Annotated in this window: 97 protein-coding genes, 2 tRNA genes, 1 other RNA gene and 2 pseudogenes (2 of these 102 running past the window's edge); 66 read left to right on the plus strand and 36 right to left on the minus strand. The window is 39.8% G+C overall.

Features of this window, described 5'->3' with window-relative positions; genetic code table 11:
- The 3 genes in view from DC083_RS03300 to ruvA are tightly spaced (at most 21 nt apart) and all read left to right on the plus strand, a layout consistent with a single transcriptional unit that may run on beyond the window.
- Positions 1 to 338 carry the 3' end of a YebC/PmpR family DNA-binding transcriptional regulator gene (locus tag DC083_RS03300; protein ID WP_026879033.1) on the plus strand. 415 nt of this gene lie to the left of the window's left edge, so the window shows 338 of its 753 coding nt (coding positions 416–753); its start codon lies off the left edge, out of view; its stop codon occupies positions 336 to 338.
- A gap of 21 nt (positions 339 to 359) precedes the next feature.
- Positions 360 to 842, plus strand: coding sequence for a crossover junction endodeoxyribonuclease RuvC (ruvC, locus tag DC083_RS03305; protein WP_026879032.1), 483 nt, complete (start codon positions 360 to 362; stop codon positions 840 to 842).
- The gene (ruvA, locus tag DC083_RS03310; protein ID WP_109188847.1) at positions 839 to 1,444 is read left to right on the plus strand and encodes a Holliday junction branch migration protein RuvA; all 606 of its coding nucleotides are present in this window, start codon (positions 839 to 841) and stop codon (positions 1,442 to 1,444) included. Before ruvC ends, ruvA begins: the two co-directional genes overlap by 4 nt.
- A gap of 105 nt (positions 1,445 to 1,549) precedes the next feature.
- Here ruvA and mutT read toward each other — a convergent pair whose 3' ends face one another.
- The 9 genes from mutT to lipA form a co-directional block, all read right to left on the minus strand.
- Complete coding sequence (gene mutT, locus DC083_RS03315; RefSeq protein ID WP_109188848.1) at positions 1,550 to 1,975, minus strand: 8-oxo-dGTP diphosphatase MutT; 426 nt, start codon at positions 1,973 to 1,975, stop codon at positions 1,550 to 1,552.
- A gap of 32 nt (positions 1,976 to 2,007) precedes the next feature.
- Complete coding sequence (locus DC083_RS03320; protein ID WP_109188849.1) at positions 2,008 to 3,204, minus strand: CinA family nicotinamide mononucleotide deamidase-related protein; 1,197 nt, start codon at positions 3,202 to 3,204, stop codon at positions 2,008 to 2,010.
- Between the two features lie 139 nt (positions 3,205 to 3,343).
- The gene (locus DC083_RS03325; protein WP_109188850.1) at positions 3,344 to 3,631 is read right to left on the minus strand and encodes a GIY-YIG nuclease family protein; all 288 of its coding nucleotides are present in this window, start codon (positions 3,629 to 3,631) and stop codon (positions 3,344 to 3,346) included.
- A 153-nt stretch (positions 3,632 to 3,784) separates the two neighbouring features.
- Positions 3,785 to 4,330: a DUF2726 domain-containing protein gene (locus DC083_RS03330; protein WP_109188851.1), complete on the minus strand. Its 546-nt coding sequence runs from the start codon at positions 4,328 to 4,330 to the stop codon at positions 3,785 to 3,787.
- Entirely contained in the window at positions 4,320 to 6,254 is a 1,935-nt protein-coding gene (locus tag DC083_RS03335) for a lytic transglycosylase domain-containing protein (RefSeq protein WP_109188852.1), read from the minus strand. Before DC083_RS03335 ends, DC083_RS03330 begins: the two co-directional genes overlap by 11 nt.
- A 577-nt stretch (positions 6,255 to 6,831) precedes the next feature.
- Positions 6,832 to 7,464, minus strand: coding sequence for a uracil phosphoribosyltransferase (gene upp, locus DC083_RS03340; protein WP_109188853.1), 633 nt, complete (start codon positions 7,462 to 7,464; stop codon positions 6,832 to 6,834).
- 282 nt (positions 7,465 to 7,746) lie between these two features.
- Positions 7,747 to 8,079 carry a Grx4 family monothiol glutaredoxin gene (grxD, locus tag DC083_RS03345; protein WP_109188854.1) on the minus strand — a complete coding sequence of 111 codons (333 nt, stop codon included), beginning with the start codon at positions 8,077 to 8,079 and terminating at the stop codon, positions 7,747 to 7,749.
- 181 nt (positions 8,080 to 8,260) lie between these two features.
- A complete protein-coding gene (locus DC083_RS03350) occupies positions 8,261 to 9,532 on the minus strand; it encodes a glutamate-5-semialdehyde dehydrogenase (protein WP_109188855.1) in 1,272 nt (423 codons plus the stop codon).
- A 66-nt stretch (positions 9,533 to 9,598) separates the two neighbouring features.
- The gene (lipA, locus tag DC083_RS03355) at positions 9,599 to 10,567 is read right to left on the minus strand and encodes a lipoyl synthase (protein WP_109188856.1); all 969 of its coding nucleotides are present in this window, start codon (positions 10,565 to 10,567) and stop codon (positions 9,599 to 9,601) included.
- Between the two features lie 230 nt (positions 10,568 to 10,797).
- Here lipA and DC083_RS03360 point away from each other — a divergent pair, with 230 nt between their 5' ends.
- Positions 10,798 to 11,004 carry a DUF3079 domain-containing protein gene (locus tag DC083_RS03360; RefSeq protein WP_026879021.1) on the plus strand — a complete coding sequence of 69 codons (207 nt, stop codon included), beginning with the start codon at positions 10,798 to 10,800 and terminating at the stop codon, positions 11,002 to 11,004.
- A 47-nt stretch (positions 11,005 to 11,051) separates the two neighbouring features.
- Here the strand turns inward: DC083_RS03360 and DC083_RS03365 are convergent, their stop codons facing one another.
- The gene (locus DC083_RS03365) at positions 11,052 to 11,648 is read right to left on the minus strand and encodes a hypothetical protein (RefSeq protein ID WP_109188857.1); all 597 of its coding nucleotides are present in this window, start codon (positions 11,646 to 11,648) and stop codon (positions 11,052 to 11,054) included.
- A 549-nt stretch (positions 11,649 to 12,197) separates the two neighbouring features.
- Between DC083_RS03365 and DC083_RS03370 the strand changes: the two genes are divergently transcribed.
- Positions 12,198 to 12,716, plus strand: a complete 519-nt coding sequence (locus DC083_RS03370; RefSeq protein WP_109188858.1) for an adenine phosphoribosyltransferase — start codon at positions 12,198 to 12,200, stop codon at positions 12,714 to 12,716.
- Positions 12,717 to 13,090: 374 nt separating this feature from the next.
- Here DC083_RS03370 and sfsA read toward each other — a convergent pair whose 3' ends face one another.
- Together sfsA and dnaE are read right to left on the minus strand one after the other, a co-directional pair.
- Positions 13,091 to 13,804 (minus strand): DNA/RNA nuclease SfsA, encoded by a 714-nt coding sequence (gene sfsA / locus DC083_RS03375; protein WP_109188859.1) that lies wholly within the window; start codon positions 13,802 to 13,804, stop codon positions 13,091 to 13,093.
- A 70-nt stretch (positions 13,805 to 13,874) separates the two neighbouring features.
- Complete coding sequence (gene dnaE / locus DC083_RS03380; RefSeq protein ID WP_109188860.1) at positions 13,875 to 17,354, minus strand: DNA polymerase III subunit alpha; 3,480 nt, start codon at positions 17,352 to 17,354, stop codon at positions 13,875 to 13,877.
- 536 nt (positions 17,355 to 17,890) lie between these two features.
- Here dnaE and DC083_RS03385 point away from each other — a divergent pair.
- The 23 genes and pseudogenes from DC083_RS03385 (at position 17,891) to DC083_RS03495 (ending at position 45,842) form a co-directional block, all read left to right on the plus strand.
- The gene (locus tag DC083_RS03385; protein WP_109188861.1) at positions 17,891 to 19,210 is read left to right on the plus strand and encodes a capsule biosynthesis protein; all 1,320 of its coding nucleotides are present in this window, start codon (positions 17,891 to 17,893) and stop codon (positions 19,208 to 19,210) included.
- Positions 19,211 to 19,304: 94 nt separating this feature from the next.
- Positions 19,305 to 20,411, plus strand: coding sequence for a KpsE/RkpR family capsule polysaccharide export protein (locus DC083_RS03390; protein ID WP_109188862.1), 1,107 nt, complete (start codon positions 19,305 to 19,307; stop codon positions 20,409 to 20,411).
- Between the two features lie 310 nt (positions 20,412 to 20,721).
- Positions 20,722 to 21,801: a polysaccharide biosynthesis/export family protein gene (locus DC083_RS03395; RefSeq protein ID WP_109188863.1), complete on the plus strand. Its 1,080-nt coding sequence runs from the start codon at positions 20,722 to 20,724 to the stop codon at positions 21,799 to 21,801.
- Between the two features lie 62 nt (positions 21,802 to 21,863).
- Positions 21,864 to 22,658, plus strand: coding sequence for an ABC transporter permease (locus tag DC083_RS03400; protein ID WP_109188864.1), 795 nt, complete (start codon positions 21,864 to 21,866; stop codon positions 22,656 to 22,658).
- Positions 22,655 to 23,314: an ABC transporter ATP-binding protein gene (locus tag DC083_RS03405; protein ID WP_109188865.1), complete on the plus strand. Its 660-nt coding sequence runs from the start codon at positions 22,655 to 22,657 to the stop codon at positions 23,312 to 23,314. Before DC083_RS03400 ends, DC083_RS03405 begins: the two co-directional genes overlap by 4 nt.
- Positions 23,315 to 23,334: 20 nt before the next feature.
- Positions 23,335 to 24,462 (plus strand): non-hydrolyzing UDP-N-acetylglucosamine 2-epimerase, encoded by a 1,128-nt coding sequence (gene wecB, locus DC083_RS03410; protein ID WP_123059720.1) that lies wholly within the window; start codon positions 23,335 to 23,337, stop codon positions 24,460 to 24,462.
- A 42-nt stretch (positions 24,463 to 24,504) separates the two neighbouring features.
- Entirely contained in the window at positions 24,505 to 25,761 is a 1,257-nt protein-coding gene (gene wecC, locus DC083_RS03415; RefSeq protein ID WP_109188867.1) for a UDP-N-acetyl-D-mannosamine dehydrogenase, read from the plus strand.
- Between the two features lie 6 nt (positions 25,762 to 25,767).
- Entirely contained in the window at positions 25,768 to 27,972 is a 2,205-nt protein-coding gene (locus tag DC083_RS03420) for a glycosyltransferase family 4 protein (protein WP_109188868.1), read from the plus strand.
- Positions 27,973 to 29,505 carry a hypothetical protein gene (locus DC083_RS03425; protein WP_109188869.1) on the plus strand — a complete coding sequence of 511 codons (1,533 nt, stop codon included), beginning with the start codon at positions 27,973 to 27,975 and terminating at the stop codon, positions 29,503 to 29,505.
- 27 nt (positions 29,506 to 29,532) lie between these two features.
- Entirely contained in the window at positions 29,533 to 31,998 is a 2,466-nt protein-coding gene (locus DC083_RS03430) for a hypothetical protein (RefSeq protein ID WP_109188870.1), read from the plus strand.
- A 4-nt stretch (positions 31,999 to 32,002) separates the two neighbouring features.
- Positions 32,003 to 32,974 (plus strand): annotated as a pseudogene (locus tag DC083_RS10355) (CgeB family protein).
- A gap of 3 nt (positions 32,975 to 32,977) precedes the next feature.
- Positions 32,978 to 33,220, plus strand: a complete 243-nt coding sequence (locus DC083_RS10310; protein WP_109188871.1) for a hypothetical protein — start codon at positions 32,978 to 32,980, stop codon at positions 33,218 to 33,220.
- Positions 33,221 to 33,233: 13 nt separating this feature from the next.
- A pseudogene (locus DC083_RS03445) lies at positions 33,234 to 33,620 on the plus strand (transposase); the annotation flags it as partial.
- 195 nt (positions 33,621 to 33,815) lie between these two features.
- A complete protein-coding gene (locus DC083_RS03450) occupies positions 33,816 to 34,778 on the plus strand; it encodes a CgeB family protein (RefSeq protein ID WP_109188965.1) in 963 nt (320 codons plus the stop codon).
- A 152-nt stretch (positions 34,779 to 34,930) separates the two neighbouring features.
- Entirely contained in the window at positions 34,931 to 35,806 is an 876-nt protein-coding gene (gene galU / locus DC083_RS03455; RefSeq protein WP_109188873.1) for a UTP--glucose-1-phosphate uridylyltransferase GalU, read from the plus strand.
- Positions 35,807 to 35,893: 87 nt separating this feature from the next.
- A complete protein-coding gene (locus DC083_RS03460) occupies positions 35,894 to 37,168 on the plus strand; it encodes a nucleotide sugar dehydrogenase (protein ID WP_109188874.1) in 1,275 nt (424 codons plus the stop codon).
- 41 nt (positions 37,169 to 37,209) lie between these two features.
- A complete protein-coding gene (gene pgi / locus DC083_RS03465; RefSeq protein ID WP_109188966.1) occupies positions 37,210 to 38,880 on the plus strand; it encodes a glucose-6-phosphate isomerase in 1,671 nt (556 codons plus the stop codon).
- Entirely contained in the window at positions 38,877 to 39,893 is a 1,017-nt protein-coding gene (gene galE, locus DC083_RS03470) for a UDP-glucose 4-epimerase GalE (RefSeq protein ID WP_109188875.1), read from the plus strand. Before pgi ends, galE begins: the two co-directional genes overlap by 4 nt.
- A 100-nt stretch (positions 39,894 to 39,993) precedes the next feature.
- Positions 39,994 to 42,060: a capsular polysaccharide biosynthesis protein gene (locus tag DC083_RS03475; RefSeq protein WP_189364623.1), complete on the plus strand. Its 2,067-nt coding sequence runs from the start codon at positions 39,994 to 39,996 to the stop codon at positions 42,058 to 42,060.
- A gap of 60 nt (positions 42,061 to 42,120) precedes the next feature.
- Positions 42,121 to 42,858 (plus strand): glycosyltransferase family 2 protein, encoded by a 738-nt coding sequence (locus DC083_RS03480; protein ID WP_109188876.1) that lies wholly within the window; start codon positions 42,121 to 42,123, stop codon positions 42,856 to 42,858.
- Positions 42,855 to 44,414 (plus strand): aminoglycoside phosphotransferase family protein, encoded by a 1,560-nt coding sequence (locus DC083_RS03485; protein ID WP_109188877.1) that lies wholly within the window; start codon positions 42,855 to 42,857, stop codon positions 44,412 to 44,414. The genes DC083_RS03480 and DC083_RS03485 overlap by 4 nt, the downstream gene beginning before the upstream one ends.
- A gap of 105 nt (positions 44,415 to 44,519) precedes the next feature.
- The gene (locus tag DC083_RS03490) at positions 44,520 to 44,987 is read left to right on the plus strand and encodes a hypothetical protein (RefSeq protein WP_109188878.1); all 468 of its coding nucleotides are present in this window, start codon (positions 44,520 to 44,522) and stop codon (positions 44,985 to 44,987) included.
- Between the two features lie 63 nt (positions 44,988 to 45,050).
- Complete coding sequence (locus DC083_RS03495; RefSeq protein ID WP_109188879.1) at positions 45,051 to 45,842, plus strand: hypothetical protein; 792 nt, start codon at positions 45,051 to 45,053, stop codon at positions 45,840 to 45,842.
- A 373-nt stretch (positions 45,843 to 46,215) separates the two neighbouring features.
- Here DC083_RS03495 and DC083_RS03500 read toward each other — a convergent pair whose 3' ends face one another.
- Complete coding sequence (locus tag DC083_RS03500) at positions 46,216 to 47,586, minus strand: phosphohexomutase domain-containing protein (protein ID WP_109188880.1); 1,371 nt, start codon at positions 47,584 to 47,586, stop codon at positions 46,216 to 46,218.
- Positions 47,587 to 48,303: 717 nt separating this feature from the next.
- Between DC083_RS03500 and DC083_RS03505 the strand changes: the two genes are divergently transcribed.
- A complete protein-coding gene (locus DC083_RS03505) occupies positions 48,304 to 49,644 on the plus strand; it encodes a c-type cytochrome (RefSeq protein ID WP_109188881.1) in 1,341 nt (446 codons plus the stop codon).
- A gap of 127 nt (positions 49,645 to 49,771) precedes the next feature.
- Positions 49,772 to 50,623: a c-type cytochrome gene (locus DC083_RS03510; protein ID WP_109188968.1), complete on the plus strand. Its 852-nt coding sequence runs from the start codon at positions 49,772 to 49,774 to the stop codon at positions 50,621 to 50,623.
- A 383-nt stretch (positions 50,624 to 51,006) separates the two neighbouring features.
- On the opposite strand, the gene uvrA is transcribed toward DC083_RS03510, so the two are convergent.
- Positions 51,007 to 53,838: an excinuclease ABC subunit UvrA gene (gene uvrA / locus DC083_RS03515; protein ID WP_109188882.1), complete on the minus strand. Its 2,832-nt coding sequence runs from the start codon at positions 53,836 to 53,838 to the stop codon at positions 51,007 to 51,009.
- Positions 53,839 to 54,133: 295 nt separating this feature from the next.
- Positions 54,134 to 55,663, minus strand: coding sequence for a 2,3-bisphosphoglycerate-independent phosphoglycerate mutase (gene gpmI / locus DC083_RS03520; protein ID WP_109188883.1), 1,530 nt, complete (start codon positions 55,661 to 55,663; stop codon positions 54,134 to 54,136).
- 738 nt (positions 55,664 to 56,401) lie between these two features.
- On the opposite strand from gpmI, the gene tatA reads away from it, so the two are divergent.
- From tatA to cmoB, 4 genes are all read left to right on the plus strand, one after another.
- Positions 56,402 to 56,659, plus strand: a complete 258-nt coding sequence (tatA, locus tag DC083_RS03525) for a Sec-independent protein translocase subunit TatA (protein WP_109188884.1) — start codon at positions 56,402 to 56,404, stop codon at positions 56,657 to 56,659.
- Positions 56,660 to 56,900: 241 nt separating this feature from the next.
- Complete coding sequence (gene tatB, locus DC083_RS03530; RefSeq protein ID WP_109188885.1) at positions 56,901 to 57,755, plus strand: Sec-independent protein translocase protein TatB; 855 nt, start codon at positions 56,901 to 56,903, stop codon at positions 57,753 to 57,755.
- A 306-nt stretch (positions 57,756 to 58,061) separates the two neighbouring features.
- On the plus strand, positions 58,062 to 58,793 hold the full coding sequence (gene cmoA, locus DC083_RS03535; protein ID WP_109188969.1) for a carboxy-S-adenosyl-L-methionine synthase CmoA: 732 nt from the start codon (positions 58,062 to 58,064) through the stop codon (positions 58,791 to 58,793).
- Between the two features lie 141 nt (positions 58,794 to 58,934).
- Positions 58,935 to 59,870: a tRNA 5-methoxyuridine(34)/uridine 5-oxyacetic acid(34) synthase CmoB gene (cmoB, locus tag DC083_RS03540; protein WP_229822701.1), complete on the plus strand. Its 936-nt coding sequence runs from the start codon at positions 58,935 to 58,937 to the stop codon at positions 59,868 to 59,870.
- 239 nt (positions 59,871 to 60,109) lie between these two features.
- Here cmoB and DC083_RS03545 read toward each other — a convergent pair whose 3' ends face one another.
- Positions 60,110 to 61,891: a Na+/H+ antiporter gene (locus tag DC083_RS03545; RefSeq protein WP_109188886.1), complete on the minus strand. Its 1,782-nt coding sequence runs from the start codon at positions 61,889 to 61,891 to the stop codon at positions 60,110 to 60,112.
- A 416-nt stretch (positions 61,892 to 62,307) separates the two neighbouring features.
- Complete coding sequence (locus DC083_RS03550) at positions 62,308 to 62,568, minus strand: rhodanese-like domain-containing protein (RefSeq protein WP_109188887.1); 261 nt, start codon at positions 62,566 to 62,568, stop codon at positions 62,308 to 62,310.
- Positions 62,569 to 62,876: 308 nt separating this feature from the next.
- Between DC083_RS03550 and msrB the strand changes: the two genes are divergently transcribed.
- The 4 genes from msrB (at position 62,877) to DC083_RS03570 (ending at position 64,734) form a co-directional block, all read left to right on the plus strand.
- Positions 62,877 to 63,323: a peptide-methionine (R)-S-oxide reductase MsrB gene (msrB, locus tag DC083_RS03555; protein WP_109188888.1), complete on the plus strand. Its 447-nt coding sequence runs from the start codon at positions 62,877 to 62,879 to the stop codon at positions 63,321 to 63,323.
- A gap of 285 nt (positions 63,324 to 63,608) precedes the next feature.
- Positions 63,609 to 63,893: an ArsR/SmtB family transcription factor gene (locus DC083_RS03560; protein ID WP_109188971.1), complete on the plus strand. Its 285-nt coding sequence runs from the start codon at positions 63,609 to 63,611 to the stop codon at positions 63,891 to 63,893.
- A 9-nt stretch (positions 63,894 to 63,902) separates the two neighbouring features.
- Positions 63,903 to 64,322, plus strand: coding sequence for a YeeE/YedE family protein (locus DC083_RS03565; protein WP_109188889.1), 420 nt, complete (start codon positions 63,903 to 63,905; stop codon positions 64,320 to 64,322).
- A 1-nt stretch (position 64,323) separates the two neighbouring features.
- Entirely contained in the window at positions 64,324 to 64,734 is a 411-nt protein-coding gene (locus DC083_RS03570; protein WP_109188890.1) for a DUF6691 family protein, read from the plus strand.
- Between the two features lie 395 nt (positions 64,735 to 65,129).
- On the opposite strand, the gene ppa is transcribed toward DC083_RS03570, so the two are convergent.
- A complete protein-coding gene (gene ppa, locus DC083_RS03575; protein WP_026878447.1) occupies positions 65,130 to 65,675 on the minus strand; it encodes an inorganic diphosphatase in 546 nt (181 codons plus the stop codon).
- A 173-nt stretch (positions 65,676 to 65,848) separates the two neighbouring features.
- Here ppa and DC083_RS10175 point away from each other — a divergent pair, with 173 nt between their 5' ends.
- The 6 genes from DC083_RS10175 (at position 65,849) to DC083_RS03605 (ending at position 71,743) form a co-directional block, all read left to right on the plus strand.
- Positions 65,849 to 67,435, plus strand: a complete 1,587-nt coding sequence (locus DC083_RS10175) for a GNAT family N-acetyltransferase (protein ID WP_157954883.1) — start codon at positions 65,849 to 65,851, stop codon at positions 67,433 to 67,435.
- A 17-nt stretch (positions 67,436 to 67,452) separates the two neighbouring features.
- The gene (locus tag DC083_RS03585; protein WP_109188891.1) at positions 67,453 to 68,220 is read left to right on the plus strand and encodes a thiamine diphosphokinase; all 768 of its coding nucleotides are present in this window, start codon (positions 67,453 to 67,455) and stop codon (positions 68,218 to 68,220) included.
- A 194-nt stretch (positions 68,221 to 68,414) separates the two neighbouring features.
- Complete coding sequence (locus DC083_RS03590) at positions 68,415 to 68,786, plus strand: ArsC/Spx/MgsR family protein (RefSeq protein WP_109188892.1); 372 nt, start codon at positions 68,415 to 68,417, stop codon at positions 68,784 to 68,786.
- A gap of 310 nt (positions 68,787 to 69,096) precedes the next feature.
- Entirely contained in the window at positions 69,097 to 69,513 is a 417-nt protein-coding gene (locus DC083_RS03595) for a DUF423 domain-containing protein (protein WP_034855328.1), read from the plus strand.
- A 13-nt stretch (positions 69,514 to 69,526) separates the two neighbouring features.
- Positions 69,527 to 70,897 (plus strand): adenylosuccinate lyase, encoded by a 1,371-nt coding sequence (gene purB, locus DC083_RS03600; RefSeq protein ID WP_109188893.1) that lies wholly within the window; start codon positions 69,527 to 69,529, stop codon positions 70,895 to 70,897.
- Between the two features lie 219 nt (positions 70,898 to 71,116).
- Positions 71,117 to 71,743 (plus strand): LysE/ArgO family amino acid transporter, encoded by a 627-nt coding sequence (locus tag DC083_RS03605; RefSeq protein WP_109188894.1) that lies wholly within the window; start codon positions 71,117 to 71,119, stop codon positions 71,741 to 71,743.
- A 254-nt stretch (positions 71,744 to 71,997) separates the two neighbouring features.
- On the opposite strand, the gene DC083_RS03610 is transcribed toward DC083_RS03605, so the two are convergent.
- The 5 genes from DC083_RS03610 to DC083_RS03630 all read right to left on the minus strand — a co-directional run bounded on the left by DC083_RS03610 (position 71,998) and on the right by DC083_RS03630 (position 75,720).
- The gene (locus DC083_RS03610; protein ID WP_034855330.1) at positions 71,998 to 72,339 is read right to left on the minus strand and encodes a DMT family transporter; all 342 of its coding nucleotides are present in this window, start codon (positions 72,337 to 72,339) and stop codon (positions 71,998 to 72,000) included.
- A gap of 1 nt (position 72,340) precedes the next feature.
- Positions 72,341 to 72,733: a DMT family transporter gene (locus DC083_RS03615; protein ID WP_189364625.1), complete on the minus strand. Its 393-nt coding sequence runs from the start codon at positions 72,731 to 72,733 to the stop codon at positions 72,341 to 72,343.
- A 715-nt stretch (positions 72,734 to 73,448) separates the two neighbouring features.
- The gene (locus tag DC083_RS03620; protein ID WP_109188896.1) at positions 73,449 to 73,652 is read right to left on the minus strand and encodes a hypothetical protein; all 204 of its coding nucleotides are present in this window, start codon (positions 73,650 to 73,652) and stop codon (positions 73,449 to 73,451) included.
- Positions 73,653 to 73,689: 37 nt separating this feature from the next.
- Positions 73,690 to 74,568 (minus strand): threonine/homoserine exporter RhtA, encoded by an 879-nt coding sequence (gene rhtA / locus DC083_RS03625; protein WP_109188897.1) that lies wholly within the window; start codon positions 74,566 to 74,568, stop codon positions 73,690 to 73,692.
- A 249-nt stretch (positions 74,569 to 74,817) separates the two neighbouring features.
- Positions 74,818 to 75,720 carry a DMT family transporter gene (locus tag DC083_RS03630; RefSeq protein WP_109188898.1) on the minus strand — a complete coding sequence of 301 codons (903 nt, stop codon included), beginning with the start codon at positions 75,718 to 75,720 and terminating at the stop codon, positions 74,818 to 74,820.
- A gap of 340 nt (positions 75,721 to 76,060) precedes the next feature.
- On the opposite strand from DC083_RS03630, the gene DC083_RS03635 reads away from it, so the two are divergent.
- From DC083_RS03635 to bioB, 8 genes are all read left to right on the plus strand, one after another.
- Positions 76,061 to 76,564: an elongation factor P hydroxylase gene (locus DC083_RS03635; RefSeq protein ID WP_109188899.1), complete on the plus strand. Its 504-nt coding sequence runs from the start codon at positions 76,061 to 76,063 to the stop codon at positions 76,562 to 76,564.
- 437 nt (positions 76,565 to 77,001) lie between these two features.
- A complete protein-coding gene (locus tag DC083_RS10140; protein ID WP_123059721.1) occupies positions 77,002 to 83,283 on the plus strand; it encodes an autotransporter outer membrane beta-barrel domain-containing protein in 6,282 nt (2,093 codons plus the stop codon).
- Positions 83,284 to 83,601: 318 nt separating this feature from the next.
- Complete coding sequence (locus tag DC083_RS03645) at positions 83,602 to 84,144, plus strand: YfcE family phosphodiesterase (RefSeq protein ID WP_109188900.1); 543 nt, start codon at positions 83,602 to 83,604, stop codon at positions 84,142 to 84,144.
- Between the two features lie 233 nt (positions 84,145 to 84,377).
- Positions 84,378 to 84,449 carry a hypothetical protein gene (locus DC083_RS10360; protein WP_373296768.1) on the plus strand — a complete coding sequence of 24 codons (72 nt, stop codon included), beginning with the start codon at positions 84,378 to 84,380 and terminating at the stop codon, positions 84,447 to 84,449.
- Positions 84,450 to 84,552: 103 nt separating this feature from the next.
- On the plus strand, positions 84,553 to 86,796 hold the full coding sequence (locus DC083_RS03655; protein WP_109188901.1) for a ribonucleoside-diphosphate reductase subunit alpha: 2,244 nt from the start codon (positions 84,553 to 84,555) through the stop codon (positions 86,794 to 86,796).
- Positions 86,797 to 86,968: 172 nt separating this feature from the next.
- Positions 86,969 to 88,066, plus strand: coding sequence for a ribonucleotide-diphosphate reductase subunit beta (locus DC083_RS03660; RefSeq protein WP_109188902.1), 1,098 nt, complete (start codon positions 86,969 to 86,971; stop codon positions 88,064 to 88,066).
- Positions 88,067 to 88,407: 341 nt separating this feature from the next.
- The gene (locus tag DC083_RS03665) at positions 88,408 to 88,701 is read left to right on the plus strand and encodes a hypothetical protein (RefSeq protein WP_109188903.1); all 294 of its coding nucleotides are present in this window, start codon (positions 88,408 to 88,410) and stop codon (positions 88,699 to 88,701) included.
- A 153-nt stretch (positions 88,702 to 88,854) separates the two neighbouring features.
- The gene (gene bioB, locus DC083_RS03670; RefSeq protein ID WP_109188904.1) at positions 88,855 to 89,883 is read left to right on the plus strand and encodes a biotin synthase BioB; all 1,029 of its coding nucleotides are present in this window, start codon (positions 88,855 to 88,857) and stop codon (positions 89,881 to 89,883) included.
- A gap of 114 nt (positions 89,884 to 89,997) precedes the next feature.
- Here bioB and DC083_RS03675 read toward each other — a convergent pair whose 3' ends face one another.
- The 12 genes from DC083_RS03675 to DC083_RS03730 all read right to left on the minus strand — a co-directional run bounded on the left by DC083_RS03675 (position 89,998) and on the right by DC083_RS03730 (position 101,739).
- A complete protein-coding gene (locus DC083_RS03675) occupies positions 89,998 to 90,693 on the minus strand; it encodes an esterase/lipase family protein (protein WP_109188905.1) in 696 nt (231 codons plus the stop codon).
- A 14-nt stretch (positions 90,694 to 90,707) separates the two neighbouring features.
- Entirely contained in the window at positions 90,708 to 91,244 is a 537-nt protein-coding gene (locus tag DC083_RS03680; protein WP_109188906.1) for a ClpXP protease specificity-enhancing factor, read from the minus strand.
- A 175-nt stretch (positions 91,245 to 91,419) separates the two neighbouring features.
- On the minus strand, positions 91,420 to 92,028 hold the full coding sequence (locus DC083_RS03685; protein ID WP_109188907.1) for a glutathione S-transferase N-terminal domain-containing protein: 609 nt from the start codon (positions 92,026 to 92,028) through the stop codon (positions 91,420 to 91,422).
- 94 nt (positions 92,029 to 92,122) lie between these two features.
- Positions 92,123 to 92,911: a cytochrome c1 gene (locus DC083_RS03690; protein WP_229822688.1), complete on the minus strand. Its 789-nt coding sequence runs from the start codon at positions 92,909 to 92,911 to the stop codon at positions 92,123 to 92,125.
- A 35-nt stretch (positions 92,912 to 92,946) separates the two neighbouring features.
- Complete coding sequence (locus tag DC083_RS03695) at positions 92,947 to 94,230, minus strand: cytochrome b (RefSeq protein ID WP_109188909.1); 1,284 nt, start codon at positions 94,228 to 94,230, stop codon at positions 92,947 to 92,949.
- The gene (petA, locus tag DC083_RS03700) at positions 94,230 to 94,829 is read right to left on the minus strand and encodes a ubiquinol-cytochrome c reductase iron-sulfur subunit (protein ID WP_026879070.1); all 600 of its coding nucleotides are present in this window, start codon (positions 94,827 to 94,829) and stop codon (positions 94,230 to 94,232) included. Before petA ends, DC083_RS03695 begins: the two co-directional genes overlap by 1 nt.
- 33 nt (positions 94,830 to 94,862) lie before the next feature.
- Positions 94,863 to 95,429, minus strand: coding sequence for an elongation factor P (efp, locus tag DC083_RS03705; RefSeq protein WP_109188910.1), 567 nt, complete (start codon positions 95,427 to 95,429; stop codon positions 94,863 to 94,865).
- 77 nt (positions 95,430 to 95,506) lie between these two features.
- A complete protein-coding gene (locus DC083_RS03710; protein ID WP_109188911.1) occupies positions 95,507 to 96,610 on the minus strand; it encodes a TRAP transporter substrate-binding protein in 1,104 nt (367 codons plus the stop codon).
- A 319-nt stretch (positions 96,611 to 96,929) separates the two neighbouring features.
- Positions 96,930 to 98,024, minus strand: a complete 1,095-nt coding sequence (locus DC083_RS03715) for a TRAP transporter substrate-binding protein (protein WP_109188912.1) — start codon at positions 98,022 to 98,024, stop codon at positions 96,930 to 96,932.
- Between the two features lie 312 nt (positions 98,025 to 98,336).
- Positions 98,337 to 99,743 (minus strand): TRAP transporter large permease, encoded by a 1,407-nt coding sequence (locus DC083_RS03720; RefSeq protein WP_109188913.1) that lies wholly within the window; start codon positions 99,741 to 99,743, stop codon positions 98,337 to 98,339.
- Positions 99,737 to 100,213 carry a TRAP transporter small permease subunit gene (locus DC083_RS03725; RefSeq protein WP_157954884.1) on the minus strand — a complete coding sequence of 159 codons (477 nt, stop codon included), beginning with the start codon at positions 100,211 to 100,213 and terminating at the stop codon, positions 99,737 to 99,739. The genes DC083_RS03720 and DC083_RS03725 overlap by 7 nt, the downstream gene beginning before the upstream one ends.
- A 473-nt stretch (positions 100,214 to 100,686) precedes the next feature.
- Positions 100,687 to 101,739 carry a class 1 fructose-bisphosphatase gene (locus DC083_RS03730; RefSeq protein WP_109188915.1) on the minus strand — a complete coding sequence of 351 codons (1,053 nt, stop codon included), beginning with the start codon at positions 101,737 to 101,739 and terminating at the stop codon, positions 100,687 to 100,689.
- Between the two features lie 269 nt (positions 101,740 to 102,008).
- On the opposite strand from DC083_RS03730, the gene fur reads away from it, so the two are divergent.
- From fur to DC083_RS03800, 14 genes are all read left to right on the plus strand, one after another.
- The gene (gene fur, locus DC083_RS03735; RefSeq protein WP_109188973.1) at positions 102,009 to 102,431 is read left to right on the plus strand and encodes a ferric iron uptake transcriptional regulator; all 423 of its coding nucleotides are present in this window, start codon (positions 102,009 to 102,011) and stop codon (positions 102,429 to 102,431) included.
- Complete coding sequence (locus DC083_RS03740) at positions 102,416 to 104,050, plus strand: ArnT family glycosyltransferase (protein WP_109188916.1); 1,635 nt, start codon at positions 102,416 to 102,418, stop codon at positions 104,048 to 104,050. The genes fur and DC083_RS03740 overlap by 16 nt, the downstream gene beginning before the upstream one ends.
- Positions 104,051 to 104,424: 374 nt before the next feature.
- Positions 104,425 to 106,338: a peptidylprolyl isomerase gene (locus DC083_RS03745; RefSeq protein ID WP_109188917.1), complete on the plus strand. Its 1,914-nt coding sequence runs from the start codon at positions 104,425 to 104,427 to the stop codon at positions 106,336 to 106,338.
- A 150-nt stretch (positions 106,339 to 106,488) separates the two neighbouring features.
- Positions 106,489 to 107,499 carry a UDP-N-acetylmuramate dehydrogenase gene (gene murB, locus DC083_RS03750; protein WP_109188918.1) on the plus strand — a complete coding sequence of 337 codons (1,011 nt, stop codon included), beginning with the start codon at positions 106,489 to 106,491 and terminating at the stop codon, positions 107,497 to 107,499.
- Between the two features lie 236 nt (positions 107,500 to 107,735).
- Complete coding sequence (locus DC083_RS03755) at positions 107,736 to 108,323, plus strand: MlaC/ttg2D family ABC transporter substrate-binding protein (RefSeq protein WP_109188974.1); 588 nt, start codon at positions 107,736 to 107,738, stop codon at positions 108,321 to 108,323.
- A gap of 221 nt (positions 108,324 to 108,544) precedes the next feature.
- Positions 108,545 to 108,832 (plus strand): STAS domain-containing protein, encoded by a 288-nt coding sequence (locus DC083_RS03760; RefSeq protein WP_109188919.1) that lies wholly within the window; start codon positions 108,545 to 108,547, stop codon positions 108,830 to 108,832.
- A gap of 159 nt (positions 108,833 to 108,991) precedes the next feature.
- A tRNA-Gly gene (locus DC083_RS03765) sits at positions 108,992 to 109,067 on the plus strand.
- A gap of 8 nt (positions 109,068 to 109,075) precedes the next feature.
- Positions 109,076 to 109,149, plus strand: a tRNA-Cys gene (locus DC083_RS03770).
- A gap of 28 nt (positions 109,150 to 109,177) precedes the next feature.
- Positions 109,178 to 109,274, plus strand: an RNA gene (gene ffs, locus DC083_RS03775) — signal recognition particle sRNA small type.
- A 34-nt stretch (positions 109,275 to 109,308) separates the two neighbouring features.
- Positions 109,309 to 111,492, plus strand: a complete 2,184-nt coding sequence (dnaX, locus tag DC083_RS03780; RefSeq protein ID WP_109188920.1) for a DNA polymerase III subunit gamma/tau — start codon at positions 109,309 to 109,311, stop codon at positions 111,490 to 111,492.
- 84 nt (positions 111,493 to 111,576) lie between these two features.
- Positions 111,577 to 111,906 (plus strand): YbaB/EbfC family nucleoid-associated protein, encoded by a 330-nt coding sequence (locus DC083_RS03785; RefSeq protein ID WP_026879058.1) that lies wholly within the window; start codon positions 111,577 to 111,579, stop codon positions 111,904 to 111,906.
- Between the two features lie 12 nt (positions 111,907 to 111,918).
- Positions 111,919 to 112,512, plus strand: a complete 594-nt coding sequence (gene recR / locus DC083_RS03790) for a recombination mediator RecR (protein WP_109188921.1) — start codon at positions 111,919 to 111,921, stop codon at positions 112,510 to 112,512.
- 9 nt (positions 112,513 to 112,521) lie between these two features.
- Positions 112,522 to 112,863 (plus strand): histidine triad nucleotide-binding protein, encoded by a 342-nt coding sequence (locus DC083_RS03795; protein ID WP_109188922.1) that lies wholly within the window; start codon positions 112,522 to 112,524, stop codon positions 112,861 to 112,863.
- A gap of 306 nt (positions 112,864 to 113,169) precedes the next feature.
- Entirely contained in the window at positions 113,170 to 114,204 is a 1,035-nt protein-coding gene (locus DC083_RS03800) for a cytochrome-c peroxidase (protein ID WP_109188923.1), read from the plus strand.
- Positions 114,205 to 114,466: 262 nt separating this feature from the next.
- On the opposite strand, the gene DC083_RS03805 is transcribed toward DC083_RS03800, so the two are convergent.
- On the minus strand, positions 114,467 to 115,343 hold the 3' portion of the coding sequence (locus tag DC083_RS03805) for a cation diffusion facilitator family transporter (RefSeq protein ID WP_275667275.1). It continues 146 nt past the right edge of the window; 877 of the gene's 1,023 nt are visible here — the last part of the coding sequence; the start codon falls outside the window, past its right edge — the gene reads right to left on this strand; it ends in the stop codon at positions 114,467 to 114,469.

Below are 115,343 nucleotides of genomic sequence, written 5' to 3' on the forward strand. Positions count from 1 at the left end.
GTGTTTTATCATATCCTGCAGGCTCTGATGAAGATGGGATTACAGAAGCGGCGATTATGGCCGGTGCTGAAGATGTGGTAGTAGATGATGATGGTTCTATCGAAGTATTAACTACGCCACAAAGCTATGCAGAAGTGCATAATGCAATGGTTGAAGCAGGTTTTGAGCCTGAAGATTCTGAAGTGACACAATATGCGGATAATAATGTCGCAATTGATGCTGAAGCAGCCGAGAAAGTGATGGCGATGGTGGAAGCATTAGAAAATCTTGATGATGTACAGAAAGTCTACTCTAACGCTGATATCTCAGATGAGATCTTAGCGGAAATCTTCAAGTAATCCTGTAATCGAGTATTATCGATGATTATTTTAGGGATTGACCCAGGCTCACGTATTACGGGCTATGGTGTCATCGATATTAGCGGCCGGAAGCCACGTTATGTGGACTCCGGCTGTATTCGTATGGATACGAAAGCCCCTATGTCAGTACGCTTATTAACGATTTTTCAAGGTGTTGATCAGCTCATTGCACTCTATCGGCCACAAGTGCTCTCTATCGAAGAGGTTTTTATGCATAAAAATCCCCAATCGGCCCTGAAATTAGGACAAGCGCGGGGGGTTGCAATCTGTGCGGCCGCGATGGCCGAGCTTGAAGTGGTAGAGTATGCGGCCACGCGGATTAAGCAGACGATTGTAGGGCAAGGGCACGCGGAGAAAGCACAAGTGCAACATATGGTGCAGAGTCTATTGAAACTCAATCGTAAACCCCAAGCAGATGCGGCTGATGCGTTAGCTGCCGCACTTACACACGCATTTCACCGAAGAATGGAAGGATTATTATGATTGGACGATTAACAGGAATTTTGGCAGAAAAACGCCTGCCGAATCAAGCCTTAGTAGATGTCAACGGTGTTGGCTATGAAGTAGAATTGCCGATGAGTAGCTTTGCGCAATTACCACAAGAGGGCGAGAAGGTGCAACTCACCATTCACCACGTAGTTCGGGAAGATGCAAGCTTGTTATATGGTTTTTCAAGCCCTAAAGAACGAGAAGCGTTCAGGCTTCTAATTAAAGTTTCCGGCATTGGCCCTAAAAGTGCGATATTGATCCTCTCAGGTCTATCGGCCGAAGAGCTCTATCGTGTTATTAACCGCGATGATTTAGCGAGTTTAACGAAGGTGCCCGGTGTGGGTAAGAAAACAGCAGAGCGTCTTATTATCGAGTTACGAGATAAAGTGAAAAATCTCGCTCCTGCAGCAGGATTTGATGATCTTCTAGGGGGCACTGAGCCTATTATGACAGATCCTCAAATGATTACAGATGATGCGATTGAAGCCTTAGTGAGCTTAGGCTATAACCAAACCGAAGCGAAAAAACGGGTGATGAAGGTCGCTAAACCCGGCTTAACACTGGAGATGATTATTCCATTGGCGCTGAAGTTGTAGGGCGCTTTATTTAAAACGTTGGAAAATTAAGATTATCTATTGCTGAGCGGGAGTGAAATATCCCGCTTTTTTTATAATTGATATATGCAAGCGCCTGTTATCCTATTATGGTGAGGTCAAAATATACTCAATCATTCTTTGATTGGCTTCAGGAAAGGGGAGCGATGAGAGCTCTTCTTTTGAGAACCAGGCTACTTCTTGAAATTCAGCACCGATAGGTTCGCCGGTAAATTGGGTAATATCGTAGATTATGAAATCAATGGATTTATGCGGATAATCATAACGAAATTGAAGGGCAAGGGAGAGCTCTGTGACTTCAATTGCAAGCTCTTCCTCTAATTCCCGAATCATCGCTACTTGATCCGCCTCATCTTGCTCAACTTTCCCGCCGGGGAATTCCCAAAGGCCGGCAAATTCCTGAGTGGATTTCCGGCGACTGAGGAGAATTTGGCTGCGATCTTGATTCCAAATAATAGCGGCAACGACACGAATATCGGCAGGATTTTGAGCGGTTGTATTAGCTTGAGTCATAGTGAATCTTTGTTGTTAATGGGGGATAGTGACTACTGATCTAATGCACCTAAAAGAGAGAGGCGAATCATATTCAGTAAGTTGATGACTGAGAAACTGACGGTATCATGCTCATTAAAATGGGGAATAATCATCGTTTTCTCTAATAGTGCTTCCCCTTGTTGGCAGAGGAGTGTTAATGTCATATTGTTATAACTATGCGCTTCACCATGCACTGTAGCGACAATATCAGCTTTGCTAAGCGATTGGATATAGGCTAATTTCTCTTTATAGCGCTCAATAGAGAGTGCTTGATGTCGACTCTCGATCCAAGCACCTCGGAAATAATGTTCTGTTGCACTCTTCTCATTTAAGCGCATCGAGATCATCCCCTCACTAAAGGATTCAAAGAGCGCAAGTGTTAAGCCTTTAGATTCAAGTAACTCTGCAACGGCTTCTTCCATGCTCGCTTTTCCCTCGCCAAAGCAGAGGTTCCCTAAGATTTTCTGTGCGCGTTGTGCAAAGGGTTCAATGAGAGCCATTGCACGCGCTTCTGAATCCGCTTTTGCAGAAAAACGTACCTGGATACCCTCAATACCGGAAGCTAAGAAAGAGAGTTTAGGGTTAGGTAGGTGATCAAGTTCATCATTAATATCGGCTAATAGTGCCGAGATATCGGATTCGCCTTTTCCCCAACAGCGAAGCGTACGAGTATAGACTCGTTCAATTTTAGGCAGTAATTGGGAGAGATAGGGAAGAATTGAGTCGCGCATCATTACTTTCATTTCTGACGGAACACCAGGCATTAAAAAGATATGCTTTTCGCCAATTTGTAGATGAACACCCGGTGCTGTGCCAGGAAAGGCTTCTAAAATATGCGCACCCTCAGGATAGTATGCTTGACGTAGATTATTGTCAGACATCTCTCGATTACGCTTGCGGAATTTATCGCGAATGATCTCGGCAAGCGCTTCATCATAGATCAATGGACGCTGAACTGCTTCGGCAAGAGCCTCTTTCGTAATATCATCTTGTGTTGGTCCAAGGCCACCCGTACAGAGAATAACATCAGCACGTTCTAAAGCACGACTAAAAGTAGTCGCCATATTATGGAGATTATCACCCACAGTAGTTTTAAAATGGCAATCAATGCCGATTTCACTAAGTCGGCGTGCAATCCAAGGGCCATTGGTATCAATGGATTGTCCTAAGAGCATTTCTGAACCACTGACAATAATCTCTGCTTTCATTTGCTATCCCCTAATCAGAATATTGTTAATTAGATATTGTTAATTAGAGTATCATTCTACCGCAACTTAATGGGCAATGTTGACAATTCATCTGAGGAGTATTCCGAATGGGAAGCGCAATTTTGATCTATTCTCTTCTTTACCCGTCTGCTGTTGATTGATGGGCTTCAATGTAGGCAATCTTTTGAGCTCTTGTGAGCTTTTTGAAAGCATACTCTTGTTGCATGGCCGCTTGTTTTGTCGAAAAAATTTCGTAGTAACAGAGGCGTACCGGACGGCGAGCAGGGACTTTGGTATATTTTGCGCCTTTGCCGGCATTATGGGTCGCAATACGTTGCTCTAATTGAGGAGTATAACCGGTATAGAGACTCTGATCATTGCACTCTAATACATAGAAATAGTGCCGCTGCGGATAGGTAATTTTCATCTCAGTCTTCGTTGAATCATTATCATTGAATCAATTTTACTCAACAACACTTGCACAATACCCACTAGAATAGTCCCCTTGCTCTTTATAATCGATGCGCCGGCCTTTTGATAAGCCGATTTTGAACTGATCTTACTATATTATGAAATGCTGCTAAAGATCTTGATGGCGATAATCGCTGCCTTGTCTGAGAATCTCTACGATTTGTGCACGTAGATTAGCTTCATCATAGCGTGGGCGAAGTGGAACATGCAAAATGGGAACTTGCGCTTGATACATCGCTTCATCAACAAAGGCATCCCGTACTTTTCTATGCTGTGCATCATGTGTACTATCGTCTAATTCAATCACAAGAAGCGGCGCTGTTGTCAGTGGATTTACAAGCACAAAGTCTACATGCTTAGCTGAGATCTTGCTAAAAGCCCCTTGATAGTCGCTTTTAGCAAGTCCCGGACGTACTTTTAAAATATCGGCAATACGCACTTTTCCAAAGATTTTAACAGGTACACCATGAAGCGCTGTCTCTAAACTTGAAAGAAATAACTGCTCTGCAGGTGTAAAGAGTGAGGGCGCTGATTTATACCAAGAGACCGGCGTTGGACGATCAATGATGGTTGGCTCTTTCGGTGCCCATTTGCGTTTAAAATAGATAATAACGCCGGCAATAATGATAACAATAAAGAGTAACTTAAGGAGCATTGCTCGTCACCTCGGTTGATGTGGTTGTACAGTTGAGATAGTCCCTTAAACGATGTGGCTCTTCCTTAAGCGTGTGATAGATAATAGCATTACTTAAAACATTTTTGACATAGCCACGAGTCTCATAAAATGGAATAGTTTCAATCCACAGCGCCATATCAACCTCTTGATCGTTATCGGGAAGCCATTTCTTAACATTGTGAGGCCCGGCATTATAGCTTGCGAGCATATAAGGGATACATTGACCTACATTATTTTGTAAAGTTTTAAGATAGGTAATGCCATAACGGATATTGGCATCAGGATCATAGAGTGAACTACGCTCCTCTTCATTCAGCGTTGAAGACATCTTTTCTGCTGTAGGAATGAGTAGTTGCATTAAACCATAAGCGCTTGCGGGTGATTTGGCCTTTTCATGAAAGAGGCTCTCTTGACGAATTAAGCCTAAAACAATAGGTTCTGTAATAAAATGATCGTTATATTTTTCGATAATCTCTGTATAAGCCACTGGATAACGATAAGGTAACCCTCCCTCAACTCGAGCTCTTGCCGCAGCTTGTAGCCCTAAATTGTAAAACCCTGCATCAAAGGCTGCAACACTTCCTGCTGCTTGTTCTATTTTATTGCTATTTCGAAGCGCTTCCTGCCATTTACTACGACTGAAATACTCTTCATTCACTTTCGCGAGTAATAATGCCATAGAGAAGCGATTATTAAGAGGCACCACTTGCGGTTTCATCTTCTCAGCAGAGATGGCTTGAATAGTTTCATATTTATGATGAAGCTCATCAGCCGCTAGAAAACCATAGAACGTGGGTTCATTTTGGATCTGTTCATAATGGTATTTTGCTTGCTCATGATCTCCGACAGCATCATAACTGCGTGCTAACCAATACTGCCAAACATCTTCTTTTTGAGCTTCTGGTGAGAGATTTGAGAGTAGGGCTAGGGCGATAGGGTAATTCCCCTCTTTCGCAGCTAAACGGAATCCCCATTGCAAGACTTGATCATCTCGTTCATCACTTGGGATCTCAAGGATTTTATCGAGCGGTGCGACAACATCGCTTCGACCCGCTTGGAATACGGCAATACGATTACGCAGGGTAATATAATCCTCTTTTGAGAGGAGATTATGTGCATGAGCAAATTCGAGTCCCTTTTCCGCTTGTAGCGAATTTTGACTTGACCATTTTTGCAATACTTTCGCATAGAGATTTTCTCCCTCAGGGTAGAAGACTTCCATGTTCAATAGGTCGCTCGGTGATTCTAGTAAGTTGATAAAGTACTCATAGTAAGCCTGTTTCTCCTCCGGTAAGGAGGGGAGAAGCTCTTTTGCTTTACTGAGTCGGCCAGCTTGTAGTAATTTCTCAATCTTATCTTTGACGAGTCCGCTATCTTGATTTTTCTCTAGCCAAAATTTCTCCACAACAGCACATCCCGAAGGGAGTTGTAATTGTGCAACCCACTCTTGTTCAAACTCATTCAGATCTAAAATCGATTGTTGTAATTGCGCATTATAGAGATAACAGCGAAGCCCTAAGGTATTGGCAAATTGCGCATTATCGAGGATAAATTGCGAGTGTTTCTTGCGCTCTTGATCTTTGAAAAGTACCAGTTTAAGTGTATTCGCAAAAGGTTCATTCGCATAGCGATCGGCAAAGTCTAACACTTCTTGAGGATCGCTATCATCGATTCGTTCTTGGTAATAGTAAAACTCAAGATAGGGCAGAAGCGTGGATTCGCTCAGTTTGTCTCGGTAGAGTTGGTATTGATCCCAATCTTTTTTAATAATGGCTTTTTTACCGGCCACAAACCATTGATCTTCACTCTCTTCAAGTGCGAAGCTCATAGTCGGTGTGCTTAACAGTAGCAGAAGCATCACTGATTTGGTAAATAAAGGGATTTTTCTAAACAGAGGAATCATATATATCTCGTCTCTTTACAAATGGTGTAAAAGGGAATGAAGGTTCTATTATCCTTTAAATGGGCAGAATTTTAAACAAATAATCGTAACTTACTGATTATATTATAGTACGAAAGATCGTTAAAATGGGAATTATCAGGGAGATCAGGGGAGCGTAATGGCGTGAGAAAATGAGAAATTTTCAATAAATGTCAAAAATAGTATAGGCGTAATGAGAAGTACTTTTCCTTAGTGAGTATTGTTTATATAAACTCTTGAGAAGAGGCTACTCATCTGCTTATTAGTGCTATTAGCCTGCGAAGATCTATTGATAGTAATATGGGTTCAAAATAAGCTTATTTAAATGCCGGCACAATAGCTGATAGAGGCAAGGAAGCGGTTCTATTCGGTATCTTGCAAGTGTTGGTAAGTTAGGTTTGACGTTCTTTTAAAATCCCGCAATAGCTGTTTAAAAGCCATTTTTCTTAAACCCAATTTACTATATCAATAGAAGCTTGAATCAATCGACGGTTTAATAATGTTAAAGAGGATTGATTCAAGCGTTATGTATTCAAACGAGGGATAAGCGTGTTTAGATCTACTCTACAGTACCAAAAATCTTATCGCCGGCATCGCCTAGACCCGGAAGAATATAAGCATCTTCATTAAGGCCTTGATCTACAGAGGCGGTGTAGATATCCACATCAGGATGGTTCTCATGGAGTTTCGCAATTCCCTCAGGTGCTGCCACTAAAAAGAGGGCTTTGATATGTTTACAACCCGCCTTTTTTAGTAGATCGATGGTTGCAATGGCTGTGCCGCCGGTGGCAAGCATAGGATCGATAATGAGCGCTGTTCGATCTTCCATGTGTGTGGTCAGCTTTTGATAATAAGCCCGAGGTTCTAATGTTTCATGATCACGTTCAAATCCAACAACAGAGACTCTTGCTCCAGGGATCAGCTCTAAAACACCTTGCTGCATACCAATACCGGCCCGAAGAATCGGGACGATCGTGATTTTTTTACCTTTAATCTGTTCAACTTCAACATCACCGGCCCAGCCTTGAATAGTGCGTTTTTCAGTTTCTAAATCTTTAGTCGCTTCATACGCTAATAATTGTGCTATTTCAGACGCAAGCTCTCTAAAATCTTTAGTAGAGATCTCTGCTTTACGCATCTTGCCGATCTTATGGACGACAAGAGGATGTTTAATTTCAAATACTTGTTTCATGGTTGACTCCTTACCACTAATGACTGACCGATATCTTTAGAATAGATATTTGAGGCTATTATAGCGAGGTATTGATGTGATGTGTTATAGATTCTCATGTAATTTGTTGCGCAAACTATCGTAGCACTTTGAAATATGCTCATTATTTACTCAGGGATATAATAAAAGACCCATTTTGCAATGGGTCTTTTGAGAATCTTTTAAAATGTGATATTTGTGATACTCAATGAAGCAGTTACGAATATCGACTATCACATGATCACAGGTTCTTATTGTAGATTCTTATTTTTGATTTTCGATAGCATCGTTCATCATCTGCTTGAGTTCGTTGCGCTCAGCTAATTCTAAAACGATATCGCATCCGCCGACTAATTCGCCACCGATGTAGATTTGTGGGAATGTAGGCCATTCTGCATATTTAGGTAAAAATTCAAAAATAGCAGGATCATCCATCACATTTACGAATGAGAAAGGAAGACCTGTGTCTGCTAATGCTTGCGCTGCACGGCTTGAGAAGCCACACATTGGGAATTGTGGGCTACCTTTCATATAGATCACCACAGGATTTTCTGTAACTTGGCGATGAATTTTGTCGAGTGTTGCTTGTTCAGTCATTGTTATGTACTCCTAGTTAAAATACGAGGCTATTTTAGCAGTTATTGATAAAAGGTGCAGATTATCGCCGAAGTTTGATCGAGATCGTGATACTACACATTCTTTTATGATATAGGACTTAATAGGGATGTTTCTCTCAATATTCAAGTCATAAGGAGATGTAAGAGGGTGAAACCTGAATTTATGAAGTCCGAATTTCACCATGCCCTAAAACAATATATTTTTGAGAAGTTAATCCTTCTAATCCCACAGGACCACGCACATGAATTTTATCGGTTGAGATTCCAATCTCGGCGCCAAGGCCAAATTCAAAACCATCGCAGAAGCGGGAAGATGCATTGATCATGACACAAGCAGAATCCACTGCACGGAGGAAGTAGGTGGCTTTACTGTAATTCTCGGTCAAAATGACATCTGTATGATGAGAGCCATAATGATTAATATGAGTGATCGCTTCTTCCATCGATTTCACTACTTTAATGGCGATAATCGGTGCTAAATATTCTGTATGCCAATCCTCTTCTATGGCGATAATCGCTGGAATATTATGCTCTTTGAGAAGTGTTAGGGCTCGATTACAAGCACGTACTTCAACGCCTTTCTCCACAAGTATTGTCGCCATTTCCGGCAGAAAAGGCTTGAGGATCTTCTCATGAATCAGCAGTGTCTCTAGAGTGTTACAAGGTGCATATCGCTGTGTTTTAGCATTATCGACTACGCGCCAAGCTTTTTCTAAATCAGCTTCATTATCCACATAAGTATGACAAATACCATCAAGATGCTTGATTACCGGCACAGTAGCTTTGGCATTAATTCGTTCAACAAGGGATTTTCCACCTCGAGGAATGATCACATCAATATATTGATTAGAGGTAATCATGAGATCTACGATTGCCCGATCAGTCGTATTAATCACTTGTACTGCTTCCGCCGGTAATCCCACTTTTTCAAGCGCTTTAGCGAGCAGAGTCGCTAAATATTGATTAGTATGAAAGGCTTCAGAGCCTCCTCGTAAAATCGCCGCATTCCCCGATTTCAAGCAAAGTGCCGCTGCATCAATGGTCACATTAGGGCGAGATTCATAGATAATGCCAATCACCCCTAATGGTACTCGCATTTTTCCTACTTGAATGCCAGAAGGGCGTACTTTAATATCGGTCATTTCACCGACAGGATCAGGGAGCGCAATCATCTCTTTAACTCCCTCTGCCATTGCTTCAATGCGGCTAGTCGTCAATTGCAGTCGATCGATAAATGCCGCATCCAATTGTGCTGTTTTGGCAGCTTCAATATCTTGCCGATTTGCCGCCTCGATTTCAGCACTATGGCTGATAATCTCATCATAGAGTGCTTGGAGCAGATCATTTTTTTGCCCAGAATTAGCAAGGAGTAATTTTTCTGAGGCACTGCGAGCCTTTTGACCGAGTTCGTTCCAGTAATCTGTTATCGACATAAGGACTTCCTTTATTAAGATGTAATAGAGTCGTAGTATGATACAAAATTGTGAAATAACAAGTGGTTACACAAGCGTTTTATCGCCGGCATGATAACTTGAGCGTACCATAGGACCAATATGCGCAAGCTTAAAGCCTAGCTTATACGCCGTATCTTCATACATCTTAAATGTTTCTGGTGTGACGTAGCGCTCAACTGCTAGATGGCCACCGGATGGTTGGAGGTATTGCCCGATGGTGATCATCTCAATATCGTGTGCTCGCATCATCTCCATCACTTCGATCATCTCTTCATCACTTTCGCCGACACCGACCATGAGCCCAGATTTTGTGGGGACTTCAGGATTACGAGCTTTGAATTTTTTGAGCAGTTCAAGCGAATGCATATAATCTGCACCGGGGCGAACTTGCTTATAGAGTCTTGGTACCGTTTCCATATTGTGATTAAGAACATCTGGCGGTGTTTCCGTTAAGATATCGATCGCGATATCCATACGTCCGCGGAAATCGGGTACTAGAATCTCAATTTTGGTCTTTGGCGAAACTGCCCGAATCTCCCGAATACAATCGGCAAAGTGACCGGCGCCACCATCACGTAGATCATCCCGATCCACAGAAGTAATGACGACATAATCTAAATTGAGAAGCTTGACTGATTGCGCGAGGCGTTTCGGTTCTTCGCTATCAAGTGGATTAGGACGACCGTGAGCCACATCACAAAATGGGCAGCGGCGGGTACAGATATCGCCCATAATCATAAAGGTGGCAGTACCTTGATTGAAACACTCACCAATATTTGGGCAAGCCGCTTCTTCGCAAACCGAGTGTAATTTATGCTCCCGTAACATCGCAGTAATTTCATCGAAGCGCTTGCCTGATGGAATCTTCGCCCGAATCCATTTAGGTTTCGGTATCCGCTCCTCTTTCGGTACAGAGATTACTTTAATCGGGATTCGCGCAGTTTTATCGGCACCACGAAGTTTTTCCCCTTGAGCTAATCGGCCTTGTTTTTGTTCAGTTGTCGTTGTTGTCATTTTACTTAAGCCCTACCTATTATCAATTGTCAAACAGTATAGCAGGGAACGATTGATTGTTAAGCGATCAACTTCTTTAATCGCTTTGAATTTTTGTAACATAATGAGTTTGCGGTATAATTTATCTCTGTAATCTATCGAATAGATATCAATGTTAGAGTCATCAGCGTTAGTCACAAGCGCCACTGTCAGTGATGTGGATTCTCAATGTAATATTAAAAGGAGAGACGATGCAAAATCCTCGGAAAAAGCAGCGAATTCCTAAAAATCCTAAGCGCCCTGAACGGATCTGTTGGGGCTGTGATCGTTTGTGCGCCGCCGATAAGATGATGTGCGGGAATGGGAGCGAACGTTCACAACATCCTTGTGAGCTCTTCGGCGAAGATTGGTATGAATCTTTAACGCCAGAAGAGCTTGAGTATATTGAGTTGGTGTAATGTCGGGTATATTCCAATATCCCTATTATGTGGCTGTTTTGGGACGTTTAATATGTTATTTTACGCCGGTAAAAACGGATACATTCAAAAAGACAAACAATGAAAAAGAGTTCCACTATCTCTTCTAACAGTTCTGTATTCACTGGTGGAATAGAGTCTTTTAACCACTGAAATATTAATCGTTGTTGTTCAATTTGATCAATCATCAAAAATAGAATGGCGAGTGTCACAATAATCTTGCAAGGAATGCCGTAAGTTTTTAAAGTGGTTAGGAATGATCTGCGATATCGCTGATTCCAGAAGGGAAAAGAGAGAAATAGTATTAGTGTTGCACCGATAGCACGGTAATACTCTCTAGGATATCCAGGAATATAGAGTCGTCCCCAGTTGATGCTTCTGCCTGCTAAAATAAGCCACCAAATCATTGCCCAGAGCCAGAATATACGGTTTGTATGATCTTTGGTAGCAAAATATAGTGATACAAAAGCGCCCGCTATCAAGAGTATTAATTGACCAATCTCGATGATCGGAAGGCTGTAAGTAGACATTGTTGCCAGCCAATAAATCACAGGTGTTAATATAATAGTTAATAATGGGTAGGTGATTAATACTTTGGTATCTCGTTGAATGAGGTGTGATAACATGAACTTTCCTCTGGTTTATTATTGGTAATAGAAGCTGATTTTTATCAAAGGAAAATCTTTGTTTATACTAGAAAGAGAGTGGTTAGGTTAGATGATGAATTCATAGAATAATATATCCATTATTAATGATAGAAAAGCGCAAGGGATTGATGCTCTAGATTAATCTTATAGAGAATAGTCATTACTCTATTGTTACATCTTTAATTTAAAGTTGTATTTTGTGAATTGTAAATAAACATTTTTTATTCACGTAGATTATTGTCATTGGAAATGAGTATGGGAGAGTAATTGATCGAATAAAGATGAAATCTCATCTTATGGTGCGGGAAAAAGCATTTAGTGAACTGACGAATAATCTGGAAAATGTTATAGTGAATATTGTTTGTAATTTAGTAGTTAGCTCATATAGCGAGTATTTGATTTACAATATGGATCTGCAATATGATCTACTCAATAGGATATTGCATTTATTGAATACTCTTCGTTATAGTGGGTACTAACTATAATTTATCATCAATTTTTAATTTTATTCGATTAGGACACTTCTGTATGGACATCAAACAATATATCGCTCGCATTCAAGACTTTCCAGCTGAAGGCGTTGATTTTAAGGATGTAACCCCACTTTTGAATAATGTGGAAGCCTTTAAATATGTGATTGAAAAAATGAGTGAGTTTGTACAATCATGCGATGCCGATGTGATTGTCGCCCCTGAGGCTCGCGGTTTTATCTTTGCCGCGCCTGTTGCTTTTAATACCGGTAAACGCCTTGTCTTAGTCCGTAAACCTGGCAAGCTCCCACGAGAAGCGCACAAAGTCGCTTACTCTCTAGAATATGGCAATAATTACCAAGAGATGCATAAGGGGGATGTTCACGAAGGCGATAAAGTTGTCATTCTCGATGATGTACTTGCGACTGGCGGTACGATTCAAGCCATTATCGAAATGGTCGGTAAAGAGAATGCCACGATTACCGGCATCTGTTTCTTAGCAGATCTTCTCTATCTTCATGGTCCGAATGTATTAGAGGGGCAAAATGTCTACTCATTATTGAGTTATGAGAGTTAATCGTTATAGATCGTTAGAGTAGTTTTTAGCGATTCATTGATCAGATAGATCAATATTTCATTGTGAATAATAGCGGAAAGAGCGTTCAAGTAGAGCGCTCTTTTTATATAGTAAATTTGGTTTAAGAAAAATGGCTTTTAAACAGCTATTGTGGGGTTTTAAAAGAATATAAAACTGTGCTAAACAACACTTGCAAGATGCCGGATAGAATGGCTTCCTCGCTTTTTACAGCTGATGCGCCGGCATTTTAATAAGCTTATTTAGAACCGATATTACTATAAATAAACTTATTTTGAACAGATCTTGCTATAAATCATCAAATAATGAATGGTACTGATATTGTAGTTAATGAAGTTCATGATTCCCCGAATCTATTACCCCACAATCACCGGCACTTCATCAGTAATCACAATTTCTTCAGGACTCATCTGTGTGCGGTAGGCGCGGACTTCAACCCCTTTTTCTATTGCAAGGCGTAGTGCTTTTCCGTAGGCGGGATCGATCTCGTCGGCGGGGCGAACGGCTTCAATATCACTTAAATTAACGCAGAAGATCAATACGGCACGTGTTCCCGCTTCGGCCAGGGCTGTGAGTTCTCGGAGATGTTTAGTACCACGTGTTGTGACAGCATCAGGGAATGCGGCGATCTTGTTCTCTTCAAATCCGAGTGTAACACTCTTGACCTCAATATAGGTTTGCGTGGCATCTTTGTGGGTTAAACAGAGATCAATTCGGGAGTTTTCAGCACCATATTTTACTTCTCGCTGGAGTTTTACATACGGTTTGCCAAGATCAATAATACCCGCTTCAAGTGCTTCTTCTACCAGCGTATTGGCATAATGGGTATTCACATTCGCAATACGATTAAAGGGCGTTGTGGCAATGACCCAAGTTCCCTTGGTCTTACGTTCGGGATCAGTGGAAGGTAAGTACCAAGCAGGACTATTAGGGAGTAGACAATTCATCATCGAGCCAGTATTAGGGCAGTGAATGGTAATGGTCTCTCCATTTTCTGTTTGAATATCTACCAAAAATCGGCGATAACGTTTGAGAAAAGTGGCTTTCACTAAAGGGGGATTAAATTTCATCTTATACGCTCCATCTTTTTTCCTAGATTCTCTTTCTAGGGTTCTCTCTTTCCCAAGTTTTCTCTATAGATTATTGTCCATAGCCGACAGTAAATTGTAAGTTATGATAAAAGTTGCGCTTTAATTCGGTCAGTACCGTCTCTTGCGGTAAAATGCGGAACTCTTCTAGTTGCAAAACAGCGGCACTATCAGGGCGATGATATTTAAAGATAAGCTGTAATCCATTATCATCCCGATACGGAGTAAGCTGCGCAAATAGTTGGGCTAAATCCTGCGGTGAAATCGGTTTGTGATTCTCAATCATCAGATATTTTGCATGACGCTGACGCATCGATTCAAGCGAGTGAAGCGCCGTTGCCCGGAGCGTCATTGCATTGTTGAAGGAATCCCAATTGTAGCCCCCTTGAATAAAGAGGATCGTATCATTCTCAATAGGCGCTTCGAAGTTTTGAATCATCTCTTCAAAGAGACGAATTTCGGCCCGCGAACGTCCATCATCGAGCACAACAAAATAGAGCTTATTACCGGCTTTACTGATGCGCGTATAGAAAGCAGTTACTAAGCCACCAATCATGACACTATCATCTACCGCCCTTGAGTGATATTGTGGTTCCGGCATCTCCTTGAGTTTGGTCAAAGAGGTTGTCGTCATCGCTTCAATCTCTTGGCGATATTGATCCACAGGATGCGCGGTAAAGAAGAAACCTAATACCGATTTTTCATCGTGAAGCAGTTCATTATCGCTCATCGGAATTGCAGGTTGTAAGCTATACTGAGGTTCTTCCGCTGGCATATCATCAAATAGCCCAAAAATATCCCCTTGACCTGAAGATTCATTTTTACGATGTTGATCGGCAAGACGAATGGCTTCCGGCATAGTTGCTAATAACTGCGCACGATAAGCCGCGCGATCACTCACCGTTTTCAGATTAGGCTCTAAACAATCGAGGGCTCCGGCGCGTATGAGAATTTCGATAGCGCGTTTCGATGTTTTAGAGAGATCCACTCGGCGACAGAAATCAAATAGATCACGATATGGACCATTCTCTTCTCGCTCTTCAATCAGTTGTAGCGCGGCCGCTTTCCCATACCCTTTGAGCGCGCCTAAACCATAGATAATTGCACCCGCTTGATTGACGGTAAATTGATAGCTCGATTCATTCACACTTGGGCGAATAATGGGGATCTTCATCTCTTTGACTTCATCAATAATGATGATGATCTTTTCAGTATGATCGAGATCCGCCGAGAGTACTGCCGCCATAAATTCAGCAGGATAATGTTCTTTGAGATAAGCCGTTTGATAAGAGAGCAGGGCATAAGCCGCCGAGTGCGATTTGTTAAAACCGTAACCTGCGAATTTTTCCATCAGATCAAAGAGACGACCGGCTTTTTCTGCATCAAAGCCTAAAGTTTCTGCACCGGCCATAAAGAGTGAACGCTGCTTCTCCATCTCTTCTGGGAGCTTTTTACCCATTGCCCGGCGCAGTAAGTCAGCCCCGCCTAAGCTATAATTCCCGATAATTTGGGAGATCTGCATGACCTGTTCTTGGTAAACGATCACGCCATAAGTGGGTTTGAGTACCGGCTCAAGCTCAGGAAATGGATAGATCACCTCTTCTCGGCCATGTTTACGATTGATGAAGTCCTCCACCATCCCTGATTCGAGTGGTCCTGGGCGGAAGAGAGCGACTAATGCAATGATATCTTCGAAGTTATCCGGCTGTAATCGGCGAAGAAGATCTTTCATCCCGCGGGATTCTAGCTGGAATACCGAGGTTGTTTGGCAGGCTTTGAGGAGTTGAAAGGTGGCCTTATCATCGAGAGGCATTGTGTGAAGATCCACTTTAATGCCTCGATTATATTCGATATTTTTGAGCGCCCAATCGATAATGGTGAGCGTACGTAAACCTAAGAAGTCAAACTTCACAAGGCCGGCCGCTTCAATATCATCTTTATCATATTGCGTCACAAGCGCTGATGACCCTTCCTCACAATAGAGCGGGGAAAAGTCGGTTAATTTAGTTGGTGCAATCACAACCCCACCGGCGTGGCGTCCCACTGATTTGGATAATCCCTCGAGCTGTTTCGCGAAATCGATCAGGATTTTAACCTCTTCATCCTCTTTATAGAGATCAAAGAGTTCCGGTTCCTGCATCAAGGCTTTTTCGAGGGTAATGCCGAGATCCATTGGGATCAGCTTGGCGATACGATCGACAAAGCCATAAGGATGCCCAAGCGCACGCCCTACATCTCGAATCACCGCTTTAGCCGCCATTGTCCCGTGAGTTGCGATCTGAGAAACGGCTTCTCGGCCATATTTATTTGCAACATACTCAATCACACGATCTCGACCCTCCATACAGAAGTCAACGTCGAAGTCCGGCATTGAGACCCGTTCAGGATTCAAAAATCGCTCAAAGAGAAGATCATAAGGTAGCGGATCAAGATCGGTAATTTTAAGTGCCCAAGCGACAAGGGAACCCGCACCCGATCCTCGGCCGGGTCCAACGGGAATCGCATTATCTTTTGCCCATTGAATAAAGTCCGCAACGATGAGGAAGTAACCCGGGAAGCCCATATTATTGATGACATTTAACTCTGTATCGAGTCGCTCCCAATAGTGCTGATTCTCTTCTGTTTTCGCACCGATACGCTCTTCTAACCCTTGGTAAGATTCCGCCCGGAAAAACTCCTCAATAGTCATCCCCTCAGGAATGGGGAATGCCGGCAATTGTGGCTTATTAAGGGTCAGCTCAACAGTACAACGTTTCGCCAGTTCCGCACTATTGATCATCGCTTCGGGAATATCGTGAAATAACGCTTCCATCTCGGCAATGGAGCGCAGATATTGTTGCGGTGAGTAGTTTTTCGGGCGATTCGGATCGAGTATCGAATGCCCTGATTGAATACAAGTACGGATTTCATGGGCATCGAAATCGCTCTCCTGCATAAAGCGCACATCATTCAGGGCGATCACCGGTAGTTGCAGCGATTCTGCAATCGGTAAAACTTCTGTAATAAAGCGCTCATCATTCTCTTGTCCGAGACGTTTCAGCCCAATATAGAGGCGATCAGGCAGAAAAGCAGAGAAATGTTGCTTCAGTAGTGCAATAGCACTCTCTGCTCCTTGATTAAGTAGCGCTCTACCTACCGGGCTCTCTTTAGCGACAATAACAATGAGCCCTTCAGCGTATTCCTGTAGTTTCTCATAAGTAATATGGGGTACACCGCGAATCTGATGACTCCGATACCCATAGCTTAAAAGCTCCGCAAGGTTGAGATAGCCCGTATAATTTTGCGCAATAACGGTGATTTTGCCTAGCTCATCATTCCCATCCGCTAAGAGACAATCTGATCCAAAGATCGGCTTAATCCCCGATTGTATCGCTATTTTATAGAACTTAATCGCGCCAAATTCATTGCCAAGATCGGTAAGTGCCACCGCGGTCATTCCCATCTCTTTGAGCGCACTAAAGAGCGGTTTGATGCGGATAATACCATCCACAAGGGAGAATTCAGTATGCAGATTAAAGTGTGTAAATGTCATAAGTTATATATGAAAGTCCTAAGATGATACAAAATTTCACAGGGTTAGTTGAAAAGAAGAGATAGTAATATAGCCCTTATTGCTATTTATAAGCTCTTTCTGAGAGCTAGAATCATATCACAATATCACGATAGATTGGAGATCGTTATATGATTAGGTGAAAGGTATAATATCTGTAAAGAAAAGATCTATTTAATGATTGATATTCAAGTGATTAACGTGAATTTCTACAAGGTTTTATAAGTTGTTAATTAAAATTTACCCTAATTGAATTTTTTTTTGCTAGAATCGCTTCTTTAATAAAAATGATATAATGTGTGAATAAATTAATAAAAAATGTTCTTTAGAATCAGTGTAAAACGGGAATTAGTAAGCGGTTCTGTTTCTAAATAATGTTCTAAATACGATGAGTATTGATCATTTAAAAAAATATTAATTCTATCTAAAAAATAATATTTTTATGTAGTTATAAAAAACACAATGGGTAGTTAGGAAGTCATTAAAAGGCGCAAGGATAGCGCGAGGATGGTTCAAGGATGGTTCAGGATTTCCATAGTTATTGGGAAGAATTTGTTGAAAAAAAGAAACGGGTGCTGCTATTGCAAGGTCCTGTTGGTCCTTTTTTTCACAATTTAAAGTATCATCTTGAAAACGAGCATCATAAATTTGTCTGTAAAATTAATTTTAATGGCGGAGATTTACATTATTATCCCGAGCTTGAAGGGGCTGTAAATTTTACGGGTGCAGTGGAGGAGTTTCCTTCATTTCTGGCATCGAAGATTCGAGAGCATCAAATTGATGCCGTTGTCTGTTTTGGTGATAGTCGAATTTATCATCAATTAGCAAGAGATTATTGTTATTCCAATAAAATTTCATTTTGGGCTTTTGAAGAAGGTTATCTTCGACCACATTACATCACTTTTGAAAAATGGGGTGTCAATTATAGTAGTCAGATTGTCCGTGATTGCACGGTGTATGATTCGACATCCTCAAATTCTGTCTTAAACTCTAAACGAATGAATTCATTCAAATCTCAAGTGCCGAAACCTGTTGCATCAGGCTTTTGGAAGCGGGCTTCTATGGCAAGTGGTTACTATTTTCATATGTGGTTAAGAGATAAAAAATTCCCACGGTACCAGCATCATAGAGAGAAGCGCTTAGGGGCATATATCAATGCATGGTTTTTATCTGGATTAACAACACTTCGTTATTATCTATCTGATCTTCGAGTCAAGAAAAATATATTGAAAAATCAACTTGATCCATTCTTTATTTTTCCATTACAAGTACACAATGACAGTCAAATTAAACGCCATGGCAGAGGGAAATCTGTCGCCCAACATTTGCGTTCTGTTATCAACTCTTTTGCTAAGAATGCTCCTAAAGAGGCACATTTGGTGATAAAGCATCATCCAATGGATAAGGGGTTTAGTAATTATCAACGAATTATTGATAAGTTGGCACAGCGCCTTGGTGTAATGGATCGAGTACATTATGTGTTTAATATTCCGATGCCTATTTTTCTACGTAAAGCTTTAGGGATGGTCGTGGTAAATAGCACTAGTGGAATTTCGGCATTGATTCATGGAATGCCAGTCAAAGTGATTGGAGATGCGCACTATGATATTCCTGGATTGACGGCAACTCAATCACTAGATTGCTTTTGGAAAAAGCCTGATCAACCAGATCTCTCCCGTATTGAGAATTATTTGCATCATCTTCGTAGTAAGACGCAATTAAATGGAAATTTTTATTATAAAGATTTGAATGTTGTTGAGTTTAATGAAAAAAACACCGTGGCTGGTAGAGAAGAGAGGACAAGTTTGAACTCCAGAGATGGTTCTATGAATCATTAGTGGGATCTTTTGAGGGTTACAGAAAAAGCTTCAGTACGGCAGATAGAGATTAAGAAGTCTTAGTTAAAATGATAAAAGGCATAGGTTTATAGAGATGAAAAAGGGGATATTTAAAAATCGTTTATTTGTAGTGGTGGTTATTTTACCATTTCTTATTGCGCTTTTTTATCTAGTAATATTAGCTGCAAATCGTTATGTAAGTAGTTCGCAAGTGGTCGTAAGACAACAAGAAACAGGCCAGCAGGGCGCTGTCCCAGGATTAGCGCTTTTGATGGGATCTGCTGATCCTGTTTCTCGAGAGGATACTCTTTATTTGAGAGAGTATATTGCCTCTCACGATATGTTAGCGATCTTAGAGGAGAAGCTTGATTGGACAGATCATTATGCTGGTCGGTGGTATGACCCTTTGTTTGATCTTTCAAAGGACGCGCCTCAGGAAGATAGATTGAAGTTTTACCAACGCATGGTTAGAACTAATTACAATGAAACAACAGGGCTGTTGACTGTTGAAGTTGAAGCTTTTACACCTGAATATGCGGAAACAATTTTAAATGAGATTTTACATCAGAGTAGTATTTTTATTAACAATATTACACGCTCAATGGCTGATGAAAAATTGGCCTTTTCACAGCGCGAGTTGTTAACAGCAACTGAACGCTATGAAGAGATGCGTACAAAGATGGTAGAGTTTCAGAATGAACATCAAATATTAAGCGCGGACATTGCGATCACTTCAGTTAGTCAAATTATTTCTAGTCTAGAATCTATGATTGCGACGGAGCAGGCAAGGTTAACAGGACTCAAGAGCCGATTAGCAGTGAATGCGCCACAAATCAAAGCGCAAGAGAGCAAGATTAATGCGTTAATTGCACAATTAGAAGCAGAACAGAAACGTGCAACCTCGGGAGAGTATGAAGCAACAGATGTTCTCAATACAATCACTTCAGAATATAGACGTTTACAGGTGGATGTTTTAGTTGCAGAAGAGCTTTATAAAGCAAGTTTAGCGGTAGTGGAAAATGCTAAGCTCGAGACGATACGAAATATTCGTAGTCTTATTGCGGTAGTTAAGCCTAATCTCCCTGAAGAAGCGACTTATCCCAAAAGAATTTATGATTTGATTACGATTTTAATCGTACTACTCCTTGCTTATGGTATTACAAAGTTTGTAATAGCCTCAATCCAAGATCATCGTGAGTAGATGCCAATTCATATCAGATTATTTCTAACGCTTTGAGATATCTCTTATATGATAATAATCATTAATTTTTGATATTAAATGGTAATATAGCGAGCTTATAAGGTTGTATTGTGTTAAATTATAGTTTTCCATAAGATGAGCAAATAAGTAGTTGTGCTTTTTTGAGTGGCGAGAAGATGTTGTATATCGATGGTTAGGTAGAGGTTTTCTTTTTATGATTCACAACTTAAAAATAATAAAAACAACTCAAGACAGTTTAATAAAAAATAGCAATCAGAAATGGTTGTTATTAGGTTGTTGTTTTTTTTCTATGGTTTTGACTGCCTGCTCAGGAACACTTTCTGCTGCTGGTCCTGGTGCTAATGCTATTCGCTCTCAGGGAATGGATCAACAAGAGCCTCAAATTGCTGGTGGGTATGAGTTTATTGAATTGAAGCCTTCAACCATTGCACAGTATATGCGGCCTCAATTGACTCAATTAAAGAAGACAGTCAGCAAACCTGCTATTCCTGAGTTGTATCTTACACCGGGAGATGTTATTAGCGTTATGATCTCCGATAGTGCTGAAGATGGAGCGCTTTTCGCGCCTCTTTCAGCTGGTGGAACTGTATTTGAAAAGGTTCGTTTAAATAGCCAGGGGGCAATTTCTTTACCTTATGTTGGCAGTTTAAGTTTACGCGGATTGACAACAACGCAAGCTGAGGCAAAGATTCGTGAGCAATTGAAACGCTATGTCACAGACCCACAGGTTTTTATTAATATCACGGGAGATCTTGGCGGATCTATTCTTGTTGCCGGAGATGTCAATAAACCCGGACGTTATTCTACCTTAGAAGGACCTTTGACGTTACTTGATGTGGTGAATCTTGCAGGTGGACCCAAGCTTGAACCTTATCTTGTGGATGTGGTGGTGCGTAATGGTCAGCAGGTTTCGCGTTATAACTATGAAGATCTTCTTAATGGCATGAATCATCCTATTTCAGCCAATACAGAGGTTGTTGTGGAGCGGGCTAAAAAACGGTTTGTAGCAATGGGTGCTGTACAAAAACCCGGTTTACATGATTTTCCCTCTAAAAGTCCAACACTGCTTGATGCTTTAGGGACTATTGGTGGATTAAGTGAACAGAAAGCAAATGCAAGTGGTGTCTTTGTATTTCGTCTAGCGGATGGGACGCAATATGACTCTAAGACGAATACCATTACGGCCAAAGAAAAGCCCCAAGTGTTTCAGTTGAATCTTAAAGATCCTACTTCTATGTTCGTCGCTCAACAATTTTTGGTTCAGCCGGAAGATGCAATCTATGTCACCAATGCCGCAACGTATGAATTTCAAAAGCTGATATCTCCTATTATTCAAGTACTGGTATTAGGCAATACAGTTAGTAATTAAGTAGAGATCAATATAGAGAAATCTCTTTTAATTCAGTTTTTTATCCACTCTAGGTTTTCATTATGTCTCAAGTCTTAAAACGCAAACCATTTCAAATTATGCAAGATGTGCTCTTTGCATTAGTATTGCGTGAATATTTGACTCGCTTTGGTGAGCGACGTATGGGAGCGTTTTGGATGCTTTTTGAACCCGCTGCACATATAGGGGTAATGATCTTTATCTTTTCTATTATTCGAGCACGATCAGTCCCAGGGATGGAATATCCCATGTTCTTTTTGACCGGAATTATTCCTTTTTTTCTGATGCGCAATATTATCTTTAAATTGATGGATTCTATTGGTGCTAATCAGGCGTTATTTGCGTACCCTAATATCAAAATATTTGATACCTATGTCGCTCGAGTATTGGTAGAAGTCTCTATTTCTAGCGTTATCTATGGGGTCTTTATTTTTATTTTGGGATTCTGGGCGGGGTACGATGTTTTAGTTGCCTATCCACTAGAATGGCTCTATGCATTGACTATTGCTATCCTATTTTCATTTGGCTTAGGCATCATTTTATCGGTTATTACAATCGTGATGCCGAATGTGAAGAGTTTTATTCGAATTCTATTTTTACCTATTTATTTGATATCAGGAATTATTTTCCCACTTTGGATTATTCCTGAGAAATATCTTCCATGGGTTCTATGGAATCCTTTTGCGCATATCATCAGTAATATTCGTGAGGCTGTATTTTCTAACTATCCAGAAATTTCAGGTGTAAGTCAGATTTATCCATTTATCTGTACAGTATTAGTGTTATTCGTTGGAGCAGGACTTTATCGTATTCGGCGGCAGAGGTTACTTGTACGATGATTAAAGTTGAAAATATCACGAAATCTTATCTCCACCATAAAGCTGGCCGAAAGTATATTTTTCGAGATCTCTCTTTTGCTATCCCCGAAGGAAAAAATGTCGCAATTATCGGGAAGAATGGTGCAGGTAAATCCACTTTAATGAATCTATTAGCCAAGGTAGATTCTCCGGACAGCGGACGGATTATTACCGATAAATCAATCTCTTGGCCGGTGGGGTTATCGGGGGGATTTCAGGGATCGCTTTCAGGACGAGAAAACGCACAATTTGTTGCAAGAACTCAAGGATTTCGAGGAAAGGATCTACAAACAATTGTGCGCTATGTAGAAGAGTTTGCAGAGATAGGGGATTATTTCGATTTACCTACAAAAACCTACTCTTCAGGGATGAAAGGTCGTGTGGCATTTGGCCTTAGTTTAGCTTTTGATTTTGACTACTATCTCGTAGATGAAGCGATGTCCGTTGGAGATGCTCATTTTAAGAAGAAAGCGAGCCAAGCTTTTAAAGATAAGGTCGGTAAGGCGAACATTATATTAGTAACACATGGTATGACCCAAGTTCGTACGATGTGCGATTTAGTGATCATCATAGATCAAGGACAAGCAAAGATTTATGAGGATGTAGAGGAAGGTATTAAGGTTTATCAGAGCTTATAAATTTTCAATGACAATCAAGGATGTATAGTGTGAAAGTTTTAACGATATTTGGAACTCGTCCAGAAGCCATTAAGATGGCGCCAGTAGTAAAAGCTTTAGAGGCTCAAGAAGGTGTGGAATCGCGCGTTTGTGTGACAGCTCAGCATCGTGAGATGCTTGATCAGGTTCTAATGCTCTTTGAAATTACGCCAGATTATGATCTTAATATTATGAAACCGGGGCAGACTCTAGAGGGAATTACTTCAGTCATTCTGTTGAACCTTACCCCCATATTAAAAGAGTTTCAACCAGATTACATCTTAGTTCATGGTGATACCTCTACTACCTTTGCTGCAAGCTTAGCCGCATTTTACCAACGTATTCCTATAGGGCATGTAGAAGCAGGGCTGAGAACTTATAATCTCTATTCTCCATGGCCAGAGGAAGGAAATCGTTGTTTGACAGGGGTATTGAGTGCATTACACTTTGCTCCGACTGAAGATGCAAAGGCAAATTTATTGAAAGAAGCAGTTGTGGAAGAGCGTATTGCTGTGACAGGTAATACAGTGATTGATGCGCTCTTAAAGGTTGTCGATCGCTTAGAAGCACCTGACCTAAAAGAAGAGATGCGAGTGCAGTTTCCTTTCTTAAAAGAGGAGGGGACTTCTATTCTCATTACCGCCCATCGCCGGGAGAATCATGGTGAGGGAATTATCAATATTTGTGAAGCAGTTAAACATCTTGCTGAGCGTTATCCTCAATATACTTTTGTATTACCAATGCATCTTAACCCTAATGTCCGTCAACCGATCAAACGTATTTTAGGTGAAGTAGGTAATGTTAGTTTGATAGAACCACAAGATTACCTTCCTTTTATCTACTTAATGAAGCATGCCAAGTTTATTTTAAGTGATTCTGGTGGCGTTCAAGAAGAAGCACCTTCATTGAAAAAACCAGTATTAGTAATGAGAGATACCACCGAGAGACCAGAGGCGGTTAAGGCGGGAACAGTCAAATTGGTAGGGTCAAATAGAGATAATATCATTAAGGAATGTATACGGCTTATAGAAAATGATGATTATTATCAGCAGATGGCTCAAGCAAAAAACCCATATGGAGATGGCCGTGCTGCGGAGTATATCGTGAAATACTTATTAAAAAATAAGTGATTTTAAGGTTGTTGTAAAAAAATTAAATCAAAGGAATGAAAAATGAAAAAGATATCAGTAATTGGATTAGGGTATATTGGATTACCCGCAGCTGCGATGTTTGCTACTCATGGAGCCGAGGTGATTGGTGTTGATGTTAATCAGCATGCAGTAGATACTATTAATCAAGGTAAGATTCATATTGTTGAACCTCTGTTAGAGGATCTAGTTAAAGCGTCAGTAGAAAGAGGAACTTTACGGGCTACGACAGTGCCTGAAAAAGCGGATGCGTTTGTAATTGCAGTTCCTACCCCATTTAAAGGGGATCATGAACCTGATGTGAGTTACATTGAAGCGGTTACTAAGGCCATTGCACCGGTGCTAGAGAAAGGTAATGTTATTATTTTAGAGTCGACTTCACCGGTTGGAACTACTGAACAGATGATTGAGTGGTTAGAAGCAGCAAGACCAGATCTTAAATTTCCTCATGAAGGCAGAGAAGATCATGATATCTATGTGGCTTATTGTCCAGAACGTGTATTACCTGGACAAGTGGTGAAAGAACTTGTGGAAAATGATCGCATTATTGGTGGTATTACTGATGACTGCTCTGATAAAGCAATTGAAATCTACCGCATCTTCGTAAAAGCAGATCTAGTGAAGACTAATGCCCGTACTGCTGAGATGAGTAAATTGACAGAGAATGCTTTCCGTGATGTGAATATTGCGTTTGCTAATGAACTTTCTTTAATCGCTGATAAGCTTGATATCAATGTATGGGAATTGATTGCACTTGCTAATCGTCATCCTCGCGTTAATATCTTGCAGCCTGGTCCCGGTGTTGGTGGGCACTGTATTGCAGTTGATCCGTGGTTTATTGTGGATAAAACGCCGGAACTTGCAAAAATCACTCGCCTTGCACGAGAAGTTAATGAAGGTAAGCCTGAATGGGTCATCAATAAAGTGAATCAGGCAGTCGAGGCGTGTGCAGAAAAGCTTGGTAAAGCGAAAGAAGAGGTCAAAATCGCTTGTTACGGTCTTGCTTTTAAACCGAATATTGATGATTTACGTGAAAGTCCTGCGCTATTAATCGCTAGCCGCTTAGCTCAAGCTTATCCCGGTCAAATTACAGCGATTGAACCGAATATCGAAACTGATCATCCAGTACTAGAAAAGTATAATTTAGATTTGAAATCGTATAACCCAAAATCTATCGATGCCGATATTTTAGTTGTTTTAGTTGATCATAAAGAATTTATTGAGTCACCTTTGGAAGTTAATGAAAATCAATGGGTAATTGATACTAAAGGAATTATTTAATCAGCTATGAAAAAAAAATTAGTAAAGTTATGGCGAGATATTGTATCTAATAAAAAGTATAGTAAAACGCTAGCTCAAGTTTTGGATGATGACTTTATGTTTATGGCTTATAGAAATCAGGGTGTTTATGCCTTGATTTCTAGAGTTAGCTTTTTATCTCAGTTTTTAGGACGGAAAAGAGTTTCTGAAATATATCTAAGACTTTCTAATCTTATAAAGGAAGAAGATATTGCTGATAGGTTATTGTTAGTTCAATTAGCTTTGAGTTATCATTCCTCTGAAAAAAATAGACGTGCTTATGCTTGGTGCTGTTTGAAATCAGAAATGTATTCCGAATGTTACTCTCAAATTAGGAATTTAGAGTCTTTTTATTCGGTTAGAGAAGGTGTTGATTTTCAAAAAAGATCTATTGCGAGTTTGAAAAGTTCACTTGTCAATCGTATAGGTTTATCTAAGTATAATGAAATTGAAGAGCAATATATTCATAAAGACGAGTACACTATTCAATCATTGGTAGTAGCTCCGGATCTGAAAAGTGAACAGGCTATTGAATTATTTATTAAAAAAAATTTTAAAAAAAATAATATTGATAAATTTTTGAAAGCTATTTACACACTAGATCAAGATGATATATATAAAGCTACATTGTTGGTAAAAGTAGCTAAATACTTGCGATTAGAGTCAGGTGATAGTGAAGTAGCTATTTTCCTTGCTGAAAAGGCTGTAGAAATTTGTCCTACAGAAGCAATAGCAAGAGCGGCTTATTGGATAGGAAGACATTTAGGTGCTCGGGAGTTTTGTTTAGAGTGCTTATCGATTATCAAAATAGAAAAAGAGAAAAATCCTAAAAACAAACTGTTTTTTAACAGTTATTCAAAACTTAAAAGGGATTATCATAATACTTTTTCTGAGTTGGAAGTTTTAAGTTTATTAGATGATATTCGAGTCGATGAAAATTATATTCCTATAAAAGGAAAGGTTTGCTATATACTTCATAATAGCTTTCCTTATTCTTCGGGAGGGTATGCAACTAGAGGTCATGGCTTGCTGTTAGGATTAAAAGAGCAAGGGCTAGATATAGAAGTCATCAATAGACCTGGGTTTCCATATGATATTAAGGATGATGTAGAGCCTCATTCCTTACCGTTATTAAGTATAGAAGATGGGGTTAATTATCATTTAATTGAAAATCCTCAGAGAAGAGGAATTACTTCTTTTGAGTATATGGCTCAATCTGTGGATGCGTTAATTGATAAGTTTAAAGAAATAAGACCCAGCTTGATAATGGCGGCATCCAATTACCTAACTGCCTTTCCAGCAATGATTGCTGCTAAAAAACTGGGTATCCCTTTTATTTATGAAGTTAGGGGTTTCTGGGAAATTACTCGACTATCTAGAGAGCCGGAATTTGCGAAAAGTCCTCGATTTGCAAATCAAAGAAGATTAGAGACCGAGGTTGCAAATCATGCAGATCATGTTTTCACCTTGACTTCAGCAATGAGGGATGAACTAAAAAAACGTGGTGTAAAAACAGAGATCACATTATTACCAAACTCGTGTAATCCAGAGCACTTTAATCCCAGGGGAAAAGACTTAAGTTTACTGAAAAAACTAAATATTCCGGAGTCTATTCTTGTTATTGGTTATATAGGTACATTTGTTATTTATGAAGGCTTGGAAGATTTAGCAAGTGCTTGTGCAATATTGAAGAAGCAAGGACTTGAGTTTCGTTTGTTAATTGTAGGTAATGAGAATGCAACAGGTTTAGATAGAGGGCCTATTACCCAACAAATTTATGAGATTGCTGAGCAGAATGGCTTTGCAGATTGGTTAATAATGCCTGGAAGAGTTCCTTATGAAGAGGTTGAGGCCTATTACTCATTAATAGATATAGCTCCTTTCCCAAGAAAACCGTGGCCAGTCTGTGAAATGGTTTCTCCAATGAAGCCTTTGGAAGCTTTAGCAATGGAAAAAACAGTAATTGTTTCTAGTGTTCATGCATTAGTGGAAATGATAACAGATAGACAAACGGGTCGAGTCTTTGATAAGGGGAACCCGGAATCATTAGCGAAAGTGTTAGAAGAGTTACTATTGGTAGATGATCTTAGTGTATTAGCGTATGGAGCTAATGGAAGAGAGTGGGTTTTAAAAAATAGAACATGGGAAAAAACAGCTAATATTGCAGTTGAAAGTTTAGAGAGGTTTTTATAGATGTTTTATTTAGATAAGAATTCAGATATTTTTAATTATTTTTCAGGTATTGCCTATGGGGGCGGTAATGTCGTTTTATCACTAAAGGGTCTGGAAGAATATAGTTCTAATGAACATAAATTAAGAGACTTATCTGGAGGAAGGTATTCCTTAGTATTTCGCGATATGATAAGCGAATTGATAGTTGTACAGAATGATCCTACAGGGCAGGATGCAATTTTTTTGTATGAAAAAAAAGGCTTTTGGGCTATATCTAATTCACTATATAAATTGGTTGAGGAGCTTAAAAAGAGAGGAGAGAAATTAAGTATTTATTATCCTGCATTAAACTCTTATAAGATAAGTCATTCTTTAGGGAATCAGCCAATTACGAATAATACAATTGTTGAAAATATAAAGATTATTCCTAGAGGTCATCGTATAGAGATTAAATCAGGTAATGTAAATATTAAAAAAATACAATTTTGTAATATTGTTGTTAATGACATAGAAGATTATATTAAGTATTTAGATTATACATTACAAGATTTATCTATGGTTCTAAAAGCTATAAGGAAAACATTACCTAAAGGTAATTTAAGATGCGATTTAACAGGAGGGTTAGACTCTAGAAGTGTTTTTGGTATTGCTTATAATTCTGGAGTTATAGAAGATTTACAAATAGTTAGTAATAAAAAATTCGAAGATGATTATGTTATAGCTGATGTAATTTCAAAATATTATGGCGGTCAATTATCTAATAACTCAATGCCGGAAGGGGAATCAATACCAAGTGATTTTCTTGTTTATGAATTATATAAATATGGTAATGCTGGGATTTATACTAAATTATATAAACCTCGATATTTAGTAGCACCAAATGCTCTTCATTTACATGGTGCAGGAGGGGAAAGTCTTCGAGGGCAGTATTCAGGAACCCCTAGGCAAGTTATAAGTCGTTTAAAAAAATACTTTCCCAATGATATAAAATCTTATGAATTAGTTAAAAAAGAGTTTTTAAATTACTTTGAAAGTAATAATTTAGATATTGATGACACTAAAAGTATGTTGCATCACTCTAGAAACTTTAGAGCTAGATTTCATTTTGGGAGAAATTGGTTTAGGAGTTTATCTACTGTTATATTTAGTCCTTTGTGTGATGCTAGATTAGAGCGTTTATCAGACTTTATAATTGATAAATATCCATCTAATCCGAGAATGATCTTTTATCATATGTTTTTCTTATTAGATAAAACATTGGCTTTTTTTCCTTTTGATGACACAGATAAAAACATGAATATTCAACAGTTAAAATTGTGTTTAGATCTATTTAATAAGAGAAAAGAAAGTTTATCAAATTTTAATCTTGAATATAGGGTATATGGGACATTGGAGGAAAACTCTAAACGCTTAGATCTTAAGATTGGCGGAAAAGAAAGTTTTAATGAACTCATTGCTAGTGAGAAAGCACAGTTTCTTAAAAAAGCACCAATAGAGTTACAATGGGTGGCAAATAATATTTCAATAATGCCTATATTAAATATTATTTATTAATTTGTTATTAAGTAGAAGAGAAGTTTTATGTATAAATATGCTCCAAGAGGTTTTGTTTTTTCCAAATTAAAATTGGATTTAGATTTAGAGTTTATTAATATAAATGATTGTTTTTTTTATTATGAGCAAGATCTTGATTTTAGAATAAAAAAAAGTAGAGATGGACAGTTTATTCTTTTAATTGGAACATTTTTAGATATTAGAAATACTACCTCTTCAATTGATAAGTCTATGGATGCTTTATTTGAATCATTAAAATCTAATAAAATGCACGAAGAGTTGGATTTTTATTCAGGACGATATGTAATTATCTACTATGAGGAAGGGAAAATAAAAGCATTATCTGACGCTACATCTATGAAGAGTATTTATTATAATGATAACTTCAACATAGTATCATCTCATTTTAGTTATTTTAAAAAAATAGATGAGAGTATCACATTATCTGCTTTAGAAAAGTATAGACTTACGAAGTGCAAAAGAGGATATAAGTATGGTTATCCAGGGTTCTATACTCCTTATAAAGGATATAGAATACTGCCACCTAATTTTGAAATTAATATTACAGATAAAAATATTCAGAGATTTTTTCCTCGAGAGGGTTTACTTCAAGATTTGGATGTAAATGAGATAGTGGCTGATATCTATTTATACATGAGTAATCAGATTAAAAGTTTGATTAATATGAATAAAAAACTATACAGCTCTTTAACGGCGGGGGTTGATAGCAGATATACTTTAACAGTAACAAAGGATTTTGAGGAAATTCAGCATTTTACTTATTTTTACGATGGTAATAAAATACATTTATCTGACGTTAACTGGTCAAAAATAATTTCTAAGATATTGAAGTTAAATTATTTTGTTTTAGATGTTGATGGTGAGTTTAATTATAGCTCTGTAGATTATAAAAACTATTCTTTGAATTTACGGAATAATTCAGTTTATGGCACTCATGCTCACCGAATTTCTTTCGCATATAGTCAAAAATTTGGTTCAAATAGTGTTTTAATTAGATCAAATCTGTATGAAATAGGACGCCAGTTTTTTAGCGATAGACTTAAAAATATTAATTTTGATAGAAACTCAGCCATCGATTTAGCAAAGACATTTACATATTTATATGATAAAAATTTGTTAGGTAGTATTCTCGTGCAAGATGTATTTTTAGAATATTCTAAGACGTTGGTAAATAACGCCATTTATAATTATGATCCGATAGATCTTTTTTATTGGGAACATAGAATGGGAATTTGGCACTCTTTAGTAGTATCTGAAACTGATCCAGCAGCTGAAACAATAGTTCTATGTAATGCTAGGAAAATATTAAATTTGTTTTTATCAGTAACGCCAGAGGATAGACAAGGGGCTGTTTTATTTAAACATGCAATTCAGCAGTATTTGCCTGAATTAAAAAATTTGCCCATTAATAAAATCCTTGATGATGTATATGATAGTTTTGATGTTGTATTAAAAATTAGTGAAGATTATATAGATGTATCTATTTATGAGGCTGAAGATTCTGATGATCATGAATATGCTTTCTATGTATACTTAAATAATAAAAAAATTGATACAAAATGGTATTCGAAAGCCAATAGCTTGCGGTATAAAATGACGCAACCTGGGGTTTATGCAGTAAGAGGTTTTATTAAAAAACAGGATAATGTTATTGTTGCTAAAACATCTAATGCAGCACGATATTTGGGGAGTATTAAAAATCTTGATATAAATGAATTAAATAGTAGTAATTTAGTTGAAGGGCGAAATGATATTCGTACATCAAACTATATTTTTAATACTTTTTACAAGAAAGGGACAAGTTCTAAATTAACAGTTTTATTAAATGGGGCTGTTGGAGATAGAAAGAAAGTTATATTGCCCGTTTTTCAAAGATATAGTTGGGCTAGTGAGATTGAAGATCATGTATTGAATATAAATGATCCTACTCTAGAATTAGATAAAAATTTAAGATTAGGTTGGTATTTAGGTTCTAAAAAATTTCCATTACTCCCTGAAATTAGAGAAGTAATATTACAAGTAGCAAAATCTTTAAATATTTCTATAGGGGATATCGTTATTTATGGTTCTTCTGGTGGAGGATTTGCCGCTCTAAATATAGCAGCATATATGGGGAATAATATAAAGAGTGTAGCTATTAATCCTCAAATTCAGATCAAAGACTATATTGCAACAAGTACAGTTAATTTATTTTACGAGGTTAGTGGTTTTGAGTATTCGGATTATCATACCTCTATTATAGATGTTATAAGAAGTAAGGAAAATGATTTTAAAGGTTTAATATATCAAAATGAGAAAGATGTTCATCATTATACAAAGCATTTTACGCCATTATTGGAAGCTTTAAATATTGGAACAAATAACTTTATCCATTCAAATATTAAGTATATTATATTCAATGATCCCCGAGGTCATGTTGGGGAAAGTAAAAATATGTTCTCTGAATTAATAGCAACTGTCAGAAGACAGTAAGTATATGCTATATAAAATAAAGTTAATTTTAGATAATTTGACTTATTCTTGTTTGTTAGCTGAAAACAATATTGTTAAAACCTATTTATTAGGATCAACATGCAAGATATTATTGGTGGAATCAGCATGGCAAGGTCGTTGGAATCGTTGGAAATATAAGATTGCATCGTGTCCGGATCATCCTGAACGCAATAATGATAAGCTTAAAAGATTAGTGCAGAAAGCGAAAGATCGTGGGATTCCTACGGTCTTTTGGAATAAAGAAGATGGGGTGCATTTTGATCGATTTATCGATAGTGCGAAGCTGTTTGACCATGTTTTTACGGTAGATGAGACCTGTATTCCCCGTTATAAGGCGGTGATGGGGCAGGATGCTTCTGTTCATTCTTTGATGTTTGCGGTTCAGCCTAAATTTCATTTTTTTGAGGGTTTTAATTTTAAGCATCATCGTGCTAATTTTGTCGGTAGTTATAGTCATCATATCCATGATGAGCGTAGAATATGGTAAAATGGATTATTTGAAACAGCAACTGAAACAGGCTTAGGGTTAACCGTATTTGATCGTAATTCCAATCGTAAATCAGATAATTATCGTTATCCTACTCTTCCTAATATGGAGATTAAAAAAGCAGTCAAATATCCTAAGACGGGGCAGATCTATAAAGACTACTTAGTTTCTTTAAATGTGAATACAATTACCGATTCGCCAACAATGTTCTCCCGGCGATTGGTGGAGATTTTGGCTTGTGGCGGTATAGCGGTAACAACGCCGGCGCTCTCTGTAGATCGACTTTTTGCCGATTATTGCCACATTGTGCAGACAGAAGAAGAGATGCGAGAGCTATTTAATCGTTTAAAGCATGGACCAAGTCAAGAGGATCTGGAGCGCGCTCGTGCCGGGGCAGAATATGTAGCAAAATATCACACTTGGGAGCATCGTTTAGCAGAGATCGCAAAAGTGATAGGATTCAAGTAACAGATGGAGAAGATTAAGATTCCTGTAATGAGTTTTGGATTGTGGCGTCGTCTTAAGAGATGGCGCCCCTTTTTTTCTGCATCTCATTTAATTGTTGGATCTTCTTATCAGGCTGAGGATTACATCTTAGGATGGGGCTATAAAAAGAGTGGCTTACGCGCAATTAATCTTGCTAAAAAGAAGGGTTTGCAAGGCGCTATTTTGATTGAAGATGGCTTCCTTCGCTCCATGTGTAATCCCCCCTAAAAAGGGGAGGATTACACTACCGGCCACTAGAGTTGTGAGAGTTTTAGAGCAACTTAAAGAAGAAAGAGGTGTTCCTAGAATGATTCGTGTCGATAATGGCAGTGAAATGACTTCTTCAGCTTTTACAAAATGGTGTGAAAATAATCACGTTAGGATCTGTTATATTGAGCCAGGAAAGCCAAATCAAAATGCTTATATCGAACGTTTTAATCGCAGTTATCGAACGGAAGTATTAAATCCCTATTTATTCTCCTCACTAGCGCAGGTGCGGGAACTTAGTTGGGCTTGGATGTTAAGTTATAACGAAGAAAGACCTCATGAATCACTGGGAAATTTACCTCCCAGTGAATTTAAAAAACAATTAACCGAAAAATTCTCTAGTTATGAGCTGTGCGCTTGACGGTAAGCTTACGGTATTTGCTAGTATGTAGGATTTACTAGCGTTGTTTACAGTATTGGGAGAAAATACTGTCATGAACTATGTGCTTGATGCTAAGTTCACAGCTTACTGTTATCCTTAATTGCTTGATAAATATTAAAGGGGTAAAATGTATCTCTTTTATGTTTTAGGAATTATTCAGTAATATTTTAAATGATGACATTAGACAAAATTTACCTCGTATCGGATGAGTTGACCCGATCTTCGATTGACCGTGCACACCGGACGATACGTCTCTCTTCGGCAAAAGTATTACTGGTAGAGTCAGCATGGAAAGGGCATTGGAATCGTTGGAAGTTTAAAATTGCTGCTTATCCAGATTACCCTGATAGAAACAATGAGAAGCTCAAGAAGCTTGTTACAAGGGCGAAAGATCTGGGGATTCCAACCGTTTTTTGGAATAAGGAAGACTCGGTTCATTTTGACCGTTTTATCGATAGTGCAAAGCTTTTTGATCATGTTTTTACGGTAGATGAGACCTGTATCCCACGTTATAAGACCGTGATGGGGCAGGATGCTTCTGTTCACTCTTTGATGTTTGCAGTTCAACCGAAATTTCACTTTTTTGAGGGTTTTAATTTTAAGTATCATCGTGCTAATTTTGTCGGAAGTTATAGTCATCATATCCATGATGAGCGGAGAGAATGGCAAAATGAGTTATTTGAAACGGCAACTGAAACAGGATTAGGTTTAACGGTGTTTGATCGCAATTCTAATCGAAAGTCGAATAATTATCGTTATCCAATACTTCCTAATATGGAAATTAAAAAGGCTGTTAAATATCCTAAAACAGGGCAGATCTATAAGGATTATCTAGTTTCCCTTAATGTGAATACGATCACCGATTCGCCAACAATGTTCTCTCGGAGATTAGTAGAGATTTTAGCGTGTGGCGGTATTGCAGTAACAACACCGGCACTCTCTGTTGAAAAACTCTTTAAAGATTATTGTCATGTTGTTCGCAATGAAGAAGAGATGCGAGAGTTATTTGATCGATTAAAGCATGGTCCAAATCAGGATGATTTGGAAAGAGCGAGAGCAGGCGCTGAATATGTGGCAAAATATCATACTTGGGAGCACCGTTTGGCAGAGATTGCAAAAGTGATAGGATTCAAGTAGTAGATGAATGAAATATAAAATGCCTATAATAATTGACAGATTGCAGTATTATTTCACTATGAGCAGATACTTATTAACACTAATTATTCTATTGTTGCATCAATTATTGATATCATTAGTGTTATTATATTTTTATATGGTGAGAATATTTCATGATCAAAAAAGCAATATTGCCTGTTGCAGGCTTAGGTACCCGATTTTTGCCGGCGAGTAAGGCGATTCCAAAAGAGATGGTGACGGTGGTGGATCGTCCGGTGATTGAATATGTGGTGAAAGAGGCGGTGAGTGCCGGGATTGAGGAGATTATCCTTGTTACTCATAGCTCTAAGGCGAGTATTGAAAACTATTTTGATCACAATTTTGAATTAGAGACGATTCTCAAAGAGAAGGGCAAGTTCGACATCCTTGCGGAGATTGAAGCGATTATTCCTGAACATGTGCGGATAATTAGTGTTCGCCAAGGGCAACCCTTAGGGCTTGGTCATGCAGTACTCTGTGCGAAATCATTGATTCAAGAAGATGAGGCGTTTGCGGTATTACTGCCAGATGTTTTAGTTTATAACGAAGCGGGGCAACACGATCTGAAAGCGATGATCGATCAATATGGGAAGACTAATGCCGCACAGATTATGGTAGAAGCGGTGCCGAATCACTTGGTGGATCAATATGGGATTGTGGCGGTGGCAACAGAACCTGAGAGCGGGCAATCGGTGCCGATGCAGGGGATTGTGGAGAAACCAGCAGTAGATCAAGCGCCATCAAATCTCTCGGTGATTGGGCGCTATATCCTGCCCGGGGAGATTATGTCGCTCCTGGAAAAAACGCCGAAAGGGGCGGGAAATGAGATTCAGCTCACCGATGCGATTGCGATGTTACAGCAAAAGCAGCCGATTGAAGCTTACCGAATGTATGGGCAAACCTTTGATTGTGGGAGTAAATTAGGTTATCTCGAAGCGGTTTTGCATTATGGATCGATTCACCCAACATTAGGGGAGTCTTTTCGGGCGATGATCAAGGCGATGCAGTAGAGTAGTTATTCCATACAGAGTTCGATAATGTGGTAGATTAACGAGATTAATTACATAATAATCGCACAATAGGAATAGAGTTTAAATATGAAGATTGCAGTGGTGGGTGCAACACTCCAAGCAGGTGTTTTAACCGCATTATTATCCAAATATGGGAATCGTTTAACGCTCTTTTTTGATCAAGAGACAACGCATTTTTTCTCGGATCTACAAGATCTCCATCTACGTTTAGCATTAGAAGAGTTAGCGACTCAAAAGACCTTTCAAGTGGTAGAGACTTTTCGGGATCTGCCTGAGGATATTGAGTGTTATCTGCTCTGCTATGACACGTTAGAGATGGAGAAAGCGGAAGCTTTTTTACTCAATTTAGCGAAAGAGCGAGTCATTACAGATTCTTCTACTCAACAATCGCAACCTTTACTGATTAATGGCTCAACCTTTGGCCTCTATGGGACTAAGCGATTACAACAGCTCTTGCCGCAAGCGCAATGGGCATATCTACCGGATATTATTCAAGAGGGAAATGCGATTCAGAGTTTTACGGGGCAGGAGCGACTGATTATCGGCGTTGAAACGCCAGAAGCATTGCGACTTCTCAAAGAGCTTTTCCGCCCCTTTTTCCCCCATGAGAGTCAATGGCTCTTGATGCCGATTTTAGATGCCGAGTTAACCAAGCTCAGCATCTCGGGGATGCTGGCGACTCGAATTAGCTATATGAATGACCTTGCGAATGTGGCAGAGACGATCGGCGTGGATATTAGTAATATCAAACAAGGCTTAGCGGCAGATCGGCGGATTGGCGGGGCGTATCTATCGCCGGGAGCGGGATTTGGGGGTGAAAATTTCTCAAGTGATATCTTAATGCTCTCCAAAGAGGTGGAGCAACGGGGCGTGAAGAGTCGGCTCTTAGAGCAGGTATGGGAGATCAATGAGGATCAGAAAGAGGTGCTCTTCCGGAAGTTCTGGCGCTACTATGGAACGCAACTCCACGCTAAAACGGTGGCTATTTGGGGCGCTTCATTTAAGGAAGAGACCGCAAGTACTTACAATTCCCCCATTCATAAGATGCTTAAAGCGCTTAATGCCGAAGGGGTGAAAATCCGTCTCTTTGATCCTATGGCGATGGTAGAGGTGAAGGCTCTATATCCCGATATAGAGATCTATTATGCGAAGGATCAATATGATGCGCTGCAAAGTACGGATGCGCTCTTTATATTGACTGCGTGGAAATCATTCTATGCGCCTGATTATCAAAAAATGAAACAACAAATGCAGCATCCTTATATTTTAGATGGACGTAATATCTATGATCCCGAATTTATGCGCACAGAAGGCTTTATCTATGAAGGAGTAGGACGATGAAAGAGTCTGTAGCAAAATCATTTGTATCAAAACCATTGACAATGAAAGGCTGTCCTTTAACCCAAAATAGCTATTTTGAACCTCTGCAACAATCAGCAGCACGATTTGAAGAGAGCCATTTAACGCAGCTCTTTTTGAAATACCCGAATCGTTTTCATCAATTGAGTTTTCGCTTAGAAGAGCTCTTGGTGGACTTTAGTAAGCAGCGATTAGACTCCTCGATTGTGGCGCAATTACAGGATTTAGCCATTGCCGCCGGGTTGCCTGAAGCGATTCAAACACTCTTTTCTGAAACGAAGATCAATCAGAGCGAGGGACGGGCGGCGATGCATTGGGCGCTGAGAACGCCGGAGCAAAAACTGCTGACAATGGGGATTAATCAAACTATTGCTCGGGGGATTCATCAAGCGTTAGAGAAGATGTATGCGCTGGTGGAGAAGATTCACCAAGGGCAATATCGGGGGGCTACCGGAGAAGTGATCACTGATGTGGTGAATATCGGCGTTGGGGGATCAGATCTTGGACCCTTGATGGCAAGCTATGCACTCTCTGATTTTAAAGTGGCTACTGAGAAACCACTGCGTATCCACTTTGTATCGACGATGGATGGCAGTCAATTATCCGAATTACTGCATCGACTTCGCCCGGAAACTACGCTCTTTATTATCTCTTCTAAATCCTTTGGCACCATTGATACGCTCAAAAATGCCGAGACAGTGAGGCACTGGTTAGATCGTCATTTAGGGTTATCGGAAGCGGTATTGCATAATCATTTTATCGGCGTCTCGACTAATGTCCCGGCGATGACAAAATGGGGTATTGCACCGGATCGACAACTCTTACTCTGGGATTGGGTGGGGGGACGCTATTCCCTCTGGTCTTGTATTGGTTTGCCGATTGCATTGACCATTGGGGTAACGGAGTTTAAAAACTTCTTAGCTGGTGCGCATCTGATAGATGAACATTTTCAACAAGCGGCATTAGCGGAAAACCTACCGGCATTATTGGCACTTATTGGGATTTGGAATAGTAATTTTCTTGATATTCAGACTCATGCGGTATTGCCTTATGATGGCCGTTTGAAATATTTCGCCAGTTATTTGCAACAGCTCGAGATGGAGTCTAACGGGAAAGATATTACCCGAGAATCCTCACGAGTAGACTATACCACTTGTCCGATTATCTGGGGCGAAGTGGGGCCAAATGCACAGCACGCATTTTATCAATTACTCCATCAAGGTACTCAGGCGGTGAGCGCCGATTTTATTGCACCGATTCATCGATATAGTGATGCCCAGTTTACCTATAGTGAGAGTGCTGAAGCACTGCTTGAGCAGCACGATTTGGCGCTTGCCAACTGCTTTGCGCAATCTCGATTATTAGCTTTTGGTAATGATGCCCTACAAGAGGATGCGACAGAATTACCGCTCTATAAACAGTACCAAGGTAATCAGCCGAGTACCACGTTACTTATAGAGCGATTAACGCCGAAGACGCTTGGGATGTTGATCGCACTCTATGAACATAAGGTCTTTGTGCAATCGGTGATTTGGGAAATTAATCCCTTTGATCAATGGGGGGTTGAGAAAGGAAAAGAGATTGCAAATCAATTGATTCCGATGATAAAGGGTAATCAAGAATCTCTCAATATGGTAGACTCATCCACAAGAGGTTTGATTCAAAGCTTAACAACAGCGAGGAATAATCAATGAAAATTTTAGTAACGGGTGGCGCTGGATATATCGGTTCTCATACCTGTATTGAGCTCTTAAATGCAGGGTTTGAGGTGGTGGTTTTTGATAATCTCTCAAATAGTTCATTAGAATCGCTGCGTAGAGTGGAAGCATTAACCCATAAAACCTTGACCTTTATCGAAGGGGATATTCGAGATGGGGTGGCATTAGATGCGGTGTTTAACGCGCATGAGATTCGTGCGGTGATTCACTTTGCCGGGCTTAAGGCGGTGGGAGAGAGTCAAGAGAAGCCGCTTATCTACTTTGATAATAATATCGCCGGCTCAGTCTCCTTAATGGAGGCGATGGCACGGGCAGAGTGCTTTACTATGATCTTTAGTTCCTCGGCGACGGTTTATGATGAGGCCAATATATCGCCCTTGACAGAAGAGATGCCCACTGGAATGCCGTCAAATAATTATGGCTATACTAAGTTGATCGTAGAGCAGTTACTGCAAAAAGCTTCAAAAGCAGATCCACGCTGGTCGATTGCGCTTTTGCGTTATTTTAATCCTGTGGGTGCGCACCCAAGTGGGCAGATAGGGGAAGATCCGCAAGGTATTCCGAATAACCTGATGCCTTTTATGACACAAGTAGCGGTGGGAATGCGAGAGAAACTCTATATCTTCGGGGATGATTATCCTACAGAAGATGGAACCGGCGTTCGGGATTATATCCATGTGGTCGATCTTGCGAGGGCCCATCTATCTGCTTTACAGAATCGTTTAGAAGAGACAGGATGCCGAGCTTGGAATATCGGGACGGGGAATGGGACTTCTGTGTTAGAGATGAAAAACACCTTTGAAGCGGTCAATCACGTGACGATCCCTTTTGAGATTACCGATCGTAGAAGTGGTGATGTGGCAATCTCCTATGCTGACAACCGCCGCGCCATTGTAGAGCTTGGTTGGAAGCCACAATTTGCCTTAAAAGAGATGTTAGAAGATAGCTGGCGCTGGCAGAAGTTGAATCCGAAAGGGTATCGGGAATGATCTGTTTGTGATGAGATAGAGTTTTATATCATTATAATGTGATAGATGAATAGTTAGTTAATGATGAATTAGCTTGCAATCTTATTTTAAAGGGATATTAGTGTTAGTAACATTAACATTTGGTTTGTGGCGAAGACGTCGATTATTGATAAAATTTTTAAATGATTTAGGATCTAAATCAGTTATTGGCTGGGGAAATAAACCCAATACAATTAGAGCTAGGGCTTATGCGCATAAACATCATCTTCCTTTTGTGACTTTAGAGGATGGCTTTTTGCGTTCTATGGGGTTAGGTGTCTCAGGTGATGAGCCGCTCTCTTTAGTGGTAGATGATCTTGGTATCTATTATGATGCAAGTAAGACTTCAAGGCTTGAACAGCTCATCATCGATCATCAAGTGCTACAACCCCATTTAGAAGAAGGGGCTCGGGCATTAGCGCTAATTCGAAAACACCATTTAACAAAATATAATTACTTGCCTGTAGGTTGGCCGGAAGCGCTCTCACTTGATACAACGAAGTCTCAGCTATTGATCATTGACCAAACATTTGGCGATATGTCTCTACAATATGGCGGCGTGTCACCGAATACTTTCATTGAGATGTTAGCGCAGGCTAAAAAGGAACACCCAGAGAGTCATATCTGGATTAAAATCCACCCCGATGTATTAGCTGGGAAACGGGCAGGGCATTTCACTGATTTAATGCCTCAGTTGCAGCAAGATCCTCAGGTTACGCTTCTAACCGAGGATATCCATCCTCATTCATTGCTTGAAAAGATGGATCAGATCTATGTTGCAACTTCGCAGATGGGATTTGAGGCATTGATGCTCGGCAAAAAGGTGACGACTTTCGGGGTGCCTTGGTATGCCGGATGGGGCTTAACGGAAGACCGACATCCTAATGTTTTAGCAGCAGATTTTCAATCTCGGAGATCAGAGCGGTCGTTATTAGCGCTTTTTACGGCGAGTTATTTACAATATTGTCGTTATCTGAATCCTTATACCGGCAAGCGTGGGACGATTTTTGATGTGATTGACTATTTAGTGATGATGAAACGGCGAGAAGCGCTTATTGCCGGGGAAATTTGGTGTGTTGGGCTCTCATTGTGGAAACGGCAAATTATCCGTCCTTTTATTCAAGGGTATAATAATCAATTACGTTTTTTTCGAACGCCGAAACAGCTACAAAAGGCTTATCAATCTTTGCCCATAGAGGCAAGGAAGCAAAATATTCGACTCTTACTATGGGGGAAAAAATTCCCTGAATTAGCGGAGTGGGCAAATAGAGTACAATTACCCATTCTTCGTATGGAAGATGGTTTCATTCGCTCGGTCGGATTGGGATCTAATCTTGTACCGCCTCGATCCTTGGTATTAGATGATCTTGGAATCTATTTTGATGCAAGTACCCCCTCTCGTTTAGAGCAAATTTTAGCAGAATCTCTATTTGACCCCTCACTATTACAGGAAGCTGAGCAGTTACAGGCAGCACTAATTGCCAATAAGATGGGGAAATATAATGTAGGTCGGCAGGATTGTAGGCTTCCAAATGTGGGAGGTAAACCGATTCTTTTAGTGCCAGGGCAAGTGGAAGATGATGCTTCAATACAGACAGGCACTCGGGATATCAAGACGAACTTAGGATTATTAACGGAGGTTCGCCGGCAAAATCCACACGCTTATATTGTCTATAAACCGCATCCTGATGTCGTGAGTGGTAATAGAGTAGGGATCATTGCCGAGGATGAAGCGCTGCGTTATGCTGATATTATTATGGATGAGGCTGATATTATCTCTCTGATAGAGCAGTGTGATGAGCTTCATACCATGACGTCGCTTTCAGGATTTGAGGCGCTACTAAGAGGTAAAAAAGTTAGTTGCTACGGCATACCATTTTATGCAGGCTGGGGATTGACAGAAGATCGTTATACTCTAGAGAATCGACGGGGGCGGGCTTTAACTTTATCCGAGTTAATAGCAGGCACATTGATCTTATATCCAACTTATCTTGATCTTAAGACGGGAAAGATGACCAATGCATTAAGTGCATTACAGGCATTAACAACAGAGAGAGAGGCAGTTAAACAAAGTAATACAATTCACTCTAATTGGCCGGAACGTAAGTGGCAGCAGTTTAAAGGATTGATTCAGACTCTAAAATGGTAGTGGGGGATTTCATGGATGATTGAAGAGATCTATAGAGTGCTAGGCTCAAAGGAGTCGTAGATGATTGTTATTCCCATGGCGGGTTTGAGTTCCCGCTTTTTTCGTGCAGGTTATACATTACCAAAATATCAATTGCCCCTTGGGAATGAAACGGTGTTTACTTGGGCGGTACGCTCATTTGCGCGTTATTTTAGTAGTGATTGTTTTGTCTTTATCTATCGAGATATCTACGATACGAAAGCCTTTATCGAAGCGGAAATTGCAAGGTTAGGGATTAAAGATTACCATTTAGTGGCACTTGAAGAGGAGACATTAGGGCAGGCGGATACGGTTTATCGAGGGATTCAAGGTTTAGCGGATGAAGCCTTGTTTATCTTTAATATTGATTCAAAGCTGAATGATTTTGAGAAGCCAAGCTGGTATCTTGAGTGCGATGGATATCTTGAGGTCTTTAAAGGGGCAGGGGATCATTGGTCCTTTGCGGTGCCGGGAGAGAGCAATCACGTGGTTCGAACCACAGAGAAAGAGCGAGTATCGGATCTCTGTAGTAATGGTCTCTACTATTTTCGATCGTCACAGCAGTTTGTTTCCTTAGTGGAAGCGGCGTTTAAGGCGCAAGATTTAGTCAATGGTGAGCTCTATATTGCACCGCTTTACAATCGTATGATCGAAAGGGGCGCAGATATTCGCTATCAATTAGTGGGGTTAGATCAGATCGATTTTTGTGGCGTGCCGGCGGAGTATGAAGCGATGTGCGCATCCGTTTCTGGGGCACAACCATCAGGAGAAGCGCCATGATTATTATCACGTCATCGGCCTATCTCTCGGCAGAGTTTCAAGTGGAGTTAGGGGCGATTCCCCCGACATTCCTGCCCTTAGGGAATAAAAAGTTATTAGAGCATCAAGTGATGACCTTACGGCAATTTTACGATGATCAGATTACCCTGACGTTGCCGGAATCCTTTGAAATAACTGAGATTTTACAAAAGCAGATTGATCGGTTAGAGATTGAAGTGATTCAAGTGCCGGATCAGTTCTCTCTGAGTGAAGCGATTCTCTATACGCTCAATGTTTCAACAACAGAGGATGAGAAGCCGGTTCGTATTCTCTACGGCGATACTTACATTGCTGATTTCTCCTTCGCAGAAGTAAGCGATGATCTGATCGCCATTGCGAAGGTGAAGAACTCTTATAATTGGGAATATGTTGATACGATTTTGCATCAGGATAATTTGGTTTGGTGTGGTTATTTTAGCTTTAGTCATAAATCACTGCTGCTCAAAAGTTTGGCTCTAGTGCGGGATCACTTTAATGAGGCAGTGAAATATTATGCTAAGCAGTGCAACGTGGCTTATGGCATGACTGAACATTGGCAAGATTTAGGGCATATTAATACCTATTTTGCCGCTAGAGCGAATCTGACAACACAGCGGGCATTTAATACGCTACAGATCGAGAATGGGGTTGTCACAAAGTCTGGAGAGCCTACTCGCAAGATTGCAGCAGAGGCGCATTGGTTCGAGGCAATTCCCAAGCATCTGCGGATCTTTACACCGCTCTATCTCGGGGAATCTACGCTCAATGGAAAGTTAGGTTATTCATTAGAATATCTCTCTTCCATGCCCCTTAATGAGCTCTTTGTGCATGGGCAGAATCAGGTACAAGATTGGCAGGTGATCTTTGATGAAGTCAAAAGATGGTTTGCGCTATCGAGTAGCGAGAATGTCGCGATACCGGCGGAGATAACGGCAGAATATCAGCGTTTGATCGCAGAGAAAACGGATGAGCGGATTGCGCAATTTGCCAAAGAGAGCGGTATTTCCTTAGATCTTCCTACCTATTATGCCGGTAAGAAACTGCCCTCTATACGGGAGATTTGCCGGGAGGCGATCGAGGCGACTTTGAAATTACCTAGTCGGTTGGGTATTTTGCATGGGGACCTCTGCTTTAGCAATATGCTCTTTGATTCTAGAGGGCTACGTTTAAAACTGATTGATCCACGAGGCTTAGATAGCGCCGGGAATTTTACACTCTATGGAGATCTTAAATATGATTATGCAAAGTTAACGCACTCAGTGATCGGGCTCTATGACTTTATTATCTCCGGAGATTTTCTAATAGAGAATGCCGGGACATCAGAGGTTCTATTGCACTTTGATATTGATGATCGCATTGCCGAGATTCAGGCGCTCTTCGCGAAGATCAGTTTCCTAAAAGGCGTAACATTACAAGATATCTTGCCAGGTGTCATACTTCTTTTCTTCTCAATGCTCCCTCTTCATAATGATCGACCAGATCGGCAGGATGCGATGTTATTGAATGCATTTAGACTTTATTATTTATATTTGAAATAATATTGATTGAATATTATTTAATTTCTAGATTTTATATGATTTAATATCGATTCTTTTATATTGTATTAATATAATATTTTATAAATTTTATCTTAGGTAAATGTTATGAAAAAAGTTTTATTCGCTATAGCCCTCTCTTTACCCTTTGTTTCATTTGGGTATTTGCAAGAATCCTCCTCTTTACAGACAAATACACTAACGGAAAAAGAGTATTTAAAAGGGGCAAAGCTTGATGGTGGCGGCTATATTGCCGAATGGTACTGCGAGATCACTTTGAATAATCCTTTTTTGAAAGAGGGAGAGTCTGATGATCGCTTAGCAGTAGGCGTAGGAGTTGACTTTGCTAATATGATTATTAAATTGAATGGTAAGCCCGTTTTACTTGAAGAACAGAATTGGACAGGACAAAATCCTTATATCTGGTTAAATGCGAAAGAGAATATCTATGTGACATTTAATCGCCAGAGAATGAAAGAAGATGAGGTCGGGATGCCTATTATCTACGGTGAGATGATGCTCTTAACGCCAACGACTCAAGAATTCTATCCAGCGGTCTATTATTGTCGGGATTGATCTCTACCTATGCTAGGTATGTCAAACATTCTGATAGGTATTATTCAAAACGAAGGAGAGATTATGGAACAGGGAAAATCTTTTGAGGCGGTTGCTTGCTCTTTTTATGGTTGTGATGGCGGTAATTTACAATCTAAAATTTGGTTTTGTGGTTTAGAGTGGGGCGGTGATTTACAATGGCCGGAAGGGCAAGAGGGGAAAGCGTTAATCACACAAGGTGAAGATTATGGTTATCAAAATGAATCACTTCACTGGGTGGATTACTGTGATAATGTCTCCTGGAGCGAGGGATTCGGAGATGGACTCGCGAATGGCGTGAATCAGAAAATTTGTTGGTTTTTAAATTATTATTTAGGGCTAGACCGTACCGATTCTTATCAGTATGTTCCTTTTGTACAACAACATGAGATCTGCTTTAATACTGAAAATGGGCTAGGATTTAAAATGAATCTTTTTCCACTCAATGCACAAAAGCATGATCATCAATGGGATCAATACCGTGCGCAATATACGGGATGTATGGATAGAGCAAGTTATGAATCTTGGTGTATACAGCATCGAGGTGAGTTTTTCCGTTCTCTAGTGGCAGAGCACAATCCTGAAGTTATTATTGCTACAGGAAAAACCCATGCCCATAAATTTATGCATTTCTTTGGTGTGCCTTTTGAATCGATGACAGAGGTTGCGGGGCAAGAGATTACGATAGCTTATTGCAAGCTTCCTTATAGTGATACTTATCTGGTTATCTCACCTTTCTTTGGCGGTGCTAGTGGTATTAATTCATTTACAAAGATGCAGGAACTGGCAAAATTAGTGCATCAAATACGGGGTACAGAGAGTTTTGATTGGTCTTAATTATCATTTATCTCTATCTTGTAGAAACTGATAACTCGTGAACACCACTTATATATTTCGTTAAAAGTTATCGAGACATCAAAAAGACACTCAAAATTATAGTAATATCGACTCAAAATAAGCATATTTAAATGCCGGCGCATCGGTTGTAATAAGTAAGGAAGCTGTTCTATCCGGCATCTTGCAAGTGTTGGTAAGTCAGGTTTTATCTTCTTTTAAAACCTTACAATAACTGTTTAAAAACCATTTTTCTTAAACCAAATTTGAGACATCAAAAAGGACACTCAAAATTCAATGAGTGTCCTTTTTTAGAGCTTAAAATAACCTTTGTAATCTGAGTGGCAGATAAGCGAGAGATGAGTGCTTCAACGACTTATTCTGTAATGAGTTGGCTCACTTCTGCGATATACTCTGCCATTGGCTTAGGATTTTTCCGTTGATCGGTTTCGATATTAAGGCGAAGCAGGGGCTCTGTATTAGAGCTACGAACATTGACTCGCCAATCGCCGAAATCAAGGCTGATGCCATCGGTAGTATCAAGCTTAGGGTTTTGTGGTTGATAATGTTGTAGGATTTTTTCAATAGTGGCTTTGCTATCTGTAACTGTGAAATTGATCTCACCACTACAAGGAAATTGGGCAATCATCGCTTCAACGAGTTCAGAGAGCGGTTTGCCTGTTTTTGAGAGTAATTCAACAATTAAGAGCCAAGGGATCATACCACTATCGCAATACGCAAAATCGCGGAAATAGTGATGAGCGCTCATCTCCCCACCATAAATGGCATTTTCTTGACGCATCACTTCTTTGATATAGGCATGACCTGATTTTGATTGTATCGGCGTGCCACCCATATTTTCCACAATATCAATGGTATTCCAAACAAGACGCGGTTCATAAACAACCTTTTCATTTGGACTTTGTGAGAGAAATGCTTGGGCTAAAAGACCGATGATATAGTAGCCCTCAATAAATTGTCCTTTCTCATCAAAGAGAAAACAGCGGTCAAAATCGCCATCCCACGCAATTCCTATATCGGCTTGATGAGCCAAAACTGCATCTCGTGTTACGGCCCGATTTTCAATGAGAAGTGGGTTAGGAATCCCATTAGGGAAGGTACCATCGGGTTCGTGATGGATTTTAATCAGCTCTAATGGAATATTGAGCGCTTTAAATTGTGCTTCTAACGCATCGATCACATGACCTGCTGCACCATTGCCGGCATTAACGACCAATTTTAGAGGGCGGATGACTTTCGGATCAATATAGGTGAGAAGATGTGCGACATATTCAGGGAGAATATCATATTGTTCCACAGTACCTTTGCACGTACTTTCGGGAAATTGATTGGCAACCACCAAATCATGAATGGCTTGTAAACCACTTGCCATACCGATCGGGCGGGCATTTTCATGAACCAGTTTCATACCGTTATAATCAATCGGATTATGACTTGCGGTAATTTCAATACCGCCACCAACATCTAAGTTAGCCGCCGCAAAGTAGATCTCTTCAGTGCCGGTTAGCCCAAGATCAAGTACATCAACGCCGGCATCTGTCAGTCCCTTAATGAGTGCTTGTTTTAATGTTTCACTTGAAAGACGAATATCAGCACCTACCGCAATCGTTTTGGGTTGATAGATTTCTGCATAAGCACGTCCTACTTTATAGGCGAGCTCTTCGGTGATCTCTTCGCCGAGTTTTCCTCGAATATCATAGGCTTTAAATGCGGTAAGTTGAGTCATATTGTTTTCCTTGAGTGGTTCTATTGTGAATCTATAGGGTCATCTTTATGTTGAATGTTACAAATTTTATCAAATTGAAGCGTATAAGTCCTTTAGGTAATATCTCTTTTTTCCTAATTATTTATGATAGTGATTTTATAGTCGCTTTATAACGATATTTAAGAGTTAAGATCATCGAAAATTTCGAAAATGAATGTGAAAAAATCAACCTTTTGTTTTGTTCAAAAAGAACGATTCTCATTTATGGTATGAATTTAATGGTATGAAACTTTTATTGTTTTTATAAAAATAATTTGTTTTAAAAAAGGTTTATATTTTCTTGCTCTATTAATTTGACTAAAGTCATCTTTTGATGGATAAAGGCAGTGTACTATGTGTCGACATATTCGATAGTTTTGAATAAAACCTATAGGGAATGTAGTGATACCACGTTTCAATAATGGTATTGCAAGAAGTTAGGGTATGTTTCATAACTCATTGAGCCATAATTATGATTTTATTGCTAACTAGAAATATTGAGAATTATGGGTTTTAAACGCTAATTATTAATATCAAAAATAAAAATCAAGATAAAAAGCAGGATAAAAATTAAAAGAAGAGGTTACAAAAAGCTTGCAAGCAAGAGATTTGAAAATCCAAAGCAAATTTAAAGCAAGTTTAAAGTGAGAGTTTGACGGGAATTGAATAAGTTATTGTGTACTTTTAGAAGGAATAATTATGAAGAAAATCATTAGCTGGCTCATTGCTATCTGCGTGATAGGGTTTATAGCCGTCTATGCGGGCGCTGCATTAGTAGTGAAATCCCGTAAAGCGCCGGAACCTGATAATGCAACTGCCATTACATACAATGATGAACTGATTGCACGTGGTGAATATATTGCCCGCCTTTCAGATTGTGCGGCTTGTCATACAGTGCCGGGAGATGCTGAATATAGCGGTGGTCTTGCGATGCAAACGCCATTTGGGGCAATCTACTCAACGAATATTACGCCGGATGCAGAAACAGGGATTGGTAACTATTCTCTCACAGAGTTTATCAATGCGGTAAAACATGGGGTTCGGAAAGATGATTCGCCACTCTATCCGGCGATGCCTTATACCTCGTATACCATTATGCCGGATGAAGATATGGAAGCGCTCTATGCTTACTTTATGGAAGCAGTGCCGGCAGTGAAAAAACCGAATGCGCCGACCACATTTCCTTGGATTGTGAGTATGCGTTGGCCGGTCGCTTATTGGCAATTACTCTTCTCTCCGATTCGGGATTTTACGCCAAATCCTGCTTTGAGTGATATTGAAAATCATGGGGCCTATATTGTCGAAGGGCCAGGGCATTGTGGTGCTTGCCATACACCGCGTGGCCTTGCCTATGAAGAGAAAGCGCTCTCTAACAATTCAGACCTCTATCTTTCAGGCGCGGTGATTGATGGCTGGCGGGCAAAAAGTTTACGCGGAGAAGCACAAGGCCTGAAATTATGGGATGAGGCTGAGATTGTCGAGTTCTTAAAAACAGGTCGTACGAATAAAGTGATAGCCTTTGGTGCTATGGCGGATGTGGTACAACATAGCTCGCAATATTGGAGTGATCAGGATCTTAATGCCACAGCGGCCTACTTAAAGCAATTGTCGCCGGCGCCTAATAAGATGTTAGAGCTGCCAAAGAAAGAGGATACAACTACAGACCTACTGCTTTCAGGTGAGTATAGTGATCCTGGTGCCATTCTCTATGTTGAACATTGCTATGCCTGCCACAGAGCCGATGGTGATGGTGTTCCTCGGATATTCCCAGCTCTTAATCTCAATAGTGCGGTCTTGGCCAATAATGCCCAATCAGTGATTCAAGTCACCTTAGAAGGAGGTAAGATGCCTGATACACCGGCTGATCGTATGGCGTTTACGATGCCGGCATTTAATCATCTAAGTGATGATGAAGTGGCCACGATTATCAATTTTATCCGAAACAGCTGGAATAACACAGCGCCGGAGATCAAAGCTGAAGAGGTTGCAGAGATTCGTGAATTCTTACGCAATAAAGCGCCGAATATCACTTTAAACTAGGGAGATTATCAATATGCGTAAAAATGTGATGAAAAACGGCACCACTTTAACGAAGCGTGCAAAAGCAACATTCACTCGAGTGAAAGGTTTTAAACGTCAATTATTATTATCGCTCTTAACGGGTGCAATGGTGATGGGTACTCAGGCGATGGCGGTAAACTTAGCAGAAGCAGATCCCGATCGCTTTGCAATGGTAGATCAAGAGGGTCATGATCTTGGTTGGTATACTGTGCCTTCTGATCTTGAGATCTTAAAAGAGCCAAATGCGAAAGAGATTATGTATGGGAAATTACTGCTCAATGAAACTAAGCGGATGTTGCCTGATAATGTTGGGGCGACGATGAATTGTAATAGTTGTCATATTGCCGAAGGAAAGGCGAATTATGGTGCGCCATATCTCACAACTTCTCATCAATATCCGAAAGTGATGCCACGTTCTGGCAAAATGGTAGATTTAGTCGGTCGTATCAATGGCTGCTTCCAACGTTCGATGAATGGTAAGCCGCTGAATCCTGAGTCAAGAGAGATGCAAGCGATGATCGCTTATATGGATTGGCTCAGTCAATCGCAACCTAAAGGTGCAAAAGTAGATGTGGTGAATGCTGGACCTATCGAAGAGTTAACGCCAGATCCTGTTAATGGTCAACTTGTCTATGAACAACATTGTGCAACTTGCCATGGTGATCAAGGGGAAGGGCTTAAGGATAAACGGGGTAATCTGATTTTCCCACCACTTTGGGGGCCTGAATCTTTCAATATCGGTGCCGGTATGGCGAGAACTTATAAAGCAGCAAGTTTTGTCAAATATAATATGCCCATGGCGGTACAGAAAGAGGGCGCTTGGGGGCAGGGGCATGTTCTAACAGACCAAGAAGCTGTAGATGTCTCTGAGTATTTTACCCATTTGCCAAGACCTGATTTCGCAGGAAAAGTGAATGACTGGCCGAATGGTAAAAAGCCGAAAGATGCGCGTTATTAATAGCGAAGTGAAACTATATAATTCAATCATAAGAATTCATTCATGAACGTTCATTGATGAATAATCGATCTAAGATCCTTAAAGTATGCTTTGAGGATCTTTTTTATAAGTAGAGTCAAATATAGTCAGATCGGTTCAAAATAAGCTTATTCAATATCTAATATCCAAATGCCGGCGCATCAGCTGGTCTAGACGAAGAAGCTGTTCTATCCGGCATCTTGCAAGTGTTGTTTAAAACCATTTTCTTAAACCAAATTTACTATATGCATATTTTTGGTTGATTTTTGATCCGACGCAAAAGAGAAGCCCATATACAGTAGATGAACTGAATATGGGCTTTATAATATGTTTTTGAATTGCTTTTTAAGAGATTACATTGATGGTTAGCGCTTTTTCTCAAGTAGAGGCTTGAGATAACGACCGGTATAGCTCGCTTTGCATTCGGCCACTTTTTCAGGCGTATCGGCAATCAGAATCTCTCCGCCTTTTGCGCCACCTTCAGGTCCAATATCAATAATCCAATCGGCCGTTTTAATGACATCGAGATTGTGTTCGATAATGATAATGGTATTGCCTTTATCGCGTAGCGTATGAATAACCTTGAGAAGTTGCGCAATATCGTGGAAATGAAGCCCAGTTGTGGGTTCATCGAGAATATAGACTGTTTTACCGGTATCGCGTTTAGAGAGTTCTCTTGAGAGTTTAACCCGCTGTGCTTCCCCGCCGGAGAGCGTAGTGGCATTTTGTCCAAGGGTGATATAACTCAATCCCACTTCCATTAATGTCTCTAATCGGCGATGTACAACGGGAATGGCATCAAAGAAATGATACGCTTCTTCGACCGTCATATTGAGAACATCATTGATCGATTTCCCTTTATAGAGAATATCGAGAGTTTCCCGATTATAGCGTTTCCCTTTACACTCATCACACACCACATAGACATCCGGTAAGAAGTGCATTTCCACTTTGATTACGCCGTCACCTTGACAATTTTCACAGCGACCGCCTTTCACATTAAAGCTAAAACGCCCCGGTTGATAACCACGTGCTCGCGCTTCCGGCGTGTTCGCAAAAATTTCTCGAATCGGCGTGAATAAACCGGTATAAGTCGCGGGATTTGAGCGCGGTGTTCGGCCAATCGGACTCTGATCGATATTGACAATTTTATCAATAAGATCCAATCCTTCAATTTTCTTATAAGGTGCCACCTCTACGCTATTGTTTTGATTTAAAATCCGTGCCATTGCGCTATAGAGCGTATCATTGACGAGCGTTGATTTCCCTGAACCCGATACTCCTGTGACGCAGGTTAGTAATCCTAATGGAAATGAGGCGGTAATATTTTTGAGATTATTGCCGGTTGCGCCCACTAATTTAATCTGTTTTTTCGGATCATTTTTGGTTCGTTTTTCAGGAACATCAATCGTTTTGCGCCCCGAGAGATAATCGGCTGTGAGAGAATTTTTATTCTTCAGAACTTCTTTCGGCGTACCGGCGGCAACTACTTCTCCACCGTGAACCCCGGCACCTGGGCCAATATCTACAATATAATCAGCGGAGAGAATCGCATCTTCATCGTGTTCAACCACAATAACGGTATTCCCCAAATCCCGAAGATGAAACAACGTTTGCAATAAGCGATCATTATCCCGTTGATGGAGTCCGATTGAGGGTTCATCGAGAACATAGAGTACGCCCATTAACCCAGCCCCAATTTGGGAGGCCAAGCGAATACGTTGTGCTTCACCGCCGGAGAGTGTTTCGGCAGAACGAGAGAGGTTGAGATAATCTAAGCCCACATTCACCAGGAAGCCTAAGCGCTCTTGGATCTCTTTGAAAATTTTATCGGCAATCTCTTTTTTAGCGCCTTTAAGGGAGACATTTTTTGACCAATCAAGCGCTTCTTCGATAGGAAGTGCGGTAATTTGATGAATCGCTTTATCTTCAATTAAGACATTTTTTGCTGCTGGCCCTAGGCGACTGCCTTCACAATCAGGACAGACACGCATCGCTAAAAAGCGCGTTAAGCTCTCTCGGACAATTTGCGAATCTGTTTCGTGATAACGACGCTCAAGATTATTTAAAATGCCTTCAAAGGGATGAATACGGATCGATTTTTGCCCGCGATTACTGATGTAATGAAATTCGATCTCTTCCTCCCCTGAACCATAAAGGAGAATTTGTTGAATTTTTTTGGGGAGTTTTTCAAACGGCGTATCCGGATCAAATTGATAATGACGCCCCAATGACTCGATCATCGAGAAGTAGTAACTTGAATTTTTATCCCAACCCCGAATAGCGCCATTGGAGAGGGGAAGAGAGGGCTCTGCGACCACACGATCAGGATCGAAATATTGATTTACGCCTAAGCCATCGCACGTTGGGCAAGCGCCTTCAGGGTTATTAAAAGAGAAGAGACGTGGCTCTAACTCGGCAATAGCGAAGCCACATTCCGGGCAAGCATAATTGGCCGAGAAGTGAAGCAGTGCTTCCTCGCTCTTCATATCGATAATCATCGCAAGCCCACCGGAGAGATCGAGCGCCGTTTCAAGAGATTCAGAGAGACGCACCCGAATATCATCCCGTACTTTAAAACGATCTACCACAACATCAATATCGTGATGTTGTTTCGGATTAATCTCCGGCAATGCATCAATTTCATAAGTGGTGCCATCGACACGCACGCGTAAGAAGCCTTTCGCTTTCAGTTCTTCAAAGAGTTTGAGATGTTCCCCTTTACGATTACGAACGATCGGCGAGACAAGCATTAGACGAAGCTCATCAGATAAGCCCATTGTCATATCCACCATTTGCGGAATGGTCTGCGCATTTAAAGGGAGATGATGTGTCGGACAGTGTGGTGTTCCAATTCGAGCAAAAAGTAAGCGCAGATAATCGTAAATCTCCGTTACCGTCCCAACCGTTGAGCGAGGATTGTGGGAAGTGGATTTCTGTTCAATCGAAATTGCCGGCGATAGCCCAGAGATATGATCGACATCGGGTTTTCCCATCACTGACAAGAATTGTCGAGCATAGGAGGAGAGCGATTCCACATAGCGCCTTTGTCCTTCGGCATAGAGTGTATCAAATGCGAGAGAGGACTTCCCTGAGCCAGATAAACCGGTAATGACCACCAATTTATTACGAGGAAGCGTTAAGTCGATTGCTTTAAGATTGTGCGTGCGCGCACCTTGAATTGTAATATCTTCCATAATGCCTTCAACAAAAGAAGAGGAACGGCTGTTCCCCTATTAAAAGATTATTTTCCTATAGCACAATATGGAGATAATTGGTAAAAAATCAAGGGATTCCTTTAAGATATCGCGGTTTTATTCAAGGTTATCATCATCAGAATGATCAGAATTAGAAAAAATCATTCTAATAAAAATGCGCTAACCGATCTTTCGATCGCTAGCGCATTGTAATAATGATCTGTCTAGGAAATAATGTCTAGAAATTAATGTCTAGGAGTTAAGACTGATTAATATCTATTCATTTATTTTTATATTATTGAAAATGAATCAGATTCTTCCCGGTCATCTCTGCAGGTTGTTTCTCATCTAATAGATAGAGAATGGTTGGTGCAAGATCACAGAGCGCACCATCAGGTTCAAGCGTTGCCCGGCGACCCACATAAATGAGCGGTACAGGCGTTGTGGTATGGGCTGTATGGGGCTGATTATTTTTATCATCCCAGTTTTTCTCGGCATTACCATGGTCGGCTGTAACTAACATCTCACCGCCCACTTTTTTCACCGCGTCATACACTTTACCTAAGCCATCATCAACCGTTTCAATGGCTTTTACAATCGCTTCAAATACGCCGGTATGACCTACCATATCAGGGTTTGCGTAGTTACAGATGATCACATCAAATTTTTCAGACTCGATCGCTTCCACTAATTTTGTAGTGACTTCCGGTGCACTCATCTCAGGCTGTAGATCATAAGTCGCCACTTTAGGAGAGTTGACTAGAATCCGTTCTTCACCTTTGAATACGTGCTCTTCACCACCATTGAAGAAGAATGTAACGTGAGGATATTTCTCTGTTTCTGCAATACGAAGTTGGGTGTAGCCTCTAGTTGAGAGTACTTCACCTAAGCCATTTTTAAGTTCAAGTGGCGGATATGCAATCTCGGTAGGGAGCTCAGCTTTATACTCTGTTAGTGAGACAAAGTGAGAGAGTTTAGGGCGATATTGTGGTTTAAAGCCATCAAAATCATCTTCAACAAATGGATAGCTGATCTCGCGAGCTCGGTCAGCCCTGAAGTTCATAAAGATAACCGCATCCCCATCTTCCATTTTGACAGGCTCGCCAATCACTGTTGCTTTCACAAACTCATCATTTTCACCACGTTCATAAGCGGCTTTTAAACCCGCTTCCGCATTATCCGCTTGGAATTCACCGATGCCTTGTGATACGAGGTTATAAGCCTGCTCAACACGCTCCCAACGATTATCCCGATCCATCGCATAATAACGACCAATCATCGTAGCAATACGACCTCTGCCTAATTTGGCAAAGAGTGCATCCGCTTTTTCAAGAGATGGTGCTGCCGATTGTGGTGGCATATCTCGGCCATCTAAGAATGCATGGAGATAGATTTTATTTAAGCCTTTTTTCGCGGCGAGTTCCATCAATGCAAAGATATGCTTTTCATCCGAGTGAACACCGCCAGGAGAGAGTAGGCCAAAGATATGTAGTGCTTTATCATTCGCAAGAAGATCATCCATTGTTTTATTAAAGATCGGATTATCATTGAAAGCACCTGAACGAACATCTTTGGTAATTCGGGTAAAATCTTGATTAACAACGCGACCTGCACCGATATTCATATGACCCACTTCAGAGTTCCCCATCTGTCCATCAGGAAGACCGACCGCTTCTCCAGAAGTTTTGATCAGTGTTACCGCGCCGACTTCTCGTAAATGATCCCAATTAGGGGTTTTTGCGGTTGCAACAGCATTATTCTCTAATTCTTGACGAAAGCCCCAGCCATCTAAAATACATAGGACAATTGGTTTTGGTATAGCCATCTTAAACTCCTTTTGTTTAGGGTGTTTTCTCTTGTTCAGAGATGATTTATAGGATGTTTGATATGATTACTGCTATTCAAGATGTGATTGAAGAGTATCTTTTAAAAATATCTATTTAAAAAAAATCTATTTAAAAATATCTATTTGTGAATCCTTCTCATTATACCGAAAAGTCGAAGAAAGGGCACTCTTCTAATGCCCTGATTATTGCTGTGCCTCAATCTGAAGGCGGATAGGGCGAATAGATTGGTACACATTGTCTATAGAGCAATTAAAATTGAAAAAATGAGATATTGATAGAAAAGAGATCAGTTAAAGATATTCAAAGAGATCAATGAGTAAAAATAACGCATAAATGATTGTTGTGATCTGGTTGTAATAATTGTTTGTTACATTTTGATATCAAAATGTTGGTTTATGTAAGTTATATCATGATGCAGATCTTATTTTTTTGAGGTTTATCAAATAAATAGATAACAATGAATGTCATTATCTGTATTGGAATGTTAAATATGCAGTACTTGAAAAGAGATCAATTGAATAATCTATTCTTTGTCTAAAGGGTTTATCTAATTGATGCTCAATCTGAATGATTATTGCAGAGAGAATTGATCTATTGCGTATTAGACAAGAAAAATCGGTGCATATTCAAAATTAGGGCTACATAAATCCAATGTTTTAGAGTATCATTAGGACAATTATTTCAATGAGCATTCACTCTAAGAGGAGATGTAAATTATGGGTTCATTTAGTATTTGGCATTGGGCGATTCTTTTAGTAGTCGTGCTTTTAGTATTCGGTACTGCAAAATTAAAAAATGCAGGAAAAGATTTAGGTTCTGCGGTGAAAGGCTTTAAAGATGCCGTAAAAGATGGCGAGAAAGAAGCAAAAGAGAATGCGCAACCTCAAAATCTTGAGAACAAACAGCAAGAGACAACTGCAGCGCCTAAAGATAGCACTGTAGTTGATGAGCAAAAAAATAGTCGTGTGGATTAAATTAAGCTATTGAAATCTGCTTTGCGATCACGCTGATTTTATTACGTCATTTTTTATGCGGCAATAGAACCAAAATTGGTCGTAATCGTGTTGCATAGCGCTTAGTAGATTGAGCAAGATGAATATAGATATTACCTCTATTAGCTTTGAAGGGTTAATCGAGGTAATTCTCATTTTACGTCAATAATTTTATTTCTATACAGTGGAAATTGGATATTAAAGGTGGGTAGGGTAGATACTTATGTTTGGGATTAGTAGTAGTGAGTTTCTGATTATCCTTGTCATTGCCTTAATTGTCATTGGCCCACAAAAATTACCGGAAATGATCCGAACAGTCGGAAAGTGGGTCGGTAAAATTCAACACTTTACCAATAGTGTCAAAAATGAATTAACCAATGAATTTGAGTTAAATGAGATCAAAAAATCGATCGAAGAGTTGAAGCAGAGTTCTGAGTTACAAAAACTCAAAGAAGAGCTTGAGAGTACCAAAAAAGGCGTAACGCAATCACTTCGCTCATTTGAATCATCTATGAATGAAACAGAAGAGAAAGTAAAAGAGGAGCAGAAAAAGCTCGAAGCTTATCTGCAAGTTGATGGTGAAATCCCCGGGCATCCCGCTTCTACAAATGCGCCCGGACAAAAGGAACCCGCGCAGATTACACATTCAACATCTGCTAATGCAAAATTGAATTCTTCTAGTCACGCGAGTGCTTCTACCACAGCTTCAGGAACCGCTCACGATGATGAAGCGGCTTTTGATATTGCCTTTGATGAAGCTTTTCTGAAAGGCGAAGCTGAGTTTATTACAGATCATGAGGAAGAGGGACACCTCTTAACTGTACCGCCTGAAAATTATGCGGCGCGCGTTGAAGTAGATCAAGCTGCTACGAAAAATGGAAGTGCTTCCACTGTATATAGCGCACCTGATTCATTTCGGCAGTTATTACAACGCCGGCAAGCAGAGATTGCGGCAATGCAAGATGCGCAAGTGGCACAACAATTTGCCCTGTTGTCTGCTAAAAATAGTCGTCAACTTTTGAGTGATGATGAGCTAAAGCGTCGATTAACCTTGCGGCAAATGGAACTAAATCGTTAATTGGTAGAATCACTAATCAGATTGTGAACAGATTCTAAATAAATTGTCATTGAATGCTCGATATAGGAGATCTCCTTGTCGAGCTTTTTTATGAGAAATATTGAGAGAAGGTTTATAATGCCGGCTTGCTATTGATAAATTGCAAAATGGTCTATTCGATAGATCCAAGCAAGCAGAGAAATCAATCAGAGATAAATACGAGTTAACTCAGTATTCAATAAATATTCAGTAAGGATATGTTGTGAAAAAGGATATATTGTGAAAGATCGGTCAATAGAGTATCTATTTGCGCAATCAGAACCGGATATGATTTTTGCAGAGAAGCGAGATCCCGGTAAGTTTAGTTTCAATGAAGAGGTTGTGAAGGTCTTTCCTGATATGATTCGCCGATCAGCACCGGGATATACCTCGATTGTGGAGAATATCGGTCATTTAGCGCCACTATTTGCTCAAGAGAATAGTAAGATTTATGATCTCGGAAGTTCACTTGGTGCTGTTTCGATGGTGCTTCGTAGTAGCATTCAAGTCCCGAATGTCTCTATTGTTGCTATTGATCAATCAGAAGCGATGGTTGCTAAATCTCGAGAATATTTGAAAGCGCAAGAGATGATGATTGAGTCATTACTTCCGATTGAAGTGGTGCAAGCAGATATTACAGAGTTTCCCTATGAGATGGCTTCTATTTTCACACTGAATTTTACGTTGCAATTTATCCCTCGGGAATCGCGCCTTGATCTACTGCAAAAGTTGTATAACCATCTATTGCCAGGTGGCGTGCTCTTTCTTTCTGAAAAATTGCGCTTTGCGGATGATGAACAACACGAGTTTTTGAATCATTTGCATATGCAATTTAAGCGGGCACAAGGTTATTCTGAATTAGAAATTGCCCAAAAACGGGAGTCTTTAGAGGATGTGATGAAGATTGACACTTTTGAAGAGCATAGAGCGCGTTTGTTAGAAGCGGGATTTGATCAAGTCTATCTTTGGTTTCAGTCACTCAATTTTGCCTCAATGATTGCGATTAAATCAGCAAAATAGTGTTTATCACAACAATAGCGAAATAGAAGAATTACGAAATAGAATAGAGATAATTGAAAAAGAGTAAGGTATCAATTGAATATGACACAATGGGATAACGGCGTAACAACGATGGAAGAGATGATCTATCTACCTGCATTAATGGATTATTTTAAGGATCAGCGAGTATTTAAGGAATGGACAAATCAATTGCCTGATTTTTTGGCAGATCGTCTTCGTAAAAAACATGGTGATAGTCCACGCTGGGAACATGCATTATTAGATATGCCGGAGATTAAAGATCTTACAGTGGATCTTAAAAATGGGGTAATTTTAACGGGTAAAGTAGATTCACTACAGCTAAAAGATGCATTGAAGCGCCTCATGCCTTGGCGGAAAGGTCCTTTTCAACTCAATGATATCTTGATTGATACTGAGTGGCGCTCTGATTTTAAGTGGAATCGTGTGCGCCAGCATATTGATGTGACCAACAAAAACATTCTCGATGTCGGTTGTGGGAATGGTTATTATGGTTATCGAATGTTAGGTGCGGGTGCCAAAAGTGTGGTTGGGATCGATCCGAATTGGCTCTTTCTCTATCAATTTCTCTCTATTCGAAATTATATGCCGCAAGCATCTATTTGGCAGTTGCCGATGACTTTAGAAGAGATGCCGACTTCATTGGAAGCCTTTGATATGGTCTTCTCAATGGGGGTATTCTATCATCGCCGCTCGCCGATTGATCATCTCTATCAACTTAAAGATGTGATTCGTCCCGGTGGCGAGTTGGTATTAGAAACAATTGTGATTGATGGTGATGAACGGACGGTATTAATGCCGGAAGATCGCTATGCTCAGATGCGTAATGTCTGGTATCTGCCCTCGGTTGCAGCCTTAAAACTTTGGCTTGAGCGAGCAGGCTTTATCGATGTAGCGTGTGTGGATCTCTCCAAAACAACCATCGAGGAGCAGAGAACTACAGAATGGATGAATTACCTTTCGTTGCCTGACTTCTTAGATCCCCATGATCAGAATAAAACGATAGAAGGTTATCCCGCACCTCAACGAGCGGTCATGGTAGCCAGAAAACCGAAGTAGTATCGAAGTAGTATCGTGTACTAATAATATAAAGGTGTATTCTTTAAATTTGAATGCTCTTGAAAATTTTGGGGTGCTAAAGAGAAAAATATACAAGTATTCCGCTATCTTTCCACTTTTGGTCAAGATTTCTTGAGTCTTTTTAAAGTCAATTTCACCTATATTCCTCAGTGACCTTCAGGCGTTGTATATCCTGGAGATCACTGAGGATTGTATTTTTATAATGATGGAAAAAGCGTCTAATTATTAGGATGAATTGGAGATCTTCCCAAAATAAGCGCTTCTGCAAGATCTAACTCATAGAGTAGATTGGCATAGAGTTCAGCGCTTAAACGATTTTTAGATTTTAGTTCAAAGAGTTTCCGGCGTTCGGCTCGAACAGCAGCAAGACGCATATGTACCTCAATAGCATCAGTCTCTTTGGTTTTTTCGATCATATGATTCACTTGTTCAATCTCACTGATCACATGATTCATAATCTGAGAGATAAAGAGCGTGGCTTCATCATTAAGCTCTTCCTCGCTTTTATCAGGATTATCCTCAATATCGACAATCCCCTCTTTTTTCTGCTCTTCTTTAGCTTTGGCCGCGATTTGTTGCTCTTTCATCGCTTTATTGAGTAACGTTTCGGCAGTAGATTTCACTGCATCAATTGCTGCTGTTGCGATTTCAGAACGGATCTCTTGTTCTTCTCTGTTATTTTCAACTTCTACATGGATATCATTGGCTGATTTTTTCTTCCGTAATAAAATAGGAAGCACCAACGCCGCAGTGACAAGAGAGAGAATAATAATTCCCGCTGATAAGAATATCACTTGATAACGTGCAGGAAAAGGAACATCTGGATTGGTGGAGATTAGAAGCGGAATAGAGAGCGCCGCTGATAAAGTGACAGTTCCTCGAACACCCGAGAAGGTCAAGATCAGTAGTTCTTTAAAAGTCATTGAAGCAAATGACATCGGCTTTTTGAAAGGCGTATAAGGACTTAATAGACGTAATAATGCGACCCATAAAAAACGTAATAACATGAGCGCAAGATAGATAAGGACAATATCGCCTAGGAGCGTTGTAAAGGTGGTTGAAGGATCTACAAGGGCATCGGAATAAGCATTTTCAAAAATTCCAGGAATCTGTAAACCCAGCATCAAGAAAACGGCTCCATTCAGTAGATACTCAAGTAATCCCCAAACATTGTTGGCACGAATACGCGTTTGAACAGGCGTATTTTGCATGAGTTTAGAGTATCCTAAGGTCATACCGGCAGCAACTGCTGAGAGAATCCCTGAGAACTCTAATAATTCTGCAATCGCATAAGAACCGAATGGGAGGAGCATGATTAGGATCATTTGTGATCCCATCTCATCATTTTGTAATCGACCTAAGAAGAGGATAAATTGAACATAGAGCCATGTGAAAGCGATCCCGACTAAAATACCGCCTACTGCCATTTTAAGGAACGTTAAACTGAGCATTGCATAATCATGCGCAGTTGAGAGGGCAGTAATACCGAGTGCTACGGCAATGGCAAATTTGAGAGAGACCAGCGCCGAGGCATCGTTCATCAGCGCCTCACCCTCAAGCACTTGCATTAATCGATGAGAAAGACGACCTTTACCGACAATACTAGAAAGGGCGACAGCATCTGTGGGTGAAAGAATTGCCGCTAAGGCAAACGCAACAGGTAGTGACATCTCTGGCATAAAGAAGTAGATCACATAGCCTAAACCTACCACAGTGACAAAGACTAAAACGAGCGCAAGGCTAATAATCTCTCGGCCGGAATGAAAAAATTCCCGCAGTGGCATCTTCCGTCCATCTTCAAAGAGCAGGGGCGGAATAAAGAGAAGCATAAAGAGCTCAGGATCAAAGGTGACATGAAAACCATTACTTGGCCAGGAGACAACCGCTCCTAAGATAATTTGAATAAAGGGAAGAGGGAGATTAAAAGGGAGAATTTTATAGATAGAACTCGAGAGTGCTATTAATAAAATAATCACAAAGATCGTAATGAAAATACTCATAGTCGGTTAATTATATTTCTTCTTTAAGTGGTAAGAATGCATGAATTTCCATAGTGATGTTGCACACTGAGGATTACAAGTGTTTGCACAATATAATTTCAATATATAAAAATGCCGTATTACCCTATTATTCTTATGTCATTATTGTATTATCGAAATGATAACGTGCATAAAGGCGCTCTTAGTATATCACGTTTATTTTCAACAATTGTTTCAACAATTGTGTTAGGCATAATTAACTATCAAAAAATAGAGAGTAAGTGTTTTACAATCGACTACTCTCTTTAGCGGTATTAATAAATGTATTACGATAGTGATCAGTTGCAAATAATGATTATGTGAATATTTTATGATTCTTCCTAGAAGATTAATCTCTGATTGATTTGAGAGATGAATGGCATGAGTGGCATGAGTAATTAAACACTGGCTTTGGGATATTGTTGTAAAAGATCCTCGTAAGCGCCCAGATTAATCGCATGAGTATAGCCGTGTTGCGCTAACATAAAAGCGGCAATTCCTGAACGAGCGCCGGCGGCACAGTAGAGCCCAATGGGTGTCTCTTTATCATCTACATAATCAATAATCTCATCTACAATATTTTGATATTCAATTAAAATGGCACCTTCAAGATGGCCTTGTGCATATTCTTGGGGGGTACGAACATCGATAATGAGCATCTAAAATCTCTCCTAGGTATAATGTAATGCATTCAATAGCAATGCTGAAATGAAAACACTTAAATGAAAATGATTCTTCAGTTTGCTAATGTTGATACTATGATGAATAGTATTTTCATCAGTAGTCATAGAATAAAGTGAATGAATGATAAGTCGCTAGTGTAGCATCTTTTCATAATTGATTAGACAGAATTTTGTCCCAATGATCGGGCTATAAATGAGTGATAATGGCGTTTCTCCAATACGTTTTTTTGACTATAATAGCGGTTAAAATAAGCATAATTTAAATAATGTAAGGAGTGAGTAAGATGACAGATAAAAAAAAGGACCTTAAAAAACGTTTAACAGAGATGCAATATTATGTGACTCAAGAAAATGGTACAGAGCCCCCTTTTAAGAATGAATATGATCAACATTTTGAAGAGGGTATCTATGTTGATATCGTCTCGGGGGAAGCGCTTTTCTCTTCTAAAGATAAATTTGATGCCGGCTGTGGTTGGCCTGCTTTTGCTAAACCGCTCAAAGAGGAAGAGATTACCGAGCATGAAGATTTCTCTTATGGGTATCATCGAACTGAAGTGCGCAGTCAAACTGCAGATTCCCATTTAGGGCATCTGTTTCCCGATGGGCCAGAAGAACTTGGTGGATTGCGCTATTGTATCAATTCAGCAGCGCTCCGTTTTATTCCTAAAGAGAAATTAGCGGAAGAGGGCTATGAGGCTTATTTAGCGATATTTGAGAAATCAACGACATAGCTCAAATTTATTTAAATTTATTTGGTGTACATAAGAGAATTTGCTAGTTAGAATTTTGTTTTTAGTGTAAGTTTTTGAATATTAAGAATTAATTTTTAGTTGTAAGTGTGAAGTAAGTCTTGGAAATTGAAATGTAATCAATAAAAAGTAATTAGACATGTACATAATTAAACAAATTACTTTTAAATAGATTATTTTTATATATAATAATCTCATGTTGTCATGTTTAGATAATATGAGCGTAGCTATTAAGGAAGCGCAATGGGAAGGTTGAATATCGAACTGATGCAACAGGGGGCATCAGAAGCGACACAATTTTTAAAACGTTTTGGGAATGAAGATAGATTACTGCTTCTTTGTCATCTGAGCAAAGGAGAACGTACAGTGTCGATGTTAGAGAAGATGACCGGTATTCAACAACCGACGCTCTCTCAACAATTAGGTGTCTTACGTGCTGATAATCTTGTCACAACTCGCCGAGATGGTAAATGGATTTACTATTCCGTAGTCGATCCTAAAGTACTCATATTACTAGAGGTCATTTATCGATTATTTTGTCCTGAGGAGTAATATTTACTGATGTCACTGTTTTCATTACCCGCTCTAATTGGCGGGCTTTTTATTGGATTAGCCGCAGCACTCTTTCTGCTCGGTCTTGGTCGTATTATGGGAGTCAGCGGTATTGCGACTAATCTACTCAGTCGGCAGGGGATAACCGGTTGGCGAGTGCTCTTTATGATAGGTTTACTACTATCGCCCTCAATCTATTATCTTATCTTTGGTGCTTTACCAGATGTTGAGGTCACAACATCGTTACCACTTCTAATTGGTGGAGGACTTCTAGTCGGTGTGGGTTCTGCAATGGGATCAGGCTGTACGAGTGGTCATAGTGTTTGTGGCATTGCGCGTTTAGCACCGGGATCGTTAGTAATTACTGTGATTTTTATGGTTGCCGGTGGTGTTTCTGTGTTTGTCTTAAAACATTTGATGGGAGGTTAAGATGCGTTTATTAATCGCTTTTGTATCCGGGCTTCTCTTTGGTTTAGGATTACTCTATTCAGGGATGGCGAATCCTGCAGTCGTACAAGGTTTCTTAGATCCTTTCGGTGATTGGAATCCTGCACTTTTATGGGTAATGGTGGGCGCTTTAGTCGTATCGACTATAGGTGTTATCATTGCTCGTCGCCGGAAGAAAACATTGACCGGTGACCCCTTAAATTTCCCCATTAATAGTAAAATTAATCGTGATCTGATTGTCGGCGGTTTAATCTTTGGCGTAGGTTGGGGATTAGTGGGAATCTGCCCAGGTCCCGCCTTTGTTCTTCTCGGAAGAGGATTATGGGAAGGTGTGATCTTTGTGATAGCGATGTTGGTGGGGATGAAGTTGGTAAGTTTTTTTAAGAATCAGTAATTGATACTATTCATTATTCCCCACTTATTTAGAGTAATCAGTGTATCCATATATTGATTGGTTATTTATTCAATAGCTCGAATAGATTATCGTAATATGGGGTTATATAGTAATATCGATTCAAAATAAGCTTATTCAAATGCCGGCGCATCAGTTGATCGAGGCAAGGAAGACGCTCTATCTGGCATCTTGCAAGTGTTGGTGAGTCAGGTTTTATCTTCTTTTAAAATCCCATACGAGTGCTTAAAACCATTTTTCTGATATCAAATTTACTATGAAAAAATTACTATAAAAAATTTACTCTACAAAGAGAAGGGGATACAGAAATAAACTGTATCCCCTTTTTCAATCTATGCTGACAGTTATTGACGTTCAGTCAATAGCCGATTCAATAACTAGCTATTCTTTTTATTAAACAACTCAAGTGAATTTAAGATCTCTTGCTCTGCTGCTTTTTTATCGCCGTAACCTGCAAGCTTAACCCATTTGCCTTTCTCTAAACCTTTGTAGTTTTGGAAGAAGAATTCGATTTGTTGTACGAGTAATTTAGGAAGATCATCGAGTTCCTGAATATCTTCATACATTGGGCAGAGTTTATTCACAGGCACTGCGATTAATTTAGCATCACCGCCTGATTCATCCGTCATGTTGAGTACACCTAAAGGACGGCAACGAACCACAGAACCATGGATTAATGGGAATGGTGTCACAACTAAGACATCTAATGGATCACCGTCATCACAAAGCGTGTGAGGAATAAAACCATAGTTTGCAGGGTAACGCATATTCGTACCGACAAAACGGTCAACCCAGATCACATCTGTATCGTGGTCAACTTCATATTTAACAGGATCAGATTCAGCGGGAATCTCGATTACACAGTTAAAATCTTCGGTGATTTTTGCTAAATCATTAGCCGCAGGAACTTTCTCAAAACTCATATTGATACCTCAATGATTTGTTATGGTTAATTATTTATGTCGCTTGTGAAATGATATTCACGAAATTCACACATATGGACTAATTATACAGATTTTCAACGTAAATCGTATTTTAACTGCAAAAAGTAGACAATTTTGGTAGGATTAAAGGATTATTATCAAGGGGGATAGAGATGGAATTGACGTGGATAAAAGGGGAAGAAGCGCCCACTTTTCAAGATGCGCTTTCAGTTCGTGATGCAGTATTTACACAAGAGCAAGGTTTTGCAGCAGAGATTGATCATGATGCGCTCGATAAAGAATCTTGGCAATTAGTGCTCTATCAGCCCTCAACAGCGACGGACTGTAGTGAAACTGTGTCGATTGAGCCTGGTAGATCTATTCCGGTTGGCACATTGCGTTTTTTCCTCAATGAAGAGGGGGATTATCAGATCGGAAGAGTTGCGATCCTCAAAGCGTTTCGCGGGCAAAACCTTGGAGCATTGATGCTTAGGGAAGCACTCAAAAAATGCGCCGCTTTAGCACTCAGTCATCGAGTTATTTTACATTCTCAAACACATGCAAAGGGCTTTTATGAGCGATATGGCTTTGTGGCAGAGGGGGAAGAATTTTTAGAAGATGGTGAGCCCCATATTACGATGACGCGTAGCTTACTGTTAGGCAAAATTCCGGCAGAGACGCTCGCTCAAGCGGATAAAATACTCTTCATTGCGCATTTAGCGATTGGTGATTTTACCTATTTACAAAATGGTTTTCGGGCATTTAAGGCAGCTTACCCTCATATTGCGATTGATCTTTTTGTCGAAGATGTCCGCTGTACAAGAGATAGTGCTAAATGGCCAGCGCTCAAACAATACTCACTCTACGATTGGTTAGAAGCCTCGCCCCTTTTCCGCAAGATTTATCGAGAAAATTATTCCCCTGATCTTCGCCTAGAATCAATCTTAGAAGCAAAACGAGAAGAATATCCGATTGTGATCTCCATTGAAACCTTAACCTCATTAGGCGGTGCAGCGCTTGCGCGAGATATTGCCGGGCAAACAGGGTTTTCAATGGCGATGGCACTAGATTACAAATGGTATCAATGGGGGAAAAAGTCGGCTGAAAAAGCGGTAGATGCAACGATTGAAGTAGTTAAGCCCTATCAAGGAGTGCGTCATCATATTAGTGAAGATTACGCATATTGGTTTGCACAAATGGCTGGCATTATTCTCTTTGATGACGAACGTTATCCCTATGTCGAGATTCCTGCACAATGGCAAAATCATGCAAAAGAGAGATTACAATCCTGGGGGCATCAAACAGGGCAGAAGATTGTTTTTATCAATCATATTGCTAAAAATCCTCGCCGTTCTTGGCAGTTAACACAGGTTTCTGAACTCATTGTCATGATGCAACAATTACCAAAGTGGAAAGACGCGCTCTTTATTATTAATGGTGTGCCGGAGATTTTTGAGGATATTGAAACCATGATTCAAGCAGCGAATCTGCAAAATGTGGTTCCTTTTAGTGCTCGAGATAATTTCTTTGAATTGCCGGCGATGCTTGCTGAGAGTGATCTTATTATCTCTGTCGAGACTGCGGTGATGCATTTAGCGAATGCCGTTCATGTACCGGTAATTGCCTTGATGCGACTGAAAACACCGGAGTGGGCACCGCTCAATCCTGATTTAACGACTATTATCTTCAATGAGAAACGCTCGGATGTGATCAGTGATATTCCTCCAAGTCGGGTCATTGAAGCGTTACCTAAAGCGTAGCATCAGTATAGGTTGATATGAGTGAAGAACAATTGAGTGAAGAACAATTTCATCAAATGGCGCTTGATAAACTAGAAACAGGGACGATAGCGCCCAATCGATCTCCAACGCATTATACACGGGCAATATTATTGTTACCGGGCGCTGTGGATTTTGCGGCTATTCAACGAGATTTTCCGCAATTTTTTAGAGATCAAGGTGACATTCTACAGATCGCAGTGGATAAAGGGATTGATAAAGCAGATCAGTTAAATGGCGTGGATTATTGGCTCGGCGATTTTGATTCGAGTGTTCACTTACAAGTAGATTCTTCAAAATACTCGGCGAAGATTCCGTATCCCGCTGATAAGAATGAGACTGATACGGAGCTAGCGTTGTCACTAGTGAAAGCGTGCGGTGTATCGGAAGTGCTCCTAATTGGTGGTATCGGTGGACGAATTGATCATCAGATGGCGCTCCTTTTCTATCCACTCCAATATTCCTCGCTACAGTTTTACCATAGTGATGGTCGGCAATCGTTTTACTATCTACAACCGAAAAAGTGTTATCACATTCCGGCGAAAGCGGCGAGTCTTGTGAGTGTGATCGCTTTGACTGATCTAACCGGATTGACGCTGACCAATGTTCAGTGGCCTTTAACAGATTATGTTCTACCGCTCGGAAGAGGATTGACCTACTCAAATCGTGCAATAACATCAACAATAGAACCGGCTATAACCGCTGAGATTAGTGCTGGTAATGCTTGGCTCTATCTCTCTATTCCGGAGCAAGATGATTCACTATAGAGTATGAGTGATAATAGGTGAGGATAGGTGAGGATAGGTGAGGATAGGTGAGAGGAGCGTTAATAGAATAGATGCAATAAAAATAAGCAGTTTAAGGTGGGAGATCAGCTACTCAAAATAGGCCAAAACTGCTAGGCTATGAATGGTTTGAAAAATTAATAAATTAATTTAAATAAAAAAGGGAAGAAGAATCTATGTGGCAGATCTATTATAACGGTGATTGTTCTAAGGCAAGGGCTGCGAAAGCTTTTTTAGAGGATGCAGGCGTTGATTATCAACTTATTAATTATCTTGAAGCACCCCTAACTGCCGAGATGATTCAGCAAGTCCTTGCGCAATTAGGTGTCGGAATTGATGGCATTATCCGCACCAAAGAGGAAGCCTTTAAGAAAATAGCGCTTGAGTGGTTCACTTGGTCTGAAGCGGAGAAGATGGCTTATCTGCTTGCAAACCCTATTATTATCGAGCGCCCAATTGTCATCTATCAAGATCGAGCAGTGATTGCGCGCCCTGATGTGACACCTATCGAAACATTACTCACCTATGCCAAAATTGCGTCAGCTTAAGGGAATCGATAGAAGTAATCACAAAGCATAATCATCAAGGGAATGATAATAGGGATACAGAAAATTAGGTGGTTGGAATAATTGAGAATGATTTACAATAAAGTCCGTGTTGAAAGTTGTTTTCGAAAGTTGTTTTCTTCCGGTCTTTTTTTTATTGTAAGATAGATTTTGATAGAAAATGAAGAAAGAAATTGAGAATTGTCGCTGATTTCTTTCAGAAAAATTGAATCATTAAAATGAGTTAATAAAGAAGTTCGAGTGTAGTTTTATATTGAGTATTAGGCAGCTTTGATCAATAAGGAGTAGAGCAATGTCATTACAGTTGGAGAAAGGACGCACCATTGGACGATTTTTAATTGCAGTTGGCGCGTTATTTGCGGGGCTTGCAGTTGTTTTAGGCGCATTTGGCGCACACGGATTAGCAAATAGCCTAAGTGCAAGAGAATTAGCCGTTTGGCAAACAGGGGTACAGTATCAGATGTTTCATTCTGTAGCGCTCATAGGCGTTGGGATTTTACTCTGGATTTGGCAAACACGCCGGACACTTTTCTATGCAGGCTATGCGTTTTTAGTGGGGATATTACTCTTTTCAGGTAGTCTCTACGCTATTGCATTCTTTAAATTAACAAATGTTGGTATTATCACGCCCATTGGTGGGTTATTTTTTATTGTAGGTTGGATCTTACTGTTGTGGTCGGCAGTGACAACCCCTATTTGTACTGAGTAAAGGACAGCATTTTATGAGTATTCATTCTGTTTTATCCATTTCCCCATTAGATGGTCGTTATGCAAGTCGTGTTAAGGCCTTAAGTGGTGAAGTCAGTGAGTATGGCTTAATTCACTATCGGGTGATGGTTGAAATCAAGTGGTTAATCAAGTTAGCAGAAGAGCCTCATTTTAAAGAGATTCCCTCTTTTGATGAGAAAGCGAAACAATTCCTCATTTCGCTCTATGAAAATTTCTCGCCTGAAGATGCGATGGCAGTGAAAGAGATCGAGAAATCGACCAATCACGATGTGAAGGCGGTGGAATATTGGATCAAAAATCAGGTAAAAAATCACGAAGCTTTAGCGGCTTCTTCTGAATTTACGCACTTTACTTGTACCTCTGAAGATATCAATAATCTCTCTTATGGCTTAATGTTCAAGGGCACCATTAATGATGTGGTTATTCCGCAGTTAGGAGATGTAATTGGCTCAATGCGCGAAATGGCACACGAGTTCGCTTCAATTCCAATGCTCTCTAGAACGCACGGCCAACCGGCAACGCCCACAACGCTCGGTAAAGAGATTGCCAATGTGATTTATCGTTTAGAGCGTCAAGTAAGACAGCTCAAAAACCAAGAGTATTTAGGTAAAATCAATGGCGCAGTGGGGAACTACAATGCGCATTTAGTGGTTTATCCCGAATTTAATTGGCCGGCATTTGCAGAAGATTTTATTGAAAATGATTTAGGATTAACCTTTACACCATACTCAACACAGATTGAATGCCACGATTATATTGCAGAATTTGCTCATACTATGAGTCGCATTAATACGATTTTAATCGATTGGTCGCGGGATGTATGGAACTATATTAGTCATAACTTCTTTAGACAGAGAACGATTGCCGGCGAAGTAGGCTCTTCTACAATGCCCCATAAAGTCAACCCTATCGATTTTGAGAATGCTGAAGGTAACTTTGGAATTGCAAATGCGCTCTTTAGCCATTTTGCAGAGAAATTACCGATCTCAAGAATGCAACGGGACTTGAGCGATTCTACAGTACTTCGCAGTATCGGTTCTGCTTTCGGATATACACTTATTGGATTTAGTAGCCTCTTAAAAGGTCACGGTAAATTAGAGGTGAATGCTGAGAATCTATTAGCGGATTTAAATGCCAATGTGGAAGTATTAGGGGAAGCCGTACAAACCTTAATGCGCCGAGATGGCATTGCAAATCCTTATGAGAAGCTCAAAGAGTTCACGCGCGGTAAACGGATTAATCTCGATGAAATGCGTGCCTTTATCGATACATTAGAGCTTGCTGAAGCTGAAAAAAATGCATTAAAAGCCTTAGAACCGGCAAGCTATGTCGGATTAGCAGAACAATTAGCGAAAGCGATCTAACTCTCAGTTTTAACTGATAGATTGATGAGAGCATAATCTCCAAGAGCCAACGTGGATGTGACGAGGCAACTCTTGGAGATTTTCTTATATCCATCGTCAGAATGAGTGAAGAGCAGAGATCGTTGTAATCACAGATACAGAAATGAATGATTGAATATGCTTTGTGTATTTCATCACAGATCATAATAACCGTCGAAGAACGGGCTAGAGGAGAAAGGAATGTGGGGGATTTTTGCAGAAGGGATTCTGCTATCGGCGGGGTTAATTATTGCTATTGGTGCGCAAAATGCTTATGTACTGAGACAGGGAGTAGAGGGGAATCATCCTTTCTGGGTAGCGACTGTCTGCTTTCTATGTGACTTTGTGCTAATGTCTTTAGGTGTGTTAGGCATTGGCGCTTTCTTAGCGGAAAATATCTGGATTCAGCAAATTTTGGCGGGGATCGGCGCGCTCTATATCCTCTTTTTTGCCTACCAAGCATTTCGTTCTGCCCTCAATCCTGAAGGATTACAGGCCATCCCATATATGGGACGACCCTCTCGAATGAAAGTTATTGCCGGCGCGTTGGCAATTACATTACTCAATCCTCACGTCTATCTAGATACCATTGTAATTCTGGGCGGTTTTGCTTCCACTTTACAATATGAAGAAAAACTCATCTTTCTTATCGGTGCGTTAATCGCTTCATTTGTCTGGTTCTATAGTTTGAGTTTTGGCGCTCGCCGGTTGGCTCCTATTTTGAGTAAGCCTTTGACGTGGCGAATTTTGAATTTCTTGATTGCTTTGATGATGCTCTATATTGCCTATCAATTAGGACTATTTATCTGGAATACCTCGACTTTGTAATAGGGTAGAATCAATCTATCACGAGATATAAAAATCCCGTTGTATGAGTTTTATCTCATTGCAACGGGATTGATTGTGATCGATTTTGGTTTAAAACGGATCTTTGGGGATGTATAGTAATATCGGTTCAAAATAAGCTTATTTAAATGCCGGCGCATCAGCTGTAAAAAGCGAGGAAGCCATTCTATCCGGCATCTTGCAAGTGTTGTTTAAAAGCCATTTTTCTTAAACCAAATTTACTATATAGAATCATCTTAATGGCTAGAGACATATTTCAAGCCAACAACGCCGATAATAATGGCCACTAAACTCAAGATGCGTTTAATATTCTTCGATTCATTAAAGAGTACAATATTGAGAATTACTGCGCCGGCAGTACCGATACCGGTAAATACTGTATAAGCGATGCTCATCGGCAGATAGTGAAATGAGTAGTAGAGTAGGGCGAAAGAGGCGAAAATCCCACCATAATAGAAGAGCCCATTGATTAGGCTACGTCTTTGACTATAGACGCTTAACCCAAATACACCGAACATTTCGGCAACAGCGGCTAGTGCGACAAATGACCAACCAATAAAAGCAACTGAAAGTCCCATATTAAATTCTCCTCTCGTTCTGCTGTTTCTGATCTTCTTGTTTTGTTAAATGATCTTCATCCTCTTCTTCTAACTTGGTATTGACATCAAAGATATTAAGGCCAATAACACCGATCAGGATAATTCCCATAAAAAAGAGCATCTCCCCGGTAATGGATTCATCAAAGAGGAAATAATCCATTAATACGGTGCCGACTGTTCCGCTCGCTGCGAAGATGGCATAAACTGTTCCGGTCGGCAAACCCTCACAGGCTTTAGCTAAGAAGTTGAGATCAAGAAGAATGAAGATCCCGATAATAATCCAATGCCACCAACTACTTGCAACATTGAAACCATAGAGCCAAATCAGCTCAAAAATAGACGTTAGAGCAACATAGATCCACGCTTTGTTCATAATAAAACCTATTATTCAAAATTGAACTTGAATGAAATGACCATTAATGCATCTGTTTAAACCGTCTATACAATGAGATCTTGAGTAACACACACTCCTGATGATCAAGAGCGATGATTGCAACATTATCAAACGAACTATTTAAACGAAGTATTTAAACAAAGCATCAAGGTTGAATGTATTACTATCAGATCGTTATAATTTGATAGTAATGGGATAGAAAATAATCCTATCCAAGAAGAACACACATTTTTAATCAGTTGAACTGAACAGTAGATACCATTGAAGGGATATTGAGTTTTATCTCAATATCAATACAATTCGTTGGCTGATTAAGAGAGTGTTGATGCGGTCAGTGATCTAATCACTGATAAAAACTAGTCGAAGATTGTAGCGCCGCGCCGGTAGCACAAAAGGCAAAATCGGGCGATAAAGAGAGAGGAATGGTTATACTTCTGTTGACTACAAAGAGACATAGATAAAATGAGGTTGTTAATAATAGATAATATTTTATTGAGTGCGCTTTTTTTGTCAACTCTTTTATCGTTGAAATATCAGAAAGAGAGCTGTTTTAAAAAATATTTGTGGGAGCGCGTGAATTTTTAAAGCGCAAAATAGATTAAAAAAGCATAGTAAAAATGAATTGAAACTGCATTGAGAAAGCGGTTTAAAAACGCGTTGGTAATCATTTAAAAATAGCGTTGTGAGCGTACGATTACTGTGTAATCTCCTCGATATTATCCGGGATTGTCCCTGTTTCGATTAACTGCGAGACCTCTCTTTTAACCACATAATTCATTATAAAAAGAAGTAGAAAAATCAGTACAATCGCCCCGATGACCTTGAGTAATCGCCGGAGGATTGAAGGTGATTTTGTCTGCAATGTTGTATCTTGTTGATTTTGGTTAAAATCAGGCATTTAGTTTATTCCTATGCACTATCTATGATTACGATGATTAATCTAAAGTTTTCACTGTTTCAATGGGTTTAGAAGAGAGTGAGGCACCAAGAGAAGCGAGAATAATCGCAATAATGCCGATAATCTGAACGATAGAGAGTACCTCGCTTAAGATAATAAAGCCAAAGATCGCGGCGAGTGCGGGTTCTAAGCTCGTTAAAGTCCCAAAGGTTTTCGCCGGCATTCGTGTGAGCGCCATCATCTCAAGGGCATAAGGTAGTGCCGAGGTTAGTACGGCAACGGTAATGGCTAAGGGAAGATGTTCTGGGGCGAATATTCCGATGCCGCCGGCCGCAATCCCGATAGGGACATAGATCAGTGCGGCAATTGTCGCTCCTATACCGACCGTTGCAGTCCCATAATAATTGCCGGCTTTCTGCCCAAAGATAATATAGAGCGCCCAACAAGCACCGGCACTTAGGGCATAAATAACCCCTTTAAGATTAATATCCTCATTATTACCATCGAGGGGAATGAGTGCTAAAAGCCCTAGCACCACAAGTCCAATCCAGAGAAAGTCAATTTTCCGGCGCGAACCAAAGAGTGCAACGGCTAAAGGGCCTGTAAACTCAAGCCCGACAGCAATCCCGAGCGGAATCGTTTTAATCGCTTGATAGAAGAGAAAATTCATCGTACCGAGGGCAATCCCATAAAAGACTAAATAGCGCCGGTAACCTACTTGAAGTTTGCGTTTCCAAGGTTTAAAGATTATTAATAGAATAATAGCACTAAAACCTAAACGATAAGCAGTCACAGCCTCAACGCCGACGATCGGGAAGAGCTGTTTTGCAATTGTTGCGCCCCCTTGAATAGAGATCATCGCTGCGAAGAGATAGATCAAAGGGAGTAACATACCTCGTTGAGAGTGAACCATCATATTATTTTATCCATAAATGTCGTAATGCTAAGCGATCACTGCATCTCTATTGTGCTAGTGATCCGCCTATAAAAAATCTGTTGAATATTATCATTCAGTTGCTCCCCATAAGGCTTCCTTATTAGATAAGTTTTAATCTTTTAATCTTATTCGCTCTAAGGTAGGTCACTGAATCTATGATAAATGTGGCTGATTATAACATAATGTTGTTATGTTTCAGGTGCGATCTGTTGTTGAATTGGCTTCAATTTAATGGATCTTCTTCGATTTGCGAGGAATAAGCGTTAAAGCCATTGCCCCAAAGATCAGAATAATCCCAATCCACTGCTCCAGTGAAGGCATAAAGCCGGTAATAAAAATATCCATAATAATAGCGACTAAGGGATCTAAAAATACCAATAGTGCAATGAGTTGTGTTGATAATGTGCGGATTGAATCAAAGAAGAGATAGAAGACAATGCCGGTATGGACAAAGCCTGTAATAAAAATAAAGAGCCAATTTTGCCAAGTGAGATTTTCAAAGTAGGTAAGATTAGCAAAAGGAAGAAGTAACAACGTGCCGATGGCCACTTGAATGGTGGTAATCGCATAGGAGCTAGTGTATTTAAATCCTTTTCCTGTGAGTGTTAAGAGCGCATAAAAGAGCGCTGATAAGAGCCCATAAATGAGTCCTTTTGAGAGTAATTCGGCAAATGAGTGAATCTGATTGATTTCAGCAATCGCTAAAGTTCCTACAAAACAGCCAATAATGGCGATAAAGGCAATGAGGGTTAAGCGTTCACGATAGATAAAAGCGCCGAGAATCATTACAATGACAGGGGCAAGATGATAGATCGAGATAGCAATGGTAACACCAGATTCCTCAATCGCTTTAAAGAAATAGAGCCAATTGAGCACTAGAAAAAAAGCGCAGATCGCCACTCGAATCATTTCTGGGCGATACCAAGTTTCCCGGCGCAGTTGCCCTGATTGCCACCAGAAAAATCCAAGAAAAAAGGTTGCACAAAGGCAACGGATAAAGACAAGCTCTAATGCCGGCACGCCACTTCTTTGAGAAAAGAAGCCGACAGAGCCAAAGAGAATCATCGCTAGAGAAAATTTAATCACCGCCGGGCGATTATTGAGGGGAAGAGTGGAGGTGAAGGTTGTCATAGGGAATATTAAGCTCAGTAGGGATCTTATGAATTATTATGAGTTTATGATAGTGATGAGCTTAAAAGTTGCTCGTCAAATGTAAAAGAGAATCCTTTAACTTAACGGCTTTTCTTTTAAAATAGAAGTAGTAATACCATAAAATTATCCCGTAGAATTTGCGATGACGGTTTCTGCATTATTTTTTAGACGTAACTTACTCTATGTAGTCTTTAGTTACCTAATATCAAGGAACGTTATTATGATGCTATTTTGGAGATGAATACTTCTTTTGAAAGCGGTTAATCATCCTTATTTTTGTTCTTGTTCTTATTTAGATTTTTAGAAGAGAGGCTTTTCAATGACCCCGATCTCAATGCTTGATGATGATACGTTATGCGCACGATTGATTGCTGCTTTAGCGGATGCTTTTCCGGATTTAATGATTCAAGGCGGTGCAGATGAGCCCTTTTATGAGGCTGCCAAAGAGGGGCAAAAAGCGATTCTCTACTTTAGAAGTAATTATCCTCGAAGCTTGTTGCACGAGCTTTCGCATTATTGTTTAGCCGGGAATCGCCGTAGAATGCTTGATGATTTTGGTTATTGGTATTTCCCTTGTGGCCGTACAGAAGAGGAACAGATCCTTTTTGAAAAGGTAGAAGCTCGTCCGCAAGGTCTAGAAAAAGCTTTTTGTGAGGCCATAGGTCTCAAGTTTTCCCCAAGCTTAGATGATTTTTCTGGTCGTCCGGCTTCTGAGAGTTTTTTAAGTAACCTTGAGGCAGCGTATCGAGAGATGACCACTAACCCACCGCCGACTGCAAAGAGGGCATTGGAGGCATTAAAAATAGCGAAAGCTCAATTTTGAATTGGTTTTTAATATTTATTAAATTATATATTTAAATATGCTTTATTTTTATATTGATTAATAGTTTGTTAATCATTTATTTGTGCTTATATATATTTTATGTGTTTAATTTAAGTTAAATTATAATCTGTGATAATAGACTGAATGTAAAAGAGGATTTTATATCTCTATAAATTTCCTTACATATTTTTCGATATGATGTTCGAGTTCTGCGATGTTTTGATATTTTTTGTTAATATTCTTTTATTATATGTAATGTATTAATTGTTTTGTAGTTAAAATGTAGTTGAATGATATTGAGCTCGCGGAATAAGAGTAGTGACTGAAAGAGAATAGAAATAAGCCTAAGCAGCTTTATTCTCATCTGAATATTAAGTCGTACTCTTTTATACGAAATGGATGTTTTGTTAAAAATTCATTAATAGTCGAGCATACGAATGAATATGATTCATACTTCAGTGACCAAAAAACGCAACAGAGATAAGATTTTATGGGCATTATCCACTTTGTCGATCTCTATTCCCCTATCTTATGCACAAATAAATCCTATTGAGCAATACAATGGGAATGGTGCAGATTTAATAGTGGCAGACTTACCATTTGCAACCTATTTGGATCCTCTCTCTATAACTGAAATTAAGGGTTATAGAGCAGGTGGGAATACACCATTGCTTCTCAATGGTAGTGTTGTTGTAGATTATGAATCGGGTGATGTGCCACGTTTTGTCATTGGGGGTTATTCCGCATCAAGTAAGATTGCTACGACAGCGAATAATAGTGTCGTGATCAAAAATGGCAATATCTCGGGTAATGTATGGGGTGCATTAGCATCTGATAGTATCGTAATTCCTGATATCGATAAGAGTACGAATTTTGCAGGTGAGTTTGATAATTCAGCAGTGACAAATCAAGAGTTAGGACTCTATGATCTTCAATCTAATGATAACAATGTTGAGTTAGAACAGGCAGAAGTTCAGAATGCCTATGGTGGTCAAGCCTTACTATATGTTAAAACAGGCGCAACTCAAGCGGGTGCATCAATAGGTCATTCTCGGGCTGAAGGCATCATTATTATTGGTAATGATAGTACATTATCTGCAAATAATAATGAGATAAATGTACTTGATACAACTACTATTCTAGGTGATATTTATGGTGGTCAAGTCACATTAAACCTAGAAACAGGTGATGCAGTGAGTGGTACTGTGGATAGTTCTAACGCGGGTGCAGGTTATACTACCAATAGTACTTTTATTACTGTAGGGGCAGGATTCAAAGCTATTGCTTCAAATAATACAGTGACCATTAATAGCCTATTGTCACCTAATTCAATTGTCTCAGGTGGTGATATCTCGATACAGTTAAATTCAGGACAAGCAGGAAAAGAGGGTTCTGGTAATATTATTAACGGTTCGGATGCAGAAGTAACAAATGGTATTGCTCAGTCTTATTCGAACATTATTGCCGAACGATTAACGGCATCATCAACAGGTAATAACGTCACAATTCATCATTCAGATTCCTCTTTATCGGAAGGTTATGGCGGGCGCGTTGTTATTTCTGCCCATTCAGGCGATATTCGATCAGGAGATGTCACTTTGACTAATCCTGATAGCCCATATTCTAAAGCCACAACATATACCAATAGCTATATTGTGATGCCTGATGCAAAAGTGTCATCGGAAGGTAACACACTTCAAGTGGCGAGAGATGCTAAAAATCTCTATGGAGGCAGTGTACAGTTTTCTGCGATTTCAGGGAATGCGATTGCCGGAGATGTAGGCAATGCAGGAAAACAGAGCCACCGAGTTGATGCGAACGCAAATGCCAATATTAATGTTACCAATTTAAATATTGCGGTAGAGAATAATTCAGTCGAATTGAGTGGATCAGCTGATAATGTCATGGGTGGACAGGCGACTGTCTCATTACAATCAGGAACAGCTAAGGCGGGGACAATTATCACAGAAGTGGCAATGCAAGAATGTCCCGTAGAAAATGACTCTAAAGAGTGTCTCAAAGCTTATGCTTATTCTGAAATTAATGCAGCGAATGGTAAAATTAAGGCTGATTCCAATACTGTTGTTATCGATGCTACTGCTTCAGTAAAAGAGGTAAAAGGTGGGGATGTTGCTTTTTCTGTAAAAGGTGGAAAGGCCACGAGTGGTTCATTTAATTTTGTGGGTAGAGATGATCTAACAGAAAATCAGATTGATTCTAGTGCGACGATCAATGTTAATGATACACAATTATCCGCAAATAATAATACCATTACCTTCGATGGAGCATTACAAGATCAGGGAGCTATCTTTGGCGGTCATATCTTTTTTTCGCTAGAGAAAGGAGAGGCTGGGCGAGCTGATGGTTCTGAGGGGCGATATGATATTCATAATGTCAATACTGTGGCAAAAGCTACTGATAACACTGTCAATTTAGGGGATAGTGCGAAAATTACAGCTGGCAATCAACTATATGGTGGATTTCTAGTCGTCAAGGGTGATTATAGCCCTAGTTCATATGATCTATTTACAGGAAATACGTTAAATGTCACATCAAAAAAGACATTAACCTTTAAAGACGTTGGAAATTTTGAGAACTATAATTTCACTTTAAATCCTGAGTTTGCCAATGATGATAATAAAGCAATTATTAGAACTGAGAATATCTATTTCGGAAGTAATAGTAGTAATCTCAACTCAGGCGAATCAAAATCCTCAGTGATTCATGTTGTAGGCATTCATTCGAGTGATAAAGTCTTATCCGAAGGGGACCAGTTTGTTCTTATTCAAGCGGATAAAGGGAAACTAGAGGGTGAAGCAACAGCGGGTATGGATAAGGTCACAGCACAACAAGGTATTTCACTAATTTATGATGTTGAAACAATTGTTGATAAAGAGAACGATCGGGTTATTACAACCATAAAAAGTAACCCCGATGGTAGTGAATCAACCGGCAGCGATTCTGACAATGGCTCAACCGGCAGCGATTCAGAAAGTGGCTCAACTGGTAGTGATTCAGAAAGTGGCTCAACCGGTAGCGATTCAGATAATGGCTCAACGGGCAGCGATTCAGAAAATGGTTCAACCGGTAGTGATTCAGAAAGTGGTTCAACCGGTAGCGGATCAGATAATGGCTCAACTGGTAGTGATTCAGATAATGGCTCAACCGATAGCGATTCAGATAATGGCTCAACCGGCAGCGATTCTGACAATGGTTCAAACGGTAGCGGATCGGATAACGGTTCAAACGGTAGCGGATCAGATAATGGCTCAAACGGTAGCGGATCAGATAATGGCTCAAACGGTAGCGGATCAGATAATGGTTCAAACGGTAGCGGATCAGATAATGGTTCAAACGGCGGTAATGGCTCATCTGGAGGCAATGGTTCCACCGGCGGTAATGGCTCAACTGGCGGTAACGGCTCCACCGGAGGCAACGGTTCAATGGGCGGTAATGGCTCCACTGGCGGCAATGGTTCAACGGGCGGTAACGGCTCATCTGAAGGAAATGGCTCAACCGGTGGCAATGGCTCAACGGGTGGTAACGGCTCATCTGAAGGAAATGGTTCAACGGGCGGTAACGGCTCATCTGGAGGCAACGGTTCAACGGGCGGCAATGGCTCCACTGGCGGTAATGGTTCCACTGGCGGTAATGGTTCAACAGGTGGCAATGGTTCCACTGGGGGCAATGGCTCAACGGGCGGTAATGGCTCAACCGGTGGCAATGGCTCAACGGGCGGTAACGGCTCATCTGGAGGCAATGGTTCCACCGGCGGTAATGGTTCCACCGGAGGCAACGGTTCAACGGGCGGTAATGGCTCCACTGGCGGCAATGGCTCAACGGGCGGTAACGGCTCATCTGAAGGAAATGGTTCAACGGGCGGTAACGGCTCATCTGGAGGCAACGGCTCCACTGGCGGCAATGGCTCATCTGGAGGCAACGGTTCAACAGGTGGCAATGGTTCCACTGGGGGCAATGGCTCAACCGGTGGCAATGGCTCAAATGGCTCAAATGGCGGAAATGGTTCCACTGTAGGCAATGGCTCAACGGGTGGTAACGGCTCATCTGAAGGAAATGGTTCAACGGGCGGTAACGGCTCATCTGGAGGCAACGGTTCAACGGGCGGTAATGGTTCAACGGGCGGAAACGGCTCAACAGGTGGTAACGGCTCTACTGGCGGAAACGGCTCAACAGGTGGTAACGGCTCTACTGGCGGTAATGGTTCAACAGGTGGCAATGGCTCAACGGGCGGTAACGGCTCATCTGGAGGCAATGGCTCAACAGGCGGTAACGGCTCTACTGGCGGTAATGGCTCCACTGGCGGCAATGGCTCAACGGGCGGTAACGGCTCATCTGAAGGAAATGGTTCAACGGGCGGTAACGGCTCATCTGGAGGCAACGGTTCAACGGGCGGTAATGGTTCAACGGGCGGAAACGGCTCAACAGGTGGTAACGGCTCTACTGGCGGAAACGGCTCAACAGGTGGTAACGGCTCTACTGGCGGTAATGGTTCAACAGGTGGCAATGGCTCAACGGGCGGTAACGGCTCATCTGGTGGCAATGGCTCAAATGGCGGAAATGGTTCCACTGKAGGCAATGGCTCAACGGGCGGTAATGGCTCCACTGGCGGCAATGGCTCAACGGGCGGTAACGGCTCAACAGGTGGTAATGGATCATCTGAAGGCAATGGTTCCACCGGAGGTAATGGCTCAACGGGCGGTAATGGTTCCACCGGCGGTAACGGCTCAACGGGCGGTAACGGCTCAACGGGCGGTAATGGCTCAACGGGCGGTAACGGCTCCACCGGAGGCAACGGTTCAACGGGCGGAAATGGCTCCACTGGCGGTAATGGTTCCACCGGAGGTAATGGCTCAACGGGCGGCAACGGCTCAACCGGCGGCAATGGCTCAACCAGTGGCAACGGCTCAAATGGCGGAAATGGTTCCACTGTAGGTAATGGTTCAACGGGCGGCAATGGCTCATCTGGAGGCAATGGCTCAACCGGTGGTAATGGCTCAATGGGCGGAAATGGTTCCACCGGCGGTAATGGCTCAACGGGCGGTAATGGCTCAACGGGTGGTAATGGCTCAACGGGCGGTAACGGCTCATCTGGAGGCAATGGCTCCACCGGAGGCAATGGCTCCACCGGAGGCAATGGCTCAACGGGCGGTAACGGCTCATCTGGAGGCAACGGTTCAACAGGTGGTAATGGTTCCACCGGAGGTAATGGTTCCACCGGCGGCAACGGCTCAACAGGTGGCAATGGATCATCTGAAGGAAATGGTTCCACCGGAGGTAATGGCTCATCTGGAGGCAATGGTTCCACTGGTGGCAACGGCTCAACGGGCGGTAATGGCTCCACCGGCGGTAACGGTTCAAATGGCAGCGGATCAGATAATGGTTCAAATGGCAGCGGATCAGATAATGGTTCAAATGGCAGCGGATCAGATAATGGTTCAAACGGTAGTGGATCGGATAATGGTTCAAATGGCAGTGGATCAGATAATGGCTCAAATGGTAGTGGATCAGATAATGGTTCAAACGGTAGCGGATCAGATAATGGCTCAAATGGTAGTGGATCAGATAATGGTTCAAACGGTAGCGGATCAGATAATGGTTCAAACGGTAGCGGATCAGATAATGGTTCAAATGGCAGCGGATCAGATGATGGTTCAAACGGTAGTGGATCAGATGATGGTTCAAACGGTAGCGGATCAGATGATGGTTCAAACGGTAGCGGATCAGATAATGGTTCAAATGGCAGTGGATCGGGTAATAAACCCGATCATGTAAAAGTGAATCCTGCGCTAAAATCATTGCATGAAGGGCGTATGGCAATGTTACAACTGCTGCTTCGAGGTGCGGATAATTTAGCTAATAACGTTTGGAATATTATTGGGCAACAGGATTTTGTAGAGGGCTATGTTCCTTTTGCGGATCTTTATGCTGGGCATTCAAAATACTCAAGCGATTCAATCATTCGGGCGAATGAGTATCTTTTAACCGCGGGTGCTGCTTTCCGTTTAAATCAATGGACCTTAGTACCGGTACTTGAAATGGGCTGGTCTGATTATAAGGGTACAAGTAATTATCGTGGTCATCTTCGTAGTAGTGGAGATAATCGTTACTATGGAGCAGGTTTATTATGGCGATATGATGCGGAAAATCGTCTTTATGCGGAGGGAAGTTTCCGTATTGGTCGAGCGCATAATGAATTTGAATCTAAAGATTTGACACATGCTGCAACAGGTGAGAGAGCAAATTATGATATTAAAGGTACCTATTATGGTGCGCATATTGGTCTAGGATATCTTACTGAAATTGATTCGGCGAATATCATTGATTTCAATGCTCAATTTTTGTGGACGAAACTTCAAGGAAAAAACCTTCGAGTAGTTGGTGATCCTATTGATTTTGATGATATGAGTTCTAAACGAGTACGAGTAGGATTTGAGTGGAAGCATAAAGCCAATGAACGCTTCAATATGCGAGCAGGTGTAGCTTATGAATATGAATTCTCAGATAGAGATGGTTTAACGACCTATCATCAATTTAATGTGGATGGTTTGTCGTTAAAAGGGAGTACAGGTATTGTGAATTTTGGTGCAACCTTAAAACCCTCAGATCGTTCACGTTGGTCTTATGATGTAGATGTTATGGGATATGCAGGTAAACGAAAAGGGGCTGCATTGAATATGAAAGCGAATTATGAGTTTTAGTTCTATGAGTTTAAGTACTATTCATTTTACGTTCGGTTAATTGGATAACTCTAGACTTTAAAATTCATTCAAAGCCGTTATGGGAATTCCTGTAACGGCTTTTATAATAAATGGGCGGTTTGATATCCTATGTTGTAAGGGTGTCAGAGATATAGTTATGTCGGGTTAAAATAAGCTTATTTAAATGCCGGCGCATCGGCTGTAATAAATAAGGAAGACATTCTATTCGGCATCTTGCAAGTGTTGTTTAAAATCATTTTTCCTAAACCAAATTTACTATGGTTTATAAGGAATAGTTATTATAAGCGGAGGATACCTATGGAAAAGACGATAGAAAAAAGTAATCAGGAGACAATGAAAATACTCGTTTTATCCGATTCTCATGGGGATGGGAATACGGTATTAAAGATTGTTGAAAAGCATTACGATGAGATTGAGGGGCTTATTTTTCTTGGGGATGGTGCTGAAGAGATTGTTGAATTAAGTTATATCTATCCTAATTTACCAATCTATGCAGTGACCGGTAATAATGATCGTATTCAACGCGGTGGGCGAGTTTCATTTCCGTTAGAACAAGTGATCGAAATTGCCGGTAGACGAATCTATCTTACTCATGGACATATTGCGGATTATCGGGATGTCGCCGAAGCGGTCATTGCTCGAGCTAGATCTGAAGGCGCTTCGATTGCACTGCATGGACATCTTCATATACCAAATCAGATTGAGCATGATGATGTAACGCTGTTAAGCCCCGGCAGTATCCGTTATCCGCGTGGTGGTAGTCAGCCAAGTTATATGCTGCTCTCTTTTATCAATACGCAATTTAATATTCAAAAATGTGAGGTTGCGCTCCTCTCTTGATAATCAATTGCTTTGGTAGATAATTTGATTAGATAACTTGATTCCTTACAATCTTGACCTTTCGTTGCTACCTAGTAAAAAACATAAATTTCAAGTTATTTATTTTAGAAAATTTAAAGTTGCCGAAAGCGGTTATAGTTACTATCTTTTCCGCTTTTCAAGTTCTGAATCGAATATTCCTTACGCTTACTTTGGTGGGGGAAGAGTGATATAGTAGACACACTTAAATAAGGTTGAGATTCTCTCATCACTTTCTAATAGAATTGTTAAATAAATGCTCAATTTCCACTTTTTGTCGTCGATGATGAGAGGCGGGAATTTTTTGTTTTTTAGTGATTAGAAAATCTCAATAAACTGTTTATGGAAATATTTTCTTGTTGTTAATAAATAATAGGTGCGGGTGCTGAAATGATTAATTACGTAGTAAAGAGCAATGGTGATCGAGAAAAATTCGAAGCCGAGAAATTGAATAAGTGGGCAGAGTTTGCAGCTCATTATGAAGTGGATTGGAGTGCAATTGCGCTTGAGGCTTATCGGAAATGTTACGATGGCTGTACTACGTTAGAATTGCATAAAGCAATGATTGATGCTTGCGTTGAGAGAGAAGATCATCAACACCTTAAAATGGCAGGTCGTCTTTTAATCGGGACGATCTATAAAGAAGCTTTTGGTGGCTTTAGACAAATTCCAAGTTTACCTGAATTTTATGATCGCATGGTCGCTCTAAAACATTGGGAAGCGATGGATTATAATCGTGAAGAGCTTGAAAAGCTTGAAGCCATTATCGATCATAATATTGATATTAACTACAATTACACGACATTGCGTCAGATGAAAGATCGCTATCTTATTAGTAATCGTGTAACAGGCCTTTGTCTTGAATCTCCACAATTTATGTTTATGGGTATGGCGATGCAAAATATGCAAAACCAACCTCGTGAACGCCGGATGGAAGATATTGCCAAGCTTTATCGCTATCTTAACGAACTGAAGATCAATACGCCGACACCAATGCTAATTAATATGCGTACACCGCATAAAGGCTATGCTTCTTGTTGTGTTTATACAACCGATGATAATGTGAAAAGTCTTTCAGTGGGCGATCATATTGCGTATATGATGACATGTGCTTCAGCGGGTATTGGCTCACATCTTTTAACACGCTCAAAAGGGGATCCGGTTAAAGAAGGACGTGTTGTGCATCAAGGTAAATTACCTTACTACCGTATGATTCAGTCAGCGGTACACGCGAATATGCAGGCATCTCGCGGTGGTTCTGCAACGGTCTATTTTAATGTATTAGATCCAGAAATCTTTGATCTATTAGTATTGAAAAATCCAACGACAATTACACAAAAACGAATTCGGGATATCGATTATGCCATGATCGTGAATCGTTATTTTGTCGAAAAAGTAGCGCGAAACGAAGATTGGATGCTAGTGAGCTTACTTTATGCACCAAAGTTATATGAACTATTTTATAGTGAAGATTATGAAGCCTTTAAAGCAGAATATGAGCGCGTATTAGCAGATGATTCTGTGAAGAAAACACTTGTAAAAGCGCGTGATATTGCGATTAAATCGCTTACTGAAGCCGCTGAAACAGGTCGTATTTATCTCACCTACATTGATGAGATGAATCGTCATACACCCTTTAAAGACACGATCTATTCATCAAACCTCTGTTTAGAGATTGCGTTGCCGACGAAACCTTATACCGGCATGATGGATCTCTATTCTGATGATCCAGTTGGTGAAATTGGCCTCTGTTCATTAGCCTCGATTGTGGTAGGGCGCGTATCAGAAGAAGAGTATGAGGATGTTGCTTATTACTGTGCATTGATGATCGATAATGTGATTGAGATTATGGAATATCCATTTGCATCATTAGCGACTACAGCACAAGCGCGCCGCTCAATTGGTGTCGGGATCACAAACCTTGCGCATGAGATGGCTTTGAAGAAATTAAGCTATGCTTCAAGGGAAGGTAAAAATTATATCCATCAGATCGCAGAACGTCACTCTTATTTCTTGCATAAAGCGAGTTTGCGTTTAGCACAAGAGAAGGGCAATGCGAAATGGATGGATCGTACTAAGTATCCTGAAGGATGGTTACCGATTGATACTTACAATAAAAATGTCGATACAGTCCATAACCAAGAATTACTCTATGATTGGGAAGCATTGCGTCAAGCGATTATTGCTCAAGGCGGTATTCGTCATTCTGTATTAGAAGCGATGATGCCGGTAGAATCGAGCTCACAGCTTACTAATACAACGAATGGTCTCTATCCTATTCGGAACTTGAAAGTGATGAAGACATCAGGAACCGGTAAAAACTTACTACTTGCGCCTGATATGGATACTTTAGCGCCGTACTATGATATTGCTTGGAACTTAGATTCTAAAGATCTTATCGAGATGTATGCTATTATTCAGAAGTTCACCGGGCAGGCGATTAGTGCCGATCTTTACTTGAATATGCAAAGCCAGCAGACAATTTCAAGCAGACAATTACTCTCTGACTTTATCTATATGATGAAATTAGGATGTAAAACAAGATATTACCTCAATAGTGCTTCCGGAATTGTGCATGAAGGCTATGAGAAAGTAGAAGATCAGAGCTGCGCCGGCGGTGCTTGCACCCTATAGTCAGAAGCGTTAACCTAAAGTAACTCTTGCTCTAATTCAGTGATTGCAGGGTTAGAAAAGGTTAGCGCTATCGACCTATACTGCTGAAAATCAGCCTTAATAGTTACAGAACAGATAGAGATTTAATTCGGTGAAGCCTTAGCAACTTTACCGTTTTAGAGGAGAATGAGTAATGGAAGAAGTATCAATTTTTAATCAGAAGAATGATAATTGGCAAACAGGTCAATATCCGCTCTTCTTAGGCGAGCCTCTTGCGCTCTATGATTCAATTAACACCCCTTATCCGCGGTTATTTGATCTATATAAATTACAAAAGTCGATGGACTGGACAGAAGATGAGGTGAATTTGGAGCAATCGAGAATGGATCTTCTCAACTGTTCTAAAAATAACTATGACATTATGGTCAAAACATTGGCATTCCAATGGGAACTGGATTCAGTCGCTTCCCGTACGGTTGCGCCATTGTTTGCTCCTTTTGTTACAAACTCAGAATTGTGGGTGATGCTCTCGAAGCAATCAGAGATTGAAAATCTGCACGCATTGACTTACTCAGAGATTATTCGTCAATGTATCTCTGATCCTCAAGAAGTTTTTAAAGAAGTGATGCGCAATGATGAAGTTTTAAATCGTTCAACAACGGTCATTGATTGTTTTGATGAGTTAGATCGTTACGGTTCACTCTATAAGCTCGGTAAAATTGATCGAGAATCAAGAGAACTGAAATCGGTGGTATTAAAAGGTTTTGTTGCACTCTATTGTCTTGAGAAAATCGAGTTTATGAGTTCATTTGCTTGTACTTTTGCCCTCGCTGAGCAAAATATTTTCCAAGGCATTGCCAAGTTAGTACAAAAAATTGCCCAAGATGAGCAAGTTCACGTGATGATGGATGAAGCGGTTTTAGAGATCCTTTTCAAAGATCCATTCTGGGTAGAGTTATTGCAAGAGAATAAGGAAGAGATTTACGCCATTATCAAAAGTGTGATTGATCAAGAATTTGATTGGAACCGCTATCTTTTTAGCGAAGGGCGTTCGATCGTCGGTCTGAATGAGATGCTACTCAATGAATGGGTTCTCTGGAATGCGCAAGATCTTTACCAATTCTTAGGTTTAGAGAATCCCTATAAACGCATAGCAAAAAATCCGCTCTCTTGGATGGATAACTGGTTTGATCTTAATAAAACACAAAATGCAAACCAAGAGATGGATAATACCAATTATCGTCTTAACAGCGTCACAGATGATGCAGAAGATGAGATTTTTGATATTTAAGATTAATATCTAGGAATTTGTCTTAGAGAATATAGGTTGCTAGCAGTCATTCAAATAAGGATGGCTGCTTTTTTACGGGTATAGAAATGTTGGAAGAATGAGATCATTTTTTCCGTTTTAAATGAACTGTTGTCTGAGCTTTCTTGGTCATTATTGATCATCTACCAATATTGTGTAGAGAAAGAATAAATCACTATTGATTCCTACTTAGATTTCTACTATGTTATCTATACTTCATCTAATCAATAAGACTATTGAACTTCATTTCAAATTCTTATTGATTATTTTATCCTGGGCGATTTCCTAATTGCGGCCCTCTTCAGCTAAAAAGGATTTAAAAAATGACAATTCCAACGAGTTTCCCTTTAACATCTTCTCACTATATCCTTTCATTTCAAACGGTTCCCGGTTCTGATGTCTTAGCGCTTTGGCTGGAATCTCGAAAGCAAGAGAAGATCTGTCTAGGGCACTACACTATTGCAACACAATTAACGTTGCAACCTACGGCAACCACAATCCTCTCTGATATGGCACTGTTAGAAGTTTTAGCATTAGCAAGAGGATATGCACTCTATCGCCGGAAATGTTTTGCTGAAAAGCCGGTGCTATCAAAAGCAAATTTGCAGCGTGCATAAGGGCAGTGTGTCAGTGGCATTATTTAATTTCCACTCTTTTTCCACTATTTGCCAAAAATAAATTCACACAAAAAATCTATTTCCCCTATGATAGATCAGTACGTTTTATTTTAAAAAAGCGCCGACTGAGCGCTAGATAGAGGAATAGACATAATGGAATATTATACCAATGAGTGGTCAATCGATCGTGCATTAGCGCTTTTTGAAAAGCCACTTTTTGAGCTACTGTATGAAGCACAAACTGTACATCATCAAAATTTTGATCCAACGAAAGTACAAGTGAGCACCTTGTTATCAATTAAAACTGGGAAGTGTTCAGAAGATTGTAAATATTGTGCGCAAAGTGTACGTTACGATACCGGTTTAGAGCCTGAGCAGTTACTTGCAGTAGAAAAGGTGATCGAAGAGGCTCAAGCGGCTAAAGAGACCGGCGCAAGTCGTTTCTGTATGGGCGCTGCGTGGCGTAACCCAAAAGCTCGCGATATGCCAATGATTAAAATGATGATCGAAGGTGTAAAAGGGCTTGGACTAGAAACTTGTATGACGTTAGGGCATCTTAATGCTGAGCAAGCGGGTGAACTTGCGGAAGCAGGGCTTGATTATTACAATCATAATTTAGATACTTCTCCAGAGTTCTACGCGAGTGTTGTAACTACTCATAATTACCAACATCGTCTCGATACGCTTGATTATGTACGAGAAGCTGGTATTAAAGTCTGCTCAGGGGGTATTATTGGGTTAGGTGAATCCGTGCGGGATCGTGCTTCACTGTTGGTGCAATTAGCCAATATGGGAACACCGCCGGAGAGCGTACCGATTAATCGCCTGATTCCCATTCAAGGAACGCCCTTTGAAGGCAATACGCCGGTAGATGACTTTGATTTTTTACGTACTATTGCGGTCGCGAGAATTATGATGCCAAAATCGATGGTGCGTTTATCTGCAGGTCGGGAAACCATGAGTGAAGAGTTGCAAGCGCTCTGCTTTATGGCCGGTGCGAACTCTATTTTCTATGGTGATAAACTTCTAACGACCCCCAATGCTGATCAAATTACGGATAAAGAGCTTTTTGAAAAACTCGATCTGACTGCAACGCATGACCCTTATAAACCAGGTCATAATCCACATACAGCACAAAATGAAGTAGAAGCTAAAGAGCTCAAGAAAGCCTCTATTGCATAGTTTGATATTGTACTGAAGGTTGAATTGGGATTGTAATTAAATTCTTGTTAATTACCTAATTTGAGATTATAGGAAACTCTACATTGTATATATAATGTAGAGTTTTTTTGAGATTTATTGTAGGCTGAAAGAATTGTAACGGAGAAAGTGATCGCATAATAGGGGGATGCGATTATCGAAAAGTATCATAGTGTGAGAGCGGTTGATTGTGATAAAGTCTGTCATTCCCTCAATTTGAGTCTCTTTGAGATAGACCGTTCCATCACTTGGCTCATCATGACTATGGCTTCTAACAATTTGTTCTAATAATAGATGGGAAGGGCCAATATTTTGTGTGCCGGCTATGACACCTAGCGGGATTGTTGATAATTCCCATTTGAGTTTGTTATTCCGTTTTAATAATGCTGTTTTAGCTTTACCTAGAAGATAATCTGCATGATGATCTACTAGATATTGAGCAATATCTGATCCTTGAAAAGGAGGGGTAATCGCTATGACCTTTTGTAATAGTGTTGGCTGATATTGATGTGCAAGCTGGTAGGTGATTAGCCCACCTAAACTATGGGTAATAATCGCATAAGGTTTTGTGAATGTTTGTAGATATTGATGAAATAGTTCGATATTGTCATTCATATCTGCGCGTAGTGTAGGGTAGTCGAAATAATAAACTCGATAGCCTAACTGATTAAGACGTTTTCCTAAAATACGCATGACCCAACTATTTTGATAGAGTCCATGAATGAGAATGAGATCTTGTAGTGCAGTATGATCTTTTGATTCAAATTGGTTGACAGTTGAAGGCTCATTCATGGAGGTACCTAGCGTTATTTAATAATTTTCAAGCCACCTTTAGGGCCGGGACCTTTGTCATTAGGAGGTAGTGTATTATCATCTTCTTTGCTTTTTTGATGATTGCTATTACTGTTATTTTCTTCATCTTGTTTAGAGGAAATAATTCCTAATTTAGGCCCTTTCTGCTTTTCTTTCTCTTTTTTATTGATAGAGAGAGGTTGGTTTTTTTCTATAAAATCAAGGCTTTCTTCATTAAGCGGTTCGGTCTGAAATCCCATTCCCTCGCCATTTTCCTGTGCATAGATAGCTGCAACTGCGCCAATAGGGATATTGATATTTTGAGGTATCCCGGAAAAGCGAGCTGAGAAAGTAATCCAGTCATCGCCTAAATTTAAGTTATGCGTTGCAGAGGGGAGAATATTTAAGATAATTTTACCATCATGCACAAATTGTCGGGGTACATCGACAAAGGGAAGCGTTGCATCTACAACAATATAAGGGGTGCAATCATTATCTAAAATCCATTCATATAATGCGCGTATAAAATAGGGCTTATTGGAAGTCATCATATCAGTTATCTTATTAAAGCTTTTGAAAAATGGGTGAATGCTAAATCTCATCAATGAATTAAAATAGCTCTACTCCAATATTGTGGAGTAGATCTATGTCTATATTTATTATATTACTACTATTTATATGATGAGTACTCTTGAATCTCTACTATTAGGTAGAAGAGGAGTGGGATTAGACAGTCTTCTCTTTTTTATCAAAAGCTAATTTGACGCTCTCTTTTTCTTGCAAGCGGTCGTAATAGTCTAGTACCGGTTGTGCTTTTTTAGGAAGTGGAATATCTAGATATTTTACCCACCAGAGAAAAGGTACAATTGTGGCATCAATCAATGAGAAATCATCACTCTGGAAATAATTTGTCTGACTAAAAAGGGGAGCATAGGCAACTAAAAGATCAGCAATGGCTTTATTAGTCTTATTATCTGCAGTTTTCCGACCAATGAGCTTCTCGACAAGAGGATACCAATCATTCACCACTGTTTTAAGAGTCAAACGGAATTTTGCTCTTAAAATTGGATCATTAGGTAATAGAGGTGGATGAGGGAAGCGCTCATCTAAAAACTCTAAAATTGTGTCTGTATGATAAATCGCAATTTCTCGAGTAATAAGCGTTGGGAGAATAACTTGAGGGTTAACTTCCAATAAATCTCCTGGTGGATTATTAGGATCGACAATCACCGTTTCACAAGTAATATTTTTTTCTAGCAAAGTTACCTTAACTCGATCACCATCTAAAGAATTCTTTTCTGTAAATAGTGTAAAACCTGTTCGTCTTGTTGACATAATTTATGATCTCCTTAATCACAAGTAAGGAGCAACTAAAAATAATTGCTCCTTACTGATTTATAGTACCTGTTGTAACATGAAAAAACGTAAATTACTTAACATCTTTCCAATATTCACGGTTAAGTGCGTAAGCAAGAATAGTAAAGATCACTAAGAAGCCAAGAACCCATGGACCATACTTTTGACGCTCTAATTGCGCTGGTTCTGAAACATAAGTTAAGAAGTTAGTGACATCATTTACAGCTTTACGGAATTCAAGTTCAGTCATTGCGCCATCTGAAACTTTTTCAACGCCGACAACAACATCTTCAAATTGACACTCATCAGGATTATTCATATCACATTCACCAATAGCCACTTTCTCAATGACAGGTTGATGAATTCCCTGTAATTCAGCTAATACGTTGGGCATACCTGCATTTGGGAAGGCAATATTGTTCATACCTGTAGGACGACTAGGATCTTCGTAGAAAGAGAGAAGATACTTAAATACATAGTCTGGACCTTTAGCGCGAGCAATAGTTGAAAGATCAGGAGGAGAAACACCTAACCATACTTTTGCATCACGACGATCCATAGCAGTATGGATTAAATCACCATCTTTTGTTCTAATGAACTCTGCTTCGCGAGGATCATAACTACCTGTATTAATTAATTTTTGAATATCTTCTTCTTGTAAGCCGATATCTCTCGCCGTAATATTGTAGCGTTGAAACTCTAATGAGTGACACGCAAGGCAGTAGTCAACGTAAAGACGAGCACCAGATTGCAATGACTCATAGTTTTTAACGTTAATTTGCGGCTCACCTAAAGCATCAAGTGCTTGAGCTGTTAATGCTTCAGATGTCTGTGCATTGGCCGTAGCTGAGGCGAAAACCATCAGAAGGCTGCTAGTAAGTAATGTTATGATTTTTCTCATTTCATTGTCACCCTTGTTGGAACTGGTTTAACTTTACCCCATCTTGACCACCATGGCATGCCAAGGAAGAAGACAAAATAGTAGACAGTACAGATACGAGCAACGAGTGTACGAGTATCGTTAGCTGGTACCACACCTAAATAACCAAGTACGATGAAGCAGATTACAAAAAGTGCGATCATAATTTTAATAAATGCACCCTTATAGCGAATCGAACGTACAGGACTTCTATCTAACCAAGGAAGGGCAAATAGAACTGCAATTGAAGCGCCCATTGCAATAACACCCCAAATTTGCGTACCAAACCATGATGGAACTGCACGTAAAATTGTGTAGTAAGGCGTAAAGTACCAAACAGGTGCAATATGTGCAGGCGTTGCTAATGGATTAGCGGGTTCAAAGTTTGGAGATTCAAGGAATAATCCATACATATCCGGCATATAGAAGATGATCAATGCGAAGAAAATAAGGAAAATACCTACAGCAAAAGTATCATGTACTGTGTAGTAAGGATGGAACGGAATACCATCAAGTGGTTTACCATTTTCATCAAGGTTATCCTTGATTTCGATACCATCGGGGTTGTTAGAGCCTACTTGGTGAAGTGCAAGGATATGCGCTACAACTAAACCTACTAAGACAAGTGGAAGTGCAATCACATGAAGCGCGAAGAAACGGCTAAGTGTTGCTTCAGAGATAACAAAGTCTCCTCGAATACCTGTTACTAATGTATCCCCAATGTAAGGAATTGCACCAAAGAGAGAGATAATCACCTGTGCACCCCAGAATGACATCTGACCATAGGGGAGAACGTATCCCATAAAGGCTTCAGCCATTAGCACAAGGTAGATCAACATACCGAAGATCCACACAAGTTCTCGAGGTTTACGATGTGAACCGTAAATTAGACCGCGGAACATATGCATATAGATAACGATGAAGAACATCGATGCACCGACGGCATGCATATAGCGTATGAGCCAAGTCCAGTTTGCATCACGCATTACCGCTGTTTCAAGAGAGGCATAGGCGATAGGAATTCCTGTTGGACCTAAAGCTCCATCAGGTTTGTAGTACATGACTAACCAAATACCTGTAAGAATTTGGTTTACAAGTACAACACCTGCTAAAACACCAAATACATAGAGCCAGTTGAAGTTCTTAGGCGCATAATACTCAGTAACATGCGTTCTTAGAGCGCGTTTATAAGGAATTCGATAATCAATCCAATCCCCCAAACGTTCTAATCTTGATTTTTCATTTGTTTTAGTAGTAGCCATTACGCAACTCCCTCCCCGCTAGTACCGACAACGATTAAGTTATCTGTTTTGTAGTAGTGATCAGGAACAAGAAGGTTAATTGGGGCAGGGAGGTTTTTGAAAACACGTCCTGCTAAATCAAATCTTGAGCCATGACATGCACAGAAGAATCCACCACGCCAATTAGGACCTAAATCTGCAGGCGCAACTTCAGGTCTAAATGTGGGTGAACATCCTAAATGCGTACAAATACCTACTAAAATGAGATATTCAGGTTTAATAGAACGAAATTCATTTTGTGCGTACGGAGGTTGTTGATCACTTTTAGAAGTGGGATCTACTAACGCATCAGCAGGTGCAGTTGATAAGCGTTCAAGCATCGCTTCAGTACGGTTTAAAACCCAAACAGGCTTTCCTTGCCACTCAACACGGAGTAATTCTCCGGGAGAGAGTTTAGAAAGATCTACTTCAACGGGCGCACCAGCACTTTTCGCACGTTGGCTAGGCATCCACGATTTTACAAAAGGAACCCCCAAGAATCCTGCACCAAAGGCGGCTACAGCAACAGTTGCGTAGCTCAGGACTCGTCTCCTTTTATGATTCACATTCTCCGAACTCATGTTCTTCGTCTCCATTTAAAATTTTACTTTTACTTATTTTACACGTGACACATATTCGCCCGTGCGGGTATCGACTTTAATTACTTCACCAATTTGTACAAAAAGCGGTACTCGTACAACAGCGCCTGATTCTAACGTCGCTGGCTTACCACCTGTTCCCGCCGTATCACCTTTTAAACCAGGATCTGTTTCAGTAATGGCCATTTCAATAAAATTAGGAGGTGTTACAGAGAGTGGTGTGCCGTTATAGAGTGTTACGGTACACATATCTTGCTCTTTGAGCCATTTTTTAGTATCAGTAACTGCGCTTTCATTCGCTGCAACTTGATCAAATGTTGCAGGGTTCATGAAGTGCCAAAATTCGCCATCATTGTAGAGATATTGTAATTCCACATCGATTACATCTGCACCTTCCACAGATTCACCAGAACGGAAAGTTTTTTCGATGACACGACCTGTTTTTAGGTTACGGATCTTAACGCGGTTAAAAGCTTGACCTTTTCCTGGTTTAACCATCTCATTTTCGATGATAGAGCAAGGATCTCCATCAAGCATGATTTTTAACCCACTTTTGAATTGATTTGTTGTATATGTTGCCATTTTATAATCACTATATTTTGATAAAAAAATTTCTATGCAGATTATACCTGAACTCCAATTTAAATTCAGCTTACATCTTATCTATTTTGCTTACGAATTTGCGTAGCCATGAAACTTTGGAAAATATTTTCATTGATTCTAAACCATTGGTATTCTTGGTTTAGAAAAGCTCGCCAATGATCATAGACCATTTTGAAGTCAGGATTCTTGTTACATTCTTCTTCATAGATTTTTTGAGCGACATTGTAAGATGCTTCCAAAATCTCTTTAGAAAAGGAGCGTAGTTTAGCACCATTTTGCGTTAATGTGGCAAGTGCCGGTGGATTTTTTGCATCATATTGGGCAATCATCCATTGATTAATTTCCGCACATACTGTTGTAAAGAGTTCTTGGTAGAGTGTCGGTAGTTCTTGCCATTTATCTTGATTGACATAAAAGGAGGTTGTAGCAGAGCCTTCCCAGAATCCCGGAGTATAGTAATAGGGGGCTACAGATTGTAACCCGAGTTTTTCATCATCGTAGGGCCCGACAAATTCTGCTGCATCAATAGTGCCTTTTTCTAGGGATGAATAGACATCACTTGCAGGAATACTTTGGGGAATAACGCCAAGTCGTGAGAGAATTTCTCCTCCAAAACCAGGGATGCGGAATTTTAAACCTTTAAGATCTTCAAGCGTTTTAACTTCTTTGCGGAACCATCCCCCCATTTGAGCTGTTGTATTACCACCGGGGAAATTAATAATATTGTATTGTGCAAAGACTTTGCGGAGGATCTCTAGTCCACCACCGGCATAAAACCAAGCATTTTGCATTCGCGCACTCATTCCAAAAGGAAGTACTGTATCAATGGATAGCGCTGAGTTTTTACCATGATAGTAATAGGAGGCGGTATGACCTAACTCTACGGTACCTTGTGATACCGCATCAAAAACTTGATTGGCAGGAACCAACTCACCTGGAGCAAAGACTTGAATTTCAAATTGGCCATTTGTTAATCGAGAGAGCTTATCCGCAAGCATAGTCGAAGCGGCGAATAAAATATCAAGGTTTTTAGGAAATCCAGCTGTTAAACGCCAACGAATTTTAGGCAGAGACTCCGCTTTGGTAATGCTAGTGGCTGCAATCATTCCAGAAAATGCGGCGGTAGTTCCTGCGGTTTTAATAAAAGATCGACGTTTCATGTCATTACTCCAGAGTTATTATTAGTTTTTATTGTAATAGCGATTGTGAGTCTATTAATTCTATTAATTCCCGTATGATCTATTCTATGTAATAAGATTCCAAATAATATGATATAGATCAGCTTTATCGGGAATCAATAATCATTTTTATTGAGATAAGTCTATTTTAACCAACTGTTCTAAATATATATTTTACATAAGCATAGGGGTTAAATAGGTACATAGATAAGTAATCATAGACAAGCAATAGGGTTACATACTATTAAGGTTACTACTATCTGACTAGTGTGAATAGCCGTAACAAAATATTAGCGTTATATTAAGTTCTCTGTTTTCTCAGCTGTGAGAACATAAATTGTTGGAAAATATTCTCATTGACTCTAAACCACTGATACTCTTTGTTGAGGAAATCTTTCCAATGGCTATATATTTTTCGGAAATCTTCATTTGCTTCAGATTCTTCCGCATAGATCTCTTGTGCAACATTATACGCAGCTTGGAGAATCTCTTTGGAGAACGAACGAAGTTTAGCGCCATTTTGAATAACGGTTGCTAAGGCTTCGGGGCTTTTTGCATCGTATTGTGCAGACATCCACATGTTTGCTTCCGCCGCGGCTCTTTCAAAAATAATTTTGTACTGCTCTGGCAGTGAGCCCCATGCATCTTGATTAACATAGAAAGTAAGCATTGCAGATCCTTCCCAGAATCCCGGCGTATAGTAGTAAGGGGCTACTGATTGTAATCCTAATTTTTCATCATCATAAGGTCCTACAAATTCCGTTGCGTCAATAGTGCCTTTTTCTAATGATGAGTAGATATCGCCGACTGCGATATTTTGGGGAATAGCTCCTAAGCGAGAGAAGATCTCTCCTCCAAATCCTGGGATACGGAATTTAAGACCTTTAAGATCGGCAACAGTCTTCACTTCTTTACGAAACCAACCACCCATTTGAGTATTAGAGTTACCGCCAGGGAAGTTGACAATATTATATTTTGCAAAGAGTTCTCGTAGAATTTCTGTACCGCCCCCGGCATAATACCAGGCATTTTGCATGCGAGTTGTTAGCCCGAAAGGAAGGCAAGTATCAATGGAGAGCGCTTTATTTTTCCCATGATAATAATTAGAGGTAGAGTGACCCATTTCAACTGTACCATTTTGTACCGCATCAAATACTTGCGTTGAGGGGACAATCTCTCCTGGTGCAAAGACTTGAATTTCAAACTCACCATTCGTCATAGCATATACAGAATCTGCAAGCCGTTGCGAAGTACCATAGAGAAGATCTAAGTGTCTAGGGAAACTTGTTGTCATCCGCCATTTGACTTTCGGGGTAGTGGTTTGTGCAATTGCACTTGAAGCCATTGTCGCACCTGCGATCACTCCTGCTTTTGCCATAAATTGCCGGCGTTTCATCTCAATTCTCCATTGTTATTTTAATTGTTGTTTTGTTGTGTAGTTATTATTGAAAGCTTGATTTACAAATCAGTACTGTTGTTATAGTTATTGTAGGTAGTATTTATCAGTATTGGTCATACCAGTGATATTTCGCCAATAATATTATTACTATTATCTATAGTGATAACATAACTTAAGCTGAATTATCAATGTTGATTCTATTGCGTAACGATATATGTATATCATCGTTGTCTATAGAAAATGAATATGAGCTTAAGAGGAAGAATCAATGTCTCTATTCTGAGCAGTGATTCTTCCTAAAAGTGATATTTAAAAATCGACACCAAAATCGTCAAAATCATCGAAACCATCGATATCTAAACTAAACTCGATATCTGATCCTGAACCCTCAAATTTTTCTACTTTTTCTGACTTAATGATATCGGGGAATGAGATTAAGATAACGACCATTAAGATTTGAAGAAGTAGAAATGGCATCGCTCCATAATAGATATCTTTAGTGGATACTTCTTTTGGCGCTACTGAACGTAAGTAGAATAAAGAGAAGCCAAATGGCGGATGCATAAAGGAAGTTTGCATATTCATTGCGAGAATAATCCCAAACCAAGTGAGATCAATACCAAGCGCTGTAGCAATCGGAACTAATAGAGGTACGAGAATCAGCGCAATTTCAAAGAAGTCTAGGAAGAAAGCCACAAAGAAGATTAAAACATTAACGGCAATGATAAAGCCTAATGTACCTCCAGGGAGGCTGCCTAAGATATTTTCAATCCAGATACCTCCATTAAGGCTAGTGAATGCTAGAGAGAAAAACATCGAGCCAATCATGATAAAGACTACGAAAGTGGTAATCTTTACACTCTGATCAAGTGCTTGGAAGAGTAATTCTTTTGATAGCGCTTTGCGAATAAGTGCAAGAATCATGGCTCCGACAGCTCCAATTGCGCCGGCTTCTGTCGGTGTTGCCATCCCCATGAATACAGTCCCGAGTACTAGGAATATAAGTGTAACCGGTGGAATAACGCTAGTGATTACTTTCTTGAAGAGTTGAAAGCCAAATAATGTGCGTTCATGATCAGGAATCGCCGGCATTGATTTGGGTTTAATGATCGTCATCACTAAGATAAAGAGGATATAGACGCCAATCAGCAACATGCTTGGGATAAGGGCGGCTTTATACATTGAGCCAATAGAAACCCCTAATTGATCCCCTAACACGATCAATACTAAACTTGGTGGTACAATTTGTGCGAGTGTCCCGGAGGCTGCGATCACCCCTGAAGCAATACGTTTAGAGTAACCGTAGCGGAGCATTATAGGGAGAGAGATTAATCCCATCGCAATAACTGAGGCGGAAACAATGCCGGTTGTTGCAGCTAGCATGGTGCCTACAAAAATAACAGAGTAAGCAAGTCCTCCTCGAAGTTTGCCGAAGAGTTGCCCCATAGTATTAAGAAGATCTTCGGCCATGCCGGTACGTTCTAAAATCAATCCCATTAAAGTAAAGAAGGGGATTGCAAGTAAGGTTTCATTGCTAATAATGCCGAAGAAACGATCGCTTAGAGCACCTAAAAGGGCAAAATCCAGATGTCCCATCGAGATGCCGATGAGTGAAAAAAGTAAGCCTGTTGCTGCAAGAGAGAAGGCGATTGGGTAACCCTTTAATAAGAAAAGGATTAACGTTATAAACATTAATGGTGGTAAAAATTCTAACATTGTTGCTGTTGCTCCGGCTGAGTCGCGTTATTATTTGAAGATGTACGTAGCGTAATAATCGCTTTGCAAAGTTCAGATATCCCTTGTAGAAGTAGGAAGAAGATTCCAATGGGAATTAACGCTTTAATAGGTGCTCGTGGAAGTCCGCCTGGGTTAGGGGAGATTTCCCAAATTTGCCAAGAGCTGATAGCAGGGCCAATTGTGAGGTAAAAAAGCATTGAGAATGCCGGGAATAGAAAAAAGACAATACCAATAATCTCCATAATCGCTCTTGTTTTTGGCGAGAAACGAGAAGAGATAATATCTATCCGAATGTGTTGGTCTTTTAGATAGGTATAGCCCGACGCAAGTAAAAATACTACGGCAAATAGATACCATTGGCTTTCAAGCATCCCATTGGAACTTAAGTGGAAAATGTATCTAAACAGTGCATTCCCAGCAGAAATTAAGGTCGCTAAAAAAATAGCCACGATCGCTATTTTGCCTAAAAAAATATTGATCGAATCAATTGTATGCGAAATTTTATGTAGTATGTTCATGGTTAAAGAGTGTTGTGATTCACATAAGTATATTTAATTTATATTTAATATTTAGTGATTTTGGTAAGTAATTTTAGGTTTGTTTATTATAAATAGGCATAGTGATGTTATAACCTATAAAAAGAGGCATGCAATTTGCTTGCATACCTCATATTAATGTACTTCATATTATCAAAATTGCCAATACTTTATTTTGGCAATATAGTTGATTGATTTTTATTGAATTATTGCTAAATATAAATAGAAGAAAAACGAAGTTTTCTAACCTTTTTTAGTTTTAACATTAACTATAGTTTAAGTGTAATGTTCACACCAGTGATATTTATATTGCGATCTTCGTGTTCGCGATATAGATCCCGGGTTAATGAAATGTATCTCTGTTAGTAGATACGATATCATTTCACCTATTGATACTGTGGACATTGATGCTTAAATTCTTTGTCTGTCTCACTTGCATAAGCTTTGTGGTTATCAAGTAAAATGGTCATATCTTCTTTTGAGCCCATGATAACCGGTACTCGTTGGTGTAATTTTTGCGGCGTTAGGTTTAAAATTCGCTCATACCCCGTTGTTGCGATGCCACCAGCTTGTTCTACTAAAAATGCCATCGGGTTTGCTTCATACATGAGGCGTAATCGACCACCTTTTTGAGTAAGGCTTGAATCCATAGGGTAGGCAAATACACCACCTCTTTGTATAAGACGATGAATATCCATTACCATTGCACCGACCCAGCGCATAGTATATTTTTTCTTACGAGGACCACCTACACCTAGATCACAGTCATCTACATATTGACGTACAGGTGGTTCCCAAAGATTACGATTAGCCTGGTTAATCGCATACTCTGCGGTAGTTTCTGGGATTTTCATGTCCGGATGAGTAAGGATAAACTCTCCGATTGACGGATCAAGCGTAAACCCATGTGTGCCATGCCCAATAGTGAGTACCATCATGGTCGCAGAGCCGTAAAGACAGTAGCCAGCACAAACTTGCTTAACGCCCTCTTGAAGAAAATCAGCTTCAGTCGGATGTTTTTTGTCCGTTTTAAGAATAGAGAAAATAGTACCAATAGGACCATTAATCTCAATATTACTAGAACCATCTAGAGGATCAAAAATTAACAGATAGTTGCCACGTGGTTGCCCATCAGGAATAGGATAAACATCATCCATTTCTTCACTAGCCATAGCGGCGACATGACCACGTTTTGCATTATTTTTGATAAAGAGATCGTTTGCGATCACATCTAAAATTTGCTGAGTCTCACCTTGGCAGTTTTCGTTTTCTGTCGCACCTAAAACATTTGCGAGTTGTCCTTTTTGGACTGCCGCTGCAATCATTTTGCAGGAGACGGCAATATCATTGAGTAGGAGGGTGAAATTGCCGGTTGCATCGGGGTATCGACGTTGCTCTTCCATAATATATTGTGAGAGCGTAACACCAAAATGAGTCATTGAAATCTCCAGATTCTGAGTAAATTCTGATTTAAGATAATAAAAAATTGAGCTTATGATATACTTTTTCCGTTATGAGTGGAAGTATTTTTGTAGTAGATGTGTAGTTTTCATGTTTCTCTAATCTGCCGAAAAATAGTCAATAGCATTTGTTGGAATTAATGCTATTTGTCGCTATACTCATTAAATTATAGCTATTATTAATATCTCACTAGCCCGATTTTTTCAGGTTTGGCGATAGAAGTCTAATGGGAGAATCAAGTAAAATTATGAGTTCTACAGAATTAAAAAATGCAGGTTTAAAAGTTACTTTACCGCGTCTTAAAATTTTAGATATTTTAGCAAAAGCAGCAGCAACACCTGTCTGCCATTTGACTGCTGAAGAGATCTATATGCAGTTAAGTAGTTCGGGTGAAGAAGTAGGGCTTGCGACAGTCTATCGTGTTTTAACGCAGTTTGAGCAAGCAGGGTTGGTTCGCCGCCATTTCTTTGATGGTGGACAGTCGATGTTTGAAATAGATGAGGGTGATCAACACGATCATATTATCTGTATTAATTGTGGGCATATCGGTGAATTTTCACATGCTAAAATTCATGAAAAACAAGCGCAGATTGCGGCCGAATTAGGTTATGAATTAACGGATGCGCGTACAATTCTGCACGGTATTTGTGCAAAATGCAGAGAAAAATAGTTTTTTTACGTCAAGAGCTCACAACTCGACGCTATGCGTTTATATGGATTAGTATTTGGCTAATCCTTATCTTTTCTACGTGGTTTTCACGGCCACTGACACCATTTCAAGAAACACTTTTTTCAGGTATTGTCTGGGAATTGTATCAGAGTGGGGATTGGCTCTATCCTCAGATTAATGGTGTTTATCAGCACGCAAGTTACCCGCTGAATTATTGGTTAGGCATTATTATTTGGAAAATATTTGGGGTTTCGGAGTTTTCACTTCGTGCATTAGCGAGCTTTTTTAGTTTAGGAACGTTATTTTTAACTGCTTGGGCGGCTTATCAGCTGTGGCCTGATCGCCGTGATGTGAGAGCAAATGCCCCTTTTGTACTCATCGGTAGTTTGATGTGGACTATTTTTGCCACAGCTAATTTAGATTATCTCTACTTTACTTTCTATTTGATGCTTACCATGAATTTTTTAATTCGGGCTTGGCGTTTTAAGCGAGATGCATGGTGGCTAGCGTATGCTATTAGTCTGACATTAGGACTCTATTCAGCAGGGCTTATTTTTCTTTTAGTCGCTGTCCCTATTATTTATCTGGCACCTTATTGGTCACCAGATAGGTGGAAACGCATTTATCTCTGGGGCTCTCTCTCTATTGTCGTAGCGCTTCTGCTATTTTCTCTATGGGCAATCACAGCTTCATCGGCTTTAGGGTTCTCTTTAATCGATGCGACGGGCTTAAGTTACATCGTCAAAGCGCTGAATAATACAGCGCCATTTTATGTTTATTTTCTCAATCTCGTTATTATTCTCTTTCCTTGGTTATTTTGGCTTAGAATTTATAGGTTATATCGTGAAGTTGAGTGGGATGCTTCATTTCGTTTTGTAGTATTTTGGTTTTTGTGTCTTATTGTTGTTCTTGGGATATTAAGTCTTACATCTCTTGATGCTTTACTGCCACTTTATCCGGCATTAGGTCTTGTTATTGCACGAATTTATCGAAATGGTTTGAGTACCAAGAAAGATATTGCGCTGATTGTGGTTATTATGATTGGTGCGGGATTACTATTGATTTTAATTCCGCAATATTATCAAAGCTTAAATTTGCCCCAATGGGTAGGGAATGTGTCGCCATTTTGGGGTATCGGACTTATCTTATTTAGTATTACATTGCTGTTTAATGCTGCTAATACCCGTATTATGACTTTAGCGTTGATGAGCGTTGCTTTAACACTTGCCTTGAATTTTGGCGTTGTGCGAGTTGCACTTGATTTTTATGATTTAAAACCTGTAGGTGAGCGTGTCTCATGGTATCAAGGTAAAGGTTTTACCGTTGGCAATGTTTCTACGTATCGAGGACATTTACAATTTGAAGGTCGGTTAACTGATCCTATTCTAGAAGTTTTTACGATGGAAGATGTGGCAAAGTTAATTGCAGATGATCCTCATGCGCGACTTATCCTCTATGTTGAGAAACGTGATTTATTGGGGGATGATATTATTGAATATTGGCAGCCTTTTAGAGGGCGTTATTTGATGATTGCGAGAGCAGATAACGTATATAAAATGTTGCGAGGTCTACGAGAACAAGGTGAGAACCGAGAAGTATTCGGTATTACGCTGTATTAATAATAGGTTATATGATGATCGTGATTTTGAAGTGCTTTAAAAGAACAAAAGATGATGCTAATAGTGAAATGATGTAGATAGGATATTCAAGCTGTTTATCTATGGGGGGAAAATAGTATATACTTCTTCTCAAATAGAAAAGTATCAAATGATTAAGTCACAAGTGAATTTAGTTATGAGTGATTTAAAGTAGATAATATAATTTTGTATACTATTATTCGTTATGAATCTATTGTGCTGTAAGTAGGGAATTATAATTTGCAATACAAAAGAGACAGAGATACTCGAGGATATATAGCTTGAGGGTATATAAAAGAGTAATGATTCAATATAATAAATAGACTAGTAAATAGATGAAAGGATAACTCTGAATTATGATGCAATTCATCCGGGACCATGCAAACAGTGTATGGGCAAAAATATTATTAATTGGAGTCGGTGTTTCGCTTGCAGGAATCGGCGGAACACAGATTTTTAGTGGTCCTAGCGCAGATGCAATTGCTAGCGTTGATGGCAGTAAAATTACATTGCAAGAAGTAGAAGCACAATATCAGTTACTACTTAATAATTATGCACAAAATACAGAATTGACAGAAGATATGCAACGTCAATATAAACTCATTGCGCGAGAAGATTTAATTCAACGTAGAGCTCTCAATAAGCAAGCCGAAGATTGGAAGATTCGTGCATCGGATCGCGCTGTTGCCGAGAAAATTATAGAGATTCCTGCTTTCCAAAAGAATGGTGTTTTTGATCAAGAAACCTATAAGCAAGCACTTTTCTACTCTGGTTACAATATTGAGTCATTTGAAGATAGCGTTCGTCGCGATGTTGAAGATCAAATTATTCGGGAAGCTTTTGCATTGAGTGCTTTTGCTTCTGAGAAAGCTTTAGTTGAAGAGTTAGAATATCTAGGGCAAACCCGTGATCTTGCTGTTGCGACTTATAATTATAGAGATCAAGTCAAAAATGTTGCGGTATCAAATGATGAAGTTGCTGCACGTTATGAAGCCAATAAAGATCAATTTGTAACGCCTGATAGAATTAAAGTGCAATATTTAGAGCTTACGCCAGCACTATTCGGAGCAGATGCTCAGGTTGATCTCAGCACTGATATGATTGCTGATGAGATGGCTAAGCTTAAAAAAGAGAATGAGCAACGTGCTTCTGAGCAATTTACGATTGAATATAGTAATGATGTGGAAAAAGCCGAGGCACTTCAATTATTAGCAGATCTACGAGCTCAACTTGTGTCGGGTGCAATGACTTTTGATGAAGCTAAGGCGCAAATGCAGGATGTAAATAATGCTTACTACAATAAAAATGGTAACTTCAAATATGGGGCTGCTGGTATTCCACAATTCGATGATGCACTTTTTGCATTAACGGAAGCAGATCCTTATTCAGAGCCTTTTGCAACAGATGGTGAGGTTCATCTGGTTCATTTGTTAGGTATCACAACGCCTTTTACAGATGAGAATGATCTCAAAACAGCGGCAATTAATAATTTGAAACAGAAGCAACATTTAGATCAATATTTGCAAGCTGAAGCAAGAATGCAGCAACTAGCAGAAACATATACTGAATCTCTTGATGAGATTGCGCAGGATTTAGGGGTGTCACTAAAAGAGACTGATTGGCTTAATGTAGATCAGCCTGAAGGATTTATTGCAAATCCTACAGTTTGGGATGCTTTAAATACTGTTGATGTACGTGAAAATCACCGTAATTCATTACCATTTGCATTTAATAATGAAGATAATCACGCGATGATTGTACGAATTGCAGATCAAGAAGAACGTAGACAAAAATCTCTTGATGAAAGCTATGATGAGATCAAAGCTGAACTTGCGATGGAGAAAGCTAAATCATCTATTACTGATCGAGTAAATGCGATGTTAGAAGCAGGGGATGTTGAAAGTTTCCAAAATGATATTGAGCAGTTAGGTTTTGCTTATAATCAGTATAATGATTTAGCAATTACTTCTATTGGTAACTTACAAGCAAAGCCAGTTGAACAGACTGCGATTTCGAATGGTTTTGAAAAAGTAAAACAATTGAAAGATAATAAACCAGAATATCTTGTGGAAGATATTGATGGTCATATTGTTGTCGTTGCTGTGAATAATATCAAAAAGGGGGAGAGTGCTGATTTCCCTGATGATGTGAAAGCACAGCTACGTGAATATCTTGATGCTCGTTCTGGTAGTTATGAATATCAAGCCTTATTGCTCTATATTAAAAATCATAGCAATATTAAACTCTATAACAGTAGTTTCTTTAACTAATGAGTAGTCATTTTAGATTTATAAGATGACAAGGCTGTATATAGTGTTGAAAGAGCAAGTATGATAAGGAAAGGTTGGTGTGATCGCCAACCTTTCTTATTATGAGAATAGGCAAGTTGGGCAATTTAAAATAATTGAGAATGTAATGCGATGAGAATCACACAAAAACAAAATTTAAAGGCTTTTAATACTTTAGGGGTTGATGTATCGGCGGATTATTTTGCAATAATAGATAATCTGACAGATCGATCTAAATTACGATCGCTAACATCTCCAATACTCTTTCTAGGTGGTGGTAGTAATATCCTGTTTACCCAAGATTATTCGGGAACTGTTGTCTACAATCAACTCAGAGGAATCGAAGTTCTTCACCAAGAGCAAGATTCTGTATTTGTGCGAGCTATGGGTGGAGAAGTTTGGCATAATTTTGTTGTACAGATGCATCGGCAGGGTTTTTATGGTCTTGAGTATCTTGCGCTCATTCCGGGAACAGTGGGCGCTTCTCCTGTACAGAATATTGGTGCTTATGGGTTTGAAGTGAAAGACTTTATCGAGTCTGTAGAGGCCTTTGATTGTCAAAAGAATTGTTGTGTGACATTCACTAAAGAGGCGTGTAATTTTGGATACCGAGATAGTTTTTTTAAACAAAATCCTGGCCGATTTTTTATTACCGCAGTGACATTTAAGTTATCGACATTGCCGGTCATTAATCTCTCTTATCATGTTTTACAACGTTATCTGAATGAGCAGGGAGTTGAAAGTGATCAGATTAATGCTACTGATATTTTATCGGCGGTAATTGCTATTCGGAGTAGTAAATTGCCTGATCCTAAAGTATTAGGAAATGCCGGAAGCTTCTTTAAAAATCCTGTGATCTCTTTAGAAAAATGGTACTCTTTGCAACAAGCTTATCCGCAATTAGTGCATTATCTCCAAGAAGATCCGAATAAAGTGAAATTGGCAGCAGGGCAGTTAATTGATATTGCTGGTTTTAAAGGAGTGCGAGAAGGTAATGTTGGAATGCATAAAGATCAAGCATTGATCCTCGTTAATTATGGTAATGCAAAAGGAGAGGAGCTGCGACAATTCTCTGAAAAAGTACAGAAGAAGATTTTGTCACAATTTGATATAATGTTAGAAGCTGAGCCTTTAATCTTATAAATAGAGCTTATGACTATTAATAAGTGAGTAATAGCGTAGATCTCTTTTGATGGATTTATAGTGATCAATCAAAATCTAAAATCGATAATCTATTTATTGTATATTGAAGATATTATAGGTTGTATCTAGTAATTTTGACTGACAAAGTATTGTTGTACTGTAATTGAATACTTAGTGTGTAGTTAATATGTAAGAAATAATAGGGAATTAGTATGAAATATAATTTTAGAAAGTTCATGATGTTTAGTTTTTTTATTGCGGTAATGTCTCTCTTTCAGACAGTCAATGCGCAAGAAGATCCTGTTAGCGTGATTAAAAACACATCTGATCAACTATTTAAGACACTTAAAGAACAGAAAACTGTTTTGAAGAAAGATCCAAACAAAGTCTATGGAATTGTAGAGAATATTCTTGTTCCTAGATTCGATTTTGGTACCATTTCGCAATGGGTTATGGGGCGCTCTTGGCGTACCGCAACACCTGCACAAAGAGATGAGTTTACTGCGGAATTTAAACGCCTCCTCATTAATACGTATGCCGGTGTATTACTCGATTATAGTGATGAAAAACTGAATGTTTTACCACTTCCGCCTAATGCTGCAAAAGGTGATGAAGTAACGGTTCGTTCGGAAATTATCTCTAAAGATCGTCCTCCTATTGCTATTAATTACTCTATGATTAAAGCGAATAATCGTTGGATGGTTTATGACGTATCGGTAGAGGGTGTCAGTATTGTTGCGAATTACCGCTCTGAAATTAGAGAGTTAGTATCTCGTAATGGTATTGATGGGATGATTAAAGTTATTAAAAGTAAAAATAAGTAAGAAGAAATAGTATCGTCTAGACTATATCGGTCTAAAATTACATTTATTTCGATAGATCACAGATTAAAAGCGAAGATTGAACTGCTTTTCTGTGATCTATTTTTTAGGGGTTTGCTAAAATACTCATTGAGACTTAGCTATTTAGGTTTATGATAGCTGATCAAAAGTTAGCTCATCAAAAGCAACAAAGTTGTTGTATTCATCTCTATTAAGGGGAGTTTATGAAAAAATCATTAGATGCCCATTTTAAAATATCGGATAACGTCTGTTATTTCCAAGGATGTTTCGATAAGTTCACAATTCCGGCTCTCTGGAAAAAACTGCAACCCGAATTGCAAGCAACTCCTGCTAATATCGTCAATTTATCAGATGTGGATGAATGTGATAGTGCATTGATTGCATTGTTGGTAGAGATTAAAAAGCAACAACGAGACGTGAAAATTACGGCAATCCCCGAAAATTTAGTGCAATTACTAGATTTATACCAAGTGAAAACATTACTATCTTAGTTGTGTTATAAGAAATATTGTAGTTAACCAAATTAAATAGGATCATGCTTTTCAGAGGTTTATCCATTTGCCAATGGGCAAGAATAGTTTTGTCTGTATAAATAGTAATCGATATGTTGACTAAAGAGAAGATCTCGCTATAATACATATCTTCACTTCGCGGGAATAGCTCAGTTGGTAGAGCACGACCTTGCCAAGGTCGGGGTCGCGAGTTCGAGTCTCGTTTCCCGCTCCAATTATATAGGCTGGATAGCAAAATGGTTATGCAGCGGATTGCAAATCCGTAGACGCCAGTTCGATTCTGGCTCCAGCCTCCAAATTTATAGCTTGTTCTATGGTGGTCTGTATTGGTTTCCTAACAATGAACTATTGTAAACCGTGTCAGGTCCGGAAGGAAGCAGCACTAGCAAGAAATTCATGTGTTATGGGTCGGCTGGTACGGGCCATCTCCACATTTGTTTATAAGTGAAGGCCCAATGACTCAACAAGTTCTCGCATTAAAATGGCGCCCTCGAACCTTTAGTGAAGTCATCGGTCAGCCTCATGTTGTACAAGCACTCTCTAATGGTTTAGATAATAATAGATTGCATCATGCTTTTCTATTTACCGGCACGCGTGGTGTTGGGAAAACTACTCTCGCAAGAATCTTTGCAAAATCCCTCAATTGTGAAAAAGGTGTATCATCAACGCCTTGTGGTGTCTGCTCAATCTGTAAAGAGGTTGATGAAGGACGTTTTGTAGATCTTATTGAGATTGATGCTGCGTCAAGAACTCGAGTAGAAGATACCAGAGAAATATTAGATAATGTGCAATATGCGCCTACAAGAGGGCGTTATAAAATCTATCTGATTGATGAAGTGCACATGCTCTCGAATAGTAGTTTTAACGCGCTTCTCAAAACATTAGAAGAACCTCCTGCTCATGTGAAGTTTCTTCTAGCAACTACAGATCCTCAAAAACTTCCAGTAACAGTTCTATCTCGTTGTCTGCGTTTTCAGTTAAAACGAATTCAAGACCAAGAAATTGCGGGACAGCTTTCACATATCCTGACTGCGGAAAATATTCCTTTTGAAGATAATGCATTAAAACTCATTGCTAAAGCGGGTGATGGGAGTATGCGTGACGCCTTGTCTTTACTTGATCAAGCGATTGCTTATGGTGGGCAGAAAGTTGAGTATCAACGTACTCACGAGATGCTTGGATTAATTGATACTCACTATCTCATCAATGTATTAGAGGCACTGGCAACTAAGGATACTGATAATATCATCACTGTTTTAGGGCAATTAAAAGCAAATGGCATTGATTATCATCGTTTCTTAGAAGATCTGATTGATGCATTTCACCTTTTAACTGTGATGCAACTCTCTGATGCCTTAAAAGAGAGTGAATCTATCGAGATGCAGCAATTATCACAAAAATTAAGCGCTGAAGATTTGCAACTGTTCTATCAGATTGCTTTAACAGGGCGAAAGGATTTACAGAATCACCCTAATAGTAGTGTTGGTTTTGAAATGACTCTGTTACGAATGGTGCTATTTTCACCCACTGCGCCAATTTTACCTGCAGATACAGAAAAAAAAAGTAAAGCTTCTGTTGAATCAGTAGTTACCTCGGTAACATCGACGCTATCGTCAGATCGTTCTTTATCAGCGCCCAATTCTCATGATAGTGTTAAGAGGCAATCTATTGAGAGTCAGCCGGTTGAGAAGATTGATACAAATCCAGTACCAACAGCGGATTCGGGCGATGTTATAACGGTCACGATAGAAGATACTACAAATAGTACAACTGTATTTGAATCTCAGACAGTAGCAGAAGAAATACCCGCTCCCATAAAAGAGGTAGTACCAGCGGTTGATCTGCCATGGGAGCCAATAGTCGATTCTTCAGAAGTTAAGGTGCTAGATTCTCCTTTAGAATTGAGTATCTCAGCGCAAAATAGAGAATCAATGAGTAATGTGTTGCCAGTAGAATCAGACTCTATACAATCAGAGTTAACACAAGAGAATGCAGATGATCTAGGCAGTTTCAATACAGATGAAAATTTTATTGAAGATCAAAATATCGAAAGAGTAAATACTCACAATTTCGATCTAGGATCTCATGAAGATGCTATTCAAAATAGTGTCCAAAATGATATTCAAGCTAATACATTACAAAATAATGTGCCGGAAACTGATACTCAAAATTTTATTCAAAAAAATAGTATTGATCTTGCGGCGGATATTGCACCGGTAGAGAATGATCTAGTGGTTACTGCGACAACATTAACGAATAATGAAGTATGGTTGCAATTGGTATCACAACTCAAATTGGAGAGTGTTTTATCAGGTATCGCTCATAGCTTGGTGTTTAAACAGTTTGATGGCAAGCATTTATTATTAGAGCGTCCTTTATCGGTAAAAGATTTTCGGGTTGATGAAACCGAAACACGTTTAGCAATGGCGATCTCAGATTATTTAGGGCAGTCGATTACTTGTCAGATTGAGTATGTTGAAACATTACATGGTGAAAATCTCCATGAAAGAACTGAGCGTTTAGATGAAGAGCAGTATCAGAAGATGCTCGCTGACTTTAAATCCGATCAAGTGGTACAATATCTTACGAACGAGTGGAATGCACAATTATTAGAAAAAACCCTGAAAGCAAAGCACTAATATTGTAAGCTTAGGTTTAGTTTATTCTTTTACATATACACGATTATAGAGATAGAAATATCTATTAGGAAGGAGAAAAGATTTATGTTTAAAGGTGGTATTGCAGGCATGATGCAAAAAGCGCAAAAGATGCAAAAAGAGATGGAAAAAGCGCAAGAAGCATTAGGTGATGTGAATGTTGTAGGTGAGTCTGGAGCGGGCCTAGTGAAAATTGAGATGAGCTGCCGTCATGTAGTTCGTTCAATCCGTATCGATGATTCACTGATGTCAGATGACAAAGAGATGTTAGAAGATCTACTCGGTGCCGCTTTTAATGATGCATTATCAAAAGTGGAGAAAACCTCTGCTGAAAAAATGGCTGAAGTAACGGGTGGTCTAGGACTTCCTGCTGGTATGAAAATTCCAGGATTCTAAGGATTGATCTCTATGTATCCTAAAGCATTACAAGATTTAATAGATGCATTGCGTCTTTTGCCAGGGATTGGTCAAAAAAGTGCCTTAAGGATGGCGCTCTATCTATTAGACCGTAATCGCAAAGGAGCAGAGAAGATGGCTCGGTCATTGAGTGATGCGTTAGAGCATATTCATAAATGCCGGGTATGTCGTAATTTAACGGATGAAGATATTTGTGTAGATTGCACGAATCCTAAAAAAGATGATAGTTTGTTATGTATTGTCGAAAATCCAGCGGATGTTTTTGCTTTAAGACAAAATGTTGAATATAAAGGGCGATATTTTGTGCTTTATGGTCGATTATCACCTTTAGATGGCATTGGCCCATCTGAGCTTGGGCTTGATCTACTTGAGCAACGTTTCAAAGATGAGAACATTCGTGAGATTATATTGGCAATGAATTCCACAGTCGAGGGTGAAGCAACGGCGCACTATATTTCAGAGATAGCGAAACAGTATGGTATTGCTGTTAGCCGTATTGCCCAAGGTATTCCGCTTGGTGGAGAGCTAGAATACCTAGATGGTGGGACTTTATCTCATGCATTTGCGGCGCGCAAAAGCTACTAAGGAGTATATATGAGTACAATTTTTAGTAAAATTATCCGTAAAGAGATTCCCGCTAAAATTGTCTATGAAGATAATGATGTATTGGCATTTGAGGATATCGAGCCTCAAGCACCGGTTCATATTTTGGTAATCCCGAAAAAAGAGATCCCAACACTCAATGATCTCACCGAAACCGATGCTGAATTGATGGGGAAATTATTTTTAGCGGCGCAAAAAATTGCCAAAGAGCAAGGTTTTGCGGAGAAAGGTTATCGAACAGTTTTCAATTGCAATGAGGATGGGGGGCAGACAGTCAACCATATTCACCTCCATTTATTAGCGGGGCGTTCATTAACTTGGCCTCCAGGTTAATATTGTTGATATTAGATTAACCTAGTTTATATTTGTATCATAGATAGTATGAAAAGCGTTCGATAGTGTTAAATTGAACGCTTTTTTATTGTTTTCTTTCCTATTGAATGAATGACGCAAAGATAGTTGTAATACATCAAAATAGATAGAAATTTTTAATAGCTGCAACTTTAGTAGATTATTGTTTGATCTATGTAAAGTTTGCAGTTATTAGCAACAAGTTTTGATGCAAAACCTCAATTTAATACCTTATTATGATGTTGTAGTATTACATTAATAACTAAATGATTGATAAGGAGATTGTCAATGGCTAGGCAGAAAAGAAAGGGACTTTTTTCAATTACACTTGTAACAGCCGCATTTTTGTCAAGTTTAGCATTTGCACAGGTTGATAATAATGGTTCTGTACGTCAAGAACCTATTATTCCTCTCAAGCAAGAGGTCAAGGTTGATACACAAAAAGCAGATTTAGGACGTAAGTTATGGTTTGATCCAAGACTCTCTAAGTCAGGTTTTATCTCTTGTAATTCTTGTCATAATCTTAGTATGGGAGGTTCAGATAATCTTCCCACATCAATCGGACATCAGTGGCAAGAAGGCCCTATTAACTCACCAACAGTACTAAACTCTAGTTTGAACTTTGTTCAATTCTGGGATGGTCGTGCTAAAGACTTGAAAGAGCAAGCAGCAGGTCCGATTGCAAATCCTAAAGAGATGGCTTCAGATCATGATTTAGTAGTAAATGTAATCGCTTCTATTCCAGGTTATGTAGAAGAGTTTGATAAAGTATATGGTGAGGGTGGAGTCAATATTGATCGTATTACAGATGCGATTGCCGTGTTTGAAGAGACTTTGATTACACCAAACTCAAGATTTGATCAATGGTTACGTGGTGATGACAATGCGATTACCGCTGAAGAGAAAGAAGGTTATGAACTCTTTAGAAATAGTGGTTGTGTTGCGTGTCACTATGGTGAAGGTATTGGTGGATCAAGTTTCCAAAAAATGGGATTACTTGAGGAGTATAAGACAGAGAATCTTGCTAAAGGTTTAGCTGACTTTACTGGTAAAGATTCAGATGCGATGTTCTTTAAAGTACCAACGCTTCGTAACATCGTTTTAACCTATCCGTACTTTCATGATGGTCAAGTAAACACGTTAGAAGAAGCAACAAAAATCATGGGTCGTTTACAATTAGGTCGTGATTTTAGTGATGAAGAAGTCCAAAAAATCGTTGCTTTCTACGGCACATTAACAGGTGAACAGCCACAAATAATGATGCCAATTTTACCACCTTCTACAAATGAAACTCCTCTTCCAAAACCATTTAGTGCAGACTAATAGCAATGTTATTGGTTAGAAGAAAAGAGTAGGTAAATTCATACATACATATATGAAATACCTTAAAATGAAAAGCGCTTCCATTGATTGAAGCGCTTTTTTTTATAATAATAAATTTGGTCTAAAAAGAACATAAAACTGTACTAAACAACACTTGCAAGATGCCGGATAGAACAGCTTCCTTGCCTCGATCAGCTGATGCGCCGGCATTTAAATAAGCTTATTTTGAACCGATATTACTATAATGATGAGTTGTTAAAAATCATAATGGATTTTTTTGTTCAGCTAGATCTTTGATGCTGTGGCGATGATCTTCTGCTACTAAGGCTGCTGTCCAAGTGATTTTGTCAATATATTTGAATTGTCTATGGGCGCAGGATTCAATAGGGCAAATTTCACAAGAAGTAGGGCGACAATCATCAGTATGAATATACATTTCATGCTTACTGCCAAATTTCTGTTTGAGAATTTGTGTCATTTTATCGAGCTCTACATGTGCTTCTCGTAAGTTAAAATACCAAGGAAGTGTTAAGTGCGCATCAAGATGAACATGGTTGCCATATTTAATAAAACGGACTTTATGAATATCAATCCATTTATCAGAGCGATTTTCATTGGCGACAGCAACAAATTCCTCAATTAAATCTTCGTCAGCTTCATCCATAATACCGGCGATAGATTCACGAATAATCTTAATCCCAGAATGGATAATAATACCCCCAAATAGAAGTGCAATAGCCGCATCAAGCCATTGCCAGCCGGTAATCCATACAAGTAATAGCCCAACAATAATACCAACAGTGGAATAAGTGTCCGAATGGAGGTGTTTGCCACCGGCAATTAGCGGTAGTACATTATATTTTTTACCTCGTTTGATTGCGATATAGCCCACAACATAATTCACAATAGCTGTAAATAGAATTAATATTAATCCTGAACCTAAGCTAGAGAGCGAACTATCATCCATTAAAAGTCGTTTTACACCTTCATAGATAATAATAATCCCGGCAAAGAGGATCAGCATCCCCTCGACACTTGCCGAGACAAACTCAATTTTACCATGGCCATGTGGGTGATTATGATCTTTAGGTTTAGCTGATAGATATAAACTAAAAAGTGTAAAAGCGCCGGCAAGCATG

Origin of the sequence: Ignatzschineria ureiclastica (assembly GCF_003121845.1) — a bacterium.
Taxonomy (GTDB): domain Bacteria; phylum Pseudomonadota; class Gammaproteobacteria; order Cardiobacteriales; family Wohlfahrtiimonadaceae; genus Ignatzschineria; species Ignatzschineria ureiclastica.

Bases quoted from the DNA above. Each gene is read 5' to 3' on its own strand.
- DC083_RS03405 (WP_109188865.1), top strand. From the start codon at position 22,655: ATGATTAAAGTTGAAAATATCACGAAATCTTATCTCCACCATAAAGCT.
- grxD (WP_109188854.1), bottom strand. From the start codon at position 8,079: ATGACTGAACAAGCAACACTCGACAAAATTCATCGCCAAGTTACAGAA.
- DC083_RS10175 (WP_157954883.1), top strand. From the start codon at position 65,849: ATGGAATTGACGTGGATAAAAGGGGAAGAAGCGCCCACTTTTCAAGAT.
- DC083_RS03590 (WP_109188892.1), top strand. From the start codon at position 68,415: ATGTGGCAGATCTATTATAACGGTGATTGTTCTAAGGCAAGGGCTGCG.
- DC083_RS03800 (WP_109188923.1), top strand. From the start codon at position 113,170: ATGGCTAGGCAGAAAAGAAAGGGACTTTTTTCAATTACACTTGTAACA.
- DC083_RS03400 (WP_109188864.1), top strand. From the start codon at position 21,864: ATGTCTCAAGTCTTAAAACGCAAACCATTTCAAATTATGCAAGATGTG.
- rhtA (WP_109188897.1), bottom strand. From the start codon at position 74,568: ATGATGGTTCACTCTCAACGAGGTATGTTACTCCCTTTGATCTATCTC.
- ruvC (WP_026879032.1), top strand. From the start codon at position 360: ATGATTATTTTAGGGATTGACCCAGGCTCACGTATTACGGGCTATGGT.
- DC083_RS03645 (WP_109188900.1), top strand. From the start codon at position 83,602: ATGGAAAAGACGATAGAAAAAAGTAATCAGGAGACAATGAAAATACTC.
- gpmI (WP_109188883.1), bottom strand. From the start codon at position 55,663: ATGGCTATACCAAAACCAATTGTCCTATGTATTTTAGATGGCTGGGGC.
- petA (WP_026879070.1), bottom strand. From the start codon at position 94,829: ATGAGTTCGGAGAATGTGAATCATAAAAGGAGACGAGTCCTGAGCTAC.
- bioB (WP_109188904.1), top strand. From the start codon at position 88,855: ATGGAATATTATACCAATGAGTGGTCAATCGATCGTGCATTAGCGCTT.
- DC083_RS03630 (WP_109188898.1), bottom strand. From the start codon at position 75,720: ATGACAACCTTCACCTCCACTCTTCCCCTCAATAATCGCCCGGCGGTG.
- murB (WP_109188918.1), top strand. From the start codon at position 106,489: ATGAGAATCACACAAAAACAAAATTTAAAGGCTTTTAATACTTTAGGG.
- fur (WP_109188973.1), top strand. From the start codon at position 102,009: ATGAGTTCTACAGAATTAAAAAATGCAGGTTTAAAAGTTACTTTACCG.
- DC083_RS03325 (WP_109188850.1), bottom strand. From the start codon at position 3,631: ATGAAAATTACCTATCCGCAGCGGCACTATTTCTATGTATTAGAGTGC.
- DC083_RS03635 (WP_109188899.1), top strand. From the start codon at position 76,061: ATGACCCCGATCTCAATGCTTGATGATGATACGTTATGCGCACGATTG.
- DC083_RS03685 (WP_109188907.1), bottom strand. From the start codon at position 92,028: ATGTCAACAAGACGAACAGGTTTTACACTATTTACAGAAAAGAATTCT.
- DC083_RS03730 (WP_109188915.1), bottom strand. From the start codon at position 101,739: ATGACTCATTTTGGTGTTACGCTCTCACAATATATTATGGAAGAGCAA.
- DC083_RS03560 (WP_109188971.1), top strand. From the start codon at position 63,609: ATGCAACAGGGGGCATCAGAAGCGACACAATTTTTAAAACGTTTTGGG.
- dnaX (WP_109188920.1), top strand. From the start codon at position 109,309: ATGACTCAACAAGTTCTCGCATTAAAATGGCGCCCTCGAACCTTTAGT.
- DC083_RS03665 (WP_109188903.1), top strand. From the start codon at position 88,408: ATGACAATTCCAACGAGTTTCCCTTTAACATCTTCTCACTATATCCTT.
- tatB (WP_109188885.1), top strand. From the start codon at position 56,901: ATGTTTGGGATTAGTAGTAGTGAGTTTCTGATTATCCTTGTCATTGCC.
- DC083_RS03425 (WP_109188869.1), top strand. From the start codon at position 27,973: ATGTTTTATTTAGATAAGAATTCAGATATTTTTAATTATTTTTCAGGT.
- DC083_RS03745 (WP_109188917.1), top strand. From the start codon at position 104,425: ATGATGCAATTCATCCGGGACCATGCAAACAGTGTATGGGCAAAAATA.
- upp (WP_109188853.1), bottom strand. From the start codon at position 7,464: ATGAAACAAGTATTTGAAATTAAACATCCTCTTGTCGTCCATAAGATC.
- DC083_RS03320 (WP_109188849.1), bottom strand. From the start codon at position 3,204: ATGAAAGCAGAGATTATTGTCAGTGGTTCAGAAATGCTCTTAGGACAA.
- lipA (WP_109188856.1), bottom strand. From the start codon at position 10,567: ATGACAACAACGACAACTGAACAAAAACAAGGCCGATTAGCTCAAGGG.
- DC083_RS03615 (WP_189364625.1), bottom strand. From the start codon at position 72,733: ATGAACAAAGCGTGGATCTATGTTGCTCTAACGTCTATTTTTGAGCTG.
- DC083_RS03505 (WP_109188881.1), top strand. From the start codon at position 48,304: ATGAAGAAAATCATTAGCTGGCTCATTGCTATCTGCGTGATAGGGTTT.
- DC083_RS03480 (WP_109188876.1), top strand. From the start codon at position 42,121: ATGATTGTTATTCCCATGGCGGGTTTGAGTTCCCGCTTTTTTCGTGCA.
- DC083_RS03755 (WP_109188974.1), top strand. From the start codon at position 107,736: ATGATGTTTAGTTTTTTTATTGCGGTAATGTCTCTCTTTCAGACAGTC.
- DC083_RS03565 (WP_109188889.1), top strand. From the start codon at position 63,903: ATGTCACTGTTTTCATTACCCGCTCTAATTGGCGGGCTTTTTATTGGA.
- DC083_RS03760 (WP_109188919.1), top strand. From the start codon at position 108,545: ATGAAAAAATCATTAGATGCCCATTTTAAAATATCGGATAACGTCTGT.
- DC083_RS03585 (WP_109188891.1), top strand. From the start codon at position 67,453: ATGAGTGAAGAACAATTGAGTGAAGAACAATTTCATCAAATGGCGCTT.
- recR (WP_109188921.1), top strand. From the start codon at position 111,919: ATGTATCCTAAAGCATTACAAGATTTAATAGATGCATTGCGTCTTTTG.
- purB (WP_109188893.1), top strand. From the start codon at position 69,527: ATGAGTATTCATTCTGTTTTATCCATTTCCCCATTAGATGGTCGTTAT.
- DC083_RS03495 (WP_109188879.1), top strand. From the start codon at position 45,051: ATGGAACAGGGAAAATCTTTTGAGGCGGTTGCTTGCTCTTTTTATGGT.
- DC083_RS03390 (WP_109188862.1), top strand. From the start codon at position 19,305: ATGAAAAAGGGGATATTTAAAAATCGTTTATTTGTAGTGGTGGTTATT.
- DC083_RS03350 (WP_109188855.1), bottom strand. From the start codon at position 9,532: ATGTCGATAACAGATTACTGGAACGAACTCGGTCAAAAGGCTCGCAGT.
- DC083_RS03430 (WP_109188870.1), top strand. From the start codon at position 29,533: ATGTATAAATATGCTCCAAGAGGTTTTGTTTTTTCCAAATTAAAATTG.
- DC083_RS03385 (WP_109188861.1), top strand. From the start codon at position 17,891: ATGGTTCAGGATTTCCATAGTTATTGGGAAGAATTTGTTGAAAAAAAG.
- DC083_RS03675 (WP_109188905.1), bottom strand. From the start codon at position 90,693: ATGAATGAGCCTTCAACTGTCAACCAATTTGAATCAAAAGATCATACT.
- DC083_RS03680 (WP_109188906.1), bottom strand. From the start codon at position 91,244: ATGATGACTTCCAATAAGCCCTATTTTATACGCGCATTATATGAATGG.
- DC083_RS03695 (WP_109188909.1), bottom strand. From the start codon at position 94,230: ATGGCTACTACTAAAACAAATGAAAAATCAAGATTAGAACGTTTGGGG.
- DC083_RS03360 (WP_026879021.1), top strand. From the start codon at position 10,798: ATGCAAAATCCTCGGAAAAAGCAGCGAATTCCTAAAAATCCTAAGCGC.
- DC083_RS03370 (WP_109188858.1), top strand. From the start codon at position 12,198: ATGGACATCAAACAATATATCGCTCGCATTCAAGACTTTCCAGCTGAA.
- DC083_RS03460 (WP_109188874.1), top strand. From the start codon at position 35,894: ATGAAGATTGCAGTGGTGGGTGCAACACTCCAAGCAGGTGTTTTAACC.
- galU (WP_109188873.1), top strand. From the start codon at position 34,931: ATGATCAAAAAAGCAATATTGCCTGTTGCAGGCTTAGGTACCCGATTT.
- msrB (WP_109188888.1), top strand. From the start codon at position 62,877: ATGACAGATAAAAAAAAGGACCTTAAAAAACGTTTAACAGAGATGCAA.
- wecB (WP_123059720.1), top strand. From the start codon at position 23,335: ATGTATAGTGTGAAAGTTTTAACGATATTTGGAACTCGTCCAGAAGCC.
- pgi (WP_109188966.1), top strand. From the start codon at position 37,210: ATGAAAGGCTGTCCTTTAACCCAAAATAGCTATTTTGAACCTCTGCAA.
- efp (WP_109188910.1), bottom strand. From the start codon at position 95,429: ATGGCAACATATACAACAAATCAATTCAAAAGTGGGTTAAAAATCATG.
- DC083_RS03720 (WP_109188913.1), bottom strand. From the start codon at position 99,743: ATGTTAGAATTTTTACCACCATTAATGTTTATAACGTTAATCCTTTTC.
- DC083_RS03740 (WP_109188916.1), top strand. From the start codon at position 102,416: ATGCAGAGAAAAATAGTTTTTTTACGTCAAGAGCTCACAACTCGACGC.
- uvrA (WP_109188882.1), bottom strand. From the start codon at position 53,838: ATGGAAGATATTACAATTCAAGGTGCGCGCACGCACAATCTTAAAGCA.
- cmoB (WP_229822701.1), top strand. From the start codon at position 58,935: ATGGATTATTTTAAGGATCAGCGAGTATTTAAGGAATGGACAAATCAA.
- sfsA (WP_109188859.1), bottom strand. From the start codon at position 13,804: ATGAAATTTAATCCCCCTTTAGTGAAAGCCACTTTTCTCAAACGTTAT.
- DC083_RS03595 (WP_034855328.1), top strand. From the start codon at position 69,097: ATGTCATTACAGTTGGAGAAAGGACGCACCATTGGACGATTTTTAATT.
- DC083_RS03545 (WP_109188886.1), bottom strand. From the start codon at position 61,891: ATGAGTATTTTCATTACGATCTTTGTGATTATTTTATTAATAGCACTC.
- DC083_RS03330 (WP_109188851.1), bottom strand. From the start codon at position 4,330: ATGCTCCTTAAGTTACTCTTTATTGTTATCATTATTGCCGGCGTTATT.
- DC083_RS03570 (WP_109188890.1), top strand. From the start codon at position 64,324: ATGCGTTTATTAATCGCTTTTGTATCCGGGCTTCTCTTTGGTTTAGGA.
- DC083_RS03655 (WP_109188901.1), top strand. From the start codon at position 84,553: ATGATTAATTACGTAGTAAAGAGCAATGGTGATCGAGAAAAATTCGAA.
- ppa (WP_026878447.1), bottom strand. From the start codon at position 65,675: ATGAGTTTTGAGAAAGTTCCTGCGGCTAATGATTTAGCAAAAATCACC.
- DC083_RS10310 (WP_109188871.1), top strand. From the start codon at position 32,978: ATGGAGAAGATTAAGATTCCTGTAATGAGTTTTGGATTGTGGCGTCGT.
- DC083_RS03715 (WP_109188912.1), bottom strand. From the start codon at position 98,024: ATGAAACGCCGGCAATTTATGGCAAAAGCAGGAGTGATCGCAGGTGCG.
- DC083_RS03485 (WP_109188877.1), top strand. From the start codon at position 42,855: ATGATTATTATCACGTCATCGGCCTATCTCTCGGCAGAGTTTCAAGTG.
- mutT (WP_109188848.1), bottom strand. From the start codon at position 1,975: ATGACTCAAGCTAATACAACCGCTCAAAATCCTGCCGATATTCGTGTC.
- DC083_RS03450 (WP_109188965.1), top strand. From the start codon at position 33,816: ATGACATTAGACAAAATTTACCTCGTATCGGATGAGTTGACCCGATCT.
- DC083_RS03610 (WP_034855330.1), bottom strand. From the start codon at position 72,339: ATGGGACTTTCAGTTGCTTTTATTGGTTGGTCATTTGTCGCACTAGCC.
- DC083_RS03785 (WP_026879058.1), top strand. From the start codon at position 111,577: ATGTTTAAAGGTGGTATTGCAGGCATGATGCAAAAAGCGCAAAAGATG.
- tatA (WP_109188884.1), top strand. From the start codon at position 56,402: ATGGGTTCATTTAGTATTTGGCATTGGGCGATTCTTTTAGTAGTCGTG.
- DC083_RS03550 (WP_109188887.1), bottom strand. From the start codon at position 62,568: ATGCTCATTATCGATGTTCGTACCCCCCAAGAATATGCACAAGGCCAT.
- DC083_RS03395 (WP_109188863.1), top strand. From the start codon at position 20,722: ATGGTTTTGACTGCCTGCTCAGGAACACTTTCTGCTGCTGGTCCTGGT.
- DC083_RS03510 (WP_109188968.1), top strand. From the start codon at position 49,772: ATGGTGATGGGTACTCAGGCGATGGCGGTAAACTTAGCAGAAGCAGAT.
- DC083_RS03710 (WP_109188911.1), bottom strand. From the start codon at position 96,610: ATGAAACGTCGATCTTTTATTAAAACCGCAGGAACTACCGCCGCATTT.
- ruvA (WP_109188847.1), top strand. From the start codon at position 839: ATGATTGGACGATTAACAGGAATTTTGGCAGAAAAACGCCTGCCGAAT.
- DC083_RS03605 (WP_109188894.1), top strand. From the start codon at position 71,117: ATGTGGGGGATTTTTGCAGAAGGGATTCTGCTATCGGCGGGGTTAATT.
- DC083_RS03335 (WP_109188852.1), bottom strand. From the start codon at position 6,254: ATGATTCCTCTGTTTAGAAAAATCCCTTTATTTACCAAATCAGTGATG.
- cmoA (WP_109188969.1), top strand. From the start codon at position 58,062: ATGATTTTTGCAGAGAAGCGAGATCCCGGTAAGTTTAGTTTCAATGAA.
- dnaE (WP_109188860.1), bottom strand. From the start codon at position 17,354: ATGACATTTACACACTTTAATCTGCATACTGAATTCTCCCTTGTGGAT.
- DC083_RS03620 (WP_109188896.1), bottom strand. From the start codon at position 73,652: ATGCCTGATTTTAACCAAAATCAACAAGATACAACATTGCAGACAAAA.
- DC083_RS03365 (WP_109188857.1), bottom strand. From the start codon at position 11,648: ATGTTATCACACCTCATTCAACGAGATACCAAAGTATTAATCACCTAC.
- DC083_RS03690 (WP_229822688.1), bottom strand. From the start codon at position 92,911: ATGGTTTTCGCCTCAGCTACGGCCAATGCACAGACATCTGAAGCATTA.
- wecC (WP_109188867.1), top strand. From the start codon at position 24,505: ATGAAAAAGATATCAGTAATTGGATTAGGGTATATTGGATTACCCGCA.
- DC083_RS03420 (WP_109188868.1), top strand. From the start codon at position 25,768: ATGAAAAAAAAATTAGTAAAGTTATGGCGAGATATTGTATCTAATAAA.
- DC083_RS03490 (WP_109188878.1), top strand. From the start codon at position 44,520: ATGAAAAAAGTTTTATTCGCTATAGCCCTCTCTTTACCCTTTGTTTCA.
- DC083_RS03500 (WP_109188880.1), bottom strand. From the start codon at position 47,586: ATGACTCAACTTACCGCATTTAAAGCCTATGATATTCGAGGAAAACTC.
- galE (WP_109188875.1), top strand. From the start codon at position 38,877: ATGAAAATTTTAGTAACGGGTGGCGCTGGATATATCGGTTCTCATACC.
- DC083_RS03660 (WP_109188902.1), top strand. From the start codon at position 86,969: ATGGAAGAAGTATCAATTTTTAATCAGAAGAATGATAATTGGCAAACA.
- DC083_RS03795 (WP_109188922.1), top strand. From the start codon at position 112,522: ATGAGTACAATTTTTAGTAAAATTATCCGTAAAGAGATTCCCGCTAAA.